97 protein-coding genes and 2 pseudogenes (2 of these 99 running past the window's edge) are annotated in these 115343 nt (G+C 57.5%); 38 read left to right on the top strand and 61 right to left on the bottom strand.

The annotated features are described in order from the left end of the window. A protein-coding gene (locus ACJ69_RS12255) for a LysR family transcriptional regulator (protein WP_059347833.1) crosses the window boundary here: on the bottom strand, window positions 1–766 show its 5' portion. The gene continues 170 nt to the left of window position 1, outside the view; only the first 766 of its 936 coding nucleotides appear in the window; its start codon is at window positions 764–766; the stop codon falls past the left edge of the window. An 89-nt stretch (window positions 767–855) separates the two neighbouring features. Here ACJ69_RS12255 and ACJ69_RS12260 point away from each other — a divergent pair, with 89 nt between their 5' ends. Continuing rightward, on the top strand, window positions 856–1851 hold the full coding sequence (locus ACJ69_RS12260; protein WP_047647131.1) for a bile acid:sodium symporter family protein: 996 nt from the start codon (window positions 856–858) through the stop codon (window positions 1849–1851). Here the strand turns inward: ACJ69_RS12260 and ACJ69_RS12265 are convergent. The 3 genes from ACJ69_RS12265 to zipA form a co-directional block, all read right to left on the bottom strand. Beyond that, the gene (locus ACJ69_RS12265) at window positions 1848–2063 is read right to left on the bottom strand and encodes a DUF3820 family protein (RefSeq protein ID WP_003861328.1); all 216 of its coding nucleotides are present in this window, start codon (window positions 2061–2063) and stop codon (window positions 1848–1850) included. The two genes, ACJ69_RS12260 and ACJ69_RS12265, sit on opposite strands and share 4 nt — an antisense overlap. A 1-nt stretch (window position 2064) precedes the next feature. After that, window positions 2065–4080 (bottom strand): NAD-dependent DNA ligase LigA, encoded by a 2016-nt coding sequence (gene ligA / locus ACJ69_RS12270; RefSeq protein ID WP_059347115.1) that lies wholly within the window; start codon window positions 4078–4080, stop codon window positions 2065–2067. Between the two features lie 69 nt (window positions 4081–4149). Then, a complete protein-coding gene (zipA, locus tag ACJ69_RS12275; RefSeq protein WP_059347116.1) occupies window positions 4150–5133 on the bottom strand; it encodes a cell division protein ZipA in 984 nt (327 codons plus the stop codon). Window positions 5134–5363: 230 nt separating this feature from the next. Here zipA and cysZ point away from each other — a divergent pair, with 230 nt between their 5' ends. The 5 genes from cysZ (at window position 5364) to crr (ending at window position 10157) form a co-directional block, all read left to right on the top strand. Continuing rightward, complete coding sequence (gene cysZ, locus ACJ69_RS12280) at window positions 5364–6125, top strand: sulfate transporter CysZ (RefSeq protein ID WP_059347117.1); 762 nt, start codon at window positions 5364–5366, stop codon at window positions 6123–6125. Window positions 6126–6288: 163 nt separating this feature from the next. Next, the gene (gene cysK / locus ACJ69_RS12285; RefSeq protein WP_014884739.1) at window positions 6289–7260 is read left to right on the top strand and encodes a cysteine synthase A; all 972 of its coding nucleotides are present in this window, start codon (window positions 6289–6291) and stop codon (window positions 7258–7260) included. Between the two features lie 317 nt (window positions 7261–7577). Then, window positions 7578–7835: a phosphocarrier protein Hpr gene (ptsH, locus tag ACJ69_RS12290; protein WP_000487600.1), complete on the top strand. Its 258-nt coding sequence runs from the start codon at window positions 7578–7580 to the stop codon at window positions 7833–7835. A gap of 44 nt (window positions 7836–7879) precedes the next feature. Beyond that, complete coding sequence (gene ptsI, locus ACJ69_RS12295; RefSeq protein ID WP_023332954.1) at window positions 7880–9607, top strand: phosphoenolpyruvate-protein phosphotransferase PtsI; 1728 nt, start codon at window positions 7880–7882, stop codon at window positions 9605–9607. A 40-nt stretch (window positions 9608–9647) separates the two neighbouring features. After that, the gene (gene crr, locus ACJ69_RS12300) at window positions 9648–10157 is read left to right on the top strand and encodes a PTS glucose transporter subunit IIA (protein ID WP_003861316.1); all 510 of its coding nucleotides are present in this window, start codon (window positions 9648–9650) and stop codon (window positions 10155–10157) included. Between the two features lie 44 nt (window positions 10158–10201). On the opposite strand, the gene pdxK is transcribed toward crr, so the two are convergent. The 10 genes from pdxK to ACJ69_RS12350 all read right to left on the bottom strand — a co-directional run bounded on the left by pdxK (window position 10202) and on the right by ACJ69_RS12350 (window position 18544). Further along, complete coding sequence (gene pdxK, locus ACJ69_RS12305) at window positions 10202–11038, bottom strand: pyridoxine/pyridoxal/pyridoxamine kinase (protein ID WP_023332955.1); 837 nt, start codon at window positions 11036–11038, stop codon at window positions 10202–10204. A 5-nt stretch (window positions 11039–11043) separates the two neighbouring features. Beyond that, entirely contained in the window at window positions 11044–11955 is a 912-nt protein-coding gene (gene cysM, locus ACJ69_RS12310) for a cysteine synthase CysM (protein ID WP_029739989.1), read from the bottom strand. Window positions 11956–12073: 118 nt separating this feature from the next. Next, entirely contained in the window at window positions 12074–13168 is a 1095-nt protein-coding gene (gene cysA / locus ACJ69_RS12315) for a sulfate/thiosulfate ABC transporter ATP-binding protein CysA (protein ID WP_008501607.1), read from the bottom strand. Then, the gene (gene cysW, locus ACJ69_RS12320; protein ID WP_023308733.1) at window positions 13158–14033 is read right to left on the bottom strand and encodes a sulfate/thiosulfate ABC transporter permease CysW; all 876 of its coding nucleotides are present in this window, start codon (window positions 14031–14033) and stop codon (window positions 13158–13160) included. The genes cysA and cysW overlap by 11 nt, the downstream gene beginning before the upstream one ends. Then, on the bottom strand, window positions 14033–14866 hold the full coding sequence (cysT, locus tag ACJ69_RS12325; RefSeq protein ID WP_004123378.1) for a sulfate/thiosulfate ABC transporter permease CysT: 834 nt from the start codon (window positions 14864–14866) through the stop codon (window positions 14033–14035). The genes cysW and cysT overlap by 1 nt, the downstream gene beginning before the upstream one ends. Then, window positions 14866–15879: a sulfate ABC transporter substrate-binding protein gene (locus ACJ69_RS12330; protein WP_059347118.1), complete on the bottom strand. Its 1014-nt coding sequence runs from the start codon at window positions 15877–15879 to the stop codon at window positions 14866–14868. Before ACJ69_RS12330 ends, cysT begins: the two co-directional genes overlap by 1 nt. A 172-nt stretch (window positions 15880–16051) precedes the next feature. Then, a complete protein-coding gene (locus ACJ69_RS12335; RefSeq protein WP_059347119.1) occupies window positions 16052–16951 on the bottom strand; it encodes a Dyp-type peroxidase in 900 nt (299 codons plus the stop codon). A 92-nt stretch (window positions 16952–17043) separates the two neighbouring features. Beyond that, window positions 17044–17619: an RpoE-regulated lipoprotein gene (locus ACJ69_RS12340; RefSeq protein ID WP_054830109.1), complete on the bottom strand. Its 576-nt coding sequence runs from the start codon at window positions 17617–17619 to the stop codon at window positions 17044–17046. Between the two features lie 63 nt (window positions 17620–17682). Beyond that, window positions 17683–18132, bottom strand: a complete 450-nt coding sequence (locus ACJ69_RS12345) for a DUF2919 domain-containing protein (protein ID WP_029739985.1) — start codon at window positions 18130–18132, stop codon at window positions 17683–17685. Continuing rightward, entirely contained in the window at window positions 18119–18544 is a 426-nt protein-coding gene (locus ACJ69_RS12350; protein WP_054830111.1) for a GNAT family acetyltransferase, read from the bottom strand. Before ACJ69_RS12350 ends, ACJ69_RS12345 begins: the two co-directional genes overlap by 14 nt. A gap of 212 nt (window positions 18545–18756) precedes the next feature. Here ACJ69_RS12350 and amiA point away from each other — a divergent pair, with 212 nt between their 5' ends. Together amiA and hemF are read left to right on the top strand one after the other, a co-directional pair. Continuing rightward, entirely contained in the window at window positions 18757–19632 is an 876-nt protein-coding gene (gene amiA / locus ACJ69_RS12355; protein WP_023308739.1) for an N-acetylmuramoyl-L-alanine amidase AmiA, read from the top strand. Then, window positions 19632–20531, top strand: coding sequence for an oxygen-dependent coproporphyrinogen oxidase (gene hemF, locus ACJ69_RS12360; protein WP_029739984.1), 900 nt, complete (start codon window positions 19632–19634; stop codon window positions 20529–20531). Before amiA ends, hemF begins: the two co-directional genes overlap by 1 nt. Before the next feature lie 56 nt (window positions 20532–20587). On the opposite strand, the gene maeB is transcribed toward hemF, so the two are convergent. After that, a complete protein-coding gene (maeB, locus tag ACJ69_RS12365; protein WP_023308741.1) occupies window positions 20588–22867 on the bottom strand; it encodes an NADP-dependent oxaloacetate-decarboxylating malate dehydrogenase in 2280 nt (759 codons plus the stop codon). Window positions 22868–23156: 289 nt separating this feature from the next. Between maeB and tal the strand changes: the two genes are divergently transcribed. Further along, complete coding sequence (tal, locus tag ACJ69_RS12370) at window positions 23157–24107, top strand: transaldolase (RefSeq protein WP_033146157.1); 951 nt, start codon at window positions 23157–23159, stop codon at window positions 24105–24107. Between the two features lie 19 nt (window positions 24108–24126). Continuing rightward, window positions 24127–26115, top strand: coding sequence for a transketolase (tkt, locus tag ACJ69_RS12375; protein WP_032659325.1), 1989 nt, complete (start codon window positions 24127–24129; stop codon window positions 26113–26115). A gap of 96 nt (window positions 26116–26211) precedes the next feature. Here the strand turns inward: tkt and ACJ69_RS12380 are convergent, their stop codons facing one another. The 3 genes from ACJ69_RS12380 to aegA form a co-directional block, all read right to left on the bottom strand. Further along, on the bottom strand, window positions 26212–27255 hold the full coding sequence (locus tag ACJ69_RS12380; protein WP_054830108.1) for a DUF1176 domain-containing protein: 1044 nt from the start codon (window positions 27253–27255) through the stop codon (window positions 26212–26214). 101 nt (window positions 27256–27356) lie between these two features. After that, on the bottom strand, window positions 27357–27950 hold the full coding sequence (gene nudK, locus ACJ69_RS12385; protein ID WP_054830107.1) for a GDP-mannose pyrophosphatase NudK: 594 nt from the start codon (window positions 27948–27950) through the stop codon (window positions 27357–27359). A gap of 66 nt (window positions 27951–28016) precedes the next feature. Continuing rightward, window positions 28017–29993, bottom strand: a complete 1977-nt coding sequence (gene aegA, locus ACJ69_RS12390) for a formate-dependent uric acid utilization protein AegA (RefSeq protein WP_059347120.1) — start codon at window positions 29991–29993, stop codon at window positions 28017–28019. A 152-nt stretch (window positions 29994–30145) separates the two neighbouring features. On the opposite strand from aegA, the gene narQ reads away from it, so the two are divergent. Together narQ and acrD are read left to right on the top strand one after the other, a co-directional pair. Next, entirely contained in the window at window positions 30146–31840 is a 1695-nt protein-coding gene (gene narQ, locus ACJ69_RS12395; RefSeq protein ID WP_059347121.1) for a nitrate/nitrite two-component system sensor histidine kinase NarQ, read from the top strand. 142 nt (window positions 31841–31982) lie between these two features. Further along, window positions 31983–35095: pseudogene (gene acrD, locus ACJ69_RS12400) on the top strand (multidrug efflux RND transporter permease AcrD). Between the two features lie 109 nt (window positions 35096–35204). Here acrD and ypfM read toward each other — a convergent pair. Next, window positions 35205–35264 carry a protein YpfM gene (gene ypfM, locus ACJ69_RS25295; protein ID WP_015572204.1) on the bottom strand — a complete coding sequence of 20 codons (60 nt, stop codon included), beginning with the start codon at window positions 35262–35264 and terminating at the stop codon, window positions 35205–35207. Between the two features lie 387 nt (window positions 35265–35651). Here ypfM and ACJ69_RS12405 point away from each other — a divergent pair, with 387 nt between their 5' ends. Genes ACJ69_RS12405 through ACJ69_RS12415 form a run of 3 tightly spaced genes read left to right on the top strand, consistent with a single transcriptional unit; the run spans window position 35652 to window position 37362 of the window. Further along, window positions 35652–36002: an ArsC family reductase gene (locus ACJ69_RS12405; protein ID WP_033146164.1), complete on the top strand. Its 351-nt coding sequence runs from the start codon at window positions 35652–35654 to the stop codon at window positions 36000–36002. A 10-nt stretch (window positions 36003–36012) separates the two neighbouring features. Further along, window positions 36013–37140, top strand: a complete 1128-nt coding sequence (gene dapE / locus ACJ69_RS12410) for a succinyl-diaminopimelate desuccinylase (RefSeq protein ID WP_047060712.1) — start codon at window positions 36013–36015, stop codon at window positions 37138–37140. A gap of 24 nt (window positions 37141–37164) precedes the next feature. Further along, window positions 37165–37362 (top strand): hypothetical protein, encoded by a 198-nt coding sequence (locus ACJ69_RS12415; protein ID WP_023308751.1) that lies wholly within the window; start codon window positions 37165–37167, stop codon window positions 37360–37362. Between the two features lie 38 nt (window positions 37363–37400). Here the strand turns inward: ACJ69_RS12415 and ypfH are convergent, their stop codons facing one another. The 6 genes from ypfH to dapA form a co-directional block, all read right to left on the bottom strand. After that, a complete protein-coding gene (ypfH, locus tag ACJ69_RS12420) occupies window positions 37401–38096 on the bottom strand; it encodes an esterase (protein ID WP_029739973.1) in 696 nt (231 codons plus the stop codon). A gap of 73 nt (window positions 38097–38169) precedes the next feature. Then, window positions 38170–40116 (bottom strand): tRNA(Met) cytidine acetyltransferase TmcA, encoded by a 1947-nt coding sequence (locus tag ACJ69_RS12425; RefSeq protein WP_059347122.1) that lies wholly within the window; start codon window positions 40114–40116, stop codon window positions 38170–38172. Beyond that, window positions 40116–40985 (bottom strand): KPN_02809 family neutral zinc metallopeptidase, encoded by an 870-nt coding sequence (gene ypfJ / locus ACJ69_RS12430; RefSeq protein ID WP_029739971.1) that lies wholly within the window; start codon window positions 40983–40985, stop codon window positions 40116–40118. The genes ACJ69_RS12425 and ypfJ overlap by 1 nt, the downstream gene beginning before the upstream one ends. Window positions 40986–41105: 120 nt before the next feature. Continuing rightward, entirely contained in the window at window positions 41106–41819 is a 714-nt protein-coding gene (purC, locus tag ACJ69_RS12435) for a phosphoribosylaminoimidazolesuccinocarboxamide synthase (protein WP_023332985.1), read from the bottom strand. 109 nt (window positions 41820–41928) lie between these two features. Beyond that, entirely contained in the window at window positions 41929–42963 is a 1035-nt protein-coding gene (bamC, locus tag ACJ69_RS12440) for an outer membrane protein assembly factor BamC (protein ID WP_059347123.1), read from the bottom strand. Window positions 42964–42979: 16 nt separating this feature from the next. After that, a complete protein-coding gene (dapA, locus tag ACJ69_RS12445) occupies window positions 42980–43858 on the bottom strand; it encodes a 4-hydroxy-tetrahydrodipicolinate synthase (RefSeq protein WP_023308757.1) in 879 nt (292 codons plus the stop codon). Between the two features lie 145 nt (window positions 43859–44003). On the opposite strand from dapA, the gene ACJ69_RS12450 reads away from it, so the two are divergent. After that, on the top strand, window positions 44004–44573 hold the full coding sequence (locus ACJ69_RS12450) for a glycine cleavage system transcriptional repressor (protein ID WP_029739969.1): 570 nt from the start codon (window positions 44004–44006) through the stop codon (window positions 44571–44573). Next, window positions 44573–45043 carry a thioredoxin-dependent thiol peroxidase gene (bcp, locus tag ACJ69_RS12455; RefSeq protein ID WP_029739968.1) on the top strand — a complete coding sequence of 157 codons (471 nt, stop codon included), beginning with the start codon at window positions 44573–44575 and terminating at the stop codon, window positions 45041–45043. The genes ACJ69_RS12450 and bcp overlap by 1 nt, the downstream gene beginning before the upstream one ends. Before the next feature lie 95 nt (window positions 45044–45138). On the opposite strand, the gene ACJ69_RS12460 is transcribed toward bcp, so the two are convergent. Next, entirely contained in the window at window positions 45139–46203 is a 1065-nt protein-coding gene (locus ACJ69_RS12460) for an AI-2E family transporter (protein ID WP_023308760.1), read from the bottom strand. Between the two features lie 221 nt (window positions 46204–46424). On the opposite strand from ACJ69_RS12460, the gene bepA reads away from it, so the two are divergent. After that, window positions 46425–47888, top strand: coding sequence for a beta-barrel assembly-enhancing protease (gene bepA / locus ACJ69_RS12465; protein WP_029739967.1), 1464 nt, complete (start codon window positions 46425–46427; stop codon window positions 47886–47888). An 18-nt stretch (window positions 47889–47906) separates the two neighbouring features. Beyond that, entirely contained in the window at window positions 47907–48263 is a 357-nt protein-coding gene (gene arsC, locus ACJ69_RS12470) for an arsenate reductase (glutaredoxin) (RefSeq protein ID WP_029739966.1), read from the top strand. On the opposite strand, the gene ACJ69_RS12475 is transcribed toward arsC, so the two are convergent. Continuing rightward, on the bottom strand, window positions 48260–49084 hold the full coding sequence (locus tag ACJ69_RS12475) for a helix-turn-helix domain-containing protein (protein WP_054830038.1): 825 nt from the start codon (window positions 49082–49084) through the stop codon (window positions 48260–48262). The genes arsC and ACJ69_RS12475 overlap by 4 nt on opposite strands. Before the next feature lie 146 nt (window positions 49085–49230). On the opposite strand from ACJ69_RS12475, the gene celB reads away from it, so the two are divergent. The 3 genes from celB to ACJ69_RS12490 are packed head-to-tail and all read left to right on the top strand — an operon-like array spanning window position 49231 to window position 52928. Beyond that, window positions 49231–50550 (top strand): PTS cellobiose transporter subunit IIC, encoded by a 1320-nt coding sequence (gene celB / locus ACJ69_RS12480; protein ID WP_059347124.1) that lies wholly within the window; start codon window positions 49231–49233, stop codon window positions 50548–50550. Window positions 50551–50553: 3 nt separating this feature from the next. Beyond that, window positions 50554–51510 carry a N(4)-(beta-N-acetylglucosaminyl)-L-asparaginase gene (locus ACJ69_RS12485; protein WP_039263716.1) on the top strand — a complete coding sequence of 319 codons (957 nt, stop codon included), beginning with the start codon at window positions 50554–50556 and terminating at the stop codon, window positions 51508–51510. Next, window positions 51510–52928 carry a leucyl aminopeptidase family protein gene (locus ACJ69_RS12490; protein ID WP_054830039.1) on the top strand — a complete coding sequence of 473 codons (1419 nt, stop codon included), beginning with the start codon at window positions 51510–51512 and terminating at the stop codon, window positions 52926–52928. The genes ACJ69_RS12485 and ACJ69_RS12490 overlap by 1 nt, the downstream gene beginning before the upstream one ends. Before the next feature lie 41 nt (window positions 52929–52969). On the opposite strand, the gene ACJ69_RS12495 is transcribed toward ACJ69_RS12490, so the two are convergent. The 4 genes from ACJ69_RS12495 to ACJ69_RS12510 all read right to left on the bottom strand — a co-directional run bounded on the left by ACJ69_RS12495 (window position 52970) and on the right by ACJ69_RS12510 (window position 57424). Beyond that, on the bottom strand, window positions 52970–53671 hold the full coding sequence (locus ACJ69_RS12495) for a DnaA inactivator Hda (RefSeq protein WP_211438414.1): 702 nt from the start codon (window positions 53669–53671) through the stop codon (window positions 52970–52972). Window positions 53672–53767: 96 nt separating this feature from the next. After that, window positions 53768–55057, bottom strand: coding sequence for a uracil permease (gene uraA / locus ACJ69_RS12500; RefSeq protein WP_029739962.1), 1290 nt, complete (start codon window positions 55055–55057; stop codon window positions 53768–53770). Between the two features lie 83 nt (window positions 55058–55140). After that, a complete protein-coding gene (upp, locus tag ACJ69_RS12505) occupies window positions 55141–55767 on the bottom strand; it encodes a uracil phosphoribosyltransferase (protein WP_023308769.1) in 627 nt (208 codons plus the stop codon). Between the two features lie 226 nt (window positions 55768–55993). Then, the gene (locus ACJ69_RS12510; RefSeq protein WP_059347125.1) at window positions 55994–57424 is read right to left on the bottom strand and encodes a 6-phospho-beta-glucosidase; all 1431 of its coding nucleotides are present in this window, start codon (window positions 57422–57424) and stop codon (window positions 55994–55996) included. A 266-nt stretch (window positions 57425–57690) separates the two neighbouring features. On the opposite strand from ACJ69_RS12510, the gene purM reads away from it, so the two are divergent. The 4 genes from purM to ppx all read left to right on the top strand — a co-directional run bounded on the left by purM (window position 57691) and on the right by ppx (window position 63176). Beyond that, window positions 57691–58728, top strand: coding sequence for a phosphoribosylformylglycinamidine cyclo-ligase (gene purM / locus ACJ69_RS12515; protein WP_008501643.1), 1038 nt, complete (start codon window positions 57691–57693; stop codon window positions 58726–58728). Further along, window positions 58725–59366, top strand: coding sequence for a phosphoribosylglycinamide formyltransferase (gene purN / locus ACJ69_RS12520; RefSeq protein ID WP_054830040.1), 642 nt, complete (start codon window positions 58725–58727; stop codon window positions 59364–59366). The genes purM and purN overlap by 4 nt, the downstream gene beginning before the upstream one ends. 207 nt (window positions 59367–59573) lie before the next feature. After that, complete coding sequence (gene ppk1, locus ACJ69_RS12525; protein ID WP_029739960.1) at window positions 59574–61634, top strand: polyphosphate kinase 1; 2061 nt, start codon at window positions 59574–59576, stop codon at window positions 61632–61634. Between the two features lie 3 nt (window positions 61635–61637). After that, window positions 61638–63176 carry an exopolyphosphatase gene (gene ppx / locus ACJ69_RS12530; protein WP_059347126.1) on the top strand — a complete coding sequence of 513 codons (1539 nt, stop codon included), beginning with the start codon at window positions 61638–61640 and terminating at the stop codon, window positions 63174–63176. A 4-nt stretch (window positions 63177–63180) separates the two neighbouring features. Here the strand turns inward: ppx and ACJ69_RS12535 are convergent, their stop codons facing one another. Beyond that, entirely contained in the window at window positions 63181–65421 is a 2241-nt protein-coding gene (locus tag ACJ69_RS12535; RefSeq protein WP_059347127.1) for an EAL domain-containing protein, read from the bottom strand. A gap of 370 nt (window positions 65422–65791) precedes the next feature. On the opposite strand from ACJ69_RS12535, the gene ACJ69_RS12540 reads away from it, so the two are divergent. Next, the gene (locus ACJ69_RS12540; RefSeq protein WP_023333002.1) at window positions 65792–65962 is read left to right on the top strand and encodes a YfgG family protein; all 171 of its coding nucleotides are present in this window, start codon (window positions 65792–65794) and stop codon (window positions 65960–65962) included. Here the strand turns inward: ACJ69_RS12540 and ACJ69_RS12545 are convergent. Then, window positions 65959–66849 carry a LysR family transcriptional regulator gene (locus ACJ69_RS12545; protein ID WP_059347128.1) on the bottom strand — a complete coding sequence of 297 codons (891 nt, stop codon included), beginning with the start codon at window positions 66847–66849 and terminating at the stop codon, window positions 65959–65961. The two genes, ACJ69_RS12540 and ACJ69_RS12545, sit on opposite strands and share 4 nt — an antisense overlap. A 97-nt stretch (window positions 66850–66946) precedes the next feature. Here ACJ69_RS12545 and ACJ69_RS12550 point away from each other — a divergent pair, with 97 nt between their 5' ends. The 3 genes from ACJ69_RS12550 to ACJ69_RS12560 are packed head-to-tail and all read left to right on the top strand — an operon-like array spanning window position 66947 to window position 69449. Next, window positions 66947–68176 (top strand): MFS transporter, encoded by a 1230-nt coding sequence (locus ACJ69_RS12550; RefSeq protein WP_059347129.1) that lies wholly within the window; start codon window positions 66947–66949, stop codon window positions 68174–68176. Between the two features lie 50 nt (window positions 68177–68226). Then, a complete protein-coding gene (locus tag ACJ69_RS12555) occupies window positions 68227–68694 on the top strand; it encodes a DUF6130 family protein (protein WP_054830042.1) in 468 nt (155 codons plus the stop codon). Window positions 68695–68705: 11 nt separating this feature from the next. Further along, window positions 68706–69449, top strand: a complete 744-nt coding sequence (locus ACJ69_RS12560; protein ID WP_054830043.1) for an alpha/beta fold hydrolase — start codon at window positions 68706–68708, stop codon at window positions 69447–69449. A gap of 10 nt (window positions 69450–69459) precedes the next feature. Here ACJ69_RS12560 and ACJ69_RS12565 read toward each other — a convergent pair whose 3' ends face one another. Further along, entirely contained in the window at window positions 69460–69903 is a 444-nt protein-coding gene (locus tag ACJ69_RS12565; RefSeq protein ID WP_286037878.1) for a winged helix-turn-helix transcriptional regulator, read from the bottom strand. Between the two features lie 115 nt (window positions 69904–70018). On the opposite strand from ACJ69_RS12565, the gene ACJ69_RS12570 reads away from it, so the two are divergent. Then, the gene (locus ACJ69_RS12570) at window positions 70019–71233 is read left to right on the top strand and encodes an MFS transporter (protein WP_059347130.1); all 1215 of its coding nucleotides are present in this window, start codon (window positions 70019–70021) and stop codon (window positions 71231–71233) included. Here the strand turns inward: ACJ69_RS12570 and iolB are convergent. From iolB to ACJ69_RS12620, 10 genes and pseudogenes are all read right to left on the bottom strand, one after another. Next, window positions 71199–72023: a 5-deoxy-glucuronate isomerase gene (gene iolB, locus ACJ69_RS12575; protein WP_029739952.1), complete on the bottom strand. Its 825-nt coding sequence runs from the start codon at window positions 72021–72023 to the stop codon at window positions 71199–71201. The two genes, ACJ69_RS12570 and iolB, sit on opposite strands and share 35 nt — an antisense overlap. 9 nt (window positions 72024–72032) lie before the next feature. Further along, window positions 72033–72923, bottom strand: coding sequence for a myo-inosose-2 dehydratase (iolE, locus tag ACJ69_RS12580; protein ID WP_047647087.1), 891 nt, complete (start codon window positions 72921–72923; stop codon window positions 72033–72035). 11 nt (window positions 72924–72934) lie between these two features. Further along, window positions 72935–74839, bottom strand: coding sequence for a bifunctional 5-dehydro-2-deoxygluconokinase/5-dehydro-2-deoxyphosphogluconate aldolase (locus ACJ69_RS12585; protein ID WP_059347131.1), 1905 nt, complete (start codon window positions 74837–74839; stop codon window positions 72935–72937). Window positions 74840–74851: 12 nt separating this feature from the next. Continuing rightward, complete coding sequence (locus tag ACJ69_RS12590) at window positions 74852–75985, bottom strand: Gfo/Idh/MocA family protein (RefSeq protein ID WP_059347132.1); 1134 nt, start codon at window positions 75983–75985, stop codon at window positions 74852–74854. Window positions 75986–75993: 8 nt separating this feature from the next. Then, a complete protein-coding gene (locus tag ACJ69_RS12595; protein WP_028014045.1) occupies window positions 75994–77022 on the bottom strand; it encodes an ABC transporter permease in 1029 nt (342 codons plus the stop codon). A gap of 11 nt (window positions 77023–77033) precedes the next feature. After that, window positions 77034–78581, bottom strand: a pseudogene (locus ACJ69_RS12600) (sugar ABC transporter ATP-binding protein). Window positions 78582–78629: 48 nt separating this feature from the next. Continuing rightward, window positions 78630–79559 (bottom strand): sugar ABC transporter substrate-binding protein, encoded by a 930-nt coding sequence (locus ACJ69_RS12605; RefSeq protein WP_023333011.1) that lies wholly within the window; start codon window positions 79557–79559, stop codon window positions 78630–78632. Window positions 79560–79590: 31 nt separating this feature from the next. Further along, entirely contained in the window at window positions 79591–80577 is a 987-nt protein-coding gene (iolG, locus tag ACJ69_RS12610; RefSeq protein WP_059347133.1) for an inositol 2-dehydrogenase, read from the bottom strand. A 301-nt stretch (window positions 80578–80878) separates the two neighbouring features. Further along, a complete protein-coding gene (iolD, locus tag ACJ69_RS12615; protein ID WP_059347134.1) occupies window positions 80879–82804 on the bottom strand; it encodes a 3D-(3,5/4)-trihydroxycyclohexane-1,2-dione acylhydrolase (decyclizing) in 1926 nt (641 codons plus the stop codon). Window positions 82805–82815: 11 nt separating this feature from the next. Further along, entirely contained in the window at window positions 82816–84321 is a 1506-nt protein-coding gene (locus ACJ69_RS12620) for a CoA-acylating methylmalonate-semialdehyde dehydrogenase (RefSeq protein WP_054830333.1), read from the bottom strand. 292 nt (window positions 84322–84613) lie between these two features. Here ACJ69_RS12620 and ACJ69_RS12625 point away from each other — a divergent pair, with 292 nt between their 5' ends. Then, window positions 84614–85447, top strand: coding sequence for a MurR/RpiR family transcriptional regulator (locus tag ACJ69_RS12625; protein WP_023344667.1), 834 nt, complete (start codon window positions 84614–84616; stop codon window positions 85445–85447). An 82-nt stretch (window positions 85448–85529) separates the two neighbouring features. Here the strand turns inward: ACJ69_RS12625 and ACJ69_RS24940 are convergent, their stop codons facing one another. Both ACJ69_RS24940 and ACJ69_RS12635 read right to left on the bottom strand, forming a co-directional pair. Beyond that, a complete protein-coding gene (locus ACJ69_RS24940) occupies window positions 85530–85718 on the bottom strand; it encodes a helical membrane plugin domain-containing protein (protein ID WP_052194023.1) in 189 nt (62 codons plus the stop codon). Between the two features lie 785 nt (window positions 85719–86503). Next, window positions 86504–86839, bottom strand: a complete 336-nt coding sequence (locus ACJ69_RS12635) for a YcgJ family protein (protein ID WP_232248693.1) — start codon at window positions 86837–86839, stop codon at window positions 86504–86506. Window positions 86840–87196: 357 nt separating this feature from the next. Here ACJ69_RS12635 and ACJ69_RS25300 point away from each other — a divergent pair, with 357 nt between their 5' ends. Both ACJ69_RS25300 and ACJ69_RS12645 read left to right on the top strand, forming a co-directional pair. Continuing rightward, entirely contained in the window at window positions 87197–87457 is a 261-nt protein-coding gene (locus ACJ69_RS25300; protein ID WP_155616780.1) for a hypothetical protein, read from the top strand. Window positions 87458–88878: 1421 nt separating this feature from the next. Then, a complete protein-coding gene (locus ACJ69_RS12645) occupies window positions 88879–89097 on the top strand; it encodes a DUF7661 family protein (RefSeq protein ID WP_054829688.1) in 219 nt (72 codons plus the stop codon). 144 nt (window positions 89098–89241) lie between these two features. On the opposite strand, the gene guaA is transcribed toward ACJ69_RS12645, so the two are convergent. Together guaA and guaB are read right to left on the bottom strand one after the other, a co-directional pair. Beyond that, window positions 89242–90819: a glutamine-hydrolyzing GMP synthase gene (gene guaA, locus ACJ69_RS12650; protein ID WP_006811514.1), complete on the bottom strand. Its 1578-nt coding sequence runs from the start codon at window positions 90817–90819 to the stop codon at window positions 89242–89244. Between the two features lie 67 nt (window positions 90820–90886). Next, entirely contained in the window at window positions 90887–92353 is a 1467-nt protein-coding gene (gene guaB, locus ACJ69_RS12655) for an IMP dehydrogenase (RefSeq protein WP_023333022.1), read from the bottom strand. A gap of 158 nt (window positions 92354–92511) precedes the next feature. Between guaB and xseA the strand changes: the two genes are divergently transcribed. Genes xseA through ACJ69_RS12670 form a run of 3 tightly spaced genes read left to right on the top strand, consistent with a single transcriptional unit; the run spans window position 92512 to window position 95314 of the window. Next, the gene (gene xseA / locus ACJ69_RS12660; RefSeq protein ID WP_059347136.1) at window positions 92512–93885 is read left to right on the top strand and encodes an exodeoxyribonuclease VII large subunit; all 1374 of its coding nucleotides are present in this window, start codon (window positions 92512–92514) and stop codon (window positions 93883–93885) included. 58 nt (window positions 93886–93943) lie between these two features. Continuing rightward, entirely contained in the window at window positions 93944–94963 is a 1020-nt protein-coding gene (locus ACJ69_RS12665) for a M4 family metallopeptidase (protein ID WP_059347137.1), read from the top strand. Beyond that, complete coding sequence (locus ACJ69_RS12670; protein ID WP_054829689.1) at window positions 94964–95314, top strand: protealysin inhibitor emfourin; 351 nt, start codon at window positions 94964–94966, stop codon at window positions 95312–95314. On the opposite strand, the gene ACJ69_RS12675 is transcribed toward ACJ69_RS12670, so the two are convergent. From ACJ69_RS12675 to ACJ69_RS12735, 13 genes are all read right to left on the bottom strand, one after another. Beyond that, on the bottom strand, window positions 95311–95532 hold the full coding sequence (locus ACJ69_RS12675; RefSeq protein WP_029741663.1) for a zinc ribbon domain-containing protein: 222 nt from the start codon (window positions 95530–95532) through the stop codon (window positions 95311–95313). The genes ACJ69_RS12670 and ACJ69_RS12675 overlap by 4 nt on opposite strands. 50 nt (window positions 95533–95582) lie before the next feature. Next, a complete protein-coding gene (locus tag ACJ69_RS12680) occupies window positions 95583–96617 on the bottom strand; it encodes a Gfo/Idh/MocA family oxidoreductase (RefSeq protein WP_059347138.1) in 1035 nt (344 codons plus the stop codon). A 58-nt stretch (window positions 96618–96675) separates the two neighbouring features. Then, window positions 96676–98220, bottom strand: a complete 1545-nt coding sequence (locus ACJ69_RS12685) for a peptide MFS transporter (RefSeq protein WP_059347139.1) — start codon at window positions 98218–98220, stop codon at window positions 96676–96678. A gap of 299 nt (window positions 98221–98519) precedes the next feature. After that, window positions 98520–99992 carry a ribosome biogenesis GTPase Der gene (der, locus tag ACJ69_RS12690; RefSeq protein WP_023308811.1) on the bottom strand — a complete coding sequence of 491 codons (1473 nt, stop codon included), beginning with the start codon at window positions 99990–99992 and terminating at the stop codon, window positions 98520–98522. 112 nt (window positions 99993–100104) lie between these two features. Beyond that, entirely contained in the window at window positions 100105–101283 is a 1179-nt protein-coding gene (gene bamB / locus ACJ69_RS12695; protein ID WP_054829690.1) for an outer membrane protein assembly factor BamB, read from the bottom strand. A 10-nt stretch (window positions 101284–101293) separates the two neighbouring features. Continuing rightward, window positions 101294–101914, bottom strand: a complete 621-nt coding sequence (locus ACJ69_RS12700) for a YfgM family protein (protein WP_048976611.1) — start codon at window positions 101912–101914, stop codon at window positions 101294–101296. 13 nt (window positions 101915–101927) lie between these two features. Then, entirely contained in the window at window positions 101928–103202 is a 1275-nt protein-coding gene (gene hisS, locus ACJ69_RS12705) for a histidine--tRNA ligase (protein ID WP_059347140.1), read from the bottom strand. 80 nt (window positions 103203–103282) lie between these two features. Beyond that, window positions 103283–104401, bottom strand: a complete 1119-nt coding sequence (gene ispG, locus ACJ69_RS12710) for a flavodoxin-dependent (E)-4-hydroxy-3-methylbut-2-enyl-diphosphate synthase (RefSeq protein WP_023308814.1) — start codon at window positions 104399–104401, stop codon at window positions 103283–103285. A 26-nt stretch (window positions 104402–104427) separates the two neighbouring features. Then, window positions 104428–105441, bottom strand: coding sequence for a cytoskeleton protein RodZ (gene rodZ / locus ACJ69_RS12715; RefSeq protein WP_029740679.1), 1014 nt, complete (start codon window positions 105439–105441; stop codon window positions 104428–104430). Between the two features lie 293 nt (window positions 105442–105734). Continuing rightward, a complete protein-coding gene (locus tag ACJ69_RS12720) occupies window positions 105735–106901 on the bottom strand; it encodes a bifunctional tRNA (adenosine(37)-C2)-methyltransferase TrmG/ribosomal RNA large subunit methyltransferase RlmN (protein WP_014171168.1) in 1167 nt (388 codons plus the stop codon). A 169-nt stretch (window positions 106902–107070) separates the two neighbouring features. Then, on the bottom strand, window positions 107071–107502 hold the full coding sequence (gene ndk / locus ACJ69_RS12725) for a nucleoside-diphosphate kinase (RefSeq protein WP_003860625.1): 432 nt from the start codon (window positions 107500–107502) through the stop codon (window positions 107071–107073). 156 nt (window positions 107503–107658) lie between these two features. Then, window positions 107659–109983 carry a peptidoglycan glycosyltransferase PbpC gene (gene pbpC / locus ACJ69_RS12730; protein WP_059347141.1) on the bottom strand — a complete coding sequence of 775 codons (2325 nt, stop codon included), beginning with the start codon at window positions 109981–109983 and terminating at the stop codon, window positions 107659–107661. A 1-nt stretch (window position 109984) separates the two neighbouring features. After that, window positions 109985–114937, bottom strand: coding sequence for an alpha-2-macroglobulin family protein (locus ACJ69_RS12735; protein ID WP_059347142.1), 4953 nt, complete (start codon window positions 114935–114937; stop codon window positions 109985–109987). 286 nt (window positions 114938–115223) lie between these two features. Between ACJ69_RS12735 and ACJ69_RS12740 the strand changes: the two genes are divergently transcribed. Further along, a protein-coding gene (locus ACJ69_RS12740; RefSeq protein ID WP_059347143.1) for a PTS transporter subunit EIIC crosses the window boundary here: on the top strand, window positions 115224–115343 show its beginning. It continues 1425 nt past the right edge of the window; the window shows 120 of its 1545 coding nt (coding positions 1–120); the start codon lies at window positions 115224–115226; its stop codon lies off the right edge, out of view.

The following is a 115343-nucleotide window of genomic DNA, read 5'->3' on the forward strand; positions in this document are numbered from 1 at the left end:
CCAGCCGGCTTCCCTGCGGCAGGGGAAGCGCCAGGGCGGGCAAGACGCTGATGCCAATACCGGCTTCTACCATCGGAAACAGCGTCGCCGGGTGGCCAATCTCCTGCACGATAGTTGCCTTTACTCCCTGATTCACCAGCGCGGAATCAATCAGCGGACGGCTGCCCGAGGCATAATCCTGTAAAACCAGGTTCGCGCCCTGCAGGGACTGCCAGCTGACCTCCGGCAACCTGGCCAGCGGGTCGTCGTCACGGCAGAGCAGCAAAAAGGGCTCAGAAAGCACGCTTTCGCACGCCAGATCGCTCGCCTGGCCGGGATCGATAACAATACCAAAATCCACATCGCCCTGGCGGATGCTTTCCAGCACCCACTGCTGTGGCCTGTCATGCAGGACAAAATCAATGTCCGGGTAGCGATGACTGCCCTCGGCAATACACTGCGGGATAAGGTGCGCAGAGATTGTCTGGCTGGCCGCGACGCGCACGGTCCCCGAAAGCTGCTGCCCCAGTCTCCCCACGTCTCTGAGCGTGCTGTTCAGCTCATCCAGCAATCGTTCAAGACGCAGGGCGAGCTGCTGCCCCGCTTCGGTAAGCACCACTTCGCGCGTGGTGCGGTCAAGCAACTTCACCCCGGTCTGATTCTCCAGCTCTTTCACGCTGTGGCTGACCGCCGACTGGCTCAGACCAATCATCTCCCCTGCCCGGCTAAAGCTGCGGGCATGGGCGACGGTGACGAAAATACGAAGCTGGCGTAAGGAGTAATTCATCTGTTTCATTCATGAATGGATGCAATAAATCAATTTTATTTCTCAAATGGAAAAAAGCACAATAGCGACATCTGTTTTCAGGAGTCATTATGAAACTATTTCGTATTCTTGATCCGTTCACGCTTACCCTGGTGGTTACCGTTTTACTGGCCTCGTTTTTCCCGGCCCGCGGCGCTTTCGTCCCGTTCTTTGAAGGGCTGACGACGGCCGCCATCGCACTGCTGTTCTTTATGCACGGTGCAAAACTCTCCCGCGAAGCCATTATTGCCGGCGGTAGCCACTGGCGGCTGCATCTCTGGGTAATGTGCAGCACGTTTATTCTGTTCCCAATCCTCGGGGTGCTGTTTGCCTGGTGGGCGCCGGTTAACGTCGACCCGGCGCTCTACACCGGTTTCCTGTATCTCTGTATTCTGCCGGCTACCGTGCAGTCCGCCATTGCCTTTACCTCTCTCGCGGGAGGAAACGTTGCGGCCGCGGTTTGCTCGGCATCGGCATCCAGCCTGTTAGGGATTTTCGTTTCCCCACTGCTGGTGGGCCTGCTGATGAACATGCACGGTGCGGAAGGTAACCTTGAGCAGGTTGGAAAAATCTGCCTGCAGCTGCTGCTCCCGTTTGTCCTGGGGCATTTATCCCGTCCATGGACCGGGGCGTTCGTGGCAAAGCACAAGAAATGGATCTCAAAAACCGACCAGTCGTCGATTCTGCTGGTGGTCTATTCCGCCTTTAGCGAAGCGGTCGTGAACGGGATCTGGCATAAGGTAGGCGCAGGCTCGCTGCTGTTTATCGTGGTGGTCAGCCTCGTCCTGCTGGCGATTGTGATTGCGGTAAACGTCTTTGTGGCACGCAGGTGCGGCTTCAGCAAAGCGGATGAAATCACCATTGTATTCTGCGGTTCGAAGAAGAGCCTGGCGAACGGTATCCCGATGGCCAACATTCTGTTCCCGACCTCGGTGATTGGGATGATGGTGCTTCCGCTGATGATTTTCCACCAGATCCAGCTGATGGTCTGCGCGGTGCTGGCGCGTCGCTACAAGCGCCAGACCGAAAAGCTGGCGCAGGAAGAGACCCGCGCCGCGAAGGCTTAAGGACGTTTAAGGGGCTGAACCAGCTGGGTCAGCCCCTCGGTTTTGATCAGTAACGTGATAGCCATCAGCTCGCCCAGCCGCCCTGCCGGGAATTCATCCTTGCGGGCAAACCACAGCAGATACTCCTCCGGCAAATCAATCAGCCTGCGGCCCTTGTATTTACCGAACGGCATCTCCGTATTGGCGATCTCAACGAGCTGTTCTTTCTCCACGTTACTCTCCTAACAGACGCATCATTTCCGCTTCGTCGATAACAGCAATGCCGAGCTCCTGGGCTTTTGCCAGCTTCGAGCCCGCCGCTTCCCCGGCGATCACCAGGTCGGTTTTCTTCGACACGCTGCCCGCCACTTTGGCCCCCAGCGCCACCAGGCGCGCTTTCGCATCGTCGCGTGAAAGCTGGCTCAGGCTGCCGGTCAGGACTACCGTTTTACCGGCGAACGGGCTGTCGATCTCTTCGGCGTTAACCACTACCGGCGCGGGCCACTTAATGCCCTCTTCCAGCAGCTTGCCGATGACTTCACGGTTGCTCTCTTCGGCGAAGAAGTTAAAGACATGCGTGGCGACCACAATGCCAACGTCAGGGACTTTCTGCAGCTCGTCGATGCTAGCCTTTTCCAGCGCCTCCAGCGTACCAAAGTACGCCGCCAGGCCCGCCGCCGTCGCCTCACCCACTTCACGGATGCCCAGCGCGTACAGGAAGCGGGCAAAGGTCGTCTCTTTTGCGGCTTCCAGCGCGTTAACCACATTCTGGGCTGACTTTGGCCCCATGCGATCCAGACCGGTCAGTTTACCTGCCGTCAGCCTGAAGAGATCCGCTGGCGTATGGACATACTCTTTCTCAACCAGCTGATCGATAATCTTGTCGCCCATGCCGTCGACGTCCATCGCCCGACGAGAGACGAAGTGCTTCAGCGACTCTTTACGCTGCGCGCCACAGATTAAGCCCCCCGTACAGCGCGCCACCGCTTCACCTTCCACACGCTCAACGTCGGAGCCGCACACCGGGCAATGGGTCGGGAAGACGATCTCGCGCGTATCGGCAGGACGCTCTGACTCCACAACGTTAACCACCTGCGGGATAACGTCGCCCGCGCGGCGAATCACCACTTTGTCACCAATACGCAGGCCCAGACGTTCGATTTCATCGGCGTTATGCAGCGTGGCATTACTTACCAGCACGCCCGCAACCTGCACGGGCTCGAGACGTGCGACCGGGGTAATCGCCCCCGTACGACCAACCTGGAACTCCACGTCGCGAACGAAGGTCATCTGCTCCTGAGCAGGGAATTTAAACGCCACCGCCCAGCGCGGCGCGCGCGCCACAAAGCCCAGCTGCTCCTGGAGCGCCAGTGAATTCACCTTGATGACGACGCCATCAATATCAAACCCGAGCGTCGGACGGTCCTCTTCCACCTTGTGATAGAACGCCAGCACCGCTTCCGGCGAGTCGCAGAGCTGAACGCGGTTGCTCACCGGCAGGCCCCACGCTTTAAACTGCAGCAGACGCCCGAGGTGCGTGTCCGGCAGCTCGCCGCCCTCAAGAATACCGACGCCGTAGCAGAAGAAAGTAAGCGGTCGCTTCGCGGTAATACGCGGGTCAAGCTGGCGCAGAGAGCCCGCCGCCGCGTTACGCGGGTTAGCAAACACCTTCCCGCCGGTGCGACGCGCCTCTTCGTTAATTTTCTCGAAGCCCGCCTGGGGCAGGAACACCTCGCCGCGCACTTCCAGACGCGCGGGAATGTTGTCACCCTGCAGCTTCAGCGGGATCGCGCGGATGGTACGCACGTTGGTGGTGATGTCTTCGCCCGTCGTGCCGTCGCCACGCGTCGCGGCGCGCACCAGCACGCCGTTTTCGTAGAGAAGACTGACCGCCAGGCCATCCAGCTTGAGCTCGCAGCACCAGGTGAGGGAGTCGCTGCTTTTCAGGCGATCCTGCACGCGTTTGTTAAACGCCAGAAAGCTCTCTTCATCGAAGACGTTATCCAGCGACAGCATCGGCACCTCATGGCGCACCTGGCTGAAAGCGCCCAGCGGCTCAGCGCCGACGCGCTGGGTGGGGGAATCCGGCGTGATAAGCTCCGGATGCTGCGCCTCTAATTCGCGCAGCTCGCGCATCAGGCGGTCATATTCGGCATCCGGTACTTCCGGCGCGTCCATAACATGATAGAGGTATTCATGATGGCGAAGCGTGGTTCGCAGTTCAGTGAGTTGTTGTTCGATTGAGTCCATATCGCACCATCAATGAGAAAAAACCCCCGACAGGCGGGGGTTGAGGAGGAGTCGAAGTAAACGCGACGATTACGCGTTAGCTTCCTTAACTTCGCGGATGCGGTCCTGATACTCGCGCAGCTTCTGCGGGGTCATCATTCGACGCTGATCGTCGAGCACCACGCCGCCGACTTCGTCAGCGATGTGCTGAGCGGACTGCAGCATCAGCTTAAAGTTTTGCAGTTCGTCGCCGTGAGAAGGCACCTGCATAAAGATAGTGACGCCCGGGGTCACGAAATCACCGGTCATTTCCGGATCAAAGGTGCCAGGGTTAACCATGTTGGCCAGGCTGAACAGCGCCGGACCGCTACCGTCAGGGCTCAGATGACGATGGAAAATGTTCATATCGCCAAACTTGAATCCTGCCTGTTGAATACTGTTGAGCAGCACGTCACCATTGAGATGGCTGCCGTGATGCGCGGCCACGTTCATGATGATCACCGCTTCTTTACGCTGTGGTTTTTCAACAACCGGCTCTGGCTCTACAACGGGCTCAGGCTCAACGTGCGGGGCCGGAGCAGGCTGAGGCGCAGGCTGTACGTGAACAGGCTGCTGCGGTTGTTGTACCGGCTGAGCAGGCTGTTGCTGCACGGGCTGCTGCACCGGCTGCTGTTGAACCGGCTGTGGCGCAGCAGGCTGCTGATAGACAGGCTGTTGCGGCGGCTGGCGCACCGGCTCTTCCACAGGCTGCGGAGCTGGCTGGCGCGGCTGTGCAGAAGCATACGGCGGTTGATACTGGTGCTGCGAAGGACGAGGCGCTTCATGCTCCCCATGGCCTGCGCCGGGAGCAGTATTGACCCGATGAACACGAACTTCACCCACGCCGTCGTCATCGCTGCCGTCGATGTCATCTTCACTTTCATCGTCGTCACGACTGGACTTCATGCGCTTCAGTGGGCGATCGCGAAACATCGAGGAACGCTCTTTACGGCTGGTCCAGAAACCATGTACCAGTAAAGCGATTATGGCGATCGCGCCAACAATGATTAATATCAGACGCAAATCCTGCATCATTATATTCTCTGTTGTTCTAACACCTTGCCACCACGGCAAACATTTACTCACTAAGAGTATTTGCCGTTTACGTCAAGTGCAAGTGTGTGCAGAGCATTCACAGCATAAAGATGAAGGAAATCGTGCTTTTTGCTGGTTTTTCGAACATTTCCGAACTGGTCATTGCTCCGTAAGTGGATAATATAGGCGGGCAATTCCACTGGTTGTGTAAAAAGGAGTACAGCCTGGCTATGGTTTCAACATCTTCTTCTCCCCCGCGCAGCGGCGTCTGGTATTTTTCTCAGGGCTGGAAACTGGTCTCCCTGCCGGGGATTCGACGCTTCGTCATTCTGCCGCTATTGATCAACATTATTCTGATGGGCGGCGCGTTCTGGTGGTTATTCACAAAGCTGGAGAGCTGGATCCCGTCGCTGATGAGTTACGTGCCGGACTGGCTGCAGTGGCTTAACTACCTGCTCTGGCCGGTGGCGGTAATCTCCGTGCTGCTGGTATTTGGGTATTTTTTCTCGACGATTGCGAACTGGATCGCCGCACCGTTTAACGGTCTGCTGGCGGAACAGCTTGAAGCGCGGCTTACCGGCGCGACGCCGCCGGACACGGGCGTGATGGGGATCATGAAAGACCTGCCACGCATCATGAAGCGCGAGTGGCAGAAGTTTGCCTGGTACCTGCCCCGCGCGATTGTGCTGCTTATCCTCTACTTTGTGCCAGGCATTGGCCAGACGGTGGCACCGGTGCTGTGGTTCCTGTTCAGCGCCTGGATGCTGGCCATCCAGTACTGCGACTATCCGTTCGATAACCACAAGGTGCCGTTTAAAGAGATGCGCACTGCCTTGCGCAGCCAGAAGGTCGCCAATATGCAGTTTGGCGCGCTGACCAGCCTGTTCACCATGATTCCCTTCCTGAATCTGTTCATCATGCCCGTCGCCGTCTGCGGCGCGACGGCGATGTGGGTCGACTGCTACCGTGCTAAGCACGCGTTATGGAAATAATGCAAAAATGTGTAAAGCAGGGGTGGCTTATGCCGCCCCTTATTCCATACTGATCCCCATTATTTCCTTGCAGTATATAGATATGCGAATTCCTTACTTCCCCCTACCTGCTCAACAGGTATGCTGGGTCGGTATCCCAATTTCATACAGTTAAGGACAGGCCATGAGTAAGATTTATGAAGACAACTCGCTGACTATCGGTCATACGCCCCTGGTTCGACTGAACCGTATCGGTAATGGACGCATTCTGGCGAAGGTCGAATCACGTAACCCGAGCTTCAGCGTAAAATGCCGTATCGGTGCAAACATGATTTGGGATGCTGAAAAACGTGGCGTGCTGAAGCCTGGCGTTGAGCTGGTGGAACCGACCAGCGGGAACACCGGTATCGCTCTGGCCTATGTGGCTGCCGCGCGTGGCTACAAGCTGACGCTGACCATGCCAGAAACCATGAGCATCGAGCGTCGTAAGCTGCTCAAAGCGCTGGGCGCGAACCTGGTGCTGACCGAAGGCGCGAAGGGCATGAAGGGCGCCATTCAGAAAGCTGAAGAGATTGTGGCCAGCGATCCGGCGAAATATCTGCTGCTGCAGCAGTTCAGCAACCCGGCTAACCCGGAAATTCACGAGAAGACCACCGGTCCGGAAATCTGGGAAGATACAGACGGCCAGGTTGACGTCTTTATCTCCGGGGTCGGTACCGGCGGTACGCTGACCGGTGTGTCACGCTATATTAAAGGCACAAAGGGTAAAAAAGACCTGATCACCGTTGCCGTTGAGCCAACTGACTCACCGGTTATCACCCAGGCACTGGCGGGCGAAGAGCTTAAACCAGGCCCGCATAAAATTCAGGGTATTGGCGCAGGCTTCATTCCGGGCAACCTGGATCTGAAGCTGATCGATAAAGTGGTGACCATCACTAACGAAGAAGCCATTTCTACCGCGCGTCGCCTGATGGATGAAGAAGGCATTCTGGCGGGTATCTCTTCCGGTGCAGCCGTTGCGGCAGCACTCAAGCTTCAGGAAGATGAAGCCTTTACCAACAAGAATATTGTGGTTATCCTTCCTTCTTCGGGCGAGCGTTACTTGAGCACCGCACTGTTTGCCGATCTGTTTACCGAAAAAGAACTGCAACAGTAGTGCCAGCATGTTAATAACGCGTAAAAAAGCACCTTTTCAGGTGCTTTTTTGTGGCCTGCTTCAAACTTTTGCCCCTCCTGGCATTGCTTCACCCCGTTGGGTCTGGTATTTAAACCAGCAATTATTTTGATGCGTGAAATTAATCGGTGAATGAAATAGCCTTGCTGAATCGATTTTATGATTTGGTTCAAGTCTTGCTTTCGCTGCATAATGTTTAATGACGATCGAAACGTCAGCGCTAACAATACAGGCTAAAGTTCAGTCGCCAGGCTAGACTTTAGTTCCACAACACTAAACCTATAAGTTGGGGAAATACAATGTTCCAGCAAGAAGTTACCATTACCGCTCCGAACGGTCTGCACACCCGCCCTGCTGCTCAGTTTGTTAAAGAAGCAAAAGGCTTCACTTCTGAAATCACTGTGACTTCCAACGGCAAAAGCGCGAGCGCAAAAAGCCTGTTCAAACTGCAGACTCTGGGCCTGACTCAGGGCACCGTTGTCACCATCTCTGCAGAAGGTGAAGACGAGCAGAAAGCAGTTGAGCATCTGGTAAAACTGATGGCTGAGCTCGAGTAAGTTTCCGGGTTCTTTTAAATATCAGTCACAAGTAAGGTAGGGTTATGATTTCAGGCATTTTAGCATCCCCGGGTATCGCTTTCGGCAAAGCACTGCTGCTGAAAGAAGACGAGATCGTCATCGACCGGAAAAAAATTTCTGCCGACAAGGTTGATCAGGAAGTTGAACGTTTTCTGAGCGGTCGTGCCAAGGCATCTGCGCAACTGGAAGCAATCAAAACTAAAGCTGGCGAAACTTTCGGTGAAGAAAAAGAAGCCATCTTCGAAGGGCACATTATGCTGCTCGAAGATGAGGAGCTGGAGCAGGAAATCATAGCCCTGATTAAAGATAAAGGCATGACGGCCGACGCGGCTGCGCATGAAGTTATCGAAGGTCAGGCAACTGCCCTGGAAGAACTGGATGATGAATACCTGAAAGAGCGTGCGGCTGACGTACGTGACATCGGTAAGCGCCTGCTGCGCAACATCCTGGGTCTGGCCATCATCGACCTGAGCGCGATTCAGGATGAAGTTATCCTGGTTGCCGCTGACCTCACCCCGTCTGAAACCGCGCAGCTGAACCTGAAAAAGGTCCTCGGTTTCATCACCGACGCGGGTGGCCGTACTTCCCACACCTCTATCATGGCGCGCTCTCTGGAACTCCCTGCCATCGTGGGTACCGGTAGCGTCACCTCTCAGGTGAAAAACGGCGATTATCTGATTCTGGATGCCGTAAACAATCTGGTTTACGTCAACCCAACCAATGAAGAGATCGATAAACTGCGCGCGGTTCAGGAGCAGGTTGCGACTGAAAAAGCGGAACTCGCTAAGCTGAAAGATCTGCCAGCCATCACCCTGGACGGTCATCAGGTAGAAGTGTGCGCAAACATCGGTACCGTCCGCGACGTTGATGGCGCTGAGCGCAACGGTGCGGAAGGCGTCGGTCTCTATCGTACAGAATTCCTGTTCATGGACCGCGACGCGCTGCCAACGGAAGAAGAGCAGTTTGCTGCTTATAAAGCCGTGGCTGAAGCGTGTGGCTCTCAGGCGGTTATCGTCCGTACCATGGACATCGGCGGCGACAAAGAGCTGCCGTACATGAACTTCCCGAAAGAAGAGAACCCGTTCCTGGGCTGGCGTGCAATCCGTATCGCGATGGATCGTAAAGAGATCCTGCGTGACCAGGTTCGCGCGATCCTGCGTGCCTCTGCTTTCGGTAAACTGCGCATCATGTTCCCGATGATCATCTCTGTTGAAGAAGTGCGTGCACTGAAGAAAGAGATCGAAATCTACAAACAGGAACTGCGCGACGAAGGTAAAGCGTTTGACGAGTCAATCGAGATCGGCGTGATGGTGGAAACACCTGCGGCGGCGACCATTGCGCGTCATTTAGCCAAAGAAGTTGATTTCTTTAGTATCGGCACCAATGATTTAACGCAGTACACCCTGGCAGTTGACCGTGGTAATGATATGATTTCACATCTCTACCAGCCAATGTCACCGTCCGTACTGAACTTGATCAAGCAAGTTATTGATGCTTCTCATGCAGAAGGTAAATGGACTGGCATGTGTGGTGAGCTTGCAGGCGACGAACGTGCTACACTTCTGTTGCTGGGTATGGGTCTGGACGAATTCTCTATGAGCGCCATTTCCATCCCGCGCATTAAGAAGATTATCCGTAACACGAACTTCGAAGATGCGAAGGTATTAGCAGAGCAGGCTCTTGCTCAACCGACAACGGACGAGTTAATGACGCTGGTTAACAAGTTCATTGAAGAAAAAACAATCTGCTAATCCACGAGATGCGGCCCAATTTACTGCTTAGGAGAAGATCATGGGTTTGTTCGATAAACTGAAATCTCTGGTTTCTGATGATAAAAAAGACTCCGGAACTATTGAGATTGTTGCTCCGCTCTCCGGCGAGATCGTCAACATCGAAGACGTGCCGGATGTAGTGTTTGCTGAGAAAATCGTTGGTGATGGCATTGCTATCAAACCAACTGGCAACAAAATGGTTGCTCCAGTTGACGGCACCATCGGTAAAATTTTTGAAACCAACCATGCGTTCTCTATCGAATCTGATAGCGGTATCGAACTGTTCGTTCACTTCGGTATCGACACCGTTGAACTGAAAGGCGAAGGCTTCAAACGTATCGCGGAAGAAGGCCAGCGTGTAAAAGTTGGCGACCCGGTGATTGAATTCGATCTGCCACTGCTGGAAGAAAAAGCCAAGTCTACCCTGACGCCGGTTGTTATCTCCAACATGGACGAAATCAAAGAACTGATCAAACTGTCTGGCAGCGTCACCGTGGGTGAAACCCCGGTTATCCGCATCAAGAAGTAATTCTTGCCGCACAGAAAAATGGCGCCTTCGGGCGCCATTTTTGTTTATGCGGGGAGGATAAGTTCGTCGTAGCCTTTCGACTGGGTATAAAGCATCACATCAGTCACCCGATCGCCGGCCATGCGAATAGCATCGGCAACGGTTTTCCCCTCAACAATTCCGCTCACCAGTTCTGAACAGAACAGATCGCCCGTCCCTTTCAGATCGGTTTCTACGCGCGGATGCGCGCTGACGGTCACGCCTTCATTCGTCACCAGCACCACGTGGATGTTTTCCGGGTCATCGGCCACCGGCGCGCTGGTGATCGCCACCCATTTCAGGCTGTCGGAGAGCAGTCCCTGCGCCGCCGCGATGGCGCTTTCCGGCGTACGGCACGGTTTGCCGCTTAACACTTCCAGCTCATAGACGTTCGGCGTAATCCCCTGCGCCAGCGGCAGCAGGTGTTCCCGATACGCCTGCGGGATCTCAGGCTTCACGTACATACCGCTGTCGATATCGCCGATAACCGGGTCGACCAGCACCAGCAGGTCAGGATGCTGCGCTTTGACCGCCTTCAGCCATTGAGCCAGCAGGACGATCTGGCTGGCGCTGCCCATATAGCCGGTGGTGACCGCTTTAAGCTCGCGCAGGATCTCGCGCTCTTCCAGCGCCTTAAGATAGCCGCTGAACCACTCGTCGGGGATCACTCCACCATAAAACGTGTCGTAGTGCGGCGTGTTGCTAAACAGTACCGTCGGCACGGCGGTAACGTTCAGCCTGTGGGTACGAATATTCGGTACCGCAATGCTGTTCCCCACGCTGCCGTAAACTACCTGCGACTGCACGGCGACAATATCGGTTTGCTGCGCCCGGGTGTTATCCCGGAATAGAATCATCTCCATGACGCTTAAATCCCCGCCCCCTGCGAATAACTCTCTTCACCAAAGACGCCGGTAGACAGATAGCGATCGCCGCGATCGCAAATAATCGCCACCACCACCGCCCCCGGGTTTGCCTGCGCCACCCGAATCGCACCCGCTACCGCGCCGCCCGAGCTGACGCCGCAGAAGATACCTTCGCGCACGGCCAGCTCACGCATGGTATTTTCCGCCTCGCGCTGGTGAAGATCCAGCACCTGGTCCACAAGCTGCGCATTAAAGATGCCGGGCATATACTCCGCGGGCCAGCGGCGAATGCCCGGAATGCTGCTCCCCTCTTCCGGCTGCAGACCAACAATGGTGACGGCTTTTTCCTGCTCGCGCAGAAAACGCGATACCCCGGTAATGGTGCCGGTGGTGCCCATGCTGGAGACAAAATGGGTGATACGCCCGTCGGTTTGCTGCCAGATTTCCGGGCCGGTGGTGGTGTAGTGCGCGTAAGGGTTGTCCGGATTGTTGAACTGATCGAGCAGCTTACCTTCGCCGCGCTCGGCCATTTCTAACGCCAGGTCGCGCGCGCCTTCCATTCCCTGCTCTTTGGTCACCAGAATCAGCTCGGCCCCGTAGGCACGCATCGCGGCGCGGCGCTCTTGGCTCATGTTGTCCGGCATCAGCAGCTTCATGCGGTAGCCTTTCAGAGCCGCAATCATCGCCAGGGCGATACCGGTGTTGCCGCTGGTGGCCTCAATCAGCACGTCGCCTGGCTTAATTTCTCCGCGTTTTTCGGCCTGGACAATCATCGACAGCGCCGCGCGGTCTTTCACCGACCCCGCCGGGTTATTGCCTTCGAGTTTGACCCAGATTTCGCTGCCGTTGTTCGGCCCCATGCGCTGAAGCTTGACCAGAGGAGTGTTGCCGATGGTGTGTTCGAGTGTATTCACGATTTTTACTCAATAAAAAAGCCGGGGCGCGCGCAGCGATCCCGGCCTACAAGACGCAGTGATAACTGTAGGCCCGGTCAGCGCAGCGCCACCGGGCGATAAACATCCTAATAACCTATCAGGCTGACTCCGCCAGAGCAATATCCTCGCGCGTCTCGATACGCTCCTTCCCGTGATAAATCCGGGCGTGCTGCAGCCCAACAAACAGGCGCTCGCCCCGGTGCGGCGGCACGTCGTCGCGCATGACAACGGTCAGCGGCTCGGTATACCAGCCCAGCGGCTGTACCACCAATTGGGTGTAGTGACCTTTAGGGCTAGCTTCCAGCACCTGCACCGGCAGCGGTGAGTCCAGGCTGGTTCGGCGGCTCACGTCCACTTCCCACGGACGCAGGAACAGATCGACCGGCCCCTGATGCGCGGAGGTATAGCCCAGCGGCCAGCGGTGCGCGCCGACGTGGAACTGACCGCCGCGAATGGTACCCTGCAGACGGTTTACCTCGCCCATAAACTCCAGCACGAAGCGGGTCGCGGGTTCACGCCAGAGCTGCTCCGGCTCGTCAACCTGCTCAATGTTGCCCTGGCTCATGACCACCACGCGATCCGCAACTTCCATCGCCTCTTCCTGATCGTGGGTCACGAAGACGCTGGTGAATTTCAGCTCTTCATGCAGCTGGCGCAGCCAGCGGCGCAGCTCTTTACGCACCTGCGCATCCAGCGCGCCGAAGGGTTCATCCAGCAGCAGAATTTGCGGCTCAACGGCCAGCGCGCGCGCCAGCGCCACGCGCTGTTTCTGCCCGCCGGACAGCTGGGCAGGGAAACGGTCCGCCAGGTGAGCCAGCTGCACCATCTCCAGCAGTTTGGTCACTTTCGCCTTAATGGTTGCCGCATCCGGGCGCTCACGACGCGGCAGCACGGTCAGGCCAAACGCAATGTTGTCGAACACGGTCATGTGGCGGAACAGCGCGTAATGCTGGAACACAAAACCTACTTTACGATCGCGGGCATGCAGGCGGCTCACGTCGGTGCCGTGAAAGCGGATGTGCCCGCTGGTCTGATGCTCAAGCCCGGCGATGATACGCAGCAGCGTGGTTTTACCCGAGCCAGACGGCCCCAGCAGCGCCACCATTTGTCCGGAAGGGATATCCAGCGAGATATCATTCAGCACCTGGGTGCGACCAAAAGACTTCTTAATATTGGCAATCTCAATGCTCATGATTTCCCTCCTGATGCTGACGTTTTTCCTGATTTTCTAAACGCCACTGCACCACACTCTTCAAAAACAGGGTCAAAATGGCCATCAGCGTCAGCAACGCTGCGGCAGTAAACGAGCCGATGGTGTTGTAGTCCTGCTGCAGCAGTTCAATCTGTAGCGGCAGCGACAGGGTTTCACCCCGGATGGAGCCGGAGACGACGGAAACGGCACCGAACTCACCGATCGCGCGGGCGTTGGTCAGTACCACGCCGTAAAGCAGCGCCCAGCGGATATTCGGCAGCGTCACGCGACGGAACATCTGCCAGCCTGACGCGCCCAGCAGCACCGCCGCTTCGTCTTCGTTGCTCCCCTGGCTTAACATCACCGGCACCAGCTCACGCACCACAAACGGACAGGTCACGAAGATGGTGACCAGCACCATGCCCGGCCAGGCGAACATGATCTGCAGGTTATGCTCGTCCAGCCAGCCGCCCAACGGACCGTTCGAGCCGTAAAATAGAAGGTACACCAGACCCGCCACCACCGGCGATACGGCGAAAGGAATGTCCAGAAGGGTCAGCAGCAGCTGACGTCCCGGGAAGTTAAAGCGCGTCACCAGCCAGGCCAACAGGGTCCCGAACACGAGGTTCACCGGCACGGTGATCAACGCAATCAGCACGGTCAGCCAGATGGCATGCAGCATATCCGGGTTCGCCAGGTTTTCCAGCGCGGGCATCAGGCCCTTGCTGAACGCCTGAACGAAGATATAAACCGTCGGCACGACGAGAATGAGGGCGGAAACCAGCACGCCCGCCCCAATCAGAAACCATTTACCCCAGTTGATGCGGGGTGCATCGTATCGCTTCAATTGCGTAACTTCCGCCATCAGTGACCTACCACACGTCGACCAAAGCGACTTTGCAGAGTGTTAATCGAGTACAGCAGCAGCAGCGAGGCCGCCAGGATCACCGAGGCAATTGCGCTCGCCGCCGGATAATCAAACTCCTGCAAACGGATGAAAATCATCAGCGAGGTGACTTCTGTTTTCCAGGCGATGTTCCCGGCGATAAAAATCACCGCGCCGAACTCACCGAGGCTGCGGGTAAACGACAGCGCAACACCCGCCATCAGCGCCGGAGACAGCTCCGGCAGAACCACCTTGCGGAAGCTCTGCCAGCGAGTGGCGCCCAGCGTTTCCGCCGCTTCTTCGTATTCTGGACCCAACTCTTCCAGCACCGGCTGCACGGTACGGACCACAAACGGGATGCTGGTAAAGGCCATCGCCACCGCGATACCGAGCCAGGTGTAGGTCACTTTAATGTCAAATTTCGCCAGCCACTCGCCGTACAGCCCGTTCACGGAGAAGAGCGACGCGAGGGTTAAGCCCGCCACCGCCGTCGGCAGCGCAAACGGCAGATCCATCAGGGCGTCAAGCAGCGTGCGGCCCGGGAAGCGATAGCGGGTTAAGATCCACGCCATCAGCAGGCCAAACACGCCGTTAAAAATGGAGGCGACAAACGCCGACAGCAGCGTCACCTTATAGGCCGCCACCACCTGCGGGTTGGTGACCACGTCCCAGTACTGCGCCCAGCTCATCTGAGCAAGCTGCATCACCAGCGCGCTGAGCGGCAACAGCAGGATCAGGCAGACGAACAGCAGGCTGGTCCCGAGGCTTAAGGTAAAGCCCGGCAGCACGCGTTTTGTCGAAACTGCAAACATTACTTATGCCCCGCCGCCAGCAGTTTGTCTAACTCACCGCCGCTGGCAAAATGCGTTTTCATCACATCAGGCCAGGAGCCGAAATGATCTTCCACGCGGAACAAATCGGTCTGCGGGAACTTATCTTTCAGCTTGTTCATTACGTCCGGGTTGTTCACGCGGTAGTAGTAATCGGTAATGATGGTCTGCGCCTGCGGGCTGTACAGGTAGTTGAGATAGGCTTTTGCCGCTTTCTCGGTACCGTTTGCCTGCACGTTTTTATCCACCCACGCCACCGGGAATTCGGCCAGGATGTTGGTTTTCGGGATAACGACCTCGAAGCCCTGCGCTTCGTACTGTTTACGGATGTTATTCACTTCCGATTCGAAGCTGATGAGCACATCGCCGAGACCGCGTTCTGCGAAGGTCGTGGTCGCCCCGCGGCCGCCGGTATCAAACACTTCGACGTTTTTCAGGAACTGGGTCATGAACTGCTCGGTTTTGGCTTTATCGTTACCGTCAGCCTTGTCCGCCGCGCCCCACGCCGCTAAATAGGTATAACGCGCGTTACCGGAGGTTTTTGGGTTCGGGAAAATCAGCTTCACGTCGGAACGCACCAGGTCGCTCCAGTCATGGATATTCTTCGGGTTGCCCTTACTCACCAGGAAGCCCATGGTGGAATAGAACGGTGAGCTATTGTTCGGCAGTCGGCTCTGCCAGTCCGCTGGGATCAGCTTGCCTTTGTCGTGCAGGATCTGCACGTCAGTCACCTGGTTGTAGGTCACCACATCCGCCTTCAGGCCCTGCAAAATCGCCAGCGCCTGCTTGGACGACCCGGCGTGGGACTGCTTGATGGTCAGCTTGTCGCCGTTATTGTCTTTTGCCCACTGCTGTTCGAACGGTGGATTAAGGGCGGCAAACAGCTCGCGGGAGACGTCATACGAACTGTTTAACAGTTCAGTCGCCTGCGCCTGTGCCACCAGCAGTAAACCTGCCAGCGCCAGAGTTCCTTTTTTCAGTACAGTAACGGCCATTGCGCACCCTTATAAATGTGATGACTATCTTATAGTCATAATATTTATAACGGGGATGAAAGGAGTAACGGTTTTATATACCGTTTGGTGATTTAGAAGCAGAAAAGGGAATAAGGGTGAGGCCTGATGCCCTCACCCCAGCCCTCTCCCGCAGGGAGAGGGAGAAAGGACATTACAGCGTCAGCAGACGCTCAACGGACGGCGCAAAGTAGTAGCCGCCGGTCACCGGTTTGGTGAAGCGCAGCATGGCGTCGCGCTTGCCGTCGGTATCGCCAAACATGCTCAGCAGCTGCTGCTCAATGTTATGCAGGCGCGCGCAGTACGCGCAGAAGTAAAGGCCGTGCGTGCCGCTTGCCGTGCCGTACGGCAGGCTCTGGCGAACAATCTTCAGCCCTTTACCGTCTTCCTTCAGGTCAACGCGGGTCAGGTGAGAGGTAACGGGACGGTCGTCGCCGTCGATCTCTTCATTGGCTTCTTTAGTACGACCAATCATCATCTCCTGGTCGTGCACGCTCATGCGGTTAAGCTGCTTGAGGTTGTGCTCCCAGCGCTGCACGAACACGTAGCTGCCGCCCGCGTCCACGCCGTCTTTGATCACCGCCACGTCGCGACGCGTCTCTTCACCCGCCGGGTTTTCGGTGCCGTCGACGAAGCCGCTCAGATCGCGCTCTTCCACCCAGCGGAAGCCGTGAACCTCTTCCTGTACCTCAATGCTGTCGCCAAAGGCCGCTACTGCCGCCTGGGCAACGGAGAAATTTACGTCGTGACGCAGGGAGAGAATGTGGACCAGCACGTCGTACTGGGTTGCCGGAGCCAAACCTTTGCCGTAAGGGATGAATTCTTTCAGCTCTTCCGCCCCTTCGCCACCGCTCAGCTGACGCCAGACGTTATTGCCAAAGGCAACAACGGCGCCGAGGTGGGCTTCCGGGAATTTGGCCTGGAAGGTCGCCAGCTTATCAACAAACGCTTTACTGGCCGCACGCAGGGCATCCACGTCCCCTTTAACATTGGCTTCAATCCAAATCGCCGCGCGGCAATGTTCTGGCAAAATGCCACTCTGAACCTGAGACATCGCTCCTCCTGAAATAAAGATGCCACGTCAGCGTGGCATTGATGGCGGCTATTATACCCGGATTTCAGCGAGGCGGTTTGTTCAGGCGCAAATTACTGCTTCCAGAGTATTTTGCTCACTTTCCAGCTCTTAAGCGTGTCGTCAGACGGCATCAGACCTTCCGGACCGCTCCAGGTTCCGGTGAAGACATAGCTGATGTGCTGGCTGCCTTCAGCCTTACATTCCACCGCGACCTTGTCGTCAGACGGCACGCTGGTGCAGTTGCCAAAGGCCTGCTTATAAAGCTCGCTAAACGGCGTACCCACCTTTACACCGCTCGCCGTCGGGATATCTTCATCCATCACGGCAATTCGGTTTACCGTGCCTTTGTCACCGTTGATCACCAGCGCCAGCTTGTCGCCCTTCAGCGCTTCGTAATAGCGAACAATATTGCCATTCTCCGTTTTCATGCCGCTGCGCAGGCGGTAATCGCCGCTGAGCGCATCCTGAATAGCATTCTGATCCAGCTCCGTCGCGGCGGTAATTTTCCCCACGCCCTGCTCGGTCACTTCCGTTGATGAGCCAAACCAGTTCCACGGATACGCAGCGGACCAGTTAATGGAGGAGAGCGTCGAACAGCCGGTCAACGCCAGCGGGAGAGCGCATAAAAGTAAACGCAGCGATTTCATTGAAACGTCCTTTCTTGTTAAATCAACGCTTGTTGGAGTGCGACATCGGCAAAAAGTGCCGGATTAATCATCCTGATGCGCAAAACAGGCGCGAAGACGCGGGTTGGTCAGCAGCCACAGCAGGGCCACAATATCGGCAACCACCAGCGCAACGCCGGTGCCCGTCAGCGGTTCACCGTACCACCAGAGTACCGGCTGCCAGAAGAGCAGCGCAACCTGGGCGAGGATCAGCAGCCAGCGAAGCGCGCGCCAAAAGCGTGGTATCAAATGCCGCCGTCCGCTGACCAAAAAAGCCAGTACGGCCGGAATGCCCGGCAGTAATCCGATCCAGAATGCATCGTGATCGGGATAGAAGAGATTCAGCAGCGTATCGCCCTGCCCGCGCGACGCTCCGGCCATTACAAACAGCACCCAGGTGCGGGCCTGGAGCAGCAGAACGCACCAGAATAAAAAGGGCAGCCTGACGCGGCCCTGCGCGTCATAGTCTGCCGGGTGGATCTCAGTACTCTTCATCTTCGATCAGACGCTTTCCTAAACTCAGCACGTCGGAATGCTCGTAGCCCAGACGCTCATACATGCCCAGCACCACGTCGTTATCTTCCCGCACCATGATCTGGATTTTCGGGCAGCCGCGGGCGATCAGCTTCTTCTCAAGCCGGTTCAGCAGCGCATTGGCGATGCCGCGGCCACGGTATTCCGGGTGGACGCCCAGATAATAGGCCGAGCCGCGGTGGCCGTCGTAACCGCCCATTACCGTCCCCACAACCTCACCGTTGACTTCCGCGACCAGAAACAGACTGACGTCGTGATTCACCTTACGTTCGATATCCATTTCCGGATCGTTCCACGGACGCAGCAGATCGCAGCGCTCCCAAAGGGTGATCACCTCTTCGAAATCTTCATGGCGAAAAACGCGTATCTCCATGGTATTAACCGCCTTTTCGGGTTTAAAAACAGTGATTATGGCGCGAAGCTCGCCTTTCGCCAATAACCGGGGAAAATCTCGCCAAAATTTGGCATAATGTCACTTTGTCACGTATTGAAATGAAAAGTAAAACAATTCTCAATATGGACTGTCGTAACGGGAAACACGATACGATATAACACCAGGACCCCATTTTTTAGTATTCAGGCCGCATGAGCACATTCAAACCATTAAAAGCACTCACATCGCGTCGTCAGGTTCTCAAAGCGGGGCTGGCGGCCTTAACGTTAACGGGTATCGCAAAGCAGGCTCAGGCGAAAGACGAGAGCACGCTCAAAACCAGTAACGGACACAGCAAACCGAAAACCAAAAAGCCGGGCGCGAAGCGTCTGGTGATGCTCGATCCGGGCCACGGCGGTATTGATACCGGCGCTATCGGCAAAAACGGGTCGAAAGAAAAACACGTCGTGCTGGCAATTGCAAAAAACGTGCGCGCAATTTTACGCAGCAACGGCATTGACGCCCGTCTGACGCGCTCTGGCGACACCTTTATTCCGCTGTATGACCGCGTTGAGATCGCCCACCAGCACGGTGCGGATCTGTTTATGTCGATTCACGCCGACGGTTTTACCAACCCTTCCGCAGCCGGCGCCTCGGTGTTTGCACTTTCCAACCGTGGCGCCAGTAGCGCCATGGCAAAATACCTCTCCGACCGCGAAAACCGGGCGGATGAAGTCGCCGGGAAGAAAGCCACTGACAAAGACCACCTGCTACAGCAGGTGCTGTTCGACCTCGTGCAGACGGATACGATCAAAAACAGCCTGACGCTCGGCTCGCATATTCTGAAGAAGATTAAGCCGGTGCATCGTCTGCACAGCAAAGGCACCGAGCAGGCGGCGTTCGTGGTGCTGAAGTCACCGTCCATCCCGTCCGTGCTGGTGGAAACCTCCTTCATTACCAACCCGGAAGAAGAGCGGCTCCTCGGCACCACGGCGTTTCGCCAGAAGATCGCCAACGCTATCGCCTCCGGCATTATCAGCTACTTTAACTGGTTCGATAACCAAAAAGCGCACTCCAGGAAACGTTGATGAAACCCGATGCTCAACTGGTCAAAACCTTCCTGCTGCAGCTGCAGGATGAAATCTGCCAGAAACTGGCTGCCGCAGACGGCGGTGAATTTCAGGAAGATAACTGGCAGCGAGAGGCCGGGGGCGGCGGGCGCAGCCGGGTGCTGCGTAACGGCGGCATCTTCGAACAGGCGGGCGTGAATTTTTCCCACGTTCACGGCGACGCGATGCCCGCGTCTGCGACGGCACATCGTCCTGAGCTGGCTGGCCGCAGCTTCGAGGCGATGGGCGTCTCGCTGGTAGTGCACCCGCACAACCCGTTTGTGCCCACCAGCCACGCCAACGTACGCTTTTTCATTGCGGAAAAACCGGGCGCCGACCCGGTCTGGTGGTTCGGCGGCGGTTTCGATTTAACGCCCTACTACGGCTTCGAAGAGGATGCCGTGCACTGGCACACCACCGCACGGGACCTTTGTCTGCCGTTTGGCGAAGACGTCTACCCGAAATTCAAAAAGTGGTGCGATGACTACTTTTACCTGAAGCACCGCGACGAGCAGCGCGGCATCGGCGGGCTGTTCTTTGACGATCTCAACACGCCTGATTTTGATACCGCGTTCAGCTTTATGCGCGCGGTAGGCGAAGGCTATACCGACGCCTATCTGCCGATTGTCGAGCGTCGTAAAAATACCGACTACGGCGTGCGCGAGCGTGAGTTCCAGCTCTACCGCCGCGGGCGCTACGTGGAGTTCAACCTGGTGTGGGATCGCGGGACGCTGTTCGGCCTGCAGACCGGCGGGCGCACGGAGTCGATTCTGATGTCGATGCCGCCGCTGGTGCGCTGGGAGTACTGCTACGAGCCAAAAGAAGGCAGCCCGGAGGCTGCCTTGCGTGAGTTTATTCAGGTTCGGGACTGGGTGTAGCCCTCCCCTCACCCCGGCCCTCTCCCTTTGGGAGAGGGTTAGGGTGAGGGTAAAAATTACAGCGGCTGCGTCTGCGCCTCAACCACCGCCAGCGCCACCATGTTCACGATACGACGCACGGAGGCAATCGGCGTTAACACATGCACCGGTTTCGCCACGCCCATCAGTACCGGTCCTACGGTCACCCCTTCAGAGCTGGAGACGCGCAGCAGGTTATAGCTGATACGCGCCGCTTCCACGTTCGGCATAATCAGTATATTCGCCGATCCCTTCAGCGGGCTGTCCGGCATACGTTCGTTACGAATGCTCTCCACCAGCGCGGCATCGCCGTGCATTTCCCCGTCAATCATCAGCTCCGGCGCACGCTCGCGCACCAGCTCCAGCGTCTGGCGCATTTTGCAGGCCGCCGCGGATTTAGACGAACCAAAGTTAGAGTGCGACAGCAGCGCCACCTTCGGCTCGATGCCAAAGCGACGCACGGTCTCGGCGGCCATCACGGTAATCTCCGCTAGCTCGTCCGGGGTCGGATCGTCGTTAACGTAGGTATCCGCAATAAAGGTGTTGCCGCTTGGCAGCAGCAGCGCGTTCATCGCCCCGGCGGTATGGACGCCGTCGCGATAGCCGAAGATTTCCTGCACCACGCTAAAGTGCTCGTGGTAATCGCCGATGGTGCCGCAGATCAGCGCATCCGCCTCGCCGCGATGAACCATGATCGCGCCGATCACCGTCGTGTTGCTGATGACGGCTTTCTGCGCCTGCTCCTGGGTGATCCCCCGGCGCTTCATGATCGCGTAGTATTCGCTCCAGTACTCTTTGAAGCGCGGATCGGATTCGTTGTTAACGATCTCGAAGTCGACGCCCGGCTTAATCTGCAGGCCCAGCTTCTGGATACGCATTTCAATCACGCTCGGACGACCAATCAGGATCGGTTTCGCCAGGCCTAAGGTGATCAGCTCCTGGGTGGCGTGCAGCACGCGCGCCTCTTCCCCTTCCGCCAGCACCACGCGCTTCGCGTCGGCGCGCGCCTGGGAGAAGATAGGCTTCATGAACAGGTTCGTTTTGTAGACGAACTCGGTGAGCTTATCGACGTACGCGTCGAAATCATGAATCGGACGCGTCGCCACGCCGGAGTCCATCGCCGCTTTGGCAACGGCTGGCGCAATTTTGACAATCAGGCGCGGGTCGAACGGTTTGGGAATGATGTAGTCCGGGCCGAAGCTCAGATCCTGATCGCCGTACGCAGACGCGACCACTTCGCTCTGCTCGGCGTGCGCCAGCTCCGCGATGGCGTGAACGGCGGCAAGCTTCATCTCTTCGTTGATCGCCGTTGCGCCGACGTCCAGCGCGCCGCGGAAGATGAACGGGAAGCAGAGCACATTGTTGACCTGGTTCGGGTAGTCCGAACGGCCGGTACAGATGATGGCGTCTTCACGCACCGCTTTCGCCAGCGGCGGCAGGATTTCGGGCTCAGGGTTCGCCAGGGCCAGGATCATTGGCGCACGCGCCATCTTCTTCACCATCTCCTGGGTCAGTACTTTCGGACCCGAGCAGCCGAGGAAGATATCCGCGCCGTCAATCACGTCGTCCAGGGTGCGTTTACCGTCGTCGTCGACCGCGTACGCCGCTTTGGTTTCCGCCATGTTCGGCTCGCGGTCTTTATAGATAACGCCTTTGGAGTCGCAGACCACAATGTTGTGTTTCTGCATACCCAGCGCCACCAGCAGGTTCATACAGGCGATGGCCGCGGCGCCTGCACCAGAGACCACCATGCGCACGTCGGAGAGATTTTTCTCTACCACGCGCAGGCCGTTGAGAATCGCGGCGGTGCTGATAATCGCGGTCCCGTGCTGGTCATCATGGAACACGGGAATGTTCATACGCTCGCGCAGCTTCTGCTCGATATAGAAACATTCCGGCGCTTTGATGTCTTCCAGGTTGATCCCGCCGAAGGTCGGCTCCAGCGCGGCCACCACGTTGATGAATTTGTCAGGATCGAGTTCATCCACCTCGATGTCGAACACGTCGATACCGGCGAATTTCTTGAACAGTACCCCCTTCCCTTCCATCACCGGCTTACCGGCCAGCGCGCCGATGTTGCCCAGCCCCAGCACCGCCGTGCCGTTAGAGATCACGGCGACAAGGTTGCCGCGCGCGGTATATTTGTAGGCCGCCAGCGGGTCTTTTTCGATTTCCAGACACGGTGCAGCCACGCCCGGCGAATAGGCCAGCGCCAGATCGCGCTGGGTTGCCAGCGGCTTGGTTGGGGAGACCTGGATTTTCCCCGGGACAGGAAACTCGTGAAAATCGAGGGCACTCTGTTTCAACTGCTCATCCATCTTATTTTTCCTTTCACGTATCGGTCAAAAGGGTGACGTAAGCGATCCTGATGCACACCCTGGTGTGCCGCCTAGTATCGCCTCAGGCCGCCTCCTAAACTTTGAAGGCAGCCAAACTCTCACCATCACACATTAAAAATTGTTATCAATTTATAACAGCCATGTTACCCGTCTCAAAAGCAATGCCTCCCCCGTCTGCTATGCTTTTTTGTTAAGTCCATCATGATTTTTCCAGAAGTGTGAACTAACGCACTCATCTAACTCTTTTATTTCCAAGGAGTAATCATTTATGAACCAGCTAGACGGCATCAAAAAATTCACCACCGTGGTTGCTGACAGCGGCGATATCGAGTCGATTCGCCACTATCAGCCGGAGGACGCGACCACTAACCCTTCGCTACTGCTCAAAGCTGCAGGGCTTGCCCATTTTAGCCATCTGATTGATGACGCCATTGCCTACGGTAAACAGCGCGGTAAAACGCAGGAGCAGCAGGTCGCCGAAGCCAGCGACAAGCTGGCGGTTAATTTTGGTGCGGAAATTCTTAAAAGCATCCCGGGCCGCGTCTCGACCGAAGTCGACGCCCGCCTCTCGTTCGATAAAGAAAAGAGCATTAATAAGGCGCGTCGCCTGGTGGAACTGTACGAGGAGCAGGGGATCGATAAATCACGCATTCTGATCAAGCTGGCGTCCACCTGGGAAGGCATCCGCGCGGCAGAGGTGCTGGAGAAAGAAGGTATCCACTGCAACCTGACCCTACTGTTCTCGTTTGCCCAGGCGCGCGCCTGCGCTGAAGCGGGCGTGTTCCTCGTCTCGCCGTTTGTCGGGCGCATCTACGACTGGTATCAGGCGAAACAGCCGATGGATCCATACGTGGTGGATGAGGATCCGGGCGTGAAATCGGTCCGTAATATCTACGACTACTACAAACAGCACCGCTACGAAACCATCGTGATGGGGGCCAGCTTCCGCCGTACCGAGCAGATCCTCGCCCTGGCAGGCTGCGACCGTCTGACCATCTCCCCTAACCTGCTCCAGGAGCTACAGGACAAAGAAGAAACGGTGATCCGCAAGCTGGTGCCGACCTCCACCGTTCTGCCAAAACCGAAAGCCATGACCGAAGCGGAGTTCCGCTGGGAGCACAATCAGGACGCCATGGCCGTGGAAAAACTGGCGGACGGCATCCGCCAGTTCGCCGTCGACCAGCGCAAACTTGAAGATCTTCTCGCCGCCAAACTTTAACCTTGCCACGGAGTGAACTATGTCCCGTAAAGAGCTAGCCAATGCCATTCGCGCCCTCAGCATGGATGCCGTGCAAAAAGCCAATTCCGGCCACCCCGGCGCGCCGATGGGCATGGCTGATATTGCCGAAGTGCTGTGGAACGACTTTCTGAAGCACAACCCGAATGACCCCACCTGGTACGATCGCGACCGCTTTATTCTCTCCAACGGTCACGCCTCAATGCTGCTCTACAGCCTGCTGCACCTTTCCGGCTACGATCTGCCGCTTGAGGAGCTGAAAAACTTCCGCCAGCTGCACTCCAAAACGCCGGGGCACCCTGAGATTGGCTATACGCCGGGCGTGGAAACGACGACTGGGCCGCTCGGTCAGGGGCTGGCCAATGCGGTTGGGCTGGCAATTGCCGAACGCACGCTGGCGGCGCAGTTTAACCAGCCGGACCACGAGATTGTCGACCACTATACCTACGTGTTTATGGGTGACGGCTGCCTGATGGAGGGGATTTCCCATGAGGTCTGCTCCCTGGCGGGCACGCTGGGGCTCGGCAAACTGATTGGCTTCTACGATCACAACGGCATCTCCATCGACGGGGAGACCGAAGGCTGGTTTACCGACGACACGGCAAAACGCTTTGAAGCCTATCACTGGCACGTGGTGCACGAGATCGACGGCCACGACCCTGAAGCGGTGAAAAAAGCGATTCAGGAAGCGCAGAGCGTGAAGGATAAACCGTCCCTGATTATCTGCCGCACGGTCATCGGCTTCGGCTCACCGAACAAGGCGGGCAAAGAGGAGGCGCACGGCGCGGCGCTGGGCGAGGAGGAAGTCGCGCTGACCCGGCAAAAGCTGGGGTGGAAACATCCACCGTTTGAGATCCCGAAAGAGATCTACAGAGCCTGGGATGCCCGTGAGGCGGGTGAAAAGGCCCAGCAGTCCTGGAACGAGAAGTTTGCCGCCTACAAAAAAGCGCACCCGGATCTCGCCGCCGAGTTTTCCCGCCGCATGAGCGGCGGCCTGCCGGAGGACTGGGACGATAAAACCCAGGCGCTGATTGAAAACCTGCAGTCCAACCCGGCGAAGATCGCCACCCGCAAGGCGTCGCAAAATACCCTGAACGCAATCGGCCCTCTCCTGCCCGAACTGCTCGGCGGCTCGGCGGATCTGGCGCCCAGCAACCTGACCATCTGGTCGGGCTCAAAATCGCTGAAAGAGGACATTGCCGGGAACTACATCCACTACGGTGTGCGCGAGTTTGGTATGACCGCGATTGCCAACGGCATCGCCCATCACGGCGGGTTTGTGCCGTACACCGCCACCTTCCTGATGTTCGTCGAGTACGCCCGCAACGCGGCGCGTATGGCGGCGCTGATGAAGGCGCGGCAGATTATGGTCTATACCCATGACTCCATCGGACTCGGGGAAGACGGGCCTACGCACCAGGCGGTTGAACAGCTGGCGAGCCTGCGTCTGACGCCCAACTTCAGCACCTGGCGTCCGTGCGATCAGGTCGAAGCGGCGGTGGGCTGGAAGCTAGCGGTGGAACGCCACAACGGACCAACGGCACTGATTCTGTCACGCCAGAACCTGGCGCAGATTGAGCGAACCCCGGAGCAGGTGAAAAACATCGCCCGCGGCGGCTACATCCTGAAGGACAGCGGCGGCAAGCCGGACGTGATCCTGATTGCGACCGGGTCCGAGGTGGAAATTACGGTGAAAGCGGCGGAGAAACTGACTGCCGAAGGCCACGCGGTGCGCGTGGTGTCCCTGCCTTCCACGGATATTTTTGACGCCCAGGACGAGGCGTACCGGGAATCGGTCCTGCCGTCCAGCGTCGCGGCTCGCGTGGCGGTGGAAGCCGGTATTGCCGACTACTGGTACAAGTATGTCGGGCTCAAAGGGGCAATTGTCGGCATGCGGGGCTACGGTGAGTCCGCCCCTGCCGATAAGCTGTTCCCGTACTTCGGCTTTACCGTTGAGAACGTGGTGGAGAAGGCGCTGAGCGTGATCTAGTGCGGTCTGCGTTGCCGGGTGGCGGCTACGCCTTACCCGGCCTACAAAACCGCCAAACCCTAGGCCGGGTAAGCAACAGCGCCACCCGGCATAAAACTACCGCGTGATCCACAGCGTGGGCCAGGCATCTGGCCCGTTCCAGTTGTCGCAGCTGGGCTCCTCAGCGTAGCGCACCAGACGGAAACGCTGGCCGTCAAAACGCCAGCGCGTCTGGATCCCGCAATCACCCAAACCGCGCCCCAGCGCGAGCGTTGTCAGCTCGCGCGTCTTTTCATCGAAGCTGGCGTTCATCAACTCCATTTCGCTCCCCTCGCCTGACGGCGTGAACGGCAGACGCAGCCTGACGCTGCGCGCGGTGAACGGTTTTTTACGCGATACCAGCCACGCCAGATCGACCGTGTTATAGGCCCCCGCCTCGCAGCTGACGATCAGCAGCGCTTTGTCATCGGTTAACGCGGTGACGCGCACTTCCCGACGGTTAGGATCCAGCGAGCACTGGCTGGCGTTCATCCGCCCGGTACCATAGTCCAGCAGGTCGTTCAGTTCGGCGTGAGAGAGCGGCGTCGGGGTCGGGTTGACGACCGCCACCTTTTTAAGGGCAGGAGCAGGCGGAACGCTTAACGGCGGATCGTCACCTTTCTTGATCCACGCGGTTTCGCTGCCGACGCGCTTTTGCTGCGCATCAATGAACAGCAGCGCGGCTTTCAGACCGCTCAGTGAAATGACCTGCTTACCGTCGCGCAGGGTCAGGGCCTTCCCTTCCTGGATGTTTTTCAGAAAGGCGGTGATGGTGGCCGCATCGTCCGTTTTAAGATGCCAGGGCGTGAGCTGCCAGCGCTGTTTGTCCAGCTTCAGGGGAACGTTATCCAGCAGCAGCCGGGGGGCAATCTCTGGCTCTTTGACCGAGGGCGCATCAAGACCGCCGAGATCGATACGCAGCGTGGCGTCCGTTTTCGCCCCGGCACTACGGGTGAGCGTCATGACCAGACCACGGTGTTCACCGGTATTGCGTGCGAGGCAAAAATTCTGGTTATTGCAGGTTACCTGCCAGTCGGAGAAGGCTTGCTGGGCAGGTGCTGCCCGCACCTGCGGCGCGAGGAGCACACAAAACAGGTAAAACAAAAAGACGCTGTAGCGCATGAATGACACAATCCCGGAACGAAAACGCTTAACTGGGCAGTATCTTCGTGTTCCCGCCGGGGTTGCTCAATCGGATTTATCAGATATACCCGAAAAACACGCTACTTCCGTTCGAAATCAGCGTTCATCAGCCCGGTTGTCTGTAAATACTGCAGTAATATCACCGCTTTACCATCCATGATTTCGCCTGAACGCATCATCTCCAGCGCCCGGGCAAAAGGAAGCTCCAGCACTTCGATATCTTCATCCTCCACGCCACCGCCGCGGTGAGTGCGCTGCGCGTCGCTGTATTCCGCGATGAAGAAATGCACAATTTCCGTTACGCCGCCCGGCGACATAAACAGCTCGAAGACCTTTTTGACCTCGCCCACTTCGAAGCCGGTTTCTTCCACGGCCTCTTTGCGGATACAAACTTCCGGCTCATCATCATCGAGCAGGCCCGCGCAGGTTTCAATCAGACGTCCGTCAGGGTTGCCATTAACCCATGTCGCCACCCTGAACTGACGGATCAGCACCACGCTCTGCTTTTCACGGTTATAGAGCAGAATGGTTGCCCCGTTGCCGCGGTCGTAGACCTCGCGTTTGTGGCGGATAACCTCACCGTTGTTACGCGTAAGGTCATAGGTGATGTTACGCAGGACAAAGTAGTTTTCAGAGAGAATTTTGTCTTTGATAACGTCAATTTTCAGGGTCATACGGGCTCCATAACACAATGAGTCGTCCTATACTACGCCGTGAATCCCGCTTTGTCGCCCGCCGGTTTAATGATGATTTGGCGCGTTAACCCCAAGCCAGTCGAGTATCCCCTGCGCCGCATGACGCCCTTCCGCCATTGCGGTCACCACCAGATCCGCACCGCGTACCGCATCGCCCCCGGCGAAGATCTGTGGGTTAGTCGTCTGATAACGGTAGCGGCTCTCGACCGAAGCAACGATCCGCCCCCGGTCATCCGTTTCGACACCCTGCGCCTGCAGCCACGGCATCGCATGCGGGTTAAAACCAAACGCCATGATGACCGCATCTGCCGCCATCACGAACTCGCTGCCCGCTACCGGAACGGGCCGACGCCGTCCCTGCGCGTCCGGTTCACCGAGCTTGGTACGCAGCATCCGGATACCGTTGACCTTTCCGTCAGGATCCAGCGTCAGCTCAACCGGCTGAACGTTAAATTCAAACGCCGCGCCCTCTTCTCGGGCGTTCTTCACCTCTTTCTTCGAGCCCGGCATATTGGCCTCATCCCGACGATAGGCGCAGGTCACCTTCGCCGCGCCGTGGCGTAACGCGGTTCGAACGCAGTCCATCGCGGTATCGCCCCCGCCAAGCACCACCACGTTTAAGCCATGGGTGTCGATGAACGGTTCGCTGGCCGTCGCCTCCAGCCCCATAACGTGTCGCGTGTTGCCCACCAGGAAAGGCAGCGCGTCATAGACCCCTGGCGCGTCCTCGTGCGGGATACCCGCCTTCATCGAGCGATAGGTTCCCACGCCAATAAACAGGGCGTCGTAATCGTGCTTTAACTGCGACATCGACACGTCCTGGCCCACCTCGCAGTTCAGCTCGAAGCGGATCCCCATCGCGGTAAATATCTCTCTGCGCCGCGCGAGCAACGATTTGTCCAGCTTGAATGCCGGGATGCCAAAGGTCAGCAATCCGCCAATTTCCGGATGCCGGTCATAGACCGTCACACTCGCGCCGCTGCGCGCCAGCACGTCGGCGCACGCCAGCCCGGCGGGCCCGGCGCCGACGATCGCAACACGTTTACCTGTCGGCGTGACGGCGGACATATCCGGCCGCCAGCCCATCGCTAGCGCCCGATCGGAGATATAGCGCTCGATGTTACCGATGGTCACGGATCCCGCCTCTTCACGTATTGTGCAGGCACCCTCGCATAATCGGTCCTGCGGACAGACGCGGCCGGTAATTTCAGGTAAACAGTTGGTCTGATGAGAAAGCTCGACCGCGCCGACGATGTCCCCCGCGTTGAGGCGCTCGATCCACTGCGGGATGTGGTTATGCAGCGGGCAGGTCCATTCGCAAATGCTTTGCTCGCCGCATTTCAGGCAGCGCGACGCCTCGCGGGCGGCCTGCCCGTCCCGGAACGGCAGGTAAATTTCATTAAAATGGCTCACGCGCTCTGCGGCAGCGAGTTTATCGGGCTCGCCGCGCGGCGGGGTTGTTTGCATCTGCTGCAGTTTGGTGCGCGAAGCGTCTTCTCTGACGGCTTCCGCGTGCCAGGGCTGCGCCTCCAGGCAGGCCGTGCGCTGTCGGCGCGATTTCGCCAGAGTATCAAGGACAGCAGGCGTCGCCAGTGACAGAACACCTGCCGGGCAATTTTCGATACAGGCCGGGCCGTGTGGCCGCGTCAGACAGAGATCGCATTTATTCGCCGAGGCCTTCACGCCGCCGCTGTCGAGCGGGGTGACGATAATCTCCATCGTGCCAAACGGGCAGGCCACCACGCAGGCCTTACAGCCGATGCATTTTTGTTGATTCACCTGTACGCTGTCATCGCATTTGCTGATGGCGCCGTTCGGGCAGCTTTGCGCGCAGGGCGCGTTTTCACAGTGATGGCAGGTGACGGGGCTACTCTTCTCGCCGGCTCGCAGGACCGTAATACGGGGATGAAAATGGCGCTCGCTCAGGACGTACTGCTCATCGTTGTGCGCCATCACGCAGGCCACTTCGCAGGCGCGACACCCGATGCACTGCTGGCTGTTAGCCATAATAAAACGATTCATAACCACACCTGTTTTTGGTTCAATAACCTTATTCTTTGTATGAATATGGTATTTACGCATCACGGCGCGATCGGGCAATGTTCAAATGCCCGGAATGCCGAATTATTTACAGTGAACCTGTAGCAGATCAATTTTATTCAGAGAGCCGTTCTGTGACCGTCAAACGACCCGTTTCCGGAAGCCTTGCCTGGGCTTTCTTTTCGATAATTGCCTTATCGGTGCTGACCAGCACCGTCGCGCTGCTGACGCTTGCCAGCAGCCAGCGTGACGCCGAAGCTATTAATATCGCGGGTTCGCTGCGCATGCAGAGCTATCGTCTGGGCTACGAGATGCAGCGCAACAGCCCTTCCCTTGCCGCGCATCGCGACAGCTGGCAACAGACGCTGAACGCGCCTGCCCTGCAGAAGCTAAACCGCTGGTACGTCCCGGACGATGTAAAAGCGCGCTACCAGCAGCTCCACGTGGCCTGGCTGGAAATGGATGCGCACATCGCCCGCGGCGACAGCGCGTGGTATCAAACCCACATTGAGGATTTTGTCGGCCGCATTGATGCCTTTGTGCTCGCCCTTCAGCACTACACCGAACATAAAATTCAGACGGTGACCCTGCTCTCGCTGGCGGGTGCTCTCGGGATCCTGCTGCTGACGCTGTTTACCCTGCGACGCATCCGTCGCCAGGTGGTATTGCCGCTTAACAATCTGGTGGCGGCCAGCGAACGGGTTGAGCGTGGCGAATTTACAACCCCGGCGCCGGATACCGCCCTGCCGAACGAGCTGGGCCAACTCTCCCGCGCCTTCAACCACATGTCCGCCGAGCTGGCTACGCTCTACCGTTCGCTCGAAGCCTCGGTCGCAGAAAAGACGCGGCATTTGCATGAAGCCCACCAGCAGCTCGACATGCTGTTCAAATGCTCTCAGGCGCTGAATACCGGCCAGATAGACAGCCACTGCTTTCGGCATATCCTGCAGATTGTCCATGACTATACGCAGATGAATTATCTCGAACTGCGCACCAGCGACGACTGGCGGCTGTCTGAAGGGACGGAGTCATATGGCATTCCTCTGCAGCACCTGCCGGTACTGATGCAGGACACCCTTTATGGCGAGCTGCGCTGGCAAAGCGAGACGGACAGCGTTCCCCTTCCGCTGATGAGAAGCGTGGCAACCATGCTCGGGCGCGGGCTGTACTTTAACCAGGCGCAAAAACATTACCAGCAGCTGCTGCTGATGGAAGAGCGCGCCACCATTGCCCGCGAGCTGCACGATTCGCTGGCGCAGGTGCTGTCGTATCTGCGCATTCAGCTTGCGCTGCTCAAACGCGCCGTGCCCGAGGAAAATATCCCGGCGCAGACCATCATCACCGACTTCTCCCGCGAGCTGAACAATGCCTGGCAGCAGCTTCGCGAGCTGCTCACCACCTTCCGCCTGACGCTGAACCACGCGAACTTACCCGCAGCGCTGCAGGAGTCCCTCGACGTCCTGCAGAGCCAGACGCAGGCGAAGCTGCATCTCGACTGCCGTCTTTCCTCGCTGGCGCTGGACGCGCAAAAGCAGGTGCATTTGCTGCAGATCGTGCGTGAGGCCGTGCTGAACGCCATTAAGCATGCGCAGGCCAGCGAGATCACCGTAAGCTGCGTGACCGCATCGGACGGTACGCACAGCGTCAGCATTCGTGACAACGGCATCGGGATTGGCGAAGCCAGCGAACCGCCGGGACATTACGGCCTGAACATTATGCGCGAACGCGCGCAACGGCTCGGCGGGATGCTGCACTTCTCGCAGCCGCAAAACGGCGGCACGCTCGTCAGCGTGACGTTCCCGGCGCCCGCGCCGTTAACGGGTAAATAACGGTAAATGAGAACGCGCAGGATAAAGCGCATGATAATTTACATTATCTCCTTTATTTCTCCACGTTTGACCTGGGCCTTACCGCTAAAGTTATGCGGGCAATAAACAATAATGACGTGCAGCAAAACGAGGTCACTCTTTCATGGCGAATTTTTTCATCGATCGCCCCATTTTTGCCTGGGTGCTTGCCATCCTGTTGTGTCTGACAGGTGTCCTGGCGATTACTTCACTTCCTGTTGAGCAATACCCCGATCTGGCACCGCCTAACGTGCGCGTAACAGCAAACTACCCCGGCGCTTCCGCACAAACGCTGGAAAACACCGTGACGCAGGTTATCGAGCAGAACATGACGGGTCTGGATAACCTGATGTACATGTCCTCGCAAAGTAGCGCCACGGGCCAGGCGACGGTTACCCTGAGCTTTAAGGCGGGCACCGACCCGGACGAAGCGGTGCAGCAGGTGCAAAACCAGCTACAGTCGGCCATGCGCAAGCTGCCCCAGGCGGTGCAGAATCAGGGCGTGACCGTGCGTAAAACCGGTGATACCAACATTTTGACCATCGCGTTTGTCTCGACAGATGGCTCGATGGATAAACAGGACATTGCGGACTACGTCGCCAGTAATATTCAGGATCCCATCAGCCGTATCAACGGCGTCGGGGATATCGACGCCTACGGCTCACAGTATTCAATGCGCATCTGGCTCGACCCCAACAAGCTGAACAGCGTCCAGATGACGGCAACCGACGTGACGAATGCCATCAAGGCCCAGAACGCCCAGATTGCGGTGGGGCAGCTGGGGGAACGCCGTCCGTCGATAAGCAGGCCCTGAACGCCACCATCAATTCACAATCCCTGCTGCAGACGCCGGACCAGTTCCGCAACATCACCCTGCGCGTGAATCAGGATGGTTCGGAAGTGCGTCTGGGCGATGTCGCCACGGTGGAAATGGGGGCGGAAAAATACGACTACCTGAGCCGCTTTAACGGCAATCAGGCCTCCGGTCTGGGGATAAAGCTTGCCTCCGGCGCAAACGAAATGGCCACGGCGAAACTGGTGCTGGACCGTCTGGACGAGCTTTCCCAGTATTTCCCGCACGGGCTGGAGTACAAAGTCGCCTATGAAACGACCTCCTTTGTTAAAGCGTCGATTGAGGACGTGGTGAAGACCCTGCTGGAAGCCATCGCGCTGGTGTTCCTGGTGATGTACCTGTTCCTGCAAAACTTCCGCGCGACGCTGATCCCAACCATTGCCGTGCCGGTGGTGCTGCTGGGGACCTTTGCGGTGCTTTACGCGTTCGGGTACAGCATTAACACCCTGACGATGTTTGCGATGGTGCTGGCGATTGGCCTTCTGGTGGATGATGCCATCGTGGTGGTCGAAAACGTCGAGCGCATCATGAGCGAAGAAGGACTCTCCCCGCGCCAGGCGACGCGCAAATCCATGGGGCAAATTCAGGGGGCGTTAGTCGGTATTGCGATGGTGCTGTCGGCCGTCTTTATCCCGATGGCCTTCTTTGGCGGCACCACCGGCGCGATTTACCGTCAGTTCTCAATAACCATCGTCTCGGCGATGGTGCTCTCCGTGCTGGTGGCGCTGATCCTCACCCCTGCGCTGTGCGCCACCATTCTGAAACCGCTGCACAAAGGGGAGCAGCACGGGCAAAAAGGGTTCTTCGGCTGGTTTAACCGGATGTTCAACCGCAATGCCGCGCGATATGAATCTGCCGTCGGTGGCGTGCTCCATCGCAGCCTGCGCTGGATGATGATTTACGTTGTGCTGCTGGGCGGCATGGTCTGGCTGTTTATGCATCTCCCCACCTCGTTCCTGCCGATGGAAGACCGGGGAATGTTCACCACCTCGGTGCAGCTCCCGAGCGGCGCAACGCAGCAGCAGACGCTGAAAGTGGTCCAGAAAGTGGAGCAGTACTTCTTCACCAAAGAGAAAGATAACGTTGTGTCGGTCTTCTCCACCGTGGGCTCTGGCCCGGGCGGAAACGGGCAGAACGTCGCCCGCATGTTCGTCCGCCTGAAGGACTGGGACGAGCGCGATACCAAAACCGGAACGTCATTCGCCATCATTGAACGCGCGACCAAAGCCTTTGCGCATATTAAAGAGGCGCGCGTCTTCGCCAGCAGCCCGCCGGCGATAAGCGGCCTGGGCAGTTCCGCCGGGTTTGACATGGAGCTGCAGGATCACGCCGGGGCGGGCCACACGGCGCTGATGGCGGCACGCGATAAGCTGTTAGCGCTGGCGGGCAACGATCCAGGCCTGACCCGCGTTCGCCATAACGGTCTTGACGACAGCCCGCAGCTGCAGGTGGATATCGATCAGCGTAAGGCTCAGGCGCTGGGCGTCTCGATCAATGATATCAACGACACCCTGCAAACGGCGTGGGGCTCGAGCTATGTGAATGACTTTATGGATCGCGGCCGCGTGAAAAAAGTGTATGTCCAGTCCGCCGCGCCGTTCCGCATGCTGCCGGATGATATTAACCGCTGGTTTGTCAGGAATAACGCTGGCGGCATGGTGCCGTTCTCCGCGTTTGCCACCTCGCACTGGGAGAGCGGCTCGCCGCGTCTGGAGCGCTATAACGGCTACTCTGCGGTTGAAATCGTCGGGGAAGCCGCGCCGGGCGTCAGTACCGGTACCGCCATGGATACCATGGAAAAACTGGTGCAGCAGCTGCCCGCCGGTTTTGGTCTGGAGTGGACGGCCATGTCCTACCAGGAGCGTCTCTCCGGGGCACAGGCTCCCGCACTTTACGCGCTCTCTCTGCTGGTGGTCTTCCTCTGCCTTGCCGCACTGTATGAAAGCTGGTCAGTCCCGTTCTCCGTCATGCTGGTCGTGCCGCTTGGGGTTATCGGTGCGCTGCTGGCGACCTGGATGCGCGGCCTCGAGAACGATGTTTACTTCCAGGTGGGTCTGCTCACCGTAATTGGGCTATCGGCGAAAAACGCCATTCTGATCGTTGAATTTGCCAACGAGATGAATGCCAAAGGCCACGAGCTGATGGCCGCCACGCTGCACGCCTGCCGTCAGCGCTTACGTCCCATCCTGATGACGTCGCTGGCGTTTGTCTTTGGCGTACTGCCGATGGCAACCAGTACGGGCGCAGGCTCCAGCAGCCAGCATGCCGTCGGAACGGGGGTGATGGGCGGCATGATTTCGGCCACCGTACTGGCCATTTACTTCGTGCCGTTGTTCTTTGTGCTGGTGCGTCGCCGCTTCCCGTTAAAGGAACGCGCTGAGTAAGTGATTGAAATAAAAAAAGGCGGCTTTATCGGCCGCCTTTTTATTGTGTGATTAATTCACACTATGGTTATTTTACTTATTTTAGTGCTCTTGCAATTCTTACTGAATGTCATTTACGAAGCATGCCTTCGATAAAATCTTTCCAGTTCCCCAGTTCACGTTCAATCATAACAACCTCTCTTATTATTATGCGCATTCTACAAAAACGGACCATCATTGTGAAGACTATTTAACCAATTGCTGTGATTGTACCCCACGTCCTGCGGGGATTTATGATAAATATGAACGGAGAGGCCTCAATTTTTTGTGACGGCTAGCAATATTTTGAAATAACCCTCCGAACGGGTGAATTTTATTTTACCCGCTGAGTTTATTCGAAATTTAAACTTTATGGACATCTATGCTTAAAGGGTGAAAGAATATTCAGCGTACAGATGTGAGTTGAATTAAGAAGAAGTGTAAATCCAGACGATTCCTGAATGTGTTATATTCCACTTAAGGATATATCTTCGAATTTACTGAACATTTAATCATCATTAGGTCAAAAGGATTCACCATGGTTGTGATGTACGGCATTAAAAATTGCGACACCATCAAAAAAGCCCGCCGCTGGCTGGAAGCAAACGGCGTGGAGTACCGCTTCCACGATTACCGTGCCGACGGGCTTGATGCAGAATTTCTGCATAGCGCGATCGGCGAACTGGGGTGGGAAGCCCTGCTGAACACCCGCGGCACCACCTGGCGTAAACTCGACGAATCTCTGCGCGCCAGCATCAACAACGCCGACAGCGCGGCAAAACTGATGCTCGATATGCCGGCAATTATCAAACGCCCATTGCTCTGCGCGCCAGGGCAGCCTATGCTGCTGGGTTTCAGTGAAACCCTTTATTCCGACTTTTTTCGTTGAGGTGTAGTTTATGTCATGCCCGGTCATTGAGCTGACTCAGCAGCTTATTCGCCGTCCTTCCCTTAGCCCGGACGACGCAGGTTGTCAGGCACTTATGATTGAGCGCCTGCGTGCCATCGGTTTCACCGTTGAACGCATGGATTTTGGCGATACCCAGAACTTCTGGGCGTGGCGTGGCCAGGGTGAAACGCTGGCCTTTGCCGGGCATACTGACGTCGTTCCCGCCGGTGACGCGGATCGCTGGATTAACCCGCCGTTTGAACCGACCATCCGCGACGGTATGCTGTTTGGTCGCGGCGCGGCAGACATGAAAGGCTCCCTGGCGGCGATGGTCGTGGCGGCAGAGCGCTTTGTGGCTCAGCATCCGAACCACAAAAACCGTCTGGCGTTTTTAATCACCTCCGACGAAGAAGCCAGCGCCCATAACGGCACCGTGAAGGTCGTTGAAGCGCTGATGGCGCGTAACGAGCGTCTCGACTACTGTCTGGTCGGTGAGCCGTCCAGTACCGAAGTGGTGGGTGATGTTGTCAAAAATGGGCGCCGCGGTTCGCTGACCTGTAACCTGACCATTCACGGCGTTCAGGGGCACGTTGCATACCCGCATCTGGCCGATAACCCGGTCCATCGCGCTGCGCCGATGCTGAGCGAACTGGTGGGCATCGAGTGGGATAAAGGCAACGAATTCTTCCCGCCAACCAGCATGCAGATCGCGAACGTCAAGGCCGGGACCGGCAGCAACAACGTGATCCCGGGTGATTACTTCGTCCAGTTTAACTTCCGCTTCAGTACCGAACTGACCGATGAGATGATCAAGGCGCGCGTCGTCGCCCTGCTGGAAAAATATCACCTGCGCTACACCGTGGAGTGGTGGCTTTCCGGCCAGCCGTTCCTGACGCAGCGTGGCAAACTGGTGGATGCGGTGGTGAACGCCATCGAGCACTATAATGAAATTAAGCCACAGCTGCTGACAACGGGTGGCACCTCAGACGGACGCTTTATCGCCCGTATGGGCGCCCAGGTTGTCGAACTGGGTCCAGTGAACGCAACCATTCATAAAATCAATGAGTGTGTCAATGCGGCAGATTTGCAACTGCTGGCCCGTATGTATCAACGTATTATGGAGCAACTCGTCGCCTGACGAACGCTCTGAGAGGAATAGCGAATGGATTGGCTTTCAAAGTACTGGTGGATTCTGGTGTTAGTTTTTCTGGTTGGCGTATTGCTTAACGTGATTAAAGATCTTAAGCGCGTTGACCATAAAAAATTTCTCGCCAACAAACCGGATCTTCCCCCGCACCGTGATTTTAACGACAAGTGGGACGATGACGACGACTGGCCGAACAAGGACCAGAAGAAGTAATCGTTAAGTTTCCCCTCTCCCTGGGAGAGGGGGAAACCTCACATAAACTCAACAATATCATCATCATCCGGCTTACCGCCGCTGAGCGCTTCATCAAAGTAGTGCTTCGGTACGGTATAGCGCAAACGATCGAGCGCGAACTGCATGCTACGATCGTCAATCGCGTGGCCCAGATCGTCAACGATATCCAGCGTCACATCCCCACCTTCGCGAATCAGCGCTTCCTGGGCGGCAACCGCATGCGAGAGCTCAATCACGCGGTCTTCACCACCGTGGATCAGGTGGATCGTGGTCTGCGTGGTCGCACTGGTCGGTAACGTCGCAAAGCGGCCGTTAAACGCGATGACGCGTGAAACCAGACCCGGCTGCGCTTTAACGCTTTCCAGCGACATGATTGACCCCTGCGAGAAACCAATCAGCGCGGTCGCGTCTGCACCCACGCCGCTCTGCTGCTGCCAGTAGCGGACGATATCGATAAAGGTGGGCATGATGGCGTCGATGCGAGCCTGACGATTCTCTTCCGTCACGCCCTGAACAGAGAACCACTGGCGTCCGTTCGGACCACATGGCTCTACGCCACCGATGCTGACAATCAATGCTTCCGGAAAAACGGGCGCAAACCAGCTGCCAATCTGACCCATATTGACGGCATTATCGCCTACGCCATGAAACAGAAGCAGTAACTGCTTAGCCGGTTTGTCAGGACTTTGAACAACAAAATGGTCGTGTTTCATGGTGGTCTCCTTAATAGATGACCTGGATTCTACGCCTCCGGACGTGAATGACCATGCCACTTTACTGAAGAAGTCATTGAAAAAATTGCCATTGCAAAATATCTTCTTTCAGCTGCTGGCAGCGCGGATAGTCAAGACTTTCAATCGCTTGCGCGGTTTCATTCCGCAACGTTGCCAGCAAGGCTTTTCGCCCGACGTCTTCCACTTTCCCTTCCATTTTCCCACGCAGGGCCGGAAGCGGCATGTCCACGGTTAACAACAGCCGCGTCAGTGCGGCAACCGAGGTTGAAAACGCCCGATGCGCAAAAGCAAACCCCGCCAGCTCCAGCCAGTCGTCATGATTAAGGGTAGCTTCCCAGCCGTCTTCCACGGGGATCTTTTCACCGTTCCAGGCTGATAACACCCGCGCATCGCGCTTCAGACGCCGCTGCGCCAGCTCGCACAGCTGACGCCCTGCCTGACTCTGCGGCAGCAAGGCCATCGCGGTGTAGCAGCCGCTGCTGGCTTCACGATGGCTGCCCATCCGCACCAGCACAAACCCACATTGCTGCCAGAAACGCCAAAGTTCATCGGTATAGCCAAAGCTCACCGACAGATAATCTTCGCCGCTGGCGCTGCGAACAAGCGCCTGGCCAATCCCTTCCCGCTGACGGTGAGGATGTACGGCAATGCGGGTCACCCGTCGTCCTCTGAGCGTCGCCGCCAGCGGAGAGCCGCCGTGCGCCGCCAGAGACTGCGCCACCAGGTTACCGCGCGGACGCCGGTACCCTGCCCATACGGCGCGGCTAAGCTCAGGGGAGAGCCCGCCCTCCTCCACCAGCCAGAGCGCCCCGGCGATATCCGGGTCCGTTTCGGCAACGGCAAACCGCTGCCCGGGCGCGTCCATCATGCGGCGTAAATCGAGCGGCGAGGTACGATAGTGCGCCGCGCAGAGGAGCTCGTATACGCTCGCTGCAAGCGCCGGACTGCGTTCCCAGGCCTCCGGTGTCAGGGAGGTTAAACGCACCTCTCCCTCCGGGCGGCGGTCAATCAGCGTATCGTCAAACAGCAGCGCGCTGGCAACAACCCGCTCAAGCGGGCAGCCCGCCGCCCAGCGCACCGGTGTAGATAGACTGTAGCGCTGCAGCCCGGCAAACCGACCGCAGAATTTAAGCAAGAATCCCCGGCCCGTTCCTTCATATCCCTGCACCGTGGTGGTCAACAGCACGCGAGGGAAACGGACAGCTAGCTTTTCCAGCAGCGGACCAGGGATCGCAGCGGCTTCATCGACAATCAGCCAGTCAGCCCGGTGTGAAGAGGCAAGCAGCGCGTCCGGGGCCATAAAATGAAAACGCTCTCCGGCGAAGCGGGAGATGATGTCCGTCGCCCCTTTAGACGGCGCGGTAACCACGGCGCTGCCCGCAATGCGGTTCAGCAGCATGCCCGCCAGGGCTGATTTTCCGCGCCCGCGCGCGGCGGTGACGGCCACGATACCCTCCGCCATCCCCTGCAGCACATCCAGGATCTCAGCCTGCTCGCGCTGCGGTGCGCCGCTGGCAGGCTGCCAGTCAGGCGCGTCGGGTATAGGCGGAAGGGATAACGCGCGGCACTGATGCCAGACAATCGCGTCGGGATCGGCGTCAATCGTCCGGCAGAAATGGTGTACAAAATGCGGCGTGGCTATCGCTTCGGCGCCGTCGCTCCAGCGCAGTGAATCGCTGTCTGGCAACCCGGACCACGCGTCGAGCGGCGGAACCCGCAGCACCAGAAGGCTTCCGGCGCTCAGCGTTCCGCTCAGGGCGGCAAACGCGGCGACATCAAACCCGGCGCTGGCGTCAAAAACGGCATGCCGGAACTCGCGTCCCAGCAGGCCGCTGATGGCTTTTGAAGGATGTTCGTCAAGCCTTACCCAGTCTCCGGGCAAGGCGTCACGCAGGGCAAGCGCCTGGGTTAACGTCCACTGCGCCTCGCCGCTGAGCACCACCAGCCGACGATGGCCGGTGCGCTCAAGCTCGCCTATCAGCTGTTCAAACTCCAGCATTACATCGCTTTGCCGAAGGTATTACACTGCGCCGGATCGCCGCTGTCGAAGCCGCGTTTAAACCAGCTATAGCGCTGCTGTGAGGTACCGTGAGTGAAGCTGTCGGGCACGACGCGCCCCTGGCTCTGCTGCTGAAGACGGTCATCACCGATAGCCTGAGCGGCATTTAACGCCTCCTCAAGATCGCCGGATTCCAGGACGCCCTGCTGCTGCATGCTGTGGCCCCAGACGCCCGCGAAGCAGTCCGCCTGCAGCTCCATTTTAACGGAAAGGCGGTTCACTTCCGCCTGAGAGGCATTTTGCTGAAGCTGGCGCACTTTTGGCTCAATCCCCAGCAGCTTTTGCACGTGATGGCCGACTTCATGCGCGATCACATAGCCCTGGGCAAAATCACCGTCAGCGCCAAGCTTGCGTTTCATGTCATCGTAAAAAGAGAGATCGATATAGACGGTGCCGTCTGCCGGGCAGTAGAACGGCCCCATCACAGATTGCCCGGTACCGCATCCGGTGCGGGTTGCCCCCCGGTACATCACCAGCTTCGGCTGCTGGTAGGTACGCCCCATCTTCTCAAACAGCTGACTCCAGGTGTCTTCTGTTGTGGCGAGAATAACGGAGGTAAATTTGGCCGCTTCATCTTCATTCGGGCTGATGGAGCGCTGAGAATGCTCCTGCTGCTGCAGCGGCTGACCGGTCATTAAACCGGTGAGATCGACGCCGTAATACCCCGCAACCAGCACGACAATCAGCAGGATTATCCCGCCCTTGCCGCTGGGTAACCGGAAGCCGGGTCCTCCCATTGAAGGACCGCCGCCACCATCACTGCGTCTGTCTTCTACATTGTCACTTTCACGACGCCCTTGCCAGCGCATAACCACCTCGAACTATTCCATTTATAATAGCTATGATCGTAGGCGGTTAACGGCAAGATTACCATAGGAAACAAAGGTAAGACGCCAAAGGATGGGAACATCCTTTGGCAAGTGAGGGAGTTAGTCGAGCTTAACGCCTAAACGGTGAGCAACCGCTTCGTACGCTTCAATCAGGCCACCCAGGCTCTGACGGAAACGGTCTTTGTCCATTTTATCCAGGGTTTCTTTATCCCACAGGCGGCTACCGTCTGGTGAGAACTCATCGCCCAGCACCACTTCACCTTTGAACAGACCAAACTCCAGCTTGAAATCTACGAGGATCAGGCCCGCGTCATCAAACAGCTTTTTCAGCACGTCGTTGGCTTTATAGGTCAGCTCCTGCATACGCGCCAGGTTCTCTTTGCTCACCCAGCCGAAGGTTTCGCAGTAGGATTCGTTGACCATCGGATCGTGCATGGCATCGTTTTTCAGGAACAGGTCGAACAGCGGTGGATTCAGTTCGATACCTTCTTCAATGCCGAGACGCTTCACCAGGGAGCCCGCCGCACGGTTACGAATAACGCACTCAACCGGAACCATATCCAGTTTTTTCACCAGACATTCCGTATCGGACAGCAACGCTTCCATCTGGGTCGGGATACCCGCTTCGGCCAGTTTGGTCATAATGAAGTGGTTGAACTTGTTGTTCACCATGCCTTTACGATCGAACTGCTCAATGCGTGCGCCATCCCCTGCTGACGTATCATTGCGGAACTCGAGCACCAACAGATCCGGGTTTTCCGTGCTGTATACGGTCTTCGCTTTGCCACGATACAACTCAGCTTGCTTCTGCATCTTCATTACTCCTGGTGTGATGATTTGTGTTCAAAACTGGGGATATTATGCCACGCACACGTTTGCGTAGCACTAAAATAAAAAGGGCTGGATTCACCAGCCCTCGTATTTATTTGCTGAATGCTGCCTGGAAGACAGCGACCAGCGCATCGTTCTGCGACTGGGTCAGCGTGTGACCTTTAGGATCGATAAACTGCAGACTGCTGCGGTTATCAAGGTCGCCTACCTGAATCTTGTAGTCACCGGAGGCAAGCTGAGGATCTTTCGCTCCCAGTTCCTGCCATGCGCTGTCGGAGAGCGGCTTATACGTTGCCGTCATGCTGCCGGTCGAACGCGTGCTGTCGGTCACTTTCATGCCCACTTTTTCCAGCGTCGCTGGCAGACGCTGCCAGGTCTGGTTAAACGGTGCACGCACCACCAGCATTGGCAGGCCGGTATCATCCGCACCGCTTTGTACATCGAAGGTCGCGCCGTTGCGGCTCTGCGCGGCGTTGGCAGCATCGGTAGCGGTCTTATCCAGACCCGCGGCAATCACGTTCAGCATTTCGGTGCTGTAACGCTGCAGGGACGCGGCATCCGCAACCGGTTTACCCGCCTGCTCCAGGTTCAACAGCTTAACGTTAACCGCCTGCTGATAACCCTGTGGTTTTACGGAGACTTGATAGCGACCGCGGTACTGCTGGTCTTCATCCAGACGGTTCCATTCGACCCAGTCGGTGGTTAACGTCTGGCTGGCGTCATCGCGTTTATCGATGGTGTAGTTCTTCAACTGAATGACGCTGACAACCTGCGGCCACAGCGTGCTACCGCGCGCGCTCTCAACCATCAGAGACGCCGTATCACCGGTGAACTGGGTACGCGCCCCGCTGACCAGCGCCAGAGGCTGTGCTGGCGGACGAATATCAAGCGCTTTACCGACCAGGCCGCTGCCGTTGGTCACGGGAATATTATAATCGCCGTTCTGAATCGGCAGGATCATGCCAGCCGGTGCGTGAAGTTCAGCAAGCGGGGTCGCATCCAGATAGGATTCATCACCGCTCACCTGGCGCTTGTAGCGCGAATCTGAACTACAGGCAGCGAGCAGCATAACAAGCGAAACACTCGCAACCTTCGCCAGGCGCGACTTCTGTACTGAATAAGCCATCAAATCTCCCTAAACTCTACAGCAAACCGGCATGCTTCAGCGCCGCCCTGACGATGTCACGACCGTGGTCGGTAATCGGTGTCATTGGCAGACGCAGCGTGTCGGATGCTACAAGTCCCAACTCCTTACATGCCCATTTCACTGGGATCGGATTGGGTTCGACAAATAATTTATTGTGCAGCGGCATCAGACGCTGATTAATGACACGCGCTTCATCAAAGTGACCGGCTGCGGCCAGTTTGCACATTTCTGCCATATCGCGCGCCGCAACGTTTGCCGTTACGGAGATCACGCCATGACCACCGAGCTGCATAAAGTCCAGCGCGGTCGCATCATCACCACTCAACAGGATAAAGTCGTCTGAAACCAGCTCTTTGATCTGATGAACGCGGCTTAAGTTCCCTGTCGCCTCTTTAATACCGATAATATTTTTTACTTCCGAGAGACGACCAACGGTTTCCGGCAGCATATCGCAACCGGTACGGGACGGCACATTATACAGAATTTGTGGCAAGTCAGTATGTTCAGCGATGGCTTTGAAGTGCTGGAACAAACCTTCCTGAGTAGGACGGTTGTAATAAGGGGTCACCGTCAGACAGCCAACGATGCCGCTGTCGTTAAAACGCTTGGTCAGGCTGATAGCTTCTGCGGTTGCATTAGCCCCTGTCCCCGCGATGACCGGAATACGTCCGTCAGCCAGTTCCAGGGTCAGCATTACCACATCGCCGTGCTCGTCGTGGCTCAGCGTTGCGGATTCACCGGTAGTCCCTACCGAAACGATCGCCGAGGTTCCGTTGGCGACATGGTAATCAATGAGCTTCTTCATGCTTGACCGGCAGACATTACCTTTTTCATCCATCGGTGTAACAAGCGCGACAATACTTCCCGTGAACATGAGCCATCCTCTGTGCGAACAAGAGCCTCAATGTTACGTTTGGAACTGTAATAAAAGCAAGCGACCTGAGGCTCTCAGGCGGTTGTATGCATGTTTTTTTTATGCTTTCCTTAGGAAGACTTAACCATGCAAAGGAAGAACAGGTTTGACAACCTCATCACAACATTACCTGGTTATCACTGCGCTGGGTGCCGACAGGCCGGGTATCGTGAACACCATCACCCGCCACGTAAGCAGCTGCGGCTGTAATATCGAAGACAGCCGTCTGGCCATGCTTGGCGAAGAGTTCACATTTATTATGTTGCTTTCCGGGACATGGAACGCCATTACGTTGATTGAATCGACCCTGCCGCTGAAAGGGGCCGAACTGGATTTGCTGATTGTCATGAAGCGCACCACCGCGCGTCCGCGTCCGGCACTGCCTTCTACCGTCTGGGTACAGGTTGAAGTGCCTGATTCTCCGCATCTGATTGAGCGTTTCACGGCGCTTTTTGACAGTCACCAGATGAATATTGCCGAACTGGTTTCCCGTACGCAGACAAGCGATGACCAGGGTCTTCCGGTGCTGTTTATTCAAATTACCGCGCACAGCCCTGCCTCACAGGATGCGTCAAATATCGAGCAAGCGTTCAAAGCCCTCTGTACAGAATTAAACGCGCAGGGCAGTATAAGCGTCGTCAATTATTCGCAGCACGAACAGGATGGAGTTGAGTAATGAACCCACTGAAAGCCGGTGACATCGCACCGAAATTTAGCTTACCGGATCAAGACGGCGAGCAAGTAAATTTGACCGACTTCCAGGGACAGCGTGTTCTGGTCTATTTCTACCCGAAAGCCATGACCCCCGGCTGCACCGTACAGGCCTGCGGCTTACGCGACAACATGGACGACTTGAAAAAAGTCGGCGTGGAAGTGCTGGGTATCAGCACGGATAAACCAGAAAAGCTGTCACGATTTGCTGAAAAAGAGCTGCTGAACTTCACGCTGCTTTCTGATGAAGATCATCAGGTATGCGAGCAGTTCGGCGTCTGGGGCGAGAAGACGTTTATGGGTAAAACCTACGACGGTATTCACCGCATCAGCTTCCTGATTGACGCTGACGGTAAAGTTGAACATGTGTTTGACGACTTCAAAACCAGCAACCACCACGACGTGGTGTTGAACTGGCTGAAAGCAAGCGCCTGATAAACAGCAAAACGGCAACCTGGGTTGCCGTTTTTAATGTTTTCCCCCTCTCCCGCAGGAGAGGGTCGGAGTGAGGGCATCAGGCCGCACAAAAACTACTTCTCTTCCACCGCCGGCACATCCGGCCACGCGTGGACCACGGCTTTAATCAGCGTAGCCAGCGGAATAGCAAAGAACACGCCCCAGAATCCCCACAGCCCGCCGAAAATCACCACGGATAAGATAATCACCAGTGGATGCAGGTTCACCGCTTCGGAGAACAGCACCGGCACCAGCAGGTTACCGTCCAGGCCCTGAATAATCAGGTACACCGCAAAGCAACTCCAGAACTCTGTCCCCAACCCAAACTGGAACAGCGCGACCCCAACAACCGGAATGGTCACCACAAACGCGCCGATGTACGGAATCAGGACCGACAGCCCCACCAGCACCGCCAGCAGCAGCGAATAGTTCAGGCCGAAAATCAGGAAGCCAATCCAGGTGGCTACCCCCACGACAATCATCTCCAGCACCTTGCCGCGAATGTAGTTGGTGATCTGCTGGTTCATCTCTTCCCAGACCTGGCCTGCCAGCCCGCGGTTGCGCGGCAGAATACGGCGCACGGCGTTGAGCATCTGATCTTTATCTTTCACCAGGAAGAAGACCATCAGCGGCACGAGCACAAGGTAAACCGCCAGCGTCAGCAGTCCGACCAGCGAGGCCAGAGAGTACTTCACCACCGAATCGCCCATCGTCATGATGCGGGCGCGCATATTTTCGGCCATCGCGTCGATAATCCCGGCATCCATCAGGGCCGGGTAACGGCGCGGCAGCGTGGCGGCGAAATCAGACAGCTTGTTCAGCATACCGGGCATGTCGCGGATCAGGTTAATTCCCTGCTGCCAGGCGACCGGCATCACCACAAAAGCCATCAACAGCAGGATGCCGACAAACAGCACCAGTACGATGCTGGTCGCCCAGCGACGGGAACAGCCGATGTGTTCCAGGCGAACCGTTGGCCACTCCAGCAGGTACGCCAGCACAATCGCCACCAGCAGGGGAGCGAGCAGACCGCTGAAGAAGAACAGAATGCCGAACCCGGCAACCAGAATAACCAACAAAGCAATGGCTTCCGGGTCGCTGAACCGACGCCGGTACCACTGCATTAACATTTCGAGCATACAACCCTTCCCTGAATCGAATGGCGGGAGTGAGACGGTGAATTGTATCTAACTGTCACAAAAAAGACTTTCGCTTTTTGTATCCCGATCGCAATCCGCAAAAGCCTGATGAATGGGATTTTCTTCATGCTGTAACACGGCTACACTCGCAGAGCAGCAGAGATGAACGTTATGCCGGTTCATCGGTCAAATTAGCACATCCAACATACAGGACAGTGGTTATGTTCAGGCAGTTGAGAAAAACACTGGTTGCAACACTGATTGCCGCGGTGACGGTCGGTCAGGTGTTGCCCGCTTTTGCTGACTCGTCCGATTCATTGCCGGACATGGGCACCACAGCAGGAAGCACGCTCTCTATTGGGCAAGAGATGCAAATGGGGGATTACTATGTTCGCCAGCTGCGCGGCAGCGCCCCGCTGATCAACGACCCTTTGCTGGTACAGTACATTAACGGGCTGGGGATGCGCCTGGTTTCGCACGCCGACTCGGTAAAAACGCCCTTCCACTTCTATTTAATTAATAACGACGAAATCAACGCCTTCGCCTTCTTTGGCGGTAACGTGGTGCTGCATTCGGCGTTATTCCGTTACTCTGACAACGAAAGCCAGCTGGCCTCGGTAATGGCGCACGAAATTTCGCACGTCACCCAGCGCCACCTGGCGCGCGCCATGGAAGACCAGAAACGTAACGCCCCCCTCACCTGGGTGGGCGCGCTGGGCTCTATTCTGCTGGCGATGGCCAGCCCGCAGGCCGGGATGGCGGCCCTGACCGGTACGCTGGCGGGAACGCGTCAGGGTATGATCAGCTTTACCCAGCAAAATGAACAGGAAGCGGACCGCATCGGGATTCAGGTGCTGCAGCGTTCGGGCTTTGACCCGCAGGCCATGCCTAGCTTCCTGGAAAAACTGCTCGATCAGGCGCGTTACTCTTCCCGTCCGCCGGAAATTCTGCTGACCCACCCGTTACCTGAAAGCCGACTGTCGGACGCGCGTAACCGCGCCAACCAGATGCGTCCGGTCGTGGTCCAGTCATCACAGGATTTCTACATGGCGAAAGTGAGAACGCTTGGGATGTACAATTCCGGGCGTAACCAGCTCACCAGCGACCTGCTGGATTCCCTGGCGAAAGGCAACGTGCGTGAGAAAAACGCCGCGCAGTATGGTCAGGCGCTCCAGGCGATGGAAGCCAGCAAATACGACGAGGCGCGTAAAGCGCTGCAGCCGCTTCTGGCAGCCGACCCGAACAACCCGTGGTACCTCGATCTGTCGACGGATATCGATCTGGGGCAGAAGAAAACGGCCGATGCGATTAACCGTCTGAAAGGGGCGAAAGACGTCCGCACCAACCCGGTGCTGCAGCTTAACCTGGCGAACGCTTACTTACAGGGCGGTCAGCCTGGCGAAGCGGCAACCATTCTGAACCGCTACACCTTCAACAATAAAGACGATCAAAACGGCTGGGATCTGCTTGCTCAGGCGGAAGCCCAGCTCGGCAACCGCGATCAGGAGCTGGCGGCGCGTGCCGAAGGTTTTGCCCTGGTGGGCCGCCTCGATCAGGCGATTTCCACGCTCAGCAGCGCCAGCTCGCAGGTCAAGCTCGGCAGCCTCCAGCAGGCCCGTTACGACGCGCGTATCGATCAGCTGCGCGCCCTGCAGCAGCGCTTTAAGCCGTACGAGAAGATGTAATAAAGGAGAATTCACGTCATGACAGACGCTGTAAAAATTTATCACAACCCTCGCTGCTCCAAGAGCCGCGATACCCTGAGCCTGCTGAAGTCTAACGGCGTGGAGCCGGAAGTGGTGCTGTACCTCGACACCCCACCTGACGCGCAAACCCTCCGCCAGCTGCTGCACATGCTGGGAATGGGCAGTGCAAGAGAGCTGATGCGCCAGAAAGAAGATCTGTATAAGTCGCTTAACCTGGGTGACAGCCGCCTCACCGAGGCTGAGCTGATCCAGGCGATGGTTGAAAATCCAAAGCTGATTGAGCGCCCGATTGTGGTGGCGAACGGCCAGGCGCGCATTGGTCGCCCGCCGGAAGACGTGCTCGAGATCCTCTAGTCCTTATGCCGCAGCGCTTCCAGAAAGGCCTGCGGCGTACTCTCTCCCAGCTTTTTCTGCGCTTTTCCCCGGTTGTAAAATTCGCACAGCTGGATCAACAGCTCGCCTGCCGGTTCACTGTTCAGACGTGGGATGATTTCACATAGCGGCAGAGCAACCTGAACGGCGCGGTATTGCCGTGGATGCACCGTTACGGTGGCATTGCGCTCCTTTAGCTTCACCTCGAAACCAAAAGTCTCAACAGATTGAATATCAGCCGGACAGGCTTCCAGCGCGTCGTTCGCCCAGTGGGCCAGCAGCTGCGGAGAAATGCCCGCGTACAGCCGGGCGTAGCACCAGCCGCTCACGGGTTCACGCGCCCAGAGCAGATGCTGTTCCCCGCCATCGTCCATATGCAGCGACAAAGGCTGATGATGTAACAGGAGTTTTTGCGGCACGATGCCTGCCTTCAGCGCCTTTTTCCCCTGCAACGTCGCGCCCTTCTGCTTAGCCGAAGCCGGTTTGAGGTAGCGGTTCAGGGTCGCGCGGGAGACGGCGATCCCGAGTCCGCTATTGACCATCTGCAGCAGTTCGTCCAGCGGGGCACCCGTGATATCCCGCAGGGCATTGACCAGCGCAACCTGCTCCTGTCTCAATGCTTTGTATATCACTTTTGGCGTCGTGTAGTTATCCGAAACCTGCTCGCGGTTGCGCCAGCGCCTGACGGTAGTGACCGAAATGCCCAGCTCAGCGGCCAGCTCCCTATCGCTTTTGTCTGACTGCTGGAGATAGCGACGGATGCGCGGCGTCGTGGTGGCATTAGCATGCAGTTTAATTTCCATCGCAGGATCCTTAGAACCAATCTTATGAGATTTATATTACAACAGCGATTGCTTTGTGACCGATTTCACCTTTCGCTCGCCGCGCTTCACTGATAATCCCCAGACATAACACAAACAACACCCCTCAATCTTGTACGGAGTTCACAATGAACAATGTTCTGGGATTTCTCGAAGCAAAACTGATGCCGCTGGCGGCCAAAACGGCCCAGCAGCGTCATCTTGGGGCCATTCGCGGCGCCTACGTGTCATTCATGCCGTTTATCATCGTCGGCTCTATTCTGCTGGTGATCTCGTCGTTCCCAAATCAAGCCTATCAGCAGTTTATGTCTCAGGCCTTTGGCGAGAGCTGGAGCGCCATTATCGAAATCCCGTTCAACGCGGTGTTCTCCACCATGTCGCTGTTCATCAGCTTCCTGGTCGCCTTCCGCCTGGCGGAACACTACGGTGAAGACCGCATCTCCTGCGGCATCCTGGCGCTGGTTGCCTTTCTCATCCTGACGCCCTTTATCAAAGTGGCGGAAAACGGCGGTATCACCGTCATTCCGGTGGAGTGGATTGGCAGCAAAGGGCTGTTCGTGGCGATGATTGGTTCCCTGCTGTGGACGGAGCTGTTCTGCTGGCTCAAGCGCAAAAAACTGGTGATCAAAATGCCGGACGGCGTGCCTCCGGCGGTGCAGGAGTCGTTCGCCGCGCTGATCCCGGCCCTGCTGGTGATGATTCTGGTGCTGGGTATCCGCATCGTTTTTGAAAACACCCACTACAACACCATCCACCAGTTTATTTACGAAGTGGTTGCCACGCCGGTGCGCCACTACGGCACCTCTTACTTTGGCGCGCTGATGACGGTGTTCAGCATCACCATTCTGTGGTCAGTGGGCATTAACTCCGGCTCGATGATCAACGGCATCATTCGCCCGCTGTGGATGGAGAACCAGACCGACAACATCGCCGCGATTCAGTCAGGCACGACGCCGCCGCACATTATTACTGAACAGTTTTTTGACATGATCTGGATGGGCGGCGCGGGGGCCACGCTGTCGCTGGTGATTGCGATGCTGATTTTCGCCCGCAGCAAAAACATGCGTGAAGTGGCGCGCCTCGGCGCCGGGGCGTCGGTGTTTAACATCAACGAACCGATCCTGTTTGGCCTGCCGGTGATCATGAACCCGATCATCCTTATCCCGTTCAACCTGGTGCCGCTGGTGCTGGTCACCGTGCAGTATGCGGCGATGAAGATTGGCGCGGTTGCCGTCACCACCGGGGTGTTTATTCCCTGGACGCTGCCGCCGGTTATCAGCGGCTTTATCGTTACCGGACACCTGAGCGGCAGCGTGATGCAGCTTATCAACCTGCTGATTGGCGCCATGCTGTATCTGCCTTTCATGCGTATCGTGGACAAACAGTACCGCGCGGCGGAAATGGCCACCGTTACGCGAACCGACACCACCCTTGCAAAACAGGAGTAAAGCATGTGGGGAATTATCGCGACCTGGAGAATGGCGCTTGAAGGCGTTACGGAGTCTGCGTCTGCGCTGGCTGCGGGTAAACCGGTCTCCGCGGCAGTAGTTGATGCCGTCGCCGCCGTCGAAGACTTTCCGTTTTATAAATCCGTCGGCTACGGCGGGCTGCCCACCGAAAATGGCGAGGTGGAGCTGGACGCCGCCTACATGGACGGCGATACGCTAGCGTTTGGTGCCGTGGGCAACCTGGTGGATATCGCCAACCCGGTGCGCGTGGCGCATGCGTTAAGCCGCCAGCGCTACAACAGCCTGCTGGTCGGCCAGGGCGCGCGGGAATGGGCGCTGAGCCAGGGCTTTGCCGACAAAACCATGCTCACTGACCGCGCCATGCAGCACTACCGCAAACGCTGCCGCGAAACGCTGGATAAGGGCTTAAGCCCTTACGACGGGCATGACACCGTCGGCATTATCGGCCTCGATAAGCAGGGCTCGATGAGCGTCGCCACCTCCACCAGCGGCCTGTTCATGAAAAAACGCGGTCGACTCGGCGATTCGCCCATTATCGGCTCCGGCTTTTACTGCGACAGCGAAACCGGCGCCGCCACCGCCACGGGCGTCGGTGAAGATCTGATGAAAGGCTGCACCAGCTACGAAATCGTCCGCCGCATGGCGCAGGGTATGACGCCGCAGCAGGCGGCAGATTCCGTGGTGTTCGAACTGGAGGACAAGCTGATGTCGCGCTTTGGCCGCGCGGGCGATCTCTCCGTGGTGTGCATGAACAACAGGGGCGAATTCGGGGCCGCCACCAACATAAAAACCTTCTCGTTCGTGGTGGCGACGGCTCGCCAGCCCCTCACCGTTTTTCGTACCGAACGCCTGCGGGAGAAAACGCATTATTACGCCGTAGACGATGAGTGGATGCAGGCCTATGCCGCGCGGATCCGCGCGCCGATTGAGGAGTCATGATGATTACGTATCAGTTTATCAACGCGCTTTCTGACGCGGCTCCGCAAAGCCATTTGATTGCGTCCGCCACCTGTACGCATTTGCCCGAAACGGCGCTTGTCGCGGAAATGCGCGAGTCTGCCAGCATCGCTGACACCCGCTTTGGCTGCGCCCCGTTTGCCCGGATCACCCTGCTGCCCGATGCGCTCTGGCAGGATAGCCTGACCGAAGGATTACTGGCGGCGCTGCGTCCGCTGCTGGCCTCGCCCGTCAGCCCCGAGCTGATACTGGACGTGACTGATATCGACGATGTGGTCCTGGCGCAGGTGCTGCGTTTTCTCTTTAATCAGGCGCACAGGCTGAGCGATTTGCAGTTGAAGAAAACCTGTGACAGCGTCCGTCTTGAACGCATCACCGCGCTCTGTTTACCCGAACAGCAGGACCGACTAGCGGCTATTTTCCGCCAGCAGCAGGCCATCGCCCAAGGCATGGTCGCTGCGCGACGTCTGGCGGATATCCCGTCCGACCGCTGCACGCCGCAGTTTGTGGTGGAAGAGGCGCAAAGGCTCTGTGCCGCCTTTCCTGCCCTGCGGTGTGAAGCACTGGATGAAAAGCAGATCGTTGAGCACGGTCTGGGGCTGCTGCACGCCGTCGGCAAAGGGGCGACCTGTCCGCCGCGCCTGCTGGCGATCCATTATGACGGCGTCAACGACGGCCCGGTGCGCTGCTATGTGGGTAAAGGCATTACCTTTGATACCGGCGGCCTGTGGCTGAAGGAAGGCGCGGGCATGTACACCATGAAGTACGACATGTGCGGCGCGGCTAACGTGCTGGGCCTGATGCTGACCGTCGCAGAGCTGGGGCTTCCCGTTCGCATCATGGGCGTGCTGGCGCTGGCGGAAAATGCCATCGGTCCGGACGCCATGCAGCCCGGCACGGTAGCAACGGCCTGCAACGGGACCACCGTTGAAATCAACAACACCGATGCCGAAGGCCGACTGGTGCTGGCGGACGCCATCGCCTGGGCCAGCCAGCGCCATCCGCAGGCGCGCTATATTATTGATATGGCGACCTTAACCGGCGCGGTCGTGAAGGCGCTGGGGTATGAGCTGAGCGGGCTGATGACGCAGGATGAACCGCTGCGCGCGGCGCTAACGATAGCGGGTAAGCAGAGCGGCGATGAAGTGTGGTCCCTGCCGCTGGACGCTCGGCTGAAAAAGCAGACCGACAGCGCGATTGCCGATCTGTGCAATACGCCGACCAACAATGCGGCGATCAGCGCCTCGGCGGCGTGGCTGCTGCATCACTTCTGCCCGCCGACCATTCCGTGGGCCCATCTGGACATTAGCGGTACGGCGCTGTGGCGAGAAAACGGACGGAGCGTGGCGTCGGGAAGACCGATTCCACTTTTGGTTGAGCACTTGCTGGGGGATGTCTAGTTTTCGTAGGCCGGGTAAGGCGCAGCCGCCACCCGGCACAACTACAGCTTGAGAATATCTTTCACAAACGGAATGGTCAGCTTGCGCTGGGCGGTAATGGAGGCGCGATCGAGCTGATCGAGCGTGTCAAACAGCGTGCGCATTTCCCTGTCCAGGCGCTTGAGCAGGAAGCGCCCCACGTCCTCCGGCAGCTCAAACCCACGCTGCTTTGCGCGCAGCTGTAACGCCTGAAGCTTATCTTCATCCGACAGCGGCTGGAGCTTATAGATTTGTCCCCAGTCCAGACGAGACGCCAGGTCCGGCAGCCCCAGATTGAGCTGGCGAGGCGGACGATCGCCGGTGATCAGCAGCCGGGTTTTACCCGATTCCAGAATGCGATTGTAGAGGTTAAAGATCGCCATTTCCCACGGCTCATCACCCGCCACGCATTCGATATTATCGATGCAGACCAGCGAGAGATGTTCCATTCCCTCCAGCACCTCAGGCACGAACCAGGTGCGTTTATCCAGCGGCACGTAGCCTACCGCATCACCGCGCGCCGAAAGCTCCGCACAGGCGGCATGCAGCAGGTGGCTGCGCCCCGCGCCTTCGCGTGACCAGATATAGATGTATCCGCTGTGATCCTGGCGCAGCACGTTTTGCAGTGCAGCCAGTAAAGAGGGGTTATCACCCGGCCAGAAACTCGCGAAAGTTTCGTCGTCAGGGAGATAGAGTGGCAGAGAAAGCTGTGCCGGTCCGTTCAGAAATACCTCAACCAGAGATCCTACGTAAAATCGGAATGGAGTTTAACACGGAACCTGCAAGGAGAGAACCGGGCGATCCCTCGCCCGACTTTTCGATCAATGTGGCGCTTTTTCGCTGTCGTCCGCGTCGAGAATTTCTTCTTCCGGGCGGATGACTGAGATCAGTTTGAAAATCAGGCTCAGGCCCACGCCGACGATGGTCGCCAGCGCCATGCCCTTCAGCTCGGCCGCACCAATGTGCACCTTCGCGCCGCTCACGCCGATAATCAGGATCACCGAGGTCAGGATCAGGTTCTGCGCCTTGCTGTAATCCACTTTGGATTCAATCAGCACGCGAATACCGGAAGCGCCGATCACGCCGTACAGCAGCAGAGAAACGCCGCCCATTACCGGCACCGGAATGATCTGAATCGCTGCCGCCAGCTTGCCGACGCAGGAGAGCAGAATGGCGATGATCGCCGCGCCGCCGATAACCCAGGTACTGTAGACGCGGGTAATCGCCATCACGCCGATGTTCTCGCCGTAGGTGGTGTTTGGCGTGGAGCCAAAGAAACCGGAGATGATGGTGGAGAAACCGTTCGCAAACATGGAGCGGTGCAGGCCCGGGTCGCGGATTAAATCGCGCTTAACGATGTTCGCCGTCACCACCAGGTGGCCGACGTGCTCCGCAATCACCACCAGCGCCGCAGGCAGAATGGTGAAAATAGCAAACCATTCAAAGCGTGGCGTATAGAAGGTCGGCAGGGCGAACCAGTGCGCCTGAGCAATCGGGGTGGTGTCCACCACGCCCATCGCGAAGGAGAGCGCATAGCCCGCCAGCACGCCGATCAGGATCGGGATAATCGCCATGAAGCCGCGGAACAGCACGGAGCCAAACACCGTTACGCCCAGCGTTACCAGCGAGATGATAATGGTTTTGGAATCCGGTGACTGGCCGTCAGCAGGCAGCAGACCGGCCATATTCGCCGCGACGCCCGCCAGCTCCAGACCGATGACCGCAACGATTGCCCCCATCGCCGCAGGCGGGAACATCACGTCCAGCCAGCCGGTACCGGCTTTTTTCACAATGAAGGACACCACGCAGAACAGGACGCCACACATGATAAAGCCGCCCAGCGCGACTTCATAACCCAGCGGCAGCAGCAGTAACACCGGCGAAATAAAGGCGAAGCTCGAACCGAGATACGCCGGGATTTTGCCTTTACAGATAAAGAGGTACAGCAGCGTACCGATGCCGTTGAACAGCAGCACGGTGGCCGGGTTAATGTGGAACAGGATTGGCACCAGCACGGTTGCGCCAAACATGGCGAACAGGTGCTGCAAACTAAGCGGGATAGTCTGTAAAAGCGGCGGTCTTTCACTCACCCCGATAGCACGGCGCGTCATAGTGTTTTCCTCTGTGTAGTATTGTTGGTGTTTTATTCAAAAAAAAGCCGACTATCAAAGTCGGCTTATTTATCGTTATTCGATTATTTCGTACCAAAGATCTTATCGCCGGCATCGCCGAGCCCCGGGATGATGTACCCGTGCTCGTTCAGGCCCTGGTCGATAGAGGCGGTATACAGCTCAACGTCCGGGTGCGCTTTTTCCAGCGCCGCGATCCCTTCCGGAGCGGCAACCAGTACCAGCACCTTAATGCTGTTACAGCCCGCGTTTTTCAGCAGGTCGATGGTAGCGATCATAGAGCCACCGGTCGCGAGCATTGGGTCAACCACCAGCGCCATGCGCTCGTCGATGTTAGACACCAGCTTCTGGAAATAAGGAACCGGCTCAAGGGTTTCTTCGTTACGGTAGATACCCACCACGCTGATACGCGCGCTTGGCACGTGCTCCAGCACGCCTTCCATCATGCCGAGACCAGCACGCAGAATTGGCACCACGGTAATTTTCTTACCTTTGATCTGCTCCACCTGCACCGGGCCGTTCCAGCCTTCGATGGTGACTTTTTCTGTTTCCAGATCAGAGGTCGCTTCGTAGGTCAGCAGGCTGCCGACTTCAGATGCCAGTTCGCGAAAACGCTTCGTGCTGATGTCATGCTCACGCATCAGGCCCAACTTGTGTTTAACGAGTGGGTGTTTCACTTCCACAATCTTCATTCTCTTTCTCCTCTGAGGTGGCGTCCGCAAAAAAATCGCGGGATTATACCGCTTTTTTCGGATTAGGCCATACCCATGTTGCTTGACGTATATCAAGCAAAGTGATTTAGAGACAAAAAAACCGGAGCGAGACTCCGGCTTGGGGGCGGGGTTCTGCCCGGTGGCGCTGCGCTTAGGCGGGCCTACGTGTAGTGTAGGTCGGATAAGCGTTAGCGCCACCCGACAATTACAGGTTATCGCCGTTGCTCGCAATCACCTGCTTATACCAGCCGAACGATTTCTTCTTACTGCGGTTCAGCGTGCCGTTCCCTTCATTGTCTTTATCCACAAAGATAAAGCCGTAGCGTTTTTTCATTTCGCCCGTTCCGGCAGACACCAGGTCGATACAGCCCCACGGGGTGTAGCCCATCAGGTCGACGCCATCTTCCACCACCGCTTTTTTCATCTCGCGAATGTGGGCGGCCAGGTAGTCAATTCGGTACTGGTCGTTCACCGTGCCGTCGCTCTCCTGCACGTCGATCGCGCCAAAGCCGTTCTCAACGATAAACAGCGGCAGCTGGTAGTGATCCCAGAACCAGTTGAGGGAGTAGCGAAGCCCCACCGGGTCAATCTGCCAGCCCCAGTCGGATTTTTGCACGTACGGGTTAGAGACCAGGCTCTTGCTCTCGTCGTAATCCAGCTGCGGGTTATCCGGCGTCGCCTTGGTAGCGAAGGACATATAGTAGCTGAACCCGATGTAGTCCACGCAGCCCTGCGCCAGCGCCGCTTTATCTTCTTCGGTAATATCCAGCGCGAAGCCGCGACGTTCGAAGTAGTTGAGCAGATGCTGCGGGTACCTGCCGCGCACGTGCACGTCGGTGAACCAGTAGCGGCGGTGCATCGCGTTCATCGCCATCATCATATCGTCCGGCGCGCAGGTCAGCGGATAGATAGGACACATGGCAATCATGCAGCCGATCTGCAGCGACGGGTTAATCTCCCGCCCCGCCTTCACCGCCAGGGCGCTGGCCACCAGCTCATAGTGCGCCGCCTGGAACATCACCGGCTCGCGGTCTTCACCCGGCGCGTACTTCAGCCCCGAGTTGGTGAACGGGGCAAAGTCTTCGTGGAAGTTGGCCTGGTTGTTGATCTCGTTGAAGGTCATCCAGTACTTCACCTTATGCTGGTAGCGCTGGAAAACCACTTTTGCGAAACGAACGAAGAAGTCGATCAGCTTACGGTTGCGCCAGCCGCCGTATTCCGTGACCAGATGGAAAGGCATTTCGAAGTGAGACAGTGTGATAACCGGTTCGATGCCGTGCTTCAGACATTCGTCGAACAGATCGTCATAGAATTTCAGGCCAGCCTCGTTAGGCTCAAGCTCGTCGCCTTTCGGGAAGATCCGCGTCCAGGCAATAGAGGTGCGGAAGCATTTGAAGCCCATCTCGGCAAAGAGTTTGATGTCTTCTTTATAGCGGTGGTAGAAATCAATGGCTTCATGGTTAGGGTAATTTTTCCCCTCCAGCACGCCGTTGGTGATTTCACGCGGCACGCCGTGCGCGCCAGCGGTCATCACATCGGCCACGCTCACGCCCTTGCCGCCCTCTTTCCAGCCGCCTTCCAGCTGGTGCGCCGCAACGGCCCCGCCCCACAGAAAATCTGCTTTAAATCCTGACATTCGCTTTCCCTCATTCTGCGTTATTTTCTGCAAAAACAATTACAGAAACCGGTTTCAGTTCGATGATGTGCAAAGGGCATAGCTGTTGCAAGCAGTTCTCAGAAACCGGTTTCATTTTCGTGAACAGAGTCAAGTTTGGCTGCATTCACGAGGCATACAGAAAAAAAGATCCCCACGTCCAGAATAGGCTCGCAAACGTTTGCCTGGACTGTTAGAATTGCGCCGATTTTTCTTACTAGCTATGCAATCGCGTGGGGATTTAAGCCGTGACCAACAAAACTTCTCTCAGCTACAAAGATGCCGGTGTTGATATTGACGCAGGTAATGCGCTGGTTGACCGAATCAAAGGTGTGGTGAAAAAAACCCGCCGCCCGGAAGTGATGGGTGGTCTGGGTGGATTCGGCGCATTGTGCGCGCTGCCGCAAAAATATCGTGAACCTGTTCTGGTCTCGGGTACCGACGGTGTAGGCACTAAACTGCGCCTGGCGATGGATTTAAAACGTCACGACACGATCGGTATCGATCTCGTCGCGATGTGCGTGAATGACCTGGTGGTACAGGGCGCAGAGCCGCTGTTCTTCCTCGATTACTACGCGACCGGCAAACTGGACGTGGATACCGCAGCCAGCGTGATTAACGGTATCGCCGAAGGCTGCCTGCAGTCCGGCTGTGCGCTGGTCGGTGGTGAAACCGCGGAAATGCCGGGCATGTATCACGGCGAAGATTATGACGTCGCGGGCTTCTGCGTCGGCGTAGTAGAAAAATCAGAAATTATCGACGGCAGCAAAGTGGCCGATGGCGATGTGCTGATCGCGCTGGCTTCCAGCGGCCCGCACTCCAACGGCTACTCCCTGGTGCGTAAAATCCTCGAAGTGAGCGGCTGTGACCCGCTGACGACCGAACTCGACGGTAAACCGCTGGCTGACCATCTGCTGGCGCCGACCCGCATCTACGTGAAAAACGTGCTTGAGCTTATCGAGAACGTCGATGTTCACGCTATCGCTCACCTGACCGGCGGCGGCTTCTGGGAAAACATTCCGCGCGTCCTGCCGGACAACACCCAGGCGGTGATCGACGAATCGTCATGGCAGTGGCCAGCCGTGTTTAACTGGCTGCAGACCGCGGGCAACGTAAGCTCTCACGAAATGTACCGCACCTTTAACTGCGGCGTGGGCATGGTTATCGCCCTGCCGGCAAGCGAAGCGGATAAAGCGGTTAAGCTGCTGACTGAAAAAGGTGAAAACGCGTGGAAAATCGGTACGATTAAAGCTTCCGATTCCGAACAGCGTGTGGTCATTGAATGAAAAACATCGTGGTGCTCATTTCCGGCAACGGAAGCAATTTGCAGGCCATCATAGACGCCTGCAAACAGAAGAAAATCAATGGCACCATTCGGGCAGTTTTCAGCAACAAGGCCGACGCGTTCGGCCTTGAGCGCGCGCGGGAAGCGAACATTCCCGCACACGCGCTGGAAGCCAGCCAGTTCGCCGGGCGTGAAGCCTTCGACCGCGAGCTGGTGCATGAGATTGATGCCTACGCGCCGGACGTGGTCGTGCTGGCGGGTTATATGCGTATTCTGAGCCCGTCCTTCGTCGAACACTTTGCTGGTCGTCTGCTGAATATCCACCCTTCCCTGCTGCCAAAATATCCCGGCCTGCACACTCATCGTCAGGTTCTGGAAAACGGCGATGAGGAGCACGGCACCTCCGTGCATTTCGTTACCGACGAGCTGGACGGCGGCCCGGTGATCCTGCAGGCGAAAGTTCCGGTCTTTGACGGCGACAGCGAAGAAGACGTGACCGAACGCGTGCAGACCCAGGAACACGCCATTTACCCGCTGGTGGTCAGCTGGTTTGTCGACGGGCGTCTCGAGATGCGCGACGGCGCAGCCTGGCTGGACGGCGTGAAGTTACCCCCGCAGGGTTATGCGGCGGAAGAGTAGTTTGTTATGTCGGGTGGCGCTGCTGCGCTTACCCGACCTGTACATTGCATTACCCGATATTCCCTTCTCCAACCTTCTAAAATCCCCAACAAAAAAAATAACTGTCATACTTTTCTGGCACTGTTGGACATATCGTGGAAATGCTCGCCATAATAAGGACGAGACGGATTTACCACGTCCTGTGATTGAACTGGAGTGTGAGCTGTAATGGGTCAGGAAAAGTTATATATCGAGAAAGAGCTAAGCTGGTTAGCATTTAACGAACGTGTACTCCAGGAAGCGGCAGACAAAAGTAACCCGCTGATCGAGCGCATGCGTTTTTTGGGCATTTATTCCAACAACCTGGATGAGTTCTACAAGGTTCGCTTTGCCGAGCTGAAAAGACGCATCATCATCAGCGAAGAACAGGGCTTAAACTCGCACTCGCGGCATCTGCTGGGCAAAATCCAGTCCCGCGTGCTGAAAGCCGATCAGGAATTTGACGGCCTGTATAACGAACTGCTGCTGGAGATGGCGCGCAATCAAATCTTCCTGATTAACGAACGCCAGCTTTCCGTTAACCAACAAAACTGGCTGCGCCACTACTTCAAACACTACCTGCGCCAGCACATTACCCCGATTCTGATCAACCGCGAAACCGATCTGGTTCAGTTCCTGAAAGATGACTACACCTACCTGGCGGTGGAAATTATTCGCGGTGATTCCATCCGTTACGCGCTGCTGGAGATCCCGTCCGACAAGGTGCCGCGCTTTGTGAACCTGCCGCCGGAAACCCCGCGCAGACGCAAGCCGATGATCCTGCTGGATAACATCCTGCGCTACTGTCTGGACGACATCTTCAAAGGATTCTTCGATTACGATGCGTTAAATGCCTATTCGATGAAGATGACCCGTGACGCCGAATATGACCTGGTGCACGAGATGGAAGCCAGCCTGATGGAGCTGATGTCCTCCAGCCTAAAACAGCGCCTGACGGCCGAGCCGGTGCGCTTTGTCTATCAGCGCGATATGCCGGACGCCATGGTGGAGATGCTGCGCGATAAACTGACCATTTCGCGCTATGACTCCATCGTGCCGGGCGGTCGTTATCACAACTTTAAAGACTTTATTGGCTTCCCGAACGTCGGCAAAGCCAATCTGGTGAACAAGCCGCTGCCGCGCCTGCGCCATCTGTGGTTCGATAAATTCCGCAACGGATTTGACGCCATTCGCGAACGCGACGTGCTGCTTTACTATCCGTATCACACGTTTGAGCACGTGCTCGAACTGCTGCGTCAGGCCTCGTTCGATCCGAGCGTGCTGGCGATCAAAATCAACATCTACCGCGTGGCAAAAGATTCCCGCATCATCGACGCGATGATCCATGCGGCGCACAACGCCAAAAAAGTCACCGTGGTGGTTGAGCTGCAGGCACGCTTCGACGAAGAGGCCAACATTCACTGGGCGCGCCGTCTGACGGAAGCCGGTGTGCACGTCATCTTCTCCGCGCCGGGGCTAAAAATTCACGCCAAGCTGTTCCTCATCTCCCGCAAAGAGGGCGACGATGTGGTGCGTTATGCCCACATCGGTACCGGGAACTTTAACGAGAAAACGGCGCGAATTTATACCGACTACTCGCTCTTAACCGCCGACGCCCGCATCACTAACGAAGTGCGCCGGGTCTTTAACTTTATCGAAAACCCGTACCGTCCGGTGAGCTTTGACTATCTGCTGGTCTCACCGCAGAACTCGCGCCGCCTGCTGTACGATATGATCGATAAAGAGATCGCCAATGCCCAGAAAGGGCTGTCGTCCGGCATCACGCTGAAGCTTAACAACCTGGTCGACAAAGGGCTGGTGGACAGGCTGTACGCGGCATCCAGCTCCGGCGTGCCGGTTAACCTGCTAATCCGCGGCATGTGCTCGCTGATCCCGGAACTGGAAGGCATCAGCGACAATATTCGCGTAATCAGCATTGTTGACCGTTACCTGGAACACGATCGGATCTATATTTTTGATAATGCGGGTGATAAACAGGTCTATCTCTCTTCGGCAGACTGGATGACGCGCAATATTGACTATCGTATTGAAGTCGCGGCACCGCTGCTGGATCCGCGTCTGAAGCAGCAGATCCTCGACATCATCGAGATTCTGTTCAGCGATACCGTGAAAGCACGCTATATCGACAAAGAACTCAGTAACCGCTATGTGCCGCGCGGCAACCGCCGCAAAGTGCGGTCGCAACTGGCGATTTACGACTATATCAAATCACTCGAGCAACCCGATTAACCTATGCCGATAAATGATAAGACCCCACGCCCGCAGGAATTCGCCGCGGTCGACCTTGGCTCTAACAGTTTCCACATGGTCATCGCCCGTGAGGTGGATGGCGCGCTGCAGATCATCGGTCGTCTGAAGCAGCGCGTACACCTGGCGGATGGTCTTGATGAACGCAGCATGCTCAGCGAAGAGGCGATGGAGCGCGGGTTAAACTGCCTGTCGCTGTTTGCTGAACGCCTGCAGGGCTTCTCGCCCTCCAGCGTGTGCATCGTGGGCACTCACACCCTGCGCCAGGCCCTGAACGCCCCGGAGTTTCTCAAGCGGGCCGAAAAAGTGATCCCCTACCCGATTGAGATCATCTCCGGCAACGAGGAAGCGCGTCTGATTTTCATGGGCGTTGAGCACACCCAGCCGGAAAAAGGACGCAAGCTGGTTATCGATATCGGCGGTGGCTCAACGGAGCTGGTGATCGGCGAAGACTTTGAGCCGCGCCTGGTGGAAAGCCGCCGTATGGGCTGCGTCAGCTTCGCACAGATGTATTTCCCGGGCGGCACCATCACCCGCGAGAACTTCCAGCGCGCGCGTATGGCGGCTGTCCAGAAGCTGGAAAATCTGGCCTGGCAGTACCGTATTCAGGGCTGGAACGTGGCGCTGGGCGCGTCGGGCACCATCAAGGCGGCGCATGAAGTGCTGCTGGCGATGGGTGAAAAAGACGGATTTATTACACCCGAACGCCTGACGTTGCTGACCGAAGAAGTGCTGAAGCATAAAAGCTTTGACGCCCTGAGCCTGCCGGGTCTTTCCGACGAGCGTAAAGCGGTATTCGTGCCGGGGCTGGCTATTCTCTGCGGCGTATTTGATGCCCTCGCCATAAAAGAGCTGCGTCTGTCGGACGGCGCGCTGCGTGAAGGCGTGCTGTATGAGATGGAAGGCCATTTCCGCCATCAGGATATTCGCAGCCGCACCGCGCAAAGCCTGGCCAACCAGTACAACATTGACCGTGAACAGGCGAAGCGCGTGCTGGACACCACGGTGCAGATGTACGAACAGTGGCAGGAGCAGAATCCGAAGCTCGCGCACCCGCAGCTTGCCGCGCTGTTGAAATGGGCCGCGATGCTGCACGAGGTGGGGCTGAACATAAACCACAGCGGGATGCACCGCCATTCGGCCTATATTCTGCAAAACAGCGATCTGCCTGGCTTCAACCAGGAGCAGCAAACCATGATGGCGACCCTGGTGCGTTATCACCGCAAAGCCATCAAGCTCGACGACCTGCCGCGCTTTACGCTGTTCAAGAAAAAACAGTTCCTGCCGCTTATTCAGCTGCTGCGTCTGGGCGTGCTGCTCAATAACCAGCGTCAGGCGACAACGACGCCCCCAACGTTAAAACTGAAAACAGACGACCATCACTGGACGCTGAGCTTCCCGCACGACTGGTTTAGCCAGAACGCGCTGGTCCTGCTGGATCTGGAAAAAGAGCAACAGTACTGGGAAGCGGTCACCGGCTGGCTGCTCAAAATTGAAGAAGAGAGCGCCGACGTCGCCGCGTAACGGCTCAGGCGTCCGCGGTGGACGCCTCTGCTTCCAGCAGTGACTCAAGCGGTGCCGGTCTGCCAATCAGATAACCCTGCACATAATCGATGCCTAGCGCGTGAACCGCGCTACGTATCTCTTCGCTTTCGACATACTCGGCCACCACCAGCATCTTCTTCATGCGCGCCAGATGGCAGATAGACGCCACAATCTGATAATCCAGGCTGTTGTTGACGATATTGCGAATAAAGCTGCCGTCAATCTTGAGAATATCCGCGTCCACGCTTTTCAGCCGCGCATAGCTCGCATAGCCGGTGCCAAAATCATCAATCGCAATACGTACCCCCATTTTCTGCAGCTGCCGTAGGATGTGTAGCGCCTGCTCCGCATTGCAAAAGGTGCTGCACTCCGTCACTTCAAAGATCAGCTGCCACGGCTCAATGGCGTATTTCGCCAGCAGGCGACTCACCTCAAGCGGAAACTGCACCCGACACACGGTCGACGGGGCCAGATTAATGGCAAAGCGCTGGCCGGGCAGTCTTTCGCGATGCGCGGCGAGGAAGCGCAGGGTGTGCTCCAGCACCCACAAATCTACCCGCGAAGACAGACCAAACTCCTGCGCGACGGGCAGGAATTGATCGGGGGAGATCAATAGCCCGTTTACATCCGGCATCCGGAGCAGGACTTCGTGATAGCAATCGCCACGCAGGCCGCGAACGGGTTGAACCAGCAGGGTGAATTCGTTGTTATCAAGCGCCTTTTGCAGGCGGCTCATCATCGCGACTTTATCCTTCAGGTTGCGCTGCAAATGGACGGCCCCACGCTGCTGAAGATTTTCCGGATGGTTGGAGGAGAGCGACAGGTCGGCAACCACGCCCAGCTCGCCCAGCACCAGATAAAGATGGTTAACCGGGGACCGGACATAGCAATAGCTCACGCCCACCTGCGGCTGAAGCGGCATGCCGTCCCAGACAAAGCGGAACTGCTTGATATGCTCGTCCAGGGCTTCAATCCGCTGCTGGTGCGATTCCGCGTTGAGCCGTACCGCCAGGTCATACCCGGTCAGGTGATACACCAGCTCATTGGGCTGGAGAATGCCATTCACCCACTGCGCCAGCTGCTGCTTGTACTGAATCCGCAGCAACACGCCGTAATTTCGGCCCAGAATTTCCAGCTCCGGAATGCGCAGCAGGCAGAGCGCCGACCACGGGTTTTTCGCCAGATCGCGCGACAGCGCCCGCAGGTTAGGCATATGGACGACCGGGTCGAGCAGCGCCAGCCTGCGGGAGCGTTTGTTCGCCGCGCGCTGCCGTGTTGCCAGCATCGACATATAAATCACCACGAAGGAGAAGACCAGGTAACTGGAAGAGGTGATCGCCAGCTGAATGTCATACCCCGGATTCACCGGGATATAGCGGTAAAAATAGTGAATAGACACCAGCAGTATCGGCGTCCAAATAAGCGAAATCAGCTTATAGCCAAAACGCATCGCGCCCCAGAGCATCACCGGCATCAGCAGGGAAAGAGTGTAGTTGGTGGTGAAAATGGAGCTGTTCTCATTCATCGGAATCAGCAGCAGCGAAAGCAGCCCGCCAAGCGCGATAGCCCACACCAACAACTCAATGACCGTCACCTTTTTGTCTATCTCGGAACGGATCTGCGAGAGAAGGCTTTTGATATAGCGCGGATGTCGAAGCAGGCGGATCAGCAGATAGCTCAGCGGCACGCCCGTCAGCCCGCTGACCAGCAGCGTCTGATAGTTGATGAGCGTGCGAATATTGAGGGGATTTAATCCTGCAAGGCTCTGACGGCTCTCATACACGCCTAAATACACCGCAAACTGAAACAGCACCAGAAACAGCGTCGCGGGGCAGAAGACTTGCCAGAAGATGCGCTGCGCCATCAGCCGCACGTCGCCGTACGCGGTCATATTCCGTCTGGGCGCAAACACCCGGTAGCCTCCCCAGCTGAGCACTAAAGGGACGACAAAATGGAGGATCCCCGCGACGGTTTCAAACATCCCGACCGACGGGTAATAGCGGATAAACAGCGACAATACGATCCCGGGCAGCGCTTCCAGGCCAAAGAACATCATCAGCGAAAGCAAAAATGAGATGGGTAAATAATAGAGTGCCGCAATGCCGTCGCCCAGCTGCGTGAATGTATTCGCGACGCTCAGCACGGGAAGTAAAACCACAGGCAAAATAAGCGGTAATGCCCACCAGCGGTTTTCATTTTTTTTCAGGAAAGCCAGAATGTTCATAGATGCCCGGTTAAACCCCTTTCGCTCCAGAGGGAAAATAAAGACAGGCATCCAACCTGACGTACGCGCCGCCCGGCGGCATGCGGGGCGAACAGTATGGAGGAAGGATTTTAAATATCAGGGCCGGGAAGCCGTTGACTTAAATCAAACTACTTTACGCAAATAACTTTTTGCGGCGTTTTTTTGAAATTATTTTCTTCATATTATCAATATGGTAAATGCATTAATTAATTTCAATAACATTAATCAATGTAAACATTGACGGTTATTTACACACATCAGAATTGACCCCATCTTCCCGCTGTGCCTTAATATCCTTGTCGCCCAAAAGGGCTTATCCAGGAAAAACAGAGTGAGTCAGGTCACGCGTATGCGAAAACGACATCAATTTAATACCCGAATGACCCGCATCATACTGCTCATCAGCTTCCTGTTTTTCTTTGGCCGCTTCGTTTACTCTTCAATTGGCGCCTGGTATCACCATCAGGACAAAACCCAGTCGCAGCAATCCAGCCTGACCGTCGATACCGCCGATCGCTAAACAGCCGCAGGATGTTGCACGAGCCGAATAATGGCCGCGATCCCTTTGCTGAGGATTTTGTCCTGCCGCATTACCACCGCCAGCTGCCGCTGCAGCATGGGCGTAAGCGACATCACGCATAGCCCTTCGCGATCGGCATCCTGTTCGACCGCCATTCGCGGCACAATACTGTAGCCCAGCCCCGCGCGAACCATGCGTTTGATCGCCTCGATGCTGCCAAGCTGCATCACCGGTGCGATCGCTAATCCATTAGCCGCAAACCAGCCATCGATCAGCGCCCGGGTACCGCTGCCTGATTCAAAGGCAATCAGCGGCTGAGCGTGCAGCGCCTCCGGGGTGAGCGCCCTGAAAGCATCCTGCTGCTCCCGCGACGCGATAAAGACAAACTCTTCGTCCATCACCGGCATGACGTCCAGCGCTCTGCCGCTCACCGGCAGCGTCACCAGCCCCATATCGAGCCGGTTCTCTTCGATGGCCCTGACGATGTCGAGGGTGTTGCCCGTCGTCACCCCCACGCTCAGGAGCGGATAGTCTTTGCGCAGCTTCTCCAGCAGCGGCGGCAGAAGATGGATGCAGGCCGTTGCCCCCGTGCCAAGCGTAATAGTGCCGCTCACATCGTGGCTGAATGCGCTCACGGACCGGATAGCGTCATCCACCGCCTGCTGAATACGCTCCCCGTGCGCCAGCAACGCCTGACCGGCAGCCGTAGCCTTAATCCCTCGCCCGGTACGCTCCACCAGCCGCGTTTGCAGAAACTGCTCCAGCTGACGTATTTGCAGGCTGACGGCGGGCTGGGAAATGCCCAGCACATCCGCTGCCGCTGAAAAGCTGCCGCGCTGGATCACCAGACGGAAGGTGGCGAGATAGCCCAGATTAAGCGTTGTCATTCAAAGTTTCTCTTATACCGCGCATAAGGTTGCTGCCCTGCCAGCACAATAGCGCGCGAGTTATGCTCAGGACAACTGCATAACGGAATGAAAAACAATGGAAACACCCGCCCTGCCACGCCGCCTCGCCCTCACGGCGGGATGTAATCAGCTCATCAACTGGGGGATCTCGTTTTATATGCCCGGCACCTTTGCGCTGGCGATTTCAGCCGACCGGGGATGGTCATCACCGCAGATTTACCTCGGCCTGACGCTGGCGATGCTGGTGATGGCGGCGGTTTCCCCGTTTGTCGCTCGCCTGCTGGCACGCTTTGGCGGTCAGACGGTGGTGATGAGCGGAACGTTGCTGATCGCTGCAAGCTGCGCAGGGATGGCCTATACCCAAACGCTTTTTGGCTGGTACTGTGCCTGGCTGTTCAACGGCATCGGGATGCGCCTGTCGCTGTACGACGCGCTGTTCGCCGCGCTGGTAAACCTCTACGGGCAGCAGGCGCGAAGAACAATCTCACGCGTCACGCTGGCGGGCGGGCTGGCCTCCGCCGTTTTCTGGCCGCTGGGCGATGCTCTGCTTCAGGTCATGAGCTGGCAGGAGGCGCTGCGCTTCTACGCTCTCTTCGGCCTGCTGAGCGCGATGCTGATTCGAACGCTTCCCCGGCAAAGGCTGACGGTGACGACAATGGTCGCCGCGCCGCCGCTGAACAACGAGCGGCGTAACGCCTGGCTTTATGCCGCCTTCATTGCCCTCATCACCTTTGTCTCTAACGGCACGTCCACCCATCTGCCGGAGTTTATTGCCCACTTTGGCCTGCCGGTCGCCATCGGCATGCTGTGGGGAGTCGGCCAGACGGGCGCTCGCTCGCTGGAAGTGCTGGCGGGTGCCCGCTTAACCCCCTTCAAACTCACCCTTTTTACCGCGCTCGCCATGCCGCTCTGCTTTCTTCTGGGGACGAGCAGCGCCCTGTTTATGTGGTGTGCAGCCGGGTTTGTGCTGGGCTACGGCGCCATCAACGGGCTGGTCACCATTGTGAAAGCCACCCTGCCGCTGGAGCTGTTTAGCACCGAAAGCTATGCCCGCCGCACGGGGATGCTGCTGATCCCAGGCCAGCTGATGGCGGCAGCCTCACCGTTTGCCTATGCGTGGCTGAATAAAACGCTGGGGATCGCGGGTGCAATGTGGGTTTCAACGGGGCTGACGCTGGTGATTGCCGGGCTGGCGATAGCGATTGTGCGCCGTCCACGCAGGCAAAGTGTATCGCACTGTATCCAGAACCCTGCGCTGACAAACGGGTACAAAACGTCGCCTCCGGCAAATATCTCCGATACATAAAAATGGTTTTCTTTCCCTGTCGCCATTCAGAACCGATGAGGAGAGAACCCATGATCCGTCGTTATGCACTTATCCCCCTGCTTGTCCTGGTATCTGTAGCCCATGCCCGGGCCACACCGCTGGACAACCTGAGCGCCGGGGACGTTAATGGCCCCGCCGCCGTTGCGCCGCTGGCGCAGTCGCAGCCGCCCGCAAAGCTGATAGTCGATCCGCCGCTTGCCGGGCCGCTGAGCAATGGCGCGGTGTTTATCCAGTACCGTGCCGAAAACCTTCGCATCGAGCCGGTATTCGGCCCCGAAGCGCTCAAGGTCACGCCGCGCATCGGGCACATTCACGTGGTAGTGGATGACGCGCCGTGGCACTGGGCTGACGCCAGCGGAGAGCCGGTTATCCTGGTGGGGCTGCCCGCCGGTAAACACAAGGTGACCATTATTCTGGCCGACCCGACGCATAAGCCGCTCGACCACAAAACCGTTGAATTCACCGTCCCGCCCCACGCGGCGGTCCACCATTTTTAAGGAGTCTGAAGATGAAAGCACTGTCTGTAGTGACGGCAGGCCTGCTGGCGCTTTCCGCCAGCGCCATTGCGCAGAATAAAACCAGCGTCGTGCTGGTGCACGGCGCGTTTGCCGACGGCAGCAGCTGGAATAAGGTTATTACCCTGTTGCAGAAGCAGCACGCCGAGGTCATTGCCGTCCAGCTCCCGCTCACGTCGCTTAAGGATGACGTTGCGGCCACGCGGCGGGCCATCGCCCGCGCCCAGGGTGACGTGGTGCTGGTGGGCCACTCCTGGGGCGGCACCGTAATTAGCGAGGCGGGCAACGATGCGCGGGTAAAATCGCTGGTGTACGTGGCGGCGTTCGCGCCGGATTCCGGCCAGTCGACGGCGGATCTGGCAGGAAGCTTCCCTGCCCCGCAGGGCAGCGCGGACATTGCTAAAACGGCGGACGGCTATTTATACCTGCCGACAGGAGCCGTCAGAAAGGACTTCGCGCCTGACGTGAAGCCAGACACTCAAAACACGATTGCAGCCACGCAGGGGCCGATTAAGGCCGAGGCGTTTGGTGAAAAGGTCGCCCACGCGGCGTGGCATGACAAACCGAGCTGGTATATGGTCAGCAGAAATGACCGAATGATCAACCCCGATCTTGAACGGGCGATGGCGAAGACGATCCATGCGAAAACCGCCGAGGTGGCGGCAAGCCACGTGTCGATGGTGAGCCAGCCGCAGATCGTTGCCCGGACGATTGAGCAGGCGATAAGCAGTAATTAACCGGAGCAACTCATTCGATCTTCTGCACTTCCGTATCCACCGGCAGCAGCGCAGTGCCGTCATGCGCTGCTGGCGACATAAAGGGAACCGGCCTGCCCGTCCGCCTGTCGACCAGCAGCGAGTGGCGCTCGCCCTGCGCAAACAGATTTTGCTCTCCCCACTGACGCAGCGCCACGATCACGGGGAAAAGACGTTCGCCTTTGTCGGTCAGAACATATTCCTGATAAGCCGTGCCGTCCGATGCCCCCTGTAACGTCAGGATTTCTGCCTCAACCAGCTTGCGAAGCCGGTCAGAAAGGATGTTGCGCGCCACCCCAAGGCTGCGCTGAAAATCCCCGAAGCGCGTCATGCCGTCAAACGCATTACGCACAATAAGAAGCGACCAGCGATCCCCGAGCAGGTCAACGCTGCGGGCAACGGGACAATATTCCTCTTTTACCGTATTTCGGGACATCACCTGTTTTCCTCGCAAAGGCCACCCTATAACTAGTTGCATTTTAAAACTGCTTAACCTAGCATTCAACCAGTTTCATTTTAAAACCAGGTTATCACAGGCGAGGATTTTGAATATGTCACTGACGTCAGCTCTTCCTTCAGCCGACATGCCGCGCAGCATGGTCTGGCTGTTCGCCACCGCCAGCGGCCTAAGCGTGGCAAACGTCTATTACGCCCAGCCTTTGCTTGACGCGCTGGCGAACGATTTCGGCATCAGCCATGCGGCCGTGGGTGGCGTGGTGACCGCGACACAAATTGGCTGCGCGCTGGCTCTTTTGCTTGTCGTTCCTCTGGGTGACAAAGTGGATCGTCGACGACTCATGGCAGCACAGCTGATTGCTCTGGTGGTGGCGCTGGTTTCCGTCAGCATGGCACAGTCCTCTTCAGCGCTGCTTATCGGTATGCTTGCGACCGGTATGTTGGGCACGGCCATGACGCAGGGACTGATCGCCTACGCCGCCAGCGCCGCGTCGCCCCATGAACAGGGACGCGTTGTCGGCGCGGCACAGGGCGGCGTGTTCATAGGTTTGCTGCTCGCTCGCGTTTTTGCCGGTGGCATCAGCGATATCGCTGGCTGGCGCGGGGTTTATCTTTGTGCTGCCGCGCTCATGCTCATGATTGCGTTACCTCTGTGGTGGCGACTCCCCGCTCTGCCAGCCGTCACTGCCACGATGAGCTATCCGCGCCTGATTGGCTCAATGCTCACGCTGCTGCGGCAGGAAAAAGTGCTGCAGATACGCGGCGTGCTGGCGCTGCTGATGTTTGCATCGTTCAACATTTTCTGGAGCGCGCTGGTGCTGCCGCTGAGCGCACCTCCGTTTAACTTTTCGCATACAGCGATTGGCGCGTTTGGACTGGCTGGCGCGGTGGGCGCGCTGGCGGCTGGCCGGGCAGGACGCTGGGCCGATCGGGGATATGCCCAACGCACCAGCGCGGCGGCGCTGAGTATCTTATTGTTAGCCTGGTGGCCCTTGTCGCTGATGGACCGTTCACTCGGGATCTTGCTTATCGGCATCATACTGCTCGATTTGGGCGGTCAGGCGCTGCACGTCACTAATCAGAGCATGATTTTCCGCACCCGTCCCGAGGCGCACAGCCGGCTGGTCGGGCTTTACATGCTGTTTTATGCCGTCGGCAGCGGGCTCGGCGCGCTCGGCACAACGATGACGTATGCCTGTGCCGGCTGGCCGGGCGTCTGCCTGCTTGGCGCCTCGGTCAGCCTGCTGGCGCTGGTGTTCTGGTGGCTAACCCGCCCTAGCCACCGCTGTCCGCGGGATAATCCCGATTAATCCACGCGTGGTCCTCTTCCCAGGTGAACATCCATTTGCGCACCGGCCCCGCCATCACGTTGAGGTAGTAGCTGTCATATCCGGCCATCGTCGCGACCGGGTGGTAGCCCTTCGGCACCATCACCACGTCACGGTTATAGACCGCCATACACTCATCCAGCGTTCTGTCGTCGGTGTAAACGCGCTGCATGCAGAACCCCTGCTCCGGGTTGAGGCGATGGTAGTAGGTCTCCTCCAGATAGGTCTCCTGCGGCGGGTTATCCGTGTCGTGCTTGTGGCTCGGGTACGAGCTGGTGCAGCCCTCACTGGTCCACACCTCCACCACCAGCAGGCTGTCGGCGGGCCTGTCTTCCGGCAGAATGTTGTGCACGTAGCGCTGGTTGTGACCTTTGCCGCGCGCTTCACCGTCGATATCCTGCGGCGCAATCAGCCGCGTCGGATACGTGCCTTTGCCCGGCGCGGCGCAGACAGCCAGCTCCAGCTTCGTCAGCGCCTTCACCTGCACCGTCTCCTGCGGGGCGACGTAAACCGCCCACGGCTTGATGCGCTCGAAGGGGCTCATCCGTTCGCCGATGTCGTTAAACTGCGCGGAAGGCGTGCGGATGGAGGCCCGCCCGGCGACCAGCACCAGGCAGCGCTCTTCACTGACGGCGGGCAGCGTCAGCGTCTGCCCCTCCTGTAGCTCATACGCCTCAAAGCCGACGTACCCCCACCCCGCGCTTTCCGGCGTGACGGACTGGGTGCGCCCCTCCGCGTTTGGCTGCTGCCAGCGTGATAACAGACGTGACATGTCCCCTCCTCAAATCAGTCCGGCGTCGCGCGCCAGGCGGCTCAGGTTGTTATACCCCAGACGGGCGTAGGTCAGCGGATGGGCAATCGCCGGATCCTGCTCCGCCTCGACCACCAGCCAGCCGTGATAATCCTGGGCCTTCAGCAGCCGCATAATCGGCGGGTAATCGACGCAGCCGTCGCCCGGCACGGTAAACACGCCGCTCAGCACCGCATCGAGGAAGCTGGTTTTGCGGTTTTTCACGTCCGCCAGCACGTCGGCGCGCACGTCTTTGCAGTGAACGTGGTTGATGCGCGACGCCCAGCGCTGCGCCACCGCCAGCGGATCGGCCCCGGCAAAGGTGAGATGGCCGGTATCCAGCAGCAATCCGACCGCCTCCCCGGTGTGGATCATCAGGTTGTCCACGTCCTCGGCGGACTCAATCACCGTGCCCATATGGTGATGGTAGGCAATCTGCACGCCCTGCTGCTGCGTATAGCGGGCAAATTCGGTGAGCTTCTCGCCGTACTCCTTCCAGCGTTCCTGCGGGAAGCGCGGGCGCAGATGCACCGGAGTCTGCTGTTCGCCGTGAATGCAGCCGCTCACTTCCGCAAACACCAGCACCTTCGCCCCCAGCTCGCGCAGCAGCGTCAGGTGGGACTGCACGGCGGCGATCTCCTCCTCCACGCTGCGCTCCAGCAGGCGGCCGGAGTACCAGCCGGAGACCAGCTGCAGGTCGTGGCGCTGCAGGATGGGGCCAAGCAGGCGCGCTTCGCGCGGAAATTTATTGCCCAGCTCGAAGCCGGCAAAGCCGGCCTCTTTCCCTTCGCTCAGACAGGTCTCCAGCGACGTCTCCGCGCCGAGAGAAGGCAGGTCGTCGTTCGTCCACGTCAGCGGGTTAATGCCTAATTGCACACTCATTGTCGTCTCCATTATGCGTGTCCGCGCTCGCGCCACCAGGCGATAAGCTGCAGGTAGTTGTCCCGGATGCGCGCCACCAGCTGCGCATCGTCAATATCGTGCTTCAGCCACGCTCGGGAGGCATCGCCAAACAGCGTGCGCCCCACGGCGAAGCCTTTCACTACTGCCTGCCCCGCTGCGGCTTTGAAGTCGGCGCGCAGCTGTTCCGCCGGAGCGTCCAGGCCGAGGATCACCACCCCGCGGCAGTGCGGGTCCCGGCGTTCGATAATCTCGCTCAGCGCCGTCCAGCCGTCGGCCGAGAGCGGCGGCAGCTTCCACCAGTCCGGGTAAATACCCAGGTTGTAGAAGCGGGAGATGGCGCGCAGGTAGAGCTCGTCGCTGCGCGGCATGGTCGCGGGCAGGATCACCTCCAGCAGCAGCTCGTGCCCGGACCGGCAGCAGGCGTGGTACACCTCGGCGATTTTCTGCTCCTGCTCCAGGCGCAGGCCGTGAGCATCTTCCGGGTGGAAGAAGACCAGGCACTTCACCACGTGCTCCTGCGGCCAGCTGATAAGCTGGGTGCCGATGTTGCCGTGCTCCATCTCCAGCGGCCGGGAGCCCGGCAGCTCGATGGGACGGCCAATCCACCACCCTTCCCCGGTGATCGCGTTCAGCGCGTCCTGACCAAAGGTGCCGTCGCACAGCAGACCGGCTTTGCCCTCCAGCCCGGCGCGGCTCGCCGCCTCGCGGCTGGCCTGCAGGATCAGCTGTTTCAGCGCCGGAATGCGCTTAAGCGACGCGCCGCACTGCATCGCCATATCCTCAAGCTGGCTGCGGTGGTCGAAGGCCATCACGCACAGCTCCGGCCATTCGCGGCGGCGGGTGGTCACCCGGTGGAGATGGTTAAGACGCGGGTCGAGATCCGGGCGCGGCACGTCCGCAGCGCGGGAGAGATAGTCATCCAGCTCGATTTTGCTCGGCATCGCCGGGGCGCAGCCGTGGCGCGAGACCACCAGCGCGCCGCAGGCGTTGGCGTAGCGGCACGCCTGCTCCCAGCCCTCGTCGTTCAGGTAGCCGCGCAGCAGGCCGGACATAAACGCGTCCCCCGCCCCGAGGACGTTCAGCACCTCCACGCGCACGCCGGTCACCGTCAGGCCGTCGTCCAGACGGGGCGGAATGGCGTCGGTATAGACCGAGCAGCCGAGCGCGCCGCGTTTGCAGACCAGCGCAGCGTCACTGACGGCGCGCACCTGCTCCAGCGCCTGGAGGGTATCCGTGCTGCCGCCCGCAATGTGAAACTCCTCCTCGGTGCCGACAATGACGTCGAAGAGGTGCAGAACCTCCTGCAGCTCGCGGGTGACCTTATCGGCGGCGATAAAGCGCGTTTCGCCGTCGCCTAAGGCGGTCAGCCCCCACAGCACCGGACGGTAGTCGATGTCCAGTACCGTGCGTACGCCGTGACGGCGGGCATAGCCCAGCGCCGTCAGCACCGCCTCGCGGGTCTGCGGATGAGAAAGGTGGGTCCCGGTGATGGCAAGACAACGTGCGGAGGCAATGTAGCTTTCGTCCACATCGCTGGCGGTAATCGCCATATCCGCGCAGTTATCGCGATAAAAAATCAGTGGAAAGGTGTCCCGGTCTTTAATGCCGAGCAGCACCAGCGCCGTAAGGCGTTGTTTATCGGTAATCAAATGGCTGGTATCGCAGCCCACCTGGTTGAGCTCTTCCCGCAGGAAGCGGCCCATATGTTCATCGCCGACGCGCGCCAGCATCGACGAACGTAACCCCTGACGGGCGGTGCCGTACGCCACGTTGCCCGACGACCCGCCGAGATATTTGGCGAAGCTCGACGCGTCCTCCAGACGGGCACCAATCTGCTGGCTGTAGAGGTCTACCGCCACGCGGCCCATGCATATCACATCAAACTGCTTTTCCACGTTGATACCTCATCAGACAATGTCGTTCACGTTCAGCCAGCGGCCTTCCCGGTGCGAGAGTGCAATCGCGTCCAGCACGCGCGACACCTTCCAGCCCTCTTCGAAGTCCGGCCACATCGGCGCGTCGGCGGCAATCCCGTCCACCAGGTCGCGCACCTCCACCGTTTTTTGATCGTTAAAGCCAATCCCGTGTCCCGCGCCCATGCAGAACGCGGCGTAGTCCGGGTGCGCCGGGCCGACGAGCAGCGTGCTGAACCCCTGACGGTTCACCGGATCGTCATGCAGATAAAGCTTCAGCTCTGCCATGCGCTCCTGGGTGAAGCTGATGGCGCCTTTCGTCCCGGTGATGACGTACGAGAGCCCCATCTTGCGGCCGCAGGCAACGCGGGAGGTTTCAATAACCCCTTGCGCCCCGCCCGCGAAGCGCACCATCGCGTGGGCCTGATCCTCGTTTTCAACGGCAATCATCTCTGACGATCCGGCCTTCGCCGGGCGTTCAGGGACTACGATCTTCAGGTCGCCGCAGACCTCCTCGATATTCCCCACCAGGTACTGGGCCATATTGACGATGTGCGCCGCGAGGTCGCCCAGCGCCCCCAGCCCGGCGGTCTCTTTAAAGCAGTGCCAGTGAATGGGCGACAGCGGGTCGGCCATATAGTCTTCGTTGTGGGTGCCGTAGAAGTGGATCACCTCGCCAATCTCGCCGCGCGCGATAATCTCCTTCGCCAGTTGCGCCGTCGGGTTCTTCATGTAGTTGAACCCCACCAGCGTTTTCACCCCGGCCCGCTTCGCGGCGTCGACCATCTCGCGCGCGTCGTGGGCGTTAAGCGCCAGCGGCTTCTCCGAGTAGACGTGCTTGCCGTGGCGGATCGCCTCCAGCGCCATCTCTTTATGCAGGTGGTTGGGTGAACAAATATCCACCACGTCAATGGCCGGGTCGGCCACCAGCGCCCGCCAGTCCCCGGTGTAGCGGCTGAAGCCAAACGCCTGCGCGCGCTCTGCCGCCAGCTCCGGCGTGACTTCCGCCACCATCTCGCGCACCAGCCTGCCGCGCAGGTTGAACACCGTCGGGGCCTGGGCATAGGCGATAGCGTGCGCCTTGCCGATATACCCGGTGCCAATTAATCCAATACGAACCTCTTTCATCGTGATCCTCACAGTGCGCCGCGACGGCTTTTGGCATAGGTATCGAATGCCACCGCCAGAACGATAATTAATCCGGTGATAATCTGCTGGTAGTAGGCCGAGACGTTCATCAGCACCAGGCCGTTAATCAGAATGCCCATGATGATGGAGCCGATAATGGTGCCGCCGATGCGCCCGTAGCCGCCCATCAGCGAGGTGCCGCCGATCACCACCGAGGCGATGACGCGCAGCTCAAAGGAGATCCCGGCCACCGCCTCGGCGCTCCCCAGACGCGCGCTCAGGATGAAGCCCGCCAGCCCCGCCAGACAGCCGATCAGCACGTAGACGCTGACCAGCACGCGCTTGACGTTCACCCCCGCCAGGCGCGCCGCCTCCGGGTTGCCGCCGATGGCGTAGACGAAGCGGCCCCAGCGGGTTTTATGCAGCGCCAGATAGCCGCCGACGGCGACGATGGCGAAGATCCAGATAGGAATGGAGATGCCGAGCAGCTCCCCGCGTCCCCACCAGCGGTAGCCAGGGTCGAAACCGGCAATCGGCGCGCCGTCGTTAATCACCAGCGTCAGGCCGCGCCAGATAGTCATGCCGCCGAGGGTAACGATGAACGGCGGCAGGCGCAGGCGGGTGACGCCCAGGCCGTGCAGGAAGCCAATCGCCGTGCCCATGGCCAGACAAATCCCCAGCCCGATCAGCCAGCTCATGCCGCCCCAGGCGTTCGGGTCGACGGTGGTGAAGTTGTCACCTTTGATCACGTACGCCGCGGTCATGGCGCACACCGCCAGAATGGAGCCCACGGAGAGGTCGATCCCGGCGGTCAGAATGACGAAGGTCATCCCCACGGCCATGATCCCGTAGATAGACACTTCGGTCAGGATGTTGAAAATATTGCGTTCAGAGAAAAAGTTGCTGTTCTGCGACTGGAAGAAGATCAGCAGCAGGATCATGAAAATCAGCACCCCGAAGCGCTCGAAGAAGGCGATGGGGTCGATGCGTCCGGCGCGTTTGACCGGGGCCTGCGTTTTAGAAATCATCTGCGTCATGAGAAACTCCGTTATGCCGCGTTCAGGGCGTTGTGGTTGATGGCCATCATCGTCATCAGCCGTTCTTCGTTAGCGTCGTCGCCGTGGATCTCGCCGGTCACCCGGCCTTCGCTGAGGGTGATGATCCGGTCGGACACCGCCATCACTTCAGGCAGATCGGAGGAGATCACGATCACCGCCACGCCCTTTTTCGCCATGTCAAACAGCACCTGGTGCACTTCCGATTTGGTCCCCACGTCGATGCCGCGCGTCGGCTCATCGACGATCAGCACCCGCGGGTTAAGCGCCATGCAGCGCGCGAGGATCACTTTTTGCTGGTTGCCGCCGGAGAGCTTGCGCACCTCCTGCGCGCTGTTGACCATTTTGATCTGCAGCGCCTTGCGGTAGGACTCAATCAGATCGTCCTCTTTTCGGGTGTTTACGAACCAGCGCTACTGCAGCAGCGAGGAGAGGCAGGAGAGCGACAGGTTGTCGCGAATCGACAGTCCCAGCACCGCCCCCTCTTTTTTGCGGTCTTCCGGCACCAGCGCCACGCCCTGATCGAGGGCATACAGCGGGTCGCGCGGCTGGTACGGCACGCCGTCCAGCTCAAAGCTCCCGGAGGTAAACGCATCTGCGCCAAACAGGCAGCGGGCCACTTCGGTACGTCCCGCGCCCACCAGGCCGGCAATGCCTAAGACTTCCCCGGCGTGGACGTGGAAGCTGATGTCGTGCAGGGCGATGCCGTGCGGATCCAGCGGCGGCTTTTCGCGGCTCAGCCCCTTCACCGCCAGGCGGACGGGTTTGTCTTCATGATGCGTTTCGCTGGCGGGACGACGGTTAAAGGCCACGTCGCGTCCGACCATCAGGCGGATCAGCTGTTCGACGTTGGTCTCCGCCACCGCGCCGGTGCCGGTGAAGCGGCCGTCCTGGAAAACGGTAAAACGATCGCAGAGCTGGAAAACTTCGTGCAAACGATGGGTAACGTAAATAATGCTCACGCCGCGGTTTTTAAGCTCCCGCACCACGCGGTGCAGGCTTTCCACCTCGCTGTCGCTCAGCGCGGCGGAAGGTTCGTCCATAATGATTAACCGGGCGTTGAGGGTCAGCGCCCGTGCGATCTCCACCATCTGCTGCTGGGCCACGCTCAGACGGGCGACAGGCGTGGTCGACGCAACGTTCAGCTGGAGGTAATCGAGAATGACCTGCGCCTCCTGGTTGACCGCCCTTTCGTCGACGATCAGGTTACGCCTGCGCGGCTCGCGGCCGAGAAACATGTTTTCCGCGACGGTCATGTTGGGCAGCAGGTTGAACTCCTGATAGATGGTGATAATGCCCTTGTTCTGGCGCGCCACCGGGGAGTCGTCCACCGGCAGCGTTTCGCCGTTGAACCAGATATCCCCGCGCGTTTGCGGCTGCGCACCCGCGAGCGCCTTCAGCAGCGTGGATTTTCCCGCCCCGTTTTCCCCCAGCAGGGCGTGAATTTCTCCGCTGCCGACGGTCAGCTGAGCGCTGCTCAGCGCCCAGACGCCGGAAAAGCTTTTTGCCAGGTCGGTCACTTTCAGTAAGGGTTGCGACATCAGTCTGCTCCTCCTCATGATGAGCCGCCAGAGGCGGCTCGGGACATATTAGTTACCGGCCTCACCGATACGCTCAGCCTGCTGCAGGTTCTCTTTGGTGATCAGCGTCGGCGGATAGTCGGCCCCGGTGATGGCTTTCTTCTCGCGCACGTTGGCCACCAGCTGGCTCATCGCCGTCTGCACCGCAAAGCCCGGGCGCTGATCCGCCGTTACCGCCAGCCAGCCGTCGCGCACGCGGGCCAGCGCTTCCGGCACCGCATCAAACCCGGTCACGAGGATTTCACCCGGCTTCACGCCCTGGCTCTGCAGCGCTTCAATCGCGCCCAGCGCCATATCGTCGTTGGCGGAGAGGATCACCTGCGGACGTTTCGGCAGCGAAGGCAGAACGCTTTCAACGATGCGCATCCCTTCAGAACGCATCCAGTTGCCGGTCTGATCGGCGACGATCTTGTATTTATCCCCGCCCGCCTTCAGGCTGTCGCGGATCCCTTTGGTGCGTTCAATATTGGAAGAGGAGCCCGGCTGACCGGTGAGGAGAATGATGTCCGCGCCGTTGGGGAATTTGGTTTTAACGAAGTCGCCAACCGCCTGGCCGCCCTTGTAGTTGTTGGCGCCAAAGTGCGGCACTTTCTTCTGGCTGTCGACGGAGCGGTCAAGGGTGACGATCGGCAGCTTCGCATCCTGAATTTCATCCACCGCGCTGGAGACCGCGTTGACGTCGTTCGGGGAGACGATAAAGCCCTGCGCCCCACGGGTGATGGCGTTTTCAAGGTCAGCCACCTGCTTCGGCGAGCTGCCCTGCCCGTCCAGCACCTGAAGCTTCACGCCCATCTCTTTTGCGGCTTTCACCGCCGTGCGCTGCATGTGAACTTCAAACGGCATGGCCAGGTTTGGCGTACTGAAAACGATTTGCTCGTTTTCGGCGAGGGCGGCCCCGGACGTCATGGCGATGAGGGCGGCTACGATCAGTTTTTTCATTATTATGTCTCTCTGTGTAGGGTTGTTGTGTTTAGAGGACGATCTCGCGCTGGCTGCGCAGTGACTCCAGCGCTTTATCCGCAAGGTACAGCGCACGTTCACCATCATCGCCGCTGCAGTCAGGCACCGCTTCGCCGCGCAGGACCGCAACAAAGTGTTCCCATTCCGCGGCGTAAGCGGATTTGTAGCGCTGCAGGAAGAAGTGTTCCGGCAGCGCGCTGGTGCAGCCCTGTTTGCCGTAGTGCTGCACCTGGTTTTCAAGAATGTTGCCCGCGCACAGCAGCCCTTCGGAGCCGTGCAGCTCCAGTCGCTGGTCGTAGCCGTAAGATGAACGGCGGCTGTTGACGATGGTTGCCATCGCGCCGGAGGCGTATTTCAGAACGATAAACGCGGTATCGATATCCCCCGCCTCGCCAATCGCCGGATCCACCAGGTTGCTGCCCTGGGCATACACCGACACCGGCTCTTCGCCCATGATGAAGCGGGCCATGTCAAAGTCATGAATGGTCATATCGCGGAACATGCCGCCGGAGACGCGCACGTACTCCGCAGGCGGCGGAGACGGGTCGCGAGAGATGATCAGCAGCGATTCCGGTTTGCCGATGCGCCCGGCCTGGGCTTCGGTTTTCACGCGGCGAAATTGCGGGTCAAAGCGGCGGTTGAAGCCAATAAACAGCGGTACGTCGTACTCTTTGACTACCTTCAGGCAGTCGCGCACGCGGGCGAGGTCAAGATGTACCGGCTTTTCGCAGAAGATGGCCTTGCCGTGGCGGGCGGCCATTTCAATCAGATCCGCGTGGGTATCGGTGGCGGAGGCAATCAGCACGGCGTGAACGTTAGGGTCGGTCATCGCCTCGTTCAGGCTCTGCTGGCGGGCCTGATACTGCGCGGCGAGACGGGTGGCAAATTCCTGATTCGGGTCAACCACGGACCAGAGCGTGGTCGCGCCGTGGCTGGCGATGTTAGCTGCATGTACCTGGCCAATTCGGCCAGCGCCCAGTAAAGCAATGTTAAACATAACGGCTCCCGGTGTTGGTGAATGCTGTGAACTAACGACCCTATAAATAAAACATTTATTTCATTTTTATAAATAGTGAAAATTATATTTTTGAGTGCGGGTTAACACTTTTGAGATGAATGAGATAAATTTTGTTATCAATCTCACAACATGGAAGGACGTGCGGCAACTCCCCTCACCCCGGCCTTCTCCCCAATGGGGCGAGGGTGAAAAGCGCGCACCAAACTATCCCCTCTCCCCTTTGGGGAGAGGGTTAGGGTGAGGGGAAAATGAAATGAAAATTTCGTTACGAAGAGAAAACTCAATACTGGCGGGCTATTTTCACCTGCGCCTGCGTTTGCTCCGCAGCCTCACGCACGGCAGAAGACTCTGCCACCTGCGCATCACCGGTTCGCCACCACGAGGCGTAGTCGTGGGTCATTGTCTTCGGCAGCACCTTGATGTCCAGCAGCGTCGGGCCCGGATGCGCCCGTGATGCCTCCAGCGCCGCCAGCAGGCTTTGCTCATCGTTCACCCGCCATGCGCGGCAGCCGTAGCTTTCCGCGTTTTGTGCAAAGTCGACCTTCACCAGCGGCCCGTCAAGCCGCCCGGTTTCCGGGTTGCGCCGACGGTTTTCCGTGCCAAAGCTGCCCATGCCGTGCCCCATCTGCAGGTTGTTAATGCAGCCGAAGCTGGCATTATCAAACAGCAGAACGGTGATCTTAATACCCTCCTGAACGGCGGTTTGCAGCTCGGAGTGCAGCATCATGTAGGAGCCATCCCCCACCATGGCGTACACCGGCAGCTCGGGTCTGGCGAGCTTCGCGCCGAGAGCTGCCGCGATCTCGTAGCCCATGCAGGAGTAGCCGTACTCCAGGTGATAGCTGTCCGGCGTTTTGACCTGCCAGAGGCGCTGTAAATCGCCCGGCAGCGAACCGGCCGCGCCCACCACGATGGCGTTATCTTCAGTATGCTGGTTGATCAGCCCCAGCACCCGCGTCTGGGTCAGGCGGGTGTTGAGCGTCTCGCCGTATTCCGCCAGCTGCGCATCCAGGTGCCCCGCCACTTCGGGCGCGTCGTCAGGACGCCACTGGCGATCCCACAGGCGGCGGCACTCGTCGCGCCAGGCGGACTTCGCCTGAGCGATCGCCTCTCCCCAGCCGCTGCGATAATCCCCGAGCGCGTGGGTCAATGCCTGGAGCCCGGTTTGGGCATCGGCAATCAGCGCGGTGGCGTCCAGCTTCAGGGCGTCAAACTCGGCCACGTTCAGCAGCAGAAACTCAACGTCCGGGTGGGAAAAGAGCGCCTTGGAGCCGGTAGTAAAGTCGGTCAGGCGCGTGCCGATGCCGATCACTAAATCCGCCTGCGGTGCGAGCCGGTTGGCGGCCATTCCGCCAGTTACCCCTACGCCGCCCAGGTTAAGTGGGTGGTCACTTACCAGCGCCCCCTTTCCGGCCTGGGTTTCGGCAAACGGCAGCCGCAGCGTCTCGACAAACTCGCGAAACGCCTCATGCGCGCCGGAATAGCGCACGCCGCCGCCGCATACCACCAGCGGACGACGCTTGCGGGCGATCAGCGCCCGCGCCTGCGCCAGACGCTGCGGATCGGGCGGACGACGCTCAATATGGTGCACGCGACGCGCGAAGAAGCTCAGCGGGTAGTCCCAGGCCTCCCCCTGCACGTCCTGCGGCAGACAAATGGTCACCGCGCCGGTATTGGCGGGGTCAGTAAGCGTTCGCATCGCGCTTAGCATCGCGCTCATCAACTGCTCGGGGCGGTTGATGCGGTCCCAGTAGCGGGAGACCGGACGGAAGCAGTCGTTGGTGCTGATGCTGAGATCGTGATACTGCTCGATCTGCTGTAGCACCGGGTCCGGCTGGCGGCTTGCATAGATATCGCCCGGCAGCAGTAAAAGCGGGATACGGTTTGCGGTGGCGGTTGCCGCCGCCGTGACCATATTGGCGGCGCCCGGCCCGACGGAGGAGGTGACGGCAAAAATACGCTGGCGGCGGTGCTGTTTGGCGAATCCCGTCGCCATATGGGCGATACCCTGCTCGTTGCAGCCCTGCATGATGTGCAGATGACCGGGGTCCTGCTCCAGCGCCTGGCCGATACCGAGCACGTTGCCGTGACCAAAGATGGTGGCTACGCCCTCCACGAAGGGCATTTCGTTACCGTCTACGCTGACGTACTGTTGATTGAGGAACCGGACCAGCGCCTGGGCCATGGTCATACGTTCGGTTTGCATAAAACCTCCTGTCAGCCCAGCGTCGGCATGGAGAACGCAGCGCCTGTCTCCTGCTGCATTTCCGGCCAGCGCGCGGTGATGGTTTTCATTCGGGTGTAAAAGCGCACGCCGTCGCTGCCGTGGACGTTGAGCGCGCCAAAAATCGAGCGCTTCCAGCCGCCGAAGCTGTGGAACGCCATCGGCACCGGGATCGGCACGTTGACCCCCACCATGCCCGCCTGCACCTCTTCGCAGAAGCGGCGCGCGCAGCCGCCGTCGCGGGTGAAGATCGCCGAGCCATTACCATATTCATGGCGGTTAATCAGATCCACCGCGCTGGCGTAATCTGCTACGCGCACCACAGAAAGCACCGGACCGAAGATCTCTTCTTTATAGATGGTCATCTCAGGAGTGACGTTATCGAATAGCGTCGGCCCGACGAAGTAGCCCTGCTCGTGGCCCTTCACGCTGAAGCCGCGACCGTCCACGCGCAGTTTTGCTCCCTGCGCTTCCCCGCTGTCGATGTAGCCCAGCACCTTGCTGCGATGCGCGGAGGAGATGAGCGGCCCCATTTCGTTTTCCGGCGACTGGTCCAGGCCCGGCCCGACGCGCAGCGCGGCAATCTGTTTCTCCAGCCGGGCGCAGAGGTCATCGGCGGTTTTATCCCCCACCGCCAGCACCACCGAGAGCGCCATGCAGCGTTCCCCCGCCGCGCCGTAGGCCGCGCCCATGATGGCGTTGGTCGCCATCTCCATGTCGGCGTCCGGCATCAGGATGCCGTGGTTTTTCGCGCCGCCCAGCGCCTGACAGCGCTTACCATGGGCGGACGCGGTCTGGTAAATGTATTCCGCAATCGGCGTGGAGCCGACAAAGCTCACCGCCTGCACGCGCGGGTCGGTCAGGAGCACGTCAACGGACTCTTTATCGCCCTGCACGACGTTGAACACGCCGTCCGGCAGGCCGGCCTCTTTCAGCAATTGCGCCAGCGCGAGCGCCAGAGAAGGATCTTTTTCCGACGGCTTCAGCACGAAGGTGTTGCCGGTCGCCAGCGCAATCGGGAACATCCACATCGGCACCATCGCCGGGAAGTTAAACGGCGTGATCCCGGCGCAGACGCCGAGCGGCTGCATCAGCGAGTGGCTGTCCACGCCCGTGCCGACGTTCGCCGAGTGTTCACCCTTTTGCAGATGCGGAATGCCGCAGGCAAATTCCACCACCTCCAGGCCGCGGGTCAGCTCGCCCACCGCGTCGGAGAAGACCTTGCCGTGCTCTTCGCTGATGATGCGGGCCAGGCGCTCCGTGTTCTCCTCCAGCAGCGCCTTGAAGCGGAACATCACGCGCGCGCGCTTCAGCGGAGCATGTCGCGCCCAGGCCGGAAACGCCTGCTGCGCGGCGGCAATCGCCTGTTCGGTTTCCTGCGCCGTACTCATCACCACCTGGCGGATCTGCTCGCCGGTGGCCGGGTTGAAGATCGCCTGAACGCGCTGGCCTGAACCGGTGACACATTCGCCGTGAATAAAATTCGCTACCGTCTCCATCCTTAACCTCTCGCTGTTGATACGTGACTGTTACCTGAACACTGTGTACTGAACACTATATATGAAACAAATATTCCATTTTAAGTTGAAATAAAATAAATGATGATTATTGTGATCACGGATGGATTTTTATGTTAACAGGCAACAACACTGACGCAGCGTGCGCTATTAAGGAATTTCGGGCGAGGAAATGACTGAAGTTTCTGTTTCATTTTTGCTGCCAGATGGATGGCCGACATTTAAAAGACGCGGTTTTGCGTTTAGAATCATAAGACTGTATTTGGGGGATAAGATGACGACAGCAACCAGCCTGAACGAACTGCAGCAGCAAATCCGCGATCGCTACGATAGCCTGAGCAAGAGGCTGCAGCAGGTCTCCCGCTATGTGCTGGATAACACCAACAGCGTGGCCTTTGATACGGTTGCCGTCATTGCCGAGCGCGCCGACGTGCCGCCTTCGACGCTGATCCGCTTTGCCAACGCCTTTGACTTCACCGGCTTCAACGAAATGAAACAGCTGTTTCGCATGAACCTGGTGGAGGAGACCGCCAGCTACAGCGACCGCGCCCGGCTGTTCCGCGAGATGGAGAGCGAGGCCGTGCCGGAAACGCCGCTCGATATCCTGCAGGAGTTTGCCCGCTCGAACGCCCAGGCGCTGCAGCAGCTGGCCGCCCGCGCCGAGCCGGAGATGCTGGAGCGCGCGGTACAACTGCTGGCCGACGCCGACACCATCTACATCGCCGGACTGCGGCGCTCCTTCAGCGTCGCCGCGTATCTGACCTACGCCCTGAGCCACCTCGAGTGCCGCCCTATCCTGCTCGACGGCATGGGCGGCATGCTGCGCGAGCAGATCAGCCGCATTAAGGCGCGCGACATTGTGGTGTCGATCAGCTTCTCGCCGTACGCGGAAGAGACGGTGATGGTCAGCGAAACCGCCGCCAGCGTTGGCGCGCGGCAGATTGTGATTACGGACAGCCAGATAAGCCCGCTGGCGACGTTCAGCGATCTCTGCTTTGTGGTGAAAGAGGCGCAGGTGGATGCGTTTCGCTCCCAGTCGGCGACGCTGTGCCTGGTGCAGTCGCTGGTGGTGGCGCTAGCGTATCGGCTAGGTGGCGGGGATAAATAGCCCACGGGACCGCTTAACAGGCCGGGTAACATAAAACCGCTACCCGGCATAATCGCTGTTTCAGGAGAACATCCGCCCGATCTTAGCGGTTTCCGATTTCAGGACACTCAGGATAGCTGACCGAAGCGAGGGCATTAAGACGTTGCCCCGTAATCTGTAACACCCGCAGTAAAAGCATAATGCCGCGGCGGGTATCAGGATCGTTGAGCATGGCAAACACCTGCCGAAGCGAAATATCCCCTTCCCGGTTAATTTGCTCTCCCCAGGCCATGCGTAGCGCAGTTCCCCCTTCTCAGCCGACGGTCACGACTCCTTCAAAAACGCCAGCCAGTTTTTCGACCATCGCGTTATCGGTCATTTCCAGCAGGTCTGCGACGACGATACTGGCCCAGAGCCCCATTTGCGCAACGGCCTGAACCCGTCCATTATATTGTCTTGCCGCCGCGTATTGATAAAAATGATCGCCCGCTTCGGCAAGGCCGGGGATTTTTTGTGTAAAAGGTGTTCAGCCGGTAGCAATAACCAGCAGGTCCCAGTCGTAATGTTGCTTACAGGCACCGTACAGTCGACGCTGCTTAAAATCGAAAATTCAATCCTGTCGGTAATAAATTGAATTTCCGGACTCAGTAATTGCCGTTCAGGCCGGGCCAGCTGATGGTGATGGAAGAGATTAAAGGCGACGTACATAAAGGCGGGTTTGTTGTAATGCACCGTTGATTCGGAAATCAGTACCAGCTCTACCTGACCGACAGCAATTTCACGTCGTAATCTTCTGGTCAGCAGGTTGGCAACAATGGTTCCTCCGTGCCGCCGCCGACAATCATTATGCGGTTTTTCATTCCTTTATTCGCTCACGGTAGTGAATGGGAACTCACGTAACCAAACCGCTTCACTGTTATGCTCAGCTAAAGCGTAGTAACTGAGTAATATTCCGCAACATAACCCCTAACAGGAAATTTAATTGTGATAATCCGATCATTATTTATTACGTAGACTACAAAATAGAATTTATATCCCTGGCACGTAGTCTCTTACTGCGGTCTCTTTTCATCACCATTATTCGCCGAAGAGCAGCTTTGTGTACTTTTTAGATAGCGCCCCGGAGCGCTGTCCGTTCGCGCCATAATAGCGATCTTCACGGCACAGTCGTTCCTTCACATCGCAGAAAATACCGTTGGCAAAGGTGAATTCAGTCAGATCGACATTGCTCGACGTGAACACCTCGTTTGCAGCAGCCTTCTTACCGAGATACGTCTCTGTCAACTCGCGGGATAATCCCTTGTCATTGGCGCATACATATCGGTCGCAGAGCACGCCCGATACTGGCGACTTAAGCCTGGCGGGGGTCCTGGCCTGGACGGACATGGCGGACACAGCCAGCAGCGTGGCCACAGAGCATGCGAGTATTGACTTGTTCAAGATGATAATCTCCGTTGGTTAATGACTGTCGGCTTTGCACCGGGCGCTGTGGAACCATTCATAATGAGTGTAATATCCTGGATGGTTCTGAGTTTCAGCAGGAAACGCCCCAGCTTTTTGGTGACCTAACATTCATCGAAAGTTCGGCTCGGAGGCAATTCTAAGGGTACTATCCCGGTGAGTCATGTGATTTTAAGACCTGAACTACTATGCTCTAAACGGAGTGGGCTAGTGGGGCGGATCAGGTCCGGTGTGAGCGAGGTGTGGACGTTATACAATCGTAAATGAAAGATATATAATTTTGACAGATAGAATCTTATGGGTAATTTTATGGCAAATTGTTTATCTATAAACAATGCGGTTGATTTGGCAGTATCGTCAGGCAATAGTGTACAAAGCATAATCAAGACATGGACGAAAATTGAAAGAGTTGTATATATGGCAAAAGAGCTGACAGAAAATGTTCGAGTTTTAATTGAAGCATCAGAGCCTTCTTTACGTTACTGGCATACAGAGCGCACTCCCCATAATCCTCCAGAAGAAGGATTTATTTGCGATAAACATAAAATTACCATCACGTTTCCCAGGTAAACCAATGAGTAATTGAAAACTTCCGGCCTTTCCCTAAATAAATTTGCGATTATGAAGTTTTAACATCCGCTCCTGGCACATAGCAGACTGTCCAGTTGAGAACTCAAAAAAATGAAAGCCATACACCAGAAGAAGTAGCTCATCCTGGAGCCTGGAGCACACATCTCACAAGCGCAAACGACACAGTCCACGGGGATAAAGAGTCACCGGAAAAGCCCTGTTCCGATCTTTCGGGTCCGGCAGAACGCATCTGATCATCGCATGTACCATGTCGAAAATCCGCGCCCCCCTTTTCGCCATTTTTAATGTCCGTTATTTGATCATTTCTGCTGTCCGCATTCCGCCATTTCATCATCACTGTTTGGCGTAGCGCTAACCCTATAATATTACTCACCTTCCCTTTGAAATAAAATCGACAACGGCTATAGATAACCCTACATACAATAAAATGATTTCTGTAGAGTACGCTTCCAGGCTATTAATTCTCTCTATGAGAAAAGCTAGTGGGATACAAAGTAAAACTGCTATTACCTCAAGAATAATAAACAGTTTTATGTTTCTTTTGCGTTCTTTAGCGGGCATCAAGAATGACACTTTTTCACCTTTAACCTTCGAAAAAATTATTAATTCAAACATCCAGCATTCTATTATAAGAATACGATTAATGGCTGAGTTAGGTTCTGAAAATGAAATATTAGGGAGGAGTTTAAAGCGTTATTTTTCATTCCTGCCTAATGCGAACATAGTTATACTAATAGCTCCGATGAATTCTATTAAATCCATTTTTTTGCGTTATTTCCTCTACTCACTATTGCACGCACTAAAAGTGGGTGAAAAGTGAATATTTGTAAACCTTTGTAAGATTAGCACTTGTTCACAACTTATAGTTTTAAAAAGACCCCCTCCTCAACTCCATTTATTTTACAACTACTTATGTTTGTAGGCGGACTATTCAGAGTACACCTGTAAAGAGCGCAACCTTAATCTGACGCTCCGTTCAGCATAAAATGTAAACCGGGTCAGTGTATAACAGTAGCGCCCTTTCAGGGCGAGCGTCACCGCTTCACGGCTCCGATGGTTTGCATGCCCTGAGCCCCGTTTTATACTCTTCTTCATGTATATTCCGCGCCTCGCAAAGTTGCTCTTCACCGTTGATGACGGCTGGATCAGCTTACTTGATTCAAATGGCGACTGCGGCTGGCGGCATATCACTTTTACGATGCCCCACCTGCTGTGGTCGTTTTTTAAGGGGTCCGCCTGGAAAACGTAAAACATCCAACGTTAAGCCTGTTTTTTGAGCTGGCATGACGGGCAGCGAGGAGCGGACGCTGACCTTTCATATTTGTACGATCTACTCTCTGGCCTGATCTGACGTATGCACCACAGATACAGGAACTCATTAGCATGATCGGAGATTGCATATGCTGATATATAACGTTTTTGGACGGCATATTGGCGTTCAACGTAAGCATGATCGGTGGCTGGTATTTCGTGCTGACCTGACGGAGAGAAAGTTTTCTCGGCTCTATGACATCGCTATTCCTGACGATATGACTGAAGGCGAGATTGCCGGCTGGCTGAGTGACATTCTCCATGAAGCCGCAACCGATCGTCATCCAAATGTGGGACGCATCGAATAAGGATTTAATGGATAGCCTTACATTGCGCCCGCTCCAGGCACTAACCTGGCATGATGTTGCCAGCCATGGCCAAAAAAAGCCCGCAATCCGCGGGCTTAGAGATAATTTAGAACCTGTTAGTACCAGACGTTTCCGGTTGGGAAATCATTCCCACTCAATCGTAGCCGGTGGCTTACCGCTGATGTCATACACCACGCGGGAAATACCGTTCACTTCGTTGATGATGCGGTTAGACACGCGGCCTAAGAAGTCATACGGCAGGTGCGCCCAGTGCGCGGTCATGAAGTCGATGGTTTCCACCGCACGCAGGGAAACAACCCAGTCGTACTTACGGCCATCGCCCATTACGCCAACGGAGCGAACCGGCAGGAACACGGTGAACGCCTGGCTTACCTTGTTGTACAGGTCAGCTTTGTGCAGCTCTTCGATGAAGATCGCGTCCGCGCGACGCAGCAGGTCGCAGTACTCTTTCTTCACTTCGCCCAGCACGCGCACGCCCAGACCCGGACCCGGGAACGGGTGACGGTAGAGCATGTCGTACGGCAGACCCAGTTCCAGACCGATCTTACGCACTTCGTCTTTGAACAGCTCGCGCAGCGGTTCAACCAGGCCCATCTTCATCTCTTTCGGCAGACCACCCACGTTGTGGTGAGATTTTATGACGTGCGCTTTACCGGTTGCAGAGGCCGCGGATTCGATCACGTCAGGGTAGATGGTGCCCTGCGCCAGCCACTTCACGTCTTCCAGCTTCAGCGCTTCTTCGTCGAACACTTCAACGAACACGCGGCCGATGATCTTACGTTTCGCTTCCGGATCGTTCTCGCCTTTCAGCGCGTCCAGGAAGCGCTGCTCGCCTTCCACGTGAACGATGTTCAGACCGAAGTGGTCGCCGAACATGTCCATAACCTGCTGGGCTTCGTTGAGACGCAGCAGACCATTGTCCACGAAGACGCAGGTCAGGTTTTTACCGATGGCGCGGTGCAGCAGCATCGCGGTCACGGAGGAGTCCACGCCGCCGGAGAGGCCGAGGATCACTTTGTCATCGCCAACCTGCTGGCGGATACGCTCAACGGCGTCGTCGATGATTTTTGCCGGGGTCCACAGAGCTTCACACTGGCAGATGTCACGCACGAAGCGCTCCAGCATGCGCATACCCTGACGGGTGTGGGTCACTTCCGGGTGGAACTGCACGCCGTAGAAGCGTTTTTCTTCGTTCGCCATGATGGCGAACGGGCAGCTTTCGGTGCTGGCAACGGTCACGAAGTCAGACGGGATGGCGGTGACTTTGTCGCCGTGGCTCATCCACACGTCCAGCAGCGGTTTGCCGTCTGCGGTCAGGGAGTCTTCGATACCGCGCACCAGCGCGCTGTCGGTGACGACTTCTACCTGTGCGTAGCCAAACTCGCGCTCGTTAGAGCCTTCGACGTGGCCGCCCAGCTGCATTGCCATGGTCTGCATACCGTAGCAAACGCCGAATACCGGCACGCCAGCTTCGAACACGTACTGCGGCGCGCGCGGGCTGTTCTCTTCGGTGGTGCTTTCCGGGCCGCCGGACAGGATGATGCCGCTTGGATTGAATTCGCGAATCTGTGCTTCCGTGACATCCCACGCCCACAGTTCACAGTAAACGCCCAGTTCACGCACGCGACGCGCCACCAGCTGAGTGTACTGAGAACCGAAGTCCAGGATGAGAATGCGATGTTTATGAATGTTTTCCGTCATTGACGCTAATTCCGAGGCAAGTGAAACAAAAACAGAGCGCCCGGCAGAAGCCGGGCGCGGAAACTTATCAGGAGCCCAGACGGTAGTTCGGGGACTCTTTGGTGATCGTCACGTCGTGAACGTGGCTTTCCTGGATACCCGCACCGCTGATGCGTACGAATTCCGCTTTGGTACGCAGCAGGTCAATGGTACCACAGCCGGTCAGACCCATACAGGAGCGCAGGCCGCCCATCTGCTGGTGAATGATCTCCTTCAGACGGCCTTTATAGGCAACGCGACCTTCGATACCTTCCGGTACCAGTTTGTCAGCGGCGTTATCGGTCTGGAAGTAACGGTCAGAGGAACCTTTGGACATCGCGCCCAGGGAGCCCATACCGCGGTAAGATTTGTAAGAACGGCCCTGGTAGAGTTCGATTTCACCCGGGGATTCTTCGGTACCGGCCAGCATGGAGCCTACCATTACGGCAGCTGCGCCCGCGGCGATCGCTTTGGCGATGTCGCCAGAGAAGCGGATACCGCCGTCGGCGATAACCGGAATACCGGTGCCTTCCAGCGCTTCAACCGCGTCAGACACAGCGGTGATCTGCGGAACGCCCACGCCGGTGACGATACGGGTAGTACAGATAGAGCCAGGGCCGATACCCACTTTCACCGCGCTGCAGCCAGCGTCAGCCAGCGCGCGAGCGCCTGCGCCAGTGGCCACGTTGCCGCCAATGATCTGCAGGTCAGGGTATTTGGCACGGGTATCACGAATACGCTGCAGAACGCCTTCGGAGTGGCCGTGAGAGGAATCAATCAGCAGGACGTCAACGCCCGCAGCAACCAGCGCGTCAACGCGCTCTTCGTTACCGGCACCTGCGCCAACCGCAGCGCCGACGCGCAGACGGCCATGCTCGTCTTTACAGGCGTTAGGCTTACGTTCTGCTTTCTGGAAATCTTTAACGGTGATCATGCCGCGCAGGTGGAAGCTGCTGTCAACAACCAGCGCTTTTTCAACGCGTTTTTCGTGCATTTTTGCCAGCACCACGTCGCGGGTTTCACCTTCGCGAACGGTAACCAGGCGCTCTTTCGGCGTCATGTACACGCTAACAGGCTGGTTCAGGTCAGTCACGAAACGCACGTCACGACCGGTGATGATACCGACCAGTTCGTTCTCTTCGGTCACAACCGGGTAACCGGCGAAGCCGTTACGTTCGGTCAGTGCTTTCACTTCGTGCAGCGTGGTGGTTGGCAGAACGGTCTGTGGGTCAGACACGATGCCGGATTCATGTTTCTTCACGCGGCGAACTTCTTCCGCCTGACGTTCGATAGACATGTTTTTGTGAATAAAGCCAATGCCACCTTCCTGTGCCAGGGCGATAGCCAGGCGCGCTTCAGTCACGGTGTCCATTGCCGCAGAGAGCATAGGAATGTTCAGGCGAATGGTTTTCGTCAACTGCGTGCTGAGATCGGCAGTATTCGGCAGAACGGTGGAGTGAGCGGGAACGAGGAGGACGTCGTCAAACGTCAGTGCTTCTTTAGCGATACGTAGCATGGGCAATATCTCTGACCTGGGTGGTTAAATATTGCCGTGGCATTATACAGAGCGTAACCGATTGCATCTACACTTTTTTATAAAAAAGCTTGCGATTGCCTCTCAGCAGGTTACTATCGACTGAATAACTTGCTGATTTAGAATTTGATCCCGCTCACATGTTATCCTCTCAATCCCCCTCAATTTATACTGTCAGCCGCCTTAATCAGACGGTGCGTTTGCTGCTTGAGCAGGAAATGGGGCAGGTCTGGATCAGCGGTGAGATCTCTAACTTCACGCAGCCGTCCTCCGGTCACTGGTACTTTACCTTAAAAGACGACACCGCCCAGGTGCGCTGCGCGATGTTCCGCAACAGCAACCGTCGCGTGACGTTTCGTCCTCAGCACGGCCAGCAGGTTCTGGTTCGCGCCAATATCACCCTGTATGAGCCGCGCGGCGATTATCAGATTATCGTCGAGAGCATGCAGCCTGCGGGTGAAGGCCTGCTGCAGCAGAAGTATGAACAGCTAAAAGCCAGACTCTCTGCCGAAGGGCTGTTCGACCAGCAGTACAAAAAGACGCTGCCCTCCCCCGCCCACTGCGTTGGGGTCATCACCTCGAAAACCGGTGCGGCGCTGCACGATATTTTGCACGTGCTGAAGCGTCGCGATCCTTCCCTGCCCGTTATCATCTATCCGACCGCCGTTCAGGGTGACGATGCGCCGGGACAGATAGTTCGCGCCATTGAGCTGGCGAACGCCCGTCAGGAGTGCGACGTATTAATCGTCGGGCGCGGCGGCGGCTCGCTGGAAGATTTATGGAGCTTTAACGACGAGCGCGTGGCGAGGGCAATCTTTGCCAGCCTTATCCCCGTGGTGAGCGCCGTCGGCCACGAAACGGACGTGACGATTGCGGATTTCGTCGCGGATCTGCGTGCACCTACCCCGTCCGCGGCGGCGGAAGTGGTCAGCCGCAACCAGCTGGAACTGCTGCGTCAGATTCAGAACGGTCAGCAGCGCCTTGAGATGGCGATGGACTACTTCCTTGCCAACCGTACCCATCGCTTTACCCAGCTTCATCATCGTCTTCAGCAGCAGCACCCGCAGCTGCGTCTGGCTCGTCAGCAGACCGTGCTTGAGCGCCTGCGTCAGCGCATGAGCGTTGCGGTGGACGCGCAGCTCAAGCGCGCGGTATCGCGCCAGCAGCGCGTAACCCAGCGCCTGAACCAGCAGAACCCGCAGCCGAAAATTTATCGCGCGCAAACGCGGATCCAGCAGCTAGAGTATCGTCTGGCGGAGACAATCCGGGCGCGGCTGAGCACCACACGCGAACGTTTTGGCAATGCGGTGACCCATCTTGAAGCGGTCAGCCCCCTCTCCACGCTGGCGCGCGGCTATAGCGTGACGACGGCGACGGACGGCAAAGTGCTGAAGCAGACCAAACAGGTGAATACCGGCGATGTGCTGACGACGCGTCTTTCAGACGGCTGGGTAGAAAGCGAAGTGAAATCAATTAAACCGGTGAAAAAGACGCGTCAGCGTAAAACCGGATAATTCTTCGCCGGTTACTTACTATACTGCTGCTATTCCCTTTTTTAATAAGGAGAGCAGCATGCCCCATCTTCATAGCGTTATTCCCCCTTATATTCTTCGTCGTATTATCGAAAGCGGCTCCGAACCGCAGCAGCGCTGTGCCCGTCAGACGTTAACTCATGTCCAGACGCTGATGGCCCACATGCCCGGCAAACCCGCCGCGCCGCACGTGAATAAAGCCGGACAGCTGGAGCGCGATATTTACGACGCGAAGCAGACCCAGGAGCTGCCGGGTACCCAGGTGCGTTACGAAGGCCAGCCGTCGAACGGCGATGTGGCGGTGGATGAAGCTTATAACTATTTAGGTATCACCCATGATTTCTTCTGGAAAGAATATCAGCGTGATTCGCTCGATAATAAAGGGCTTATTTTGACCGGCACCGTTCACTATGGCCGGGAATATCAGAACGCCTTCTGGAACGGACAGCAGATGGTATTTGGCGACGGCGACGGGGAAATATTTAACCGCTTTACCATCGCCATCGACGTGGTGGCGCACGAGTTGAGCCACGGCGTGACCGAGACCGAAGCCGGGCTTATCTATTTTGAACAGTCGGGCGCGCTGAACGAGTCTCTGTCGGACGTGTTTGGCTCGCTGGTCAAACAGTACCATCTGAAGCAAACCGCCGATAAAGCTGACTGGCTCATTGGTGAAGGGCTGCTGGCGAAAGGGATCAACGGCAAAGGGCTGCGCTCAATGTCTGAACCCGGCACCGCCTATGACGATCCTCTGCTCGGCAAAGACCCGCAGCCTGCCCACATGAAAGATTTCATTAAAACGCGCGAGGATAACGGCGGCGTGCACCTGAACTCCGGCATCCCCAACCGGGCATTTTATCTGGCCTCGACGGCGATCGGCGGCTACGCCTGGGAAAAAGCGGGTTATGCCTGGTACGACACGGTTTGCGATCGCAAACTGGCGCAGGATGCGGATTTTGAGGCCTTCGCAAAACTGACGATCGCGCACGGAGAGAAACGCTCCGGCAGCGACGCTGGTGCGGCCATTAAACAAGCCTGGGAACAGGTGGGAGTGTTGTAAATGCAGGTTCCGGAACTGACGGATGACGCCGTGGTTGAGCTGGCCCGGGAAGGCGGCGTCGCTTTTATTCCCAAGCTGAGCGGACAGCGCACCATCGCGCTCTCCTCGCTCAATGATGCCCAGCGCCAGCGCCTGGTGAGCATCCTGGAGCAGGCTTTTCCACGCGGCCAGCCGCCCGGGCAAGCCTCTTCACCCGGCAGCGGCGACCAGCGCTATTTCCGCATCCAGATTATCTGGACCGGGCAAAATCAGGCGCACTATGCCGATATCATCGTGCTGGTGCCCGAGCAGGAAGCGCCCGAGTCGCTGGTCGAGCTGTGGAAGAAAGGCGAAGGCTGCGTCTGCGATTAACCTTCGGCCCGAACAAACTCCACGCGTTTTTTAGAGATAAGGCCGTGGCCGTTCTGGCAGAAATAGTCCACCGCCCCGCAGGCCTTTAATACCTGGAGTGGCTGATGACATTCCGGGCAGCGGGCTTCAAGCGCAATGTCTTTATTACAGCTGTCGCAGTGCGCTACCCCGTTCAGGGGCTCCAGCGGTGCCTGGCATTCCGGGCAGGTAATCGTCATGGTGACTCCTTTAAAGCGTTCAGGTCTGCGGTAATTTTACCACGTTACGTTCAGTGCGGGCCACGCAGCTGCTGTTGTAACGTCAGCAGCAGCGTTACTTCCTCTATCCTGCGGCGCGTTGTGCGGCTCACCTCTTGCGGATCCCGTTCAAACAGGCTGTTGGCACCCAGGATATGCTCTGCAAGACAGTGCTCGTAGATCGTACCGGGGATTTCCCAGCATTGTCGCGTGTTGCCATTTATCAGCTCCAGTACATCTTCAGCACCGCGCCGGTCGTAGCTGATGGTCCGCCCGTCGCGCAACCAGAGCCGTAAGCCTTTTTGCCCGCCCGCGGGTCCCGCGTATTTGTTAAGCCAGATATCCACCGGCACGCCGCTGATGCTTCCCTGAAGATGCGCCTCGCCTTCCGCCGTGGTCAGGTCGCCTTTTGCGATATCGCGACCCAGGCGGTCTTTAGCCGTGACGACCCGCAGCGTCATCTCATCATTCCCGCCCAGATAGCGCACCGTTTCGCGCAGCATCGCCAGCACGTGCGTACCGATATCCAGAATCACTCCATCAGGGTGGAGAAGCGTACGCGCGTCCGGCTCGCCCGTGGCAAAGTTAAGCGCGATGGGCTCCCCTGCAGCGTTATATCCGCTCGGCTCCTGCAAAAAACCGTCGATTTTGACGATGTCAGAGATGCTGCCTACAAGCGACCGCTTCACCGTTTCGATGCGCGCCATCCAGTGATCGAGCGCCAGCAAGCGGGAGGCGGCGTCGGGGTTCGCCAGCAGCGCGTTGAGTTTTTCTATTTGGGGAAGCGTGGCGACAATCGGTTTTTCAACCACGATGCGGGAAACCGATGAGGCGAGAGCGTGTTCAAGCACCTCAAGATGGTGCAGCGACGCCGTGGTAATAAACAGGGTATCAAGCGGCTGGGAGAGGAGTTCAGCCAGTGTGGCACAGCGCGTTACGCCCTCCGGCTGTTTTACGGGCTGGATATCAAAACCCAGACAGTGAGGGAGATTATCAAAGCATTTTCGTATTGTGGGCAGGTAAGCTGTTTCAACGACTGCGCCAAGACCAACAAACCCTAACAGCATGTTCTTACCTCGTTGAGTAAATTGCCGGGGCATAACGCCGCCCCGGCAAGATCGAGGTTTATGAGGCGTTAGCTGCCGGTTTAGTCTGCGCATTTTCCAGCATGCGGCGCACCGGAACAATGAGGACGATCAGTACCGCGGCACAGATCAGCAGCGCGATGGAGCAGCGAGCAAAGAGATCCGGCAGCATATCCAGCTGATCGGCCTTCACGTGGCCGCCGATCAGGCCCGCCGCCAGGTTACCCAGTGCGCTGGCGCAGAACCACAGCCCCATCATCTGGCCGCGCATTCTTTCCGGCGCAAGCAGCGTCATGGTCGCCAGGCCAATCGGACTCAGGCACAGTTCGCCGAGCGTCAGCATCAGGATGCTGCCCACCAGCCAGAACGGCGATACGCCCGCTCCACCGCTGCTCAGCACGTTCTGTGCCGCCAGCATCATCAGGCCAAAGCCCGCCGCCGCACACAGAATACCGATAACAAACTTGGTGATGCTGCTCGGGCGAATGTTTTTGCTCGCGAGCTTCGGCCATGCCCAGCTAAACACCGGTGCCAGCAGGATGATGAACAGGGCGTTAATCGACTGGAACCACACCGCCGGGATTTCAAAATCGCCAATCATGCGGTTAGTGTAGTCGTTGGCAAAAAGGTTGAATGAGGTTGGCTTTTGTTCGAACGCGGACCAGAAGAACGCCGCGGAGATCAGCAGAATAAAGCAGACCAGCAGCCTGGCGCGCTCTTTACGGTTCAGCCCTGCAAAAACAAACAGATAAATGAAGTAGAGGGCTACGGACGCCGCAATCACGTAGACCAGCACGCTGGCTACCGCGACCGGGTTAATCACAATCACGCCCTGCGCAATCAGCGTCACGATCGTTGCCACGCCTGCTGCCAGCGCCAGCAGCCAAACGCCCACGCCGTTACGCTTCACCACCGGGTTGTTCCAGGTGGAGTCGAGGCCGACTTCGCCGTCATAGCGTTTCATCGCCGGAACGGCAAACACGCGGAAGATAATCAGCGCCACCAGCATCCCGATGCCGCCAATACCAAAGCCCCAGTGCCAGCCGTGGGTTTTGATCAGCCAGCCGGAAATCAGCGGCGCGATGAACGAGCCCATGTTGATGCCCATATAGAACAGCGAGAAACCGCCGTCACGACGCGCGTCGCCTTTTTTATACAGGGTGCCGACCATCACCGAGATACAGGTCTTAAACAACCCGGAGCCAAGCACGATGAACATCAGGCCGATAAAGAACAGGTTGTTCCCCATCACCGCAGAGAGCGCGATCGACAGGTGTCCGAGCGCAATCAGGATCGAACCGTACCAGACGGCTCTCTGCTGACCGAGCCAGTTATCGGCCAGCCAGCCGCCCGGCAGCGCGGCCAGGTACATGGTACCGGCAAAGATACCGACAATCGCCGAGGCGTTTTCACGCGCCAGGCCCATCCCGCCGTCATAGACGGTGGCGGCCATAAACAGGATCAGTAACGGACGAATGCCGTAAAACGAGAAACGCTCCCACATCTCGGTGAAGAACAGGGAACCGAGCGGATACGGATGGCCGAAGAACGTTCGGCTCTCTTTTTGATTAACAGTGGATTGCATAATTCTCCCGAAAAGTATGTCGTCGTGCTTGTAAACACCAGCAGGTACGCCGGCCAGTTACGTATCTGGCCGATTTTTTACATGCGGCGAAAAGTTAGTTAACCATTTGATAACCAGGCGCTAGTTTTGTCTAGTACCGGACCCTGGACTTTAAGATGAAAATTCGACGATTGTCTACTTTCTTAGATTTAAACTTGGTTAAAAGTGAATAGTGATTGACTTCACACAGAGAAAACCGGCTGTATGATTGGGCAAAAAAAACCCGCGATAAACGCGGGCTTTCGTGAAGCAGGCAAAGCTTATTTGCTTTTCTTAATGTGCTTAATCAAACGCTTACGCTTACGCATCTGGTTTGGCGTCAGGGTGTTGCGCTTGTTGGCAAACGGGTTTTCCCCTTCCTTAAACTGGATACGGATAGGCGTGCCCATTACGTCCAGCGATTTACGGAAGTAGTTCATCAGATAGCGCTTGTAGGAATCCGGCAGGTCTTTCACCTGGTTGCCGTGAATTACTACGATTGGCGGGTTATAACCACCGGCGTGGGCATATTTCAGCTTCACGCGACGGCCGCGCACCAGCGGCGGCTGATGGTCTTCTGCAGCCATGTTCATGATGCGGGTCAGCATCGCGGTGCTCTGACGACGGGTGGAGCTGTCATACGCTTCACGTACGGATTCGAACAGGTTACCCACGCCGCTGCCGTGCAGCGCAGAGATGAAGTGCACGCGGGCGAAGTCGATAAAGCCCAGACGGAAGTCGAGGGTCTCTTTCACCTGCTCGCGCACTTCATTGCTCAGGCCATCCCACTTGTTGACCACGATAACCAGTGAGCGCCCACTATTGAGGATAAAGCCGAGCAGAGAGAGATCCTGATCGGAGATACCTTCGCGTGCGTCGATGACCAGCAGCACTACGTTGGCATCTTCGATCGCCTGCAGGGTTTTGATAACCGAGAATTTTTCCACCACATCGGTGATTTTCCCGCGCTTACGCACCCCGGCGGTGTCGATGAGGACATACTCGCGCTCGTCGCGCTGCATAGGAATGTAGATACTGTCACGGGTGGTGCCCGGCATGTCGTAAACGACCACGCGCTCTTCACCCAGAATACGGTTAGTAAGCGTAGACTTACCTACGTTTGGACGACCCACGATAGCCAGCTTGATCGGCAGATCCTGCGGGTTGAAGTCGTCTTCAGGCTCTTCTTCGCCCTCTTCTCCGTCTTCGAACTGCGCCCAGTATTCAGCGTCTTCGTCGACTTCTTCCGGCGGGTTCACTTCATCAACCCACGGCAGCAGAACGGTTTCCAGCAGGCTGGTCACGCCACGGCCATGCGATGCCGCAATCGGGTAGATTTCACCCAGGCCCAGAGACCAGAAATCCGCGACGGCCTGATCGGCATCGATGCCGTCAGTTTTGTTCGCCACCAGGAAGGTCGGCTTTTCGCGTGAACGCAGGTGTTTGGCAATAGCGGAGTCCGCCGGCATCAGGCCAGCGCGCGCATCCACCATAAACAGCACCACATCCGCTTCTTCAATCGCCAGCAGCGACTGTTCCGCCATGCGGGTTTCGACGCCGTCTTCTGTGCCGTCAATACCACCGGTATCAATACAGATGAACTCGCGTCCTTCCACCTCTGCACGACCGTACTTACGGTCACGCGTCAGCCCCGGGAAATCCGCAACCAGCGCATCACGGGTGCGTGTTAAACGGTTAAAAAGAGTGGATTTTCCAACGTTAGGGCGCCCGACAAGCGCGACCACAGGTACCATGTTTGAAGCCTCATAAAATTCAAAATAACGTCGCTTTCGCGGCGTTTTTAAAAATGTCAAAACGGCTCCTGAGTGAACAGGAGCCGTTTAGTATACTACAACCGCCGGGTAATTAACGCGTGATCGCGTACAGCGTGCCGTCTTTTGCCTGAATCAGCAGTTTGCCGTCGGCCACAACCGGATCGGTCAGGAAGCCAGAGCTGTCGACTTTTTGCTGTGCAACAAAGCGGCCGTTATCCGGATCGATCCAGTGCATATACCCTTCGCTGTCGCCAACCACCAGGCTACCGTTGTACAGCGCAGGCGCGGTCAGTAGACGGTGCAGCAGATCGCTTTGCGTCCACAGCGTGACGCCGCCTTCGGTGCTCAGCGCCAGCAGACGGTCGTTCTGATCGACCATATAGATGCGGTTGCCCTCAACGATGAAATCGTTCACAGAACCCAGCTCACGTTTCCACATGATCTGGCCGCTGCGCAGATCCAGCGCGGTCAGGTTGCCATTATAGGCCAGCGCGTAAACCACACCGTTAACGATGACCGGCGTTGTGTCTACGTCGCTCAGACGGTCAATTTCCGTTGAGCCAGTGGCCTGAGAGATACGCTGCTGCCAGATCATCTGGCCCTGCTGCATCAGCACTGCGCTCACGCGACCGTTGTCACCGCCCACAATGGCAGCACCAAATGCGGTAGCCGGTGCGGATTCGCCGCGCAGAGAAAGCGCAGGCATATCCAGGTTAACGGTCCATTTCACCAGACCGTCAGCTTCGTTCAGCGCCTGCAGCTGGCCGTTGCTGGTATGAATCAGCACCAGACCGTCGCTTACTACCGGACGAGACAGGGATTCACCTGCTACGGTTGTTTGCCAGGCAATAGAACCGTCGCTGCTGTTCAGCGCATAAACCTGCGCTTTTTCGCTGCCCACGTAGACATGGCCACCGGCAACGGTCAGACCGCCAGACAGCAGTGCAGGTTTACGGGAGAACCAGCCGTCTTTTTCCGCCAGGTTAACGGACCATACTTCTTTCCCGTCATCGGCGTTCACCGCTTTCACGGTACCTTTGCGGTCAGCGGCAAAGACAACGCTGTCTGCATACGCCGGATGAAGGTTGGAATAGAAATCACCAATCCCATTGCCCACGGAGACATCCCACGCGGTGGATGGGGTAAACTGGTTTTCAACCGTCGGCAGTGGGGACATTTTCACAACGTCTTCTTCGCCACTGAACAGTGAACAACCACTCAATAACGTAACAGAAAGCAGTCCTGGCAGAAGTAATTTACGCAATTGCATCGGGTCCCTCTCAGACGGACAAATTATTTATTTTCATCTGCATCATTTCGCTCAGCGCAGGTGAAGCATTGCTCTCTACGCCAGCTTGCCACGCTTTACGCGCGCCCGCTTTGTCACCTTTGCTCAGCAGTGCTTCACCGCGCAGATCGGCAACGATGGCAGCAAAACCTTCGCCTTTGATGGTATCGAGCGTTTTCAGCGCATCGTCAGCTTTCTTCTGCTGAACCTGAATACGTGCCAGGCGCAGATTGATCACCGCTTTCAGGTTCTCATCGCTGGCCGCAGCAAGGCTCTGCGAGAGCTGTGCAGCGGCTTTATCCAGTTCGTTCTTATCAACGTACTGCTGAGCCACTTCCAGCGCAGCCAGTGCACCGTAGGTGTTTTTGTTGTCAGCCGCAAATTTTTCTGCCGCAGTCAGCGTTTGCGGCTGATCGGCACGAATTGCGCTAACGGTAGTTTCATAAGACAGTGACGCGCCGCGCGCGGAATCCGCCTGATGATTGTTCCAGTAACGCCAGCCCACCAGCGCACCGACACCTAAAATAACCCCAACAACCAGCGCTTTGCCGTTTTCAACAAAGAAGCGTTTAATCGCGTCGACCTGATCGTGTTCGTTCTCGTAAATTTCCACGCAGTCCTTCTCCTTAGCCCAATAGAGTGCGCAAGTGCGCCGCAACGCCGTCCTGCGTTACCGTTGTCTGCTCACCAGAGCGCAGGTCCTTCACCACCACTTCGCTGTTAGCCACTTCGGACTCGCCCAGCACCAGTGCAATACTTGCGCCCCACTTATCGGCACGAGCAAACTGTTTTTTGAAGTTGCCGCCGCCATGGTTGGTCATCAGCTTAACGCCCGGCAGCGCATCGCGCACGCGTTCGGCAAGCTGCATCGCCGCAGACTGCGTTTCCGCGCCTGAAGCCACCAGGTATATATCGACAACGGAATCTGCTTTAAATTCCGGATTAACTGCCTGAACCAGCAAAACAAGTCGCTCAAGGCCCATCGCGAAGCCAACAGCCGGGGCTGCGCGACCGCCAAGCTGCTCAACCAGACCGTCATAACGGCCGCCCGCACATACGGTGCCCTGAGAACCGAGGCTGGTGGTCACCCACTCAAACACGGTACGGTTGTAGTAGTCCAGACCGCGCACCAGGCGCTGGTTCACGGTATAGGCGATGCCTGCCGCTTCAAGCAGCTTGCACAGGCCCGCGAAGTGTTCGCGAGATTCTTCATCCAGGTAGTCACCCAGCGCAGGCGCATCGTTCAGCAGTGCCTGAACATCCGCGTTTTTGGAATCCAGAACGCGCAGCGGGTTACTGTACATGCGACGTTTGCAGTCTTCGTCCAGCTTCTCTTTATGCTGTTCCAGGAACGCTACCAGCGCATCGCGGTAGTTAGCGCGTGCTTCCAGAGATCCGATAGAGTTCAGCTCAAGGGAAACGTGATCGGCGATACCGAGGGCGCGCCACCAGCGGGCGGTCAGCATAATCAGTTCGGCGTCAATGTCCGGGCCCTGCAGGCCAAAGACTTCCACACCCAGCTGATTGAACTGGCGATAACGACCTTTCTGAGGACGTTCGTGGCGGAACATCGGGCCGATATACCACAGGCGCTGCTCCTGATTGTACAGAAGACCATGTTCGATGCCGGCGCGTACGCAGCCCGCCGTACCTTCCGGACGCAGGGTCAGGCTGTCGCCGTTGCGGTCCTCAAAGGTGTACATCTCTTTTTCAACCACGTCGGTGACTTCACCAATCGCGCGTTTGAATAACGGGGTCTGCTCTACAATCGGCAAACGGATTTCGCTGTAACCGTAGCTGCCGAGCACCTGCTTCAGTGTGCCTTCAATGCGCTGCCAGATGGCGGTTTCGCCAGGCAGATAATCGTTCATGCCGCGGATGGCTTGAATGTTTTTTGCCACGTTTATTCTCTTTCTATATACAAAAAAAACCCAAAGAATGGGTTCAATCATACATGGGAAGCGGCACGCTTCCCATCACGTTATTTTTCAACCTGCTGAACGCTGATACGCTGTGTTTCGTCCATCATAGCGGCTTTGGCGCGGATACGGGCTTCAAGCTGGTCGATCATGTCGCTATTATCCAGACGATCTTTACGAACGCCATCTTCATAGAGACCACTTTTCTTGTTACCGCCGGTCACGCCCAGAGTTGACACCAGCGCTTCACCCGGACCGTTTACCACGCAGCCGATGATGGAGACGTCCATCGGGGTGATAATATCTTCCAGACGCTGCTCCAGGGCATTCACCGTCCCGATCACATCAAACTCCTGACGTGAGCAGGTTGGGCAGGCAATGAAGTTGATCCCACGCGCGCGAATACGCAGTGATTTCAGGATATCGAAACCGACTTTGATCTCTTCGACCGGATCGGCCGCCAGCGAGACGCGCAGGGTGTCACCGATCCCTTCAGAGAGCAGCAGTCCCAGACCGATCGCGGATTTAACAGAGCCGCTGCGCAGGCCTCCCGCTTCGGTGATCCCGAGGTGCAGAGGCTGGTCGATCTGCTTTGCCAGCAGGCGATAAGATTCAACCGCCAGGAACACGTCGGACGCTTTTACGCTGACCTTAAACTGGTCAAAGTTAAGACGATCGAGATGATCCACATGGCGCATCGCGGATTCGAGCAGCGCCTGTGGCGTCGGCTCGCCGTATTTTTCCTGCAGGTCTTTTTCCAGGGAACCGGCGTTAACGCCGATACGGATAGGAATATTTTTATCGCGGGCGCAGTCCACAACCATGCGGATACGCTCTTCGTTACCGATGTTGCCCGGGTTAATGCGCAGGCAATCAACGCCATATTCGGCCACTTTCAGTGCGATGCGATAGTCGAAGTGGATATCAGCCACCAGCGGAACGCTGACCTGCTGTTTGATCAGTTTGAACGCCTCAGCGGCATCCATGGTCGGGACGGAGACGCGAACAATGTCCGCGCCTACACGTTCTAATGCTTTGATTTGATTGACCGTCGCTTCCACATCGGTGGTGCGCGTATTGGTCATCGACTGAACGGCGATAGGTGCCCCATCGCCGATTGGCACATTCCCAACGTAAATCCGTTTCGATTTTCTACGTTGAATCGGAGCCTGGTTATGCATGAAAAATCTCCCGCGTTGCCCGTCTGTTACTGTGCTGCTGATTGTTCGGCATTAACGGTAAGACGTGCAACCTGGTTAGTTCTGATAAAGCGGCTCAGGTCGACAGGTTTTCCTTGATACTGGATCTGTACCGCTGCCGGAGCGCCGATTTTAAGTTTATAGGGAGCCTGGCCGGTTAGGTTTAACGTGCCATCTTTACGCTGCAGGCCGCTGAACAGTTTTTTACCTGTCGCGTCAGTCACTTCCAGCCAGCAGTCGGCGCTGAAGTTCATCACCAGTGCGTTGGGATCGGCTGCTGTCGCCGTACCTGCCGGGCTGGTTGGCAGATTCGCTGCGCTATTGTCTGCAGGCTGAGTAGCCGCAGGCGCGTTCGCCGCAGTATCAACATTAGCCTGAGAAGGGGCAACAACCGCGTTTTGATCCTGAGCCTGCGGCGCAGCGGTGTTAGCCGTTGCTACCGGAGCCTGTGCAGCATCGGTCGCCGACGCGTCTGGCGCTGCGGTCTGTGGCTCGCTTGAGGAAGCTGCGCCGTCGGTATTCAGCGGCACGCTCTGACCGTTCTCACTTCCGGCCTGGTTGAGTTCGGCGGAGGATTGATCGGCCATAGTAGTAATCTCTTCCTGCTGGGCCTTGTGGTTTTGCCACCACCATGCGCCGGTCAGACCGATCACCACAAACAGCACCAGCCAGGTAAAGCTCATCAGCCAACCATCGCGTTTTTTACGACGTTTCCCCAGGGAGAAGGTCTGCATCGGCGCAACTTTCGCTGCACGGACCGGTGCCTGCTTCTCCATCATTGGCAGTAATTCGTTTTCGGGGATATGCACCAGTTTTGCGTAAGAGCGGATATAACCGCGCAAGAACGTTGAAGCCAGATCGGCAGGTGCCTTATCTTCTTCAATATCGCGAACCGTGGAAACCTTCAGGCACAAGCGTTCCGCAACGGCTTGCTGGCTGAGTCCGAGTTGTTCACGGGCGTTGCGAAGACGAACGCCAGTGGAGAGTGCTTCATGTTGGTCGTGAGTGGCTTCAGTATTCATTCGCTACAACTACTGGTACGTGAAAAATAAGGGTTCAGGTGCCGGTGAGTCACAATGCCACCCGCACCGCGAAACTTCTGGTCAGTTAACCTTGAACAGAGAGTATAAGACTGTCAGCCCGGAGATGACAGTACAGCCCTGCCCGTACGGCTAAACTGTTGTTACGTCGTTACATACTGCCCGAAAGTCGGATGAAACGCACCGTAATTATTGTTCAGTCATCACGAATCTGACTGATTATTCAGTAAGAGTATGCTTCACGGCGCAGATAATGCGCCGTGAGTGCATAATAATCAAACAGCTTTAACCGCGATCGTCTCGCCCTGCATGCGTTTACGCAGGGTACGTTTGGTACGGTCAATAACATCACCTGCCAGCTGTCCGCATGCTGCATCAATGTCATCACCACGGGTTTTACGCACGATGGTGGTGAAACCATACTCCATCAGCACCTTGGAGAAACGGTCGATACGGCTGTTCGAGCTACGGCCATACGGCGCGCCCGGGAACGGGTTCCATGGGATCAGGTTGATTTTACATGGCGTATCTTTCAGCAGTTCAGCCAGCTGATGCGCATGTTCGGTACCGTCGTTGACGTGGTCAAGCATCACGTACTCGATGGTGACGCGGCCCTGGTTGGCGTTGGATTTCTCCAGATAGCGACGCACCGCAGCGAGGAAGGTTTCGATATTGTACTTTTTGTTGATCGGCACAATTTCGTCACGAATTTCATCGTTTGGTGCATGCAGGGAGATCGCCAGCGCAACGTCAATCATATCGCCCAGCTTGTCCAGCGCAGGCACAACGCCAGAGGTAGACAGCGTGACGCGACGCTTGGACAGACCAAAACCGAAGTCATCCAGCATGATTTCCATCGCCGGAACGACGTTGGTCAGGTTCAGCAGCGGCTCACCCATCCCCATCATCACCACGTTGGTGATAGGACGCGTACCGGTTACTTTTGCCGCACCCACGATTTTCGCGGCACGCCAGACCTGGCCGATAATTTCGGACACGCGCAGGTTACGGTTAAAGCCTTGCTGCGCGGTTGAGCAGAATTTGCACTCCAGCGCACAGCCTACCTGAGAGGAGACGCACAGCGTGGCGCGGTCTTCTTCCGGGATATAGACGGTCTCAACACGCTGATCGCCTACCGCAATCGCCCATTTGATGGTGCCATCCGCTGAGCGCTGCTCTTCCACCACTTCCGGTGCGCGGATTTCAGCCACTTCCTTAAGCTTGTTGCGCAGGACCTTGTTGATGTCAGTCATGTCATCAAAATTGTCGCTGCAGTAATGGTACATCCACTTCATGACCTGATCGGCACGAAACGGCTTTTCGCCCATCTCTTTAAAGAACTCGCGCATCTGCTGACGGTTCAGATCCAGCAGGTTGATTTTTCCATTTTTATTGGGAACCGCAGGAATGGCGACTTCGGAGGTATTCACTAATTCAGACATAATATTTTCCGGCCTCGTTGTTACACGTTATGGCCCATGGAGGGTTGAATAGAAACGCCCCGGAAAGCAGTCTGCTCGTCCGGGGCGTTGCATTGTACAAAGTCTGGCGCAGGGATGCCACGTTTGGACGCGGCATTTACGAAAATAATGTGTAAACGAAACCGTTAAATTAACGGGTGCGTGGACACACTTCGCCTTCTGCGAAGAAGAAAGCGATTTCGCGTGCAGCAGATTCAACAGAGTCAGAACCGTGGGTGCCGTTCTCGGTGAAGCTGTCCGCATAGTCAGCGCGCAGAGTACCTGCCAGCGCGTTGTCCGGGTTGGTTGCGCCCAGCAGATCGCGGTGACGCTGTACTGCGTTTTCGCCTTCCAGCACGGATACCACGATTGGACCGGAGGTCATGAACTCAACCAGGCCGTCAAAGAATGGGCGACCTTCGTGCTCAGCGTAGAAGCCGCGAGCCTGCTCAACGGTCAGGTGCAGCATTTTGGTGCCAACAATTTTGAACCCTGCTGATTCAAAGCGAGCGAAGATGCTGCCAATAACGTTTTTTGCCACCGCGTTTGGTTTGATGATGGAAAAAGTACGTTCAATAGCCATGATAACCTCTGTCAATGTTCTGTTGTTTTGCATACCTGAGTATGGTGTGGCGCGGATTATAATGAGCAATAGCGCCATTGCCTATGGATTCAGGTAACATTTTTTTAAAATAAGACGAGTTTTAGCAACAGCTCACATCTGAAAGCTGTTTTCAGATCACTGCAGCGTAAAATTCACCGTCGCGACCTGCCCGGTCTCATCCATAACGAGTAACTGATAATCGCCCGATTTATCAAGCAGTAATGTGTAAACTCTTCCCTTCACATTCAGCGGTTCACCGTTCAAAAACCACCAGCGCTCACCGCTATTGCCGGTCGCCTGAAGCGGCAGCGAAACGCGGGATTCCCCCGGCAGACGTTTGATGACGGCCCCTTCGCGCACGCCTGTCAGGATGAGTGGCGCAGGTGCGTCCTGCGACAGCGGAGGACAGGTGGTTGATGAAGGAGGGACCCGTACCGCACGACGCTCGGTCGCCGGCAGCCAAGGCTCCAGCGGCAGCGGCCAGACATCAAGGACTTTTTCAGTTGCATCAGGGCAATCTGCCGCCACGCGTTTACCCGTTTTATCCAGCCAGACCGGAAAACGAATGCCGCGTATCCCTTCCTGTTCGGGCAATAGCAGCGTGGGCGGCTCACTCCCTTCCAGCAGCCAGGTCGACAGGCGACGCCGACAGTTTTCACTCCCTTCCGGCAGCGACTGGCCGCCCGGCCAGCAGATCACGCCCCGCCCGACGCTCTCCGGACGCGGGTCGCGCGGCAGGCGGGCCTCGTCTACCGTTGAGCGCGACTGAAGCAGGTTATTGACCTGGTTTAATAGCGGAACCGCGCTGGCGAAACCAAACTGCCCCGCTACGGGCGTGCCGTCCGGTCGTCCGGTCCAGATGCCTATCACGTAACGGGCATTCAGACCGATGGCCCAGGCATCGCGGTAGCCGTAGCTGGTGCCGGTTTTCCACGCCAGCGGCGCGATCTGCGGTAACGCATTATCCGGCAGCGGCTGCGCCTCGTTCGCCAGAATACGGCGAATAATCCACGCCGAGCCTTTCGACAGCAGCGGACGTTCAATCAGCGGATCGCCCGGCTGTAACCGCAGCCTTCCCGCCTTACCGTGTCGGGCAAAGGCGCTGTAGGCAGCGGCGATATCCGCCAGCCGCGCGCCTGCCCCGCCGAGGATCAGGGACAGATTCGGTTGCGCCCCCGCGGGCAGGATCAGCGGCAATCCCGCGTTGCTCAGCATCCCGGCAAACCGTTTTGGCCCGTAGGCTTCCAGTACCTGTACCGCGGGCAGGTTGAGGGAGCGCACCAACGCTTCACTCATGCTGACCGGTCCGTGGAACCCGCTATCAAAATTCCCTGGGCGATAATCACCGGTTTTTCTGGGAACGTCCTGGAGCAGCGAGGCGGGATGGATCAGGCCATCGTCCAGCGCCATACCGTAAATAAAGGGCTTTAACACCGATCCCGGGGATCGGATCGCATTGACCATATCCACGTGGCTGAAACGCGTGTCATCGTTAATATCCACCGAGCCGACCCAGCCACGCACTTTCATATCGGTGTGATCCACGACGATCATCGCCAGCGAGCTGCGTGCTGGCAGGCGAGATTTCCAGTTCATCGCCAGTTCTTCCAGCTGCCGCTGTAGTCCGGCATCCAGCGTGGTGACAATTTTAGTGTCGCGGCTTTTGCCTAGCATCATGCGTGCAAAGAGCGGCGCCAGCTGCGGCATCTGCCGGGGCGCCAGCCATACCGACTCCTCCCGTGATTCTATGACCTGCTTCGCGGACCAGACGCCCTGCGTTACCATGCGGTCTAGCACTTTGTTGCGCGCCGCCTCGGCCCGGTCAGGCCAGCGGTCCGGACGTAAGCGGCTGGGTGCCTGCGGCAATACCGCCAGCAGCGCCGCTTCGGAATAGCTGAGCTGCGACGGCGGTTTGCCAAGATAGGTCCAGCTTGCCGCCCCAACGCCCTGCAGCGTGCCGCCAAAGGGGGCACGGTTGAGATAGAGCGTCAGGATATCGCGTTTAGAGAGGTGCCACTCCAGCTGCATCGCCCGCCAGAGCTGACGAACTTTGCCGCCAAAGGTGCGCGGATGCGGGTCCAGCAGGCGTGCCACCTGCATGGTGAGCGTACTGCCGCCAGAGACGACTTTGCCAGAACTGAGATCCTGCCAGGCGGCGCGCAGAACAGAGAGCGGGTTTACGCCAGGATGATCCCAGAACCAGCGATCTTCGTACTGGATCAGCGCCTCAAGATAGCGGGGAGAGACCTCTTCAATCGTAACCGGATAGCGCCAGATACCGTCGCTATCGGCAAAACGCCAGAGCGGCGTGCCCTTCTCATCCACCACCACCCGGGCGGGGTTAACCTCTTTCAGAGGCAACGGCCACAGGCGGTCGGCGGCGACGATCAGCCCCCATAAAACGAGAAGCGCTCCCGCCAGCCATAGCCAGCGGGAGCGTGTCAGACGTGCCATTCGCATATTATGGAACAACAATCAGCGGGCCGCTGGCCGCCCCCGTTGCCCGCCACTGCGGAACGTACATAGACTCCACCATCGGCACCGGCACCAGGTAGGTTCCCGGCGTCACGGCACGGGCCAGATAAACCAGCGTGACCGGCTGACCTTCGTTTACCGGCACGGCAGCCACAAAGCGGTCGTCGCGGAATTCCATATGCTGAATGTCCGCTTGCTGCATCTGGCTGAGCAGGTTCTGTACCTCACTGCCGCTGTCCTGCAGGCTGGCGCTGCTGCTCGCCAGGTTCTGGTTTTCGAGCTCCAGACCCGCAGGGAGCAGATCCACCACCAGCGCATCCGGCACGTTCTGGTTGGCTTTAACTTCCAGCCACACCAGCACCAACTCACCGCTCTTCAGCGAAGAGAGCGATTTACTGCTGCCGTCGGTTGCCAGGATATGACGTTCCACCTGCAGCACGTTCGCGCTCGGCTGAGGGGCATATTCCGGATAACCGGTGCTGTCCAGGCGTACCCACAGCGGTGTTGTCCCGGTATTGGTCACCTGCAGCGCGCCAAGCTCGTCGCCGCTCACGTTTTGCACCAGTGACTTATCGCCGCCTGATGCGGTCTCAGACAGCGAAGTTTTCGCCTGCCACGCACCAGACAGGGTTTGCAGCGAGCGTCCAGCCAGGAACAGCGCATTGCTCTCCTGCGTTGACAGCCAGCGCTGGCTGAAGGCCTGTTCAGACAGGGCATTCAGCAGCGTATTTTGCGCATCAGGCAGCAGCTTGTACTCCTCCAGAAGAGAGAGCATCAGCGCGTTATCGCGAAGCTGGCTGCCGTAATCGGCCATCCAGGTTTTGCTGTCGTTACGCGATGTTTTGAGCGCCAGATCCAGCGCCTGCTGGCTTCGCGGCGCATCGCCCATCAGTTTGAGCGCCATGCCCAGCTGCATCAGCGGCAGCCCGGAAGCCGCCTGCTCGTGGCGATCCCAGATTTCACGCAGCGCGCCCAGCGGCGCTTTTTGCTGACGTGCCAGCACCAGCGCGGCATAGGCCTGCACGGCAAACTTGCTGGCCTGAGTATCATCGCTGTAGCGAATGGACATCATTCCCGGATCCTGCAGGTAGCGCAGCAGGCGGTTATTGGCGTTATTCACTGCATCGGCAGGTACGCTGTAACCCTGCTCGCCCGCGCGCACCAGGAAGTCGGTCACGTAGGCCGTCAGCCAGTACTCTTCCGGACCGTTTTTATCCCACAGCGCAAAACCACCGTCCTCACGCTGCATCTGCAACAGGCGAGAGATGCCAATATCAATCGCCGCACGGCGCTTGTCATCGGTGTCGCCCTTGATGCCAAGTGCAGTCAGCTGCGCCGCGTTGGTGTAGAGCGACGGGAACAGGCCACTGGTGGTCTGTTCCAGGCAGCCATACGGATACGCCTGCAGTTCGCGAATATAGCGCGCCAGGTTAAGCGGTGGTTTGCCGCTCAGCAGCAGTTGTCCCTGCAGGGTAGCAGGAGAGAAACCGTTACTATGCTGCGCCGGTGCGGTCCAGGACTCGCCGGGGTTCAGCATGGCACCGGTATTCACCGTCTGCGCCGGGAACGCCGGACGCACGCCGATTTTCCAGCTCTTTTGCTGCGGTGCGAAAGTCTCGCCCGGAAGCTGCAGGCCGGTCACCTGAGCGGTCACCTCACCGTCACCATAACCCTCCAGCGCACGCACCGGAATAAACAGGGTGCTGCGCGCGCCCGGAGACAACTGAACCGGCTGCGGCTGCCCGCCTTCCAGCGACAGTTTGCCTGTCGCGGTCAGGGCGACATTCAGCGTTTGCGGCTTGTCGGTCAGGTTGGTGAGATCCAGCGTCAGCCGTGAGGTGTCCCCGCTTGCCAGGAAGCGCGGCGTGTTAAGCTCGGTAATGACCGGCGCGGCCACTACAACCTTGCTTTCACTGCTGCCGAAATCGTCTTCCGTCCAGGCCTGCGCCATCAGACGCAGCTCGCCGTTGAAATCACCAATCGGCAGCGTAATTGTGCCTTCTCCGTTGGCATCCAGCGTAACCGGCTGTGCCTGCTGGGCAATAATGGTGACGTGGTTCACCGGCGGCTTACCGCCGCGCTTCAGCTCATCACCGTCACCACCAAAGCGCAGCGCGGCCAGGCGGCCCTGCCCTTCGATGACCTGTCCGTAGATATCGTAGATATCCGCGCCGTAGCGCTTCTGGCCGAAGAAAGCCTGCCACGGATCGGGCGTAACGTAATCGGTAATATTCAGCACGCCGCTGTCCACCGCCGAGACAAGCACGTTCACTTTCTGCGGCACCGCACCCTCTTTCACGCTGGCTTTCACCTTCACCGAGAGCGTCTGGTTTGGACGCATTTTCTGCGGGTTATCGAGCGCAATGTTCAGACGGCGATTTTCATCGCCCATCGGCAGATGCAGCAGGCCGACCGCGCGTTTCGGCGTGGCGGATTTGGATTTATCACCAGGACGCACCACCAGCGTACTCAGGTAGAGATCGTGACGTTTCCAGGCTTTGTCGACCGGGATAGCGAGATCGAGCCCGTTTGCCGGTACGTCAATCTCTTTCCACCACAGCGGCCCTTCGCTGGACTCAATCATCGCATAGCCCTTACCTGCTGACGGCGCTGCAATGTGCAGGTTAATAGTATCGCCTGGCTGATAGGCTGGCTTATCCAGCTTCAGCGTCACGCGGTCAGGCCGAGCGGCCCCGGTGCCGTCGCTGTTATCCTGCCAGCTGTAGCCAGCCCAGAAGCGCACGCTGCTAACCATCTCATCAGGCGCTTTAACCTCCAGACGGTATGAGCCCCACTCCACCGGGAAGGTGACTTTACCCGTCTCGTCAGCCTTGAGAGTCAGCTCCTGCTCGCCTTCAACCAGGTCTTTCTGATCGAACTGAGACTGCCAGCCTTCGCTCTCAGACCAGTTCCAGAAGTAGTCACGGCGCTCGCGAATGAGACGAACCTGTAACCCTGAAACCGCTTTTTTCGCTCCGCTGGCATCGGCGTAAACGATGTCGAAGCTGGCATTGCCGTTCTCGTCAACAATCGGCTGGTTGACGGTGGTATCGGTTCGGTAGTCGTAAACGGCTTTACTGGCGAACTGAGGGCGGATACCCGGCAGCTCAGCCGCCGGCCAGATGGCCTGCTCAGCGCGACGCGTCACCGGACGACCGCCCGACTCCAGCAGGCTGGCCTGCAGGATCAGCTGCAGCGGAGAATGCACCTCTTTCCACTGGCTTTCGGTAGAAACCTGCCCACGCCCCTGCTCATCAAGCGTAAGCTGAACTTCATCCAGGCTGCGGCTCAGGTTCTCCTCGGCGATATCGCCAAACTGGAAGCCCGGCAGCGCAGCCACCGCGTCACGCAGCGGACGCAGGAAAAGCTGGCCCTGCAGAGAATTACCGTTGGCCGGGGCGCCATACAGGTAATAGCCCACCACGTTAAAGTCCACGTTATCCTGCGGTGAAACCGGCGTTTTTTGTCCGCTCAGGTTGAGCGCCATACGCTCTGGCATGAAGTCTTCGACGTGGAAGTCCCACATGCGCTGTAGGTTATCGCCCGCGTTGGCGCGGATATGCCACATACCGGTCTGCGCCCCGCTGTCCAGCGGATAGTTAAAGCGATAGAGCCCGTTCTCTGGCTTGACGACAATCGTACGCGCGACCTGTCCATCCGGGCGCAGCACGTCAAGCTTCACGGGCTGATCCGGAAGCGGCTTACCGTCACTGTCGCGCAGTAAGCCGTTGAGGATCACCGTTTCACCCGGACGATAGAGATCGCGCGGGCCAAACATAAAGAATTGCTTGCTGTAGCCGGGGCTCCCCGCGATATCAAACTCTGCCAGGTCGAGTGCAGGTAGCTTGAGGTCAAGCAGCGTGGTCTGGCCATCTTTACTGGCCAGAATCAGCGCGGCCTCTTTGTCCGTTTCAAGCTTCGCATGACCGTCAGCGTCGCTATTTGCCTCGGCGAGCGTCTGGCCTTTGTCGTTCAGCAGCGTGACGGTCACGCCGGACTGCGCCGCACCGTTTTCCAGACTCTGAGTGAAAATATCCAGGCGGTTATGGTAACGGTGAGCGGACAGACCAATATCGCTTAAGGTAAAGAGCGTTGCGGCGTTGCTGTAGTTGTAGTGCCCTGCCTGGTTCATGACCGCGATATAAACGCCAGACTGCTGGAGCGGTTTAATATCCTTCAGGGGCAACAGCAATTTTTCGCGCGTATTGCGTGCCGGATTAAGATCGAATCGACCGGTGTAAACCAGCTCCGCCATCTTCAGCAGGTTATCGGATTCCCAGTTGGTCAGCGAGTTACGGTACTCCCACTGGCTGACAAGGGAGGCCAGCGATTCCGGCTTCACGCGGTAAAAGTTGACGTCGACATTGTTGACGTTGAGCGCCATCACCGGCAGACCTTCCACCACCTTACCCGGCAGCAGCGAGCCGCGGCTGGCAAAACCAACGGTGGGTTCAATGTCCCGGGTGGTCAGGGCTTTTTCATAATCAATGCCAAACGTCGCCTTGTTCAGCGCCTGCAGGTCACGTTCAACGGTGACGACCAGGTTACGGTTAGGCTCCAGATGGCGCAGTCGAAGCTCTTTCAGGTTAGGCGCAAGTTCCCACGCCCCGTCAACCTTACCGCTTTTCTTATCCACGACATGCACCGTTTTGGCGAAATCCTGATCGGGATTTAGCGGAACAGAAAAGGTCAGCACCAGCGTGGCGGCACCGTCGAGCTGAACTTCTGAGGTATCCAGCAACGTCAGCGCTTTTCCCTGACTCTGGGCAGCCAGTTTAGCCAGCGTTTCAGCATTAGGCTTTTCTGCAGCTTTCGGTGTAGATGCGGTGGATGCCGCGGGAGCCGCAGCCTGAGATTTATCGTCGCTGTTATCACAGCCGACAAGCGTAAACGTGGTAAGCAGCGCAAGAGAGAGCGCGGCTAAGCGAAACGGTTTCATCCTTTATCCCTGGCCCATGGAGCCTGTTGGTCGTCGTCCGGATAAGTATTATCCGCAAGTTTCATTAATTCAAAAAGATCAATTTTAAAATCTGGAAAGCGCCTCGCAGAATGACATCACGTCGCTACACCGTGATGGAACCGCGATCACAGTGCATAACGTCACATGTTACCTTTCAAGTCATTTGTTTTTAAAACAAGAAGATAGCTGGCTAAGCTCGCCTGAAGGCTGCTAGTTTTATGACCATGACGCACCCCGAGTGCGCGGTTCAAAAAGAGAGAAAGCCATGAAACGAGCCGTGAACGCCCTACAAAATTTCGGAAAATCATTGTACGGACCGGTACTTATCTTACCGATCGTCGGTCTGTTTATTGCCTTTGGTAACGTGCTGGGTAACGGTAATCTC

Origin of the sequence: Enterobacter asburiae (assembly GCF_001521715.1) — a bacterium.
Classification (GTDB): Bacteria; Pseudomonadota; Gammaproteobacteria; order Enterobacterales; family Enterobacteriaceae; genus Enterobacter; species Enterobacter asburiae.

Coding starts and splice junctions, on each gene's coding strand:
- ACJ69_RS12685 (WP_059347139.1), bottom strand. CDS start 98,220: ATGCAATCCACTGTTAATCAAAAAGAGAGCCGAACGTTCTTCGGCCAT.
- ACJ69_RS24940 (WP_052194023.1), bottom strand. CDS start 85,718: ATGGCCTGGGGAGAGCAAATTAACCGGGAAGGGGATATTTCGCTTCGG.
- ACJ69_RS12415 (WP_023308751.1), top strand. CDS start 37,165: ATGGATTGGCTTTCAAAGTACTGGTGGATTCTGGTGTTAGTTTTTCTG.
- guaB (WP_023333022.1), bottom strand. CDS start 92,353: ATGCTACGTATCGCTAAAGAAGCACTGACGTTTGACGACGTCCTCCTC.
- nudK (WP_054830107.1), bottom strand. CDS start 27,950: ATGACCCTGAAAATTGACGTTATCAAAGACAAAATTCTCTCTGAAAAC.
- ACJ69_RS12350 (WP_054830111.1), bottom strand. CDS start 18,544: ATGGAGATACGCGTTTTTCGCCATGAAGATTTCGAAGAGGTGATCACC.
- ACJ69_RS12345 (WP_029739985.1), bottom strand. CDS start 18,132: ATGAAGAGTACTGAGATCCACCCGGCAGACTATGACGCGCAGGGCCGC.
- tkt (WP_032659325.1), top strand. CDS start 24,127: ATGTCCCGTAAAGAGCTAGCCAATGCCATTCGCGCCCTCAGCATGGAT.
- iolG (WP_059347133.1), bottom strand. CDS start 80,577: ATGTTTAACATTGCTTTACTGGGCGCTGGCCGAATTGGCCAGGTACAT.
- ACJ69_RS12720 (WP_014171168.1), bottom strand. CDS start 106,901: ATGTCTGAATTAGTGAATACCTCCGAAGTCGCCATTCCTGCGGTTCCC.
- ypfH (WP_029739973.1), bottom strand. CDS start 38,096: ATGAAACACGACCATTTTGTTGTTCAAAGTCCTGACAAACCGGCTAAG.
- ACJ69_RS12485 (WP_039263716.1), top strand. CDS start 50,554: ATGTGGGGAATTATCGCGACCTGGAGAATGGCGCTTGAAGGCGTTACG.
- iolD (WP_059347134.1), bottom strand. CDS start 82,804: ATGCAAACCGAACGTATGACCATGGCCCAGGCGCTGGTCCGGTTCCTC.
- ACJ69_RS12330 (WP_059347118.1), bottom strand. CDS start 15,879: ATGGCCGTTACTGTACTGAAAAAAGGAACTCTGGCGCTGGCAGGTTTA.
- hemF (WP_029739984.1), top strand. CDS start 19,632: ATGAAACCCGATGCTCAACTGGTCAAAACCTTCCTGCTGCAGCTGCAG.
- ACJ69_RS12490 (WP_054830039.1), top strand. CDS start 51,510: ATGATTACGTATCAGTTTATCAACGCGCTTTCTGACGCGGCTCCGCAA.
- rodZ (WP_029740679.1), bottom strand. CDS start 105,441: ATGAATACTGAAGCCACTCACGACCAACATGAAGCACTCTCCACTGGC.
- ACJ69_RS12605 (WP_023333011.1), bottom strand. CDS start 79,559: ATGAAAAAACTGATCGTAGCCGCCCTCATCGCCATGACGTCCGGGGCC.
- crr (WP_003861316.1), top strand. CDS start 9,648: ATGGGTTTGTTCGATAAACTGAAATCTCTGGTTTCTGATGATAAAAAA.
- ACJ69_RS12595 (WP_028014045.1), bottom strand. CDS start 77,022: ATGACGCAGATGATTTCTAAAACGCAGGCCCCGGTCAAACGCGCCGGA.
- ppx (WP_059347126.1), top strand. CDS start 61,638: ATGCCGATAAATGATAAGACCCCACGCCCGCAGGAATTCGCCGCGGTC.
- dapE (WP_047060712.1), top strand. CDS start 36,013: ATGTCATGCCCGGTCATTGAGCTGACTCAGCAGCTTATTCGCCGTCCT.
- bamC (WP_059347123.1), bottom strand. CDS start 42,963: ATGGCTTATTCAGTACAGAAGTCGCGCCTGGCGAAGGTTGCGAGTGTT.
- amiA (WP_023308739.1), top strand. CDS start 18,757: ATGAGCACATTCAAACCATTAAAAGCACTCACATCGCGTCGTCAGGTT.
- ACJ69_RS12680 (WP_059347138.1), bottom strand. CDS start 96,617: ATGCTGTTAGGGTTTGTTGGTCTTGGCGCAGTCGTTGAAACAGCTTAC.
- pdxK (WP_023332955.1), bottom strand. CDS start 11,038: ATGGAGATGATTCTATTCCGGGATAACACCCGGGCGCAGCAAACCGAT.
- ACJ69_RS12665 (WP_059347137.1), top strand. CDS start 93,944: ATGCCCCATCTTCATAGCGTTATTCCCCCTTATATTCTTCGTCGTATT.
- arsC (WP_029739966.1), top strand. CDS start 47,907: ATGACAGACGCTGTAAAAATTTATCACAACCCTCGCTGCTCCAAGAGC.
- bcp (WP_029739968.1), top strand. CDS start 44,573: ATGAACCCACTGAAAGCCGGTGACATCGCACCGAAATTTAGCTTACCG.
- tal (WP_033146157.1), top strand. CDS start 23,157: ATGAACCAGCTAGACGGCATCAAAAAATTCACCACCGTGGTTGCTGAC.
- ACJ69_RS12590 (WP_059347132.1), bottom strand. CDS start 75,985: ATGAAAGAGGTTCGTATTGGATTAATTGGCACCGGGTATATCGGCAAG.
- ligA (WP_059347115.1), bottom strand. CDS start 4,080: ATGGACTCAATCGAACAACAACTCACTGAACTGCGAACCACGCTTCGC.
- maeB (WP_023308741.1), bottom strand. CDS start 22,867: ATGGATGAGCAGTTGAAACAGAGTGCCCTCGATTTTCACGAGTTTCCT.
- pbpC (WP_059347141.1), bottom strand. CDS start 109,983: ATGCGAATGGCACGTCTGACACGCTCCCGCTGGCTATGGCTGGCGGGA.
- xseA (WP_059347136.1), top strand. CDS start 92,512: ATGTTATCCTCTCAATCCCCCTCAATTTATACTGTCAGCCGCCTTAAT.
- ACJ69_RS12670 (WP_054829689.1), top strand. CDS start 94,964: ATGCAGGTTCCGGAACTGACGGATGACGCCGTGGTTGAGCTGGCCCGG.
- ACJ69_RS12645 (WP_054829688.1), top strand. CDS start 88,879: ATGCTGATATATAACGTTTTTGGACGGCATATTGGCGTTCAACGTAAG.
- ACJ69_RS12380 (WP_054830108.1), bottom strand. CDS start 27,255: ATGCGCTACAGCGTCTTTTTGTTTTACCTGTTTTGTGTGCTCCTCGCG.
- ACJ69_RS12565 (WP_286037878.1), bottom strand. CDS start 69,903: ATGTCCCGAAATACGGTAAAAGAGGAATATTGTCCCGTTGCCCGCAGC.
- cysA (WP_008501607.1), bottom strand. CDS start 13,168: ATGAGCATTGAGATTGCCAATATTAAGAAGTCTTTTGGTCGCACCCAG.
- cysW (WP_023308733.1), bottom strand. CDS start 14,033: ATGGCGGAAGTTACGCAATTGAAGCGATACGATGCACCCCGCATCAAC.
- ACJ69_RS12550 (WP_059347129.1), top strand. CDS start 66,947: ATGGAAACACCCGCCCTGCCACGCCGCCTCGCCCTCACGGCGGGATGT.
- ACJ69_RS12555 (WP_054830042.1), top strand. CDS start 68,227: ATGATCCGTCGTTATGCACTTATCCCCCTGCTTGTCCTGGTATCTGTA.
- ACJ69_RS12260 (WP_047647131.1), top strand. CDS start 856: ATGAAACTATTTCGTATTCTTGATCCGTTCACGCTTACCCTGGTGGTT.
- bamB (WP_054829690.1), bottom strand. CDS start 101,283: ATGCAATTGCGTAAATTACTTCTGCCAGGACTGCTTTCTGTTACGTTA.
- uraA (WP_029739962.1), bottom strand. CDS start 55,057: ATGACGCGCCGTGCTATCGGGGTGAGTGAAAGACCGCCGCTTTTACAG.
- ACJ69_RS12735 (WP_059347142.1), bottom strand. CDS start 114,937: ATGAAACCGTTTCGCTTAGCCGCGCTCTCTCTTGCGCTGCTTACCACG.
- guaA (WP_006811514.1), bottom strand. CDS start 90,819: ATGACGGAAAACATTCATAAACATCGCATTCTCATCCTGGACTTCGGT.
- ACJ69_RS12620 (WP_054830333.1), bottom strand. CDS start 84,321: ATGGAGACGGTAGCGAATTTTATTCACGGCGAATGTGTCACCGGTTCA.
- cysK (WP_014884739.1), top strand. CDS start 6,289: ATGAGTAAGATTTATGAAGACAACTCGCTGACTATCGGTCATACGCCC.
- ispG (WP_023308814.1), bottom strand. CDS start 104,401: ATGCATAACCAGGCTCCGATTCAACGTAGAAAATCGAAACGGATTTAC.
- ACJ69_RS12405 (WP_033146164.1), top strand. CDS start 35,652: ATGGTTGTGATGTACGGCATTAAAAATTGCGACACCATCAAAAAAGCC.
- ACJ69_RS12460 (WP_023308760.1), bottom strand. CDS start 46,203: ATGCTCGAAATGTTAATGCAGTGGTACCGGCGTCGGTTCAGCGACCCG.
- ACJ69_RS12545 (WP_059347128.1), bottom strand. CDS start 66,849: ATGACAACGCTTAATCTGGGCTATCTCGCCACCTTCCGTCTGGTGATC.
- ACJ69_RS12510 (WP_059347125.1), bottom strand. CDS start 57,424: ATGTCAGGATTTAAAGCAGATTTTCTGTGGGGCGGGGCCGTTGCGGCG.
- ptsH (WP_000487600.1), top strand. CDS start 7,578: ATGTTCCAGCAAGAAGTTACCATTACCGCTCCGAACGGTCTGCACACC.
- ptsI (WP_023332954.1), top strand. CDS start 7,880: ATGATTTCAGGCATTTTAGCATCCCCGGGTATCGCTTTCGGCAAAGCA.
- ACJ69_RS12540 (WP_023333002.1), top strand. CDS start 65,792: ATGCGAAAACGACATCAATTTAATACCCGAATGACCCGCATCATACTG.
- ACJ69_RS12535 (WP_059347127.1), bottom strand. CDS start 65,421: ATGAACATTCTGGCTTTCCTGAAAAAAAATGAAAACCGCTGGTGGGCA.
- purC (WP_023332985.1), bottom strand. CDS start 41,819: ATGCAGAAGCAAGCTGAGTTGTATCGTGGCAAAGCGAAGACCGTATAC.
- ACJ69_RS12335 (WP_059347119.1), bottom strand. CDS start 16,951: ATGTCTCAGGTTCAGAGTGGCATTTTGCCAGAACATTGCCGCGCGGCG.
- ACJ69_RS12425 (WP_059347122.1), bottom strand. CDS start 40,116: ATGCTGGAGTTTGAACAGCTGATAGGCGAGCTTGAGCGCACCGGCCAT.
- ACJ69_RS12570 (WP_059347130.1), top strand. CDS start 70,019: ATGTCACTGACGTCAGCTCTTCCTTCAGCCGACATGCCGCGCAGCATG.
- ACJ69_RS12475 (WP_054830038.1), bottom strand. CDS start 49,084: ATGGAAATTAAACTGCATGCTAATGCCACCACGACGCCGCGCATCCGT.
- zipA (WP_059347116.1), bottom strand. CDS start 5,133: ATGATGCAGGATTTGCGTCTGATATTAATCATTGTTGGCGCGATCGCC.
- ACJ69_RS25300 (WP_155616780.1), top strand. CDS start 87,197: ATGGCAAATTGTTTATCTATAAACAATGCGGTTGATTTGGCAGTATCG.
- iolB (WP_029739952.1), bottom strand. CDS start 72,023: ATGTCACGTCTGTTATCACGCTGGCAGCAGCCAAACGCGGAGGGGCGC.
- celB (WP_059347124.1), top strand. CDS start 49,231: ATGAACAATGTTCTGGGATTTCTCGAAGCAAAACTGATGCCGCTGGCG.
- cysZ (WP_059347117.1), top strand. CDS start 5,364: ATGGTTTCAACATCTTCTTCTCCCCCGCGCAGCGGCGTCTGGTATTTT.
- bepA (WP_029739967.1), top strand. CDS start 46,425: ATGTTCAGGCAGTTGAGAAAAACACTGGTTGCAACACTGATTGCCGCG.
- purN (WP_054830040.1), top strand. CDS start 58,725: ATGAAAAACATCGTGGTGCTCATTTCCGGCAACGGAAGCAATTTGCAG.
- upp (WP_023308769.1), bottom strand. CDS start 55,767: ATGAAGATTGTGGAAGTGAAACACCCACTCGTTAAACACAAGTTGGGC.
- ACJ69_RS12625 (WP_023344667.1), top strand. CDS start 84,614: ATGACGACAGCAACCAGCCTGAACGAACTGCAGCAGCAAATCCGCGAT.
- iolE (WP_047647087.1), bottom strand. CDS start 72,923: ATGAGTGTGCAATTAGGCATTAACCCGCTGACGTGGACGAACGACGAC.
- aegA (WP_059347120.1), bottom strand. CDS start 29,993: ATGAATCGTTTTATTATGGCTAACAGCCAGCAGTGCATCGGGTGTCGC.
- ypfJ (WP_029739971.1), bottom strand. CDS start 40,985: ATGCGCTGGCAAGGGCGTCGTGAAAGTGACAATGTAGAAGACAGACGC.
- ACJ69_RS12560 (WP_054830043.1), top strand. CDS start 68,706: ATGAAAGCACTGTCTGTAGTGACGGCAGGCCTGCTGGCGCTTTCCGCC.
- ppk1 (WP_029739960.1), top strand. CDS start 59,574: ATGGGTCAGGAAAAGTTATATATCGAGAAAGAGCTAAGCTGGTTAGCA.
- ACJ69_RS12675 (WP_029741663.1), bottom strand. CDS start 95,532: ATGACGATTACCTGCCCGGAATGCCAGGCACCGCTGGAGCCCCTGAAC.
- ACJ69_RS12340 (WP_054830109.1), bottom strand. CDS start 17,619: ATGAAATCGCTGCGTTTACTTTTATGCGCTCTCCCGCTGGCGTTGACC.
- cysT (WP_004123378.1), bottom strand. CDS start 14,866: ATGTTTGCAGTTTCGACAAAACGCGTGCTGCCGGGCTTTACCTTAAGC.
- der (WP_023308811.1), bottom strand. CDS start 99,992: ATGGTACCTGTGGTCGCGCTTGTCGGGCGCCCTAACGTTGGAAAATCC.
- ndk (WP_003860625.1), bottom strand. CDS start 107,502: ATGGCTATTGAACGTACTTTTTCCATCATCAAACCAAACGCGGTGGCA.
- dapA (WP_023308757.1), bottom strand. CDS start 43,858: ATGTTCACGGGAAGTATTGTCGCGCTTGTTACACCGATGGATGAAAAA.